The organism is Pyrinomonas methylaliphatogenes (genome assembly GCF_000820845.2).
GTDB classification, from domain to species: domain Bacteria; phylum Acidobacteriota; class Blastocatellia; order Pyrinomonadales; family Pyrinomonadaceae; genus Pyrinomonas; species Pyrinomonas methylaliphatogenes.
The window spans coordinates 122672-238014 of sequence record NZ_CBXV010000008.1; the positions used below are offsets into that span (position 1 = coordinate 122672).

The 115343-nt window shown below is 60.4% G+C and carries 97 protein-coding genes and 3 tRNA genes (2 of these 100 running past the window's edge); 41 read left to right on the forward strand and 59 right to left on the reverse strand.

Going from position 1 to position 115343, the window contains the following annotated elements; translation table 11 throughout:
• Positions 1-1868, reverse strand: partial view of a sigma-54-dependent Fis family transcriptional regulator gene (locus PYK22_RS16815; protein ID WP_162199847.1) — the 5' portion only. 256 nt of this gene lie to the left of the window's left edge; 1868 of the gene's 2124 nt are visible here — the first part of the coding sequence; its start codon is at positions 1866-1868; the stop codon falls past the left edge of the window.
• A 276-nt stretch (positions 1869-2144) separates the two neighbouring features.
• Between PYK22_RS16815 and PYK22_RS11730 the strand changes: the two genes are divergently transcribed.
• Positions 2145-2411, forward strand: coding sequence for an FmdB family zinc ribbon protein (locus tag PYK22_RS11730; protein ID WP_041978817.1), 267 nt, complete (start codon positions 2145-2147; stop codon positions 2409-2411).
• A 32-nt stretch (positions 2412-2443) separates the two neighbouring features.
• On the forward strand, positions 2444-3343 hold the full coding sequence (locus PYK22_RS11735; RefSeq protein WP_041977533.1) for a VWA domain-containing protein: 900 nt from the start codon (positions 2444-2446) through the stop codon (positions 3341-3343).
• A 165-nt stretch (positions 3344-3508) separates the two neighbouring features.
• Here the strand turns inward: PYK22_RS11735 and PYK22_RS11740 are convergent.
• Both PYK22_RS11740 and PYK22_RS11745 read right to left on the reverse strand, forming a co-directional pair.
• Positions 3509-3584 (reverse strand) — tRNA-Phe (locus tag PYK22_RS11740).
• Between the two features lie 301 nt (positions 3585-3885).
• A complete protein-coding gene (locus PYK22_RS11745; RefSeq protein WP_041977535.1) occupies positions 3886-4329 on the reverse strand; it encodes an acyl-CoA thioesterase in 444 nt (147 codons plus the stop codon).
• A gap of 168 nt (positions 4330-4497) precedes the next feature.
• On the opposite strand from PYK22_RS11745, the gene PYK22_RS11750 reads away from it, so the two are divergent.
• Positions 4498-6618, forward strand: coding sequence for a M1 family aminopeptidase (locus PYK22_RS11750; RefSeq protein WP_041977538.1), 2121 nt, complete (start codon positions 4498-4500; stop codon positions 6616-6618).
• Between the two features lie 10 nt (positions 6619-6628).
• Here the strand turns inward: PYK22_RS11750 and PYK22_RS11755 are convergent, their stop codons facing one another.
• From PYK22_RS11755 to PYK22_RS11800, 10 genes are all read right to left on the reverse strand, one after another.
• A complete protein-coding gene (locus tag PYK22_RS11755) occupies positions 6629-7435 on the reverse strand; it encodes an LpxI family protein (RefSeq protein ID WP_041977539.1) in 807 nt (268 codons plus the stop codon).
• 55 nt (positions 7436-7490) lie between these two features.
• A complete protein-coding gene (gene lpxA / locus PYK22_RS11760) occupies positions 7491-8318 on the reverse strand; it encodes an acyl-ACP--UDP-N-acetylglucosamine O-acyltransferase (protein ID WP_041977542.1) in 828 nt (275 codons plus the stop codon).
• Positions 8315-8773, reverse strand: a complete 459-nt coding sequence (gene fabZ, locus PYK22_RS11765) for a 3-hydroxyacyl-ACP dehydratase FabZ (RefSeq protein WP_041977544.1) — start codon at positions 8771-8773, stop codon at positions 8315-8317. Before fabZ ends, lpxA begins: the two co-directional genes overlap by 4 nt.
• Before the next feature lie 42 nt (positions 8774-8815).
• Entirely contained in the window at positions 8816-9439 is a 624-nt protein-coding gene (locus PYK22_RS11770; protein WP_041977546.1) for an OmpH family outer membrane protein, read from the reverse strand.
• Positions 9440-9539: 100 nt separating this feature from the next.
• A complete protein-coding gene (gene bamA / locus PYK22_RS11775) occupies positions 9540-12596 on the reverse strand; it encodes an outer membrane protein assembly factor BamA (RefSeq protein WP_041977548.1) in 3057 nt (1018 codons plus the stop codon).
• A gap of 370 nt (positions 12597-12966) precedes the next feature.
• Positions 12967-15318 (reverse strand): ATP-dependent Clp protease ATP-binding subunit, encoded by a 2352-nt coding sequence (locus PYK22_RS11780; protein ID WP_041977550.1) that lies wholly within the window; start codon positions 15316-15318, stop codon positions 12967-12969.
• Between the two features lie 157 nt (positions 15319-15475).
• Positions 15476-16135: an ABC transporter ATP-binding protein gene (locus PYK22_RS11785; protein ID WP_060635777.1), complete on the reverse strand. Its 660-nt coding sequence runs from the start codon at positions 16133-16135 to the stop codon at positions 15476-15478.
• A gap of 1 nt (position 16136) precedes the next feature.
• On the reverse strand, positions 16137-17354 hold the full coding sequence (locus PYK22_RS11790; RefSeq protein ID WP_041977555.1) for an ABC transporter permease: 1218 nt from the start codon (positions 17352-17354) through the stop codon (positions 16137-16139).
• Between the two features lie 138 nt (positions 17355-17492).
• Positions 17493-19073, reverse strand: coding sequence for a glycosyltransferase family 39 protein (locus PYK22_RS11795; protein ID WP_157770845.1), 1581 nt, complete (start codon positions 19071-19073; stop codon positions 17493-17495).
• The gene (locus PYK22_RS11800; RefSeq protein ID WP_041977561.1) at positions 19057-19899 is read right to left on the reverse strand and encodes an ATP-binding response regulator; all 843 of its coding nucleotides are present in this window, start codon (positions 19897-19899) and stop codon (positions 19057-19059) included. Before PYK22_RS11800 ends, PYK22_RS11795 begins: the two co-directional genes overlap by 17 nt.
• A 201-nt stretch (positions 19900-20100) precedes the next feature.
• Between PYK22_RS11800 and PYK22_RS11805 the strand changes: the two genes are divergently transcribed.
• From PYK22_RS11805 to PYK22_RS11845, 8 genes are all read left to right on the forward strand, one after another.
• Positions 20101-20850, forward strand: a complete 750-nt coding sequence (locus PYK22_RS11805) for a lysophospholipid acyltransferase family protein (RefSeq protein WP_060635611.1) — start codon at positions 20101-20103, stop codon at positions 20848-20850.
• A complete protein-coding gene (locus tag PYK22_RS11810) occupies positions 20847-21995 on the forward strand; it encodes a M20/M25/M40 family metallo-hydrolase (RefSeq protein WP_041977563.1) in 1149 nt (382 codons plus the stop codon). Before PYK22_RS11805 ends, PYK22_RS11810 begins: the two co-directional genes overlap by 4 nt.
• A 199-nt stretch (positions 21996-22194) precedes the next feature.
• Positions 22195-22932: an SDR family NAD(P)-dependent oxidoreductase gene (locus tag PYK22_RS11815; protein ID WP_041977565.1), complete on the forward strand. Its 738-nt coding sequence runs from the start codon at positions 22195-22197 to the stop codon at positions 22930-22932.
• A 436-nt stretch (positions 22933-23368) separates the two neighbouring features.
• Positions 23369-24376 carry a GTPase Era gene (gene era, locus PYK22_RS11825; RefSeq protein ID WP_083437819.1) on the forward strand — a complete coding sequence of 336 codons (1008 nt, stop codon included), beginning with the start codon at positions 23369-23371 and terminating at the stop codon, positions 24374-24376.
• Positions 24377-24406: 30 nt separating this feature from the next.
• On the forward strand, positions 24407-25270 hold the full coding sequence (locus tag PYK22_RS11830; protein WP_060635612.1) for a 50S ribosomal protein L11 methyltransferase: 864 nt from the start codon (positions 24407-24409) through the stop codon (positions 25268-25270).
• A gap of 53 nt (positions 25271-25323) precedes the next feature.
• Positions 25324-26103, forward strand: coding sequence for a 16S rRNA (uracil(1498)-N(3))-methyltransferase (locus PYK22_RS11835; protein ID WP_041977569.1), 780 nt, complete (start codon positions 25324-25326; stop codon positions 26101-26103).
• A gap of 97 nt (positions 26104-26200) precedes the next feature.
• Positions 26201-26476 (forward strand): hypothetical protein, encoded by a 276-nt coding sequence (locus PYK22_RS11840; RefSeq protein WP_041977572.1) that lies wholly within the window; start codon positions 26201-26203, stop codon positions 26474-26476.
• An 18-nt stretch (positions 26477-26494) separates the two neighbouring features.
• Positions 26495-27904 (forward strand): S8 family peptidase, encoded by a 1410-nt coding sequence (locus PYK22_RS11845; RefSeq protein WP_041978826.1) that lies wholly within the window; start codon positions 26495-26497, stop codon positions 27902-27904.
• Between the two features lie 46 nt (positions 27905-27950).
• Here PYK22_RS11845 and mreB read toward each other — a convergent pair whose 3' ends face one another.
• From mreB to rfaE2, 5 genes are all read right to left on the reverse strand, one after another.
• Complete coding sequence (gene mreB, locus PYK22_RS11850; RefSeq protein ID WP_041978828.1) at positions 27951-29024, reverse strand: rod shape-determining protein; 1074 nt, start codon at positions 29022-29024, stop codon at positions 27951-27953.
• 271 nt (positions 29025-29295) lie between these two features.
• A complete protein-coding gene (locus PYK22_RS11855) occupies positions 29296-29610 on the reverse strand; it encodes a S4 domain-containing protein (RefSeq protein ID WP_060635614.1) in 315 nt (104 codons plus the stop codon).
• A 42-nt stretch (positions 29611-29652) separates the two neighbouring features.
• On the reverse strand, positions 29653-30732 hold the full coding sequence (locus PYK22_RS11860) for a peptidylprolyl isomerase (RefSeq protein WP_041977574.1): 1080 nt from the start codon (positions 30730-30732) through the stop codon (positions 29653-29655).
• Positions 30733-30801: 69 nt separating this feature from the next.
• Positions 30802-34458 (reverse strand): transcription-repair coupling factor, encoded by a 3657-nt coding sequence (gene mfd / locus PYK22_RS11865; RefSeq protein ID WP_060635615.1) that lies wholly within the window; start codon positions 34456-34458, stop codon positions 30802-30804.
• Between the two features lie 104 nt (positions 34459-34562).
• Positions 34563-35063 (reverse strand): D-glycero-beta-D-manno-heptose 1-phosphate adenylyltransferase, encoded by a 501-nt coding sequence (gene rfaE2, locus PYK22_RS11870; protein WP_211197691.1) that lies wholly within the window; start codon positions 35061-35063, stop codon positions 34563-34565.
• A gap of 121 nt (positions 35064-35184) precedes the next feature.
• Here rfaE2 and PYK22_RS11875 point away from each other — a divergent pair, with 121 nt between their 5' ends.
• The gene (locus PYK22_RS11875) at positions 35185-36948 is read left to right on the forward strand and encodes a lysine--tRNA ligase (RefSeq protein WP_041978834.1); all 1764 of its coding nucleotides are present in this window, start codon (positions 35185-35187) and stop codon (positions 36946-36948) included.
• A gap of 24 nt (positions 36949-36972) precedes the next feature.
• Complete coding sequence (locus PYK22_RS11880) at positions 36973-37974, forward strand: NAD(P)H-quinone oxidoreductase (RefSeq protein ID WP_211197692.1); 1002 nt, start codon at positions 36973-36975, stop codon at positions 37972-37974.
• A 24-nt stretch (positions 37975-37998) separates the two neighbouring features.
• Here the strand turns inward: PYK22_RS11880 and PYK22_RS11885 are convergent, their stop codons facing one another.
• From PYK22_RS11885 to PYK22_RS11900, 4 genes are all read right to left on the reverse strand, one after another.
• Complete coding sequence (locus PYK22_RS11885) at positions 37999-38544, reverse strand: hypothetical protein (protein WP_041977581.1); 546 nt, start codon at positions 38542-38544, stop codon at positions 37999-38001.
• An 80-nt stretch (positions 38545-38624) separates the two neighbouring features.
• A complete protein-coding gene (locus PYK22_RS16820; RefSeq protein WP_060635616.1) occupies positions 38625-39212 on the reverse strand; it encodes a hypothetical protein in 588 nt (195 codons plus the stop codon).
• Positions 39213-39307: 95 nt separating this feature from the next.
• Positions 39308-40513 (reverse strand): DNA double-strand break repair nuclease NurA, encoded by a 1206-nt coding sequence (locus PYK22_RS11895; protein ID WP_041977583.1) that lies wholly within the window; start codon positions 40511-40513, stop codon positions 39308-39310.
• An 81-nt stretch (positions 40514-40594) separates the two neighbouring features.
• Positions 40595-41092: a hypothetical protein gene (locus PYK22_RS11900; RefSeq protein WP_157770846.1), complete on the reverse strand. Its 498-nt coding sequence runs from the start codon at positions 41090-41092 to the stop codon at positions 40595-40597.
• A gap of 442 nt (positions 41093-41534) precedes the next feature.
• On the opposite strand from PYK22_RS11900, the gene PYK22_RS11905 reads away from it, so the two are divergent.
• Positions 41535-44624: an Ig-like domain-containing protein gene (locus PYK22_RS11905; protein ID WP_060635617.1), complete on the forward strand. Its 3090-nt coding sequence runs from the start codon at positions 41535-41537 to the stop codon at positions 44622-44624.
• Between the two features lie 17 nt (positions 44625-44641).
• The gene (locus tag PYK22_RS11910) at positions 44642-45304 is read left to right on the forward strand and encodes an NF038129 family PEP-CTERM protein (protein ID WP_041977587.1); all 663 of its coding nucleotides are present in this window, start codon (positions 44642-44644) and stop codon (positions 45302-45304) included.
• Between the two features lie 326 nt (positions 45305-45630).
• On the opposite strand, the gene PYK22_RS11915 is transcribed toward PYK22_RS11910, so the two are convergent.
• Both PYK22_RS11915 and PYK22_RS11920 read right to left on the reverse strand, forming a co-directional pair.
• Positions 45631-45707 (reverse strand) — tRNA-Arg (locus tag PYK22_RS11915).
• Positions 45708-45867: 160 nt separating this feature from the next.
• The gene (locus PYK22_RS11920) at positions 45868-47187 is read right to left on the reverse strand and encodes a hypothetical protein (RefSeq protein WP_041977589.1); all 1320 of its coding nucleotides are present in this window, start codon (positions 47185-47187) and stop codon (positions 45868-45870) included.
• A gap of 353 nt (positions 47188-47540) precedes the next feature.
• Between PYK22_RS11920 and PYK22_RS11925 the strand changes: the two genes are divergently transcribed.
• Positions 47541-47867, forward strand: coding sequence for a DMT family protein (locus PYK22_RS11925; RefSeq protein WP_041977591.1), 327 nt, complete (start codon positions 47541-47543; stop codon positions 47865-47867).
• Between the two features lie 105 nt (positions 47868-47972).
• On the opposite strand, the gene PYK22_RS11930 is transcribed toward PYK22_RS11925, so the two are convergent.
• The 5 genes from PYK22_RS11930 to PYK22_RS11950 all read right to left on the reverse strand — a co-directional run bounded on the left by PYK22_RS11930 (position 47973) and on the right by PYK22_RS11950 (position 53888).
• Entirely contained in the window at positions 47973-48845 is an 873-nt protein-coding gene (locus PYK22_RS11930; RefSeq protein ID WP_060635619.1) for a YihY/virulence factor BrkB family protein, read from the reverse strand.
• 19 nt (positions 48846-48864) lie between these two features.
• A complete protein-coding gene (gene lepB, locus PYK22_RS11935; protein WP_060635620.1) occupies positions 48865-49734 on the reverse strand; it encodes a signal peptidase I in 870 nt (289 codons plus the stop codon).
• A 252-nt stretch (positions 49735-49986) separates the two neighbouring features.
• The gene (gene rnc / locus PYK22_RS11940; protein WP_157770847.1) at positions 49987-50730 is read right to left on the reverse strand and encodes a ribonuclease III; all 744 of its coding nucleotides are present in this window, start codon (positions 50728-50730) and stop codon (positions 49987-49989) included.
• A gap of 60 nt (positions 50731-50790) precedes the next feature.
• The gene (locus PYK22_RS11945; protein ID WP_041977597.1) at positions 50791-51966 is read right to left on the reverse strand and encodes a tetratricopeptide repeat protein; all 1176 of its coding nucleotides are present in this window, start codon (positions 51964-51966) and stop codon (positions 50791-50793) included.
• A gap of 302 nt (positions 51967-52268) precedes the next feature.
• The gene (locus PYK22_RS11950) at positions 52269-53888 is read right to left on the reverse strand and encodes a penicillin-binding transpeptidase domain-containing protein (protein ID WP_083437823.1); all 1620 of its coding nucleotides are present in this window, start codon (positions 53886-53888) and stop codon (positions 52269-52271) included.
• A gap of 326 nt (positions 53889-54214) precedes the next feature.
• Between PYK22_RS11950 and PYK22_RS16830 the strand changes: the two genes are divergently transcribed.
• From PYK22_RS16830 to PYK22_RS16835, 3 genes are read left to right on the forward strand one after another with little or no spacing between them, the layout of a single operon-like run.
• The gene (locus PYK22_RS16830) at positions 54215-55798 is read left to right on the forward strand and encodes a sensor histidine kinase (RefSeq protein WP_060635623.1); all 1584 of its coding nucleotides are present in this window, start codon (positions 54215-54217) and stop codon (positions 55796-55798) included.
• 38 nt (positions 55799-55836) lie between these two features.
• Complete coding sequence (locus PYK22_RS11965; RefSeq protein ID WP_041977599.1) at positions 55837-57186, forward strand: sigma-54-dependent transcriptional regulator; 1350 nt, start codon at positions 55837-55839, stop codon at positions 57184-57186.
• 11 nt (positions 57187-57197) lie between these two features.
• A complete protein-coding gene (locus tag PYK22_RS16835) occupies positions 57198-57746 on the forward strand; it encodes a protein-disulfide reductase DsbD domain-containing protein (RefSeq protein ID WP_060635624.1) in 549 nt (182 codons plus the stop codon).
• A 44-nt stretch (positions 57747-57790) separates the two neighbouring features.
• Here PYK22_RS16835 and PYK22_RS11975 read toward each other — a convergent pair whose 3' ends face one another.
• Positions 57791-58516 carry a hemerythrin domain-containing protein gene (locus tag PYK22_RS11975; RefSeq protein ID WP_060635625.1) on the reverse strand — a complete coding sequence of 242 codons (726 nt, stop codon included), beginning with the start codon at positions 58514-58516 and terminating at the stop codon, positions 57791-57793.
• 47 nt (positions 58517-58563) lie between these two features.
• Positions 58564-59250, reverse strand: coding sequence for a carboxypeptidase-like regulatory domain-containing protein (locus PYK22_RS11980; RefSeq protein WP_157770849.1), 687 nt, complete (start codon positions 59248-59250; stop codon positions 58564-58566).
• Between the two features lie 135 nt (positions 59251-59385).
• Here PYK22_RS11980 and PYK22_RS11985 point away from each other — a divergent pair, with 135 nt between their 5' ends.
• Positions 59386-60471 (forward strand): VWA domain-containing protein, encoded by a 1086-nt coding sequence (locus PYK22_RS11985; RefSeq protein ID WP_041977604.1) that lies wholly within the window; start codon positions 59386-59388, stop codon positions 60469-60471.
• A gap of 144 nt (positions 60472-60615) precedes the next feature.
• Here PYK22_RS11985 and PYK22_RS11990 read toward each other — a convergent pair whose 3' ends face one another.
• The 7 genes from PYK22_RS11990 to PYK22_RS12020 all read right to left on the reverse strand — a co-directional run bounded on the left by PYK22_RS11990 (position 60616) and on the right by PYK22_RS12020 (position 64948).
• Complete coding sequence (locus PYK22_RS11990; protein ID WP_157770850.1) at positions 60616-60816, reverse strand: hypothetical protein; 201 nt, start codon at positions 60814-60816, stop codon at positions 60616-60618.
• Between the two features lie 201 nt (positions 60817-61017).
• Complete coding sequence (locus tag PYK22_RS11995) at positions 61018-61737, reverse strand: SH3 domain-containing protein (protein WP_041977608.1); 720 nt, start codon at positions 61735-61737, stop codon at positions 61018-61020.
• 111 nt (positions 61738-61848) lie between these two features.
• Positions 61849-62355, reverse strand: coding sequence for a crossover junction endodeoxyribonuclease RuvC (gene ruvC / locus PYK22_RS12000; protein ID WP_041978855.1), 507 nt, complete (start codon positions 62353-62355; stop codon positions 61849-61851).
• 5 nt (positions 62356-62360) lie between these two features.
• A complete protein-coding gene (locus tag PYK22_RS12005) occupies positions 62361-63104 on the reverse strand; it encodes a YebC/PmpR family DNA-binding transcriptional regulator (RefSeq protein WP_041977610.1) in 744 nt (247 codons plus the stop codon).
• Positions 63105-63210: 106 nt separating this feature from the next.
• A complete protein-coding gene (locus PYK22_RS12010; protein WP_041977613.1) occupies positions 63211-63513 on the reverse strand; it encodes a DUF167 domain-containing protein in 303 nt (100 codons plus the stop codon).
• A gap of 47 nt (positions 63514-63560) precedes the next feature.
• Positions 63561-64172 carry a YggT family protein gene (locus PYK22_RS12015; protein ID WP_041977615.1) on the reverse strand — a complete coding sequence of 204 codons (612 nt, stop codon included), beginning with the start codon at positions 64170-64172 and terminating at the stop codon, positions 63561-63563.
• Positions 64173-64219: 47 nt separating this feature from the next.
• On the reverse strand, positions 64220-64948 hold the full coding sequence (locus PYK22_RS12020) for a YggS family pyridoxal phosphate-dependent enzyme (RefSeq protein ID WP_041977617.1): 729 nt from the start codon (positions 64946-64948) through the stop codon (positions 64220-64222).
• Positions 64949-65210: 262 nt separating this feature from the next.
• Between PYK22_RS12020 and PYK22_RS12025 the strand changes: the two genes are divergently transcribed.
• Positions 65211-65723, forward strand: coding sequence for a hypothetical protein (locus PYK22_RS12025; RefSeq protein WP_041977619.1), 513 nt, complete (start codon positions 65211-65213; stop codon positions 65721-65723).
• Positions 65724-65783: 60 nt separating this feature from the next.
• Positions 65784-65870: transfer RNA gene (locus PYK22_RS12030), tRNA-Leu, on the forward strand.
• A gap of 126 nt (positions 65871-65996) precedes the next feature.
• On the opposite strand, the gene PYK22_RS12035 is transcribed toward PYK22_RS12030, so the two are convergent.
• The 6 genes from PYK22_RS12035 to PYK22_RS12065 form a co-directional block, all read right to left on the reverse strand.
• Positions 65997-66428, reverse strand: a complete 432-nt coding sequence (locus tag PYK22_RS12035) for a DUF6941 family protein (protein WP_157770851.1) — start codon at positions 66426-66428, stop codon at positions 65997-65999.
• Between the two features lie 201 nt (positions 66429-66629).
• Positions 66630-68663 (reverse strand): NAD-dependent DNA ligase LigA, encoded by a 2034-nt coding sequence (gene ligA, locus PYK22_RS12040; protein ID WP_041977624.1) that lies wholly within the window; start codon positions 68661-68663, stop codon positions 66630-66632.
• Between the two features lie 112 nt (positions 68664-68775).
• A complete protein-coding gene (locus PYK22_RS12045) occupies positions 68776-69279 on the reverse strand; it encodes a DinB family protein (RefSeq protein WP_041977626.1) in 504 nt (167 codons plus the stop codon).
• The gene (locus PYK22_RS12050) at positions 69266-70720 is read right to left on the reverse strand and encodes a M20/M25/M40 family metallo-hydrolase (protein WP_060635626.1); all 1455 of its coding nucleotides are present in this window, start codon (positions 70718-70720) and stop codon (positions 69266-69268) included. The genes PYK22_RS12045 and PYK22_RS12050 overlap by 14 nt, the downstream gene beginning before the upstream one ends.
• A gap of 61 nt (positions 70721-70781) precedes the next feature.
• On the reverse strand, positions 70782-71540 hold the full coding sequence (locus PYK22_RS12055) for a GNAT family N-acetyltransferase (RefSeq protein ID WP_041977629.1): 759 nt from the start codon (positions 71538-71540) through the stop codon (positions 70782-70784).
• A gap of 272 nt (positions 71541-71812) precedes the next feature.
• Positions 71813-74896: an ABC transporter substrate-binding protein gene (locus PYK22_RS12065; protein WP_041977635.1), complete on the reverse strand. Its 3084-nt coding sequence runs from the start codon at positions 74894-74896 to the stop codon at positions 71813-71815.
• A 261-nt stretch (positions 74897-75157) separates the two neighbouring features.
• Here PYK22_RS12065 and PYK22_RS12070 point away from each other — a divergent pair, with 261 nt between their 5' ends.
• Genes PYK22_RS12070 through PYK22_RS12080 form a run of 3 tightly spaced genes read left to right on the forward strand, consistent with a single transcriptional unit; the run spans position 75158 to position 78161 of the window.
• Positions 75158-76570, forward strand: a complete 1413-nt coding sequence (locus tag PYK22_RS12070; protein WP_041977638.1) for a DUF4388 domain-containing protein — start codon at positions 75158-75160, stop codon at positions 76568-76570.
• Positions 76571-76627: 57 nt separating this feature from the next.
• Positions 76628-77224: an HD-GYP domain-containing protein gene (locus tag PYK22_RS12075; protein ID WP_157770852.1), complete on the forward strand. Its 597-nt coding sequence runs from the start codon at positions 76628-76630 to the stop codon at positions 77222-77224.
• 19 nt (positions 77225-77243) lie between these two features.
• Positions 77244-78161: a hypothetical protein gene (locus PYK22_RS12080; RefSeq protein ID WP_041977640.1), complete on the forward strand. Its 918-nt coding sequence runs from the start codon at positions 77244-77246 to the stop codon at positions 78159-78161.
• Between the two features lie 37 nt (positions 78162-78198).
• Here PYK22_RS12080 and PYK22_RS12085 read toward each other — a convergent pair whose 3' ends face one another.
• The 3 genes from PYK22_RS12085 to PYK22_RS12095 form a co-directional block, all read right to left on the reverse strand.
• A complete protein-coding gene (locus PYK22_RS12085; RefSeq protein ID WP_041977642.1) occupies positions 78199-79188 on the reverse strand; it encodes a histone deacetylase family protein in 990 nt (329 codons plus the stop codon).
• Positions 79189-79336: 148 nt separating this feature from the next.
• Entirely contained in the window at positions 79337-79552 is a 216-nt protein-coding gene (locus PYK22_RS12090) for a hypothetical protein (protein WP_041977645.1), read from the reverse strand.
• Between the two features lie 259 nt (positions 79553-79811).
• On the reverse strand, positions 79812-83351 hold the full coding sequence (locus PYK22_RS12095; RefSeq protein WP_041977648.1) for an intein-containing adenosylcobalamin-dependent ribonucleoside-diphosphate reductase: 3540 nt from the start codon (positions 83349-83351) through the stop codon (positions 79812-79814).
• 563 nt (positions 83352-83914) lie between these two features.
• Between PYK22_RS12095 and hslO the strand changes: the two genes are divergently transcribed.
• A complete protein-coding gene (gene hslO, locus PYK22_RS12100; protein WP_408003172.1) occupies positions 83915-84847 on the forward strand; it encodes an Hsp33 family molecular chaperone HslO in 933 nt (310 codons plus the stop codon).
• Between the two features lie 102 nt (positions 84848-84949).
• Here the strand turns inward: hslO and PYK22_RS12105 are convergent, their stop codons facing one another.
• Positions 84950-85786 (reverse strand): hypothetical protein, encoded by an 837-nt coding sequence (locus PYK22_RS12105; RefSeq protein WP_157770853.1) that lies wholly within the window; start codon positions 85784-85786, stop codon positions 84950-84952.
• A 14-nt stretch (positions 85787-85800) separates the two neighbouring features.
• Positions 85801-86556: a PspA/IM30 family protein gene (locus PYK22_RS12110; protein WP_060635628.1), complete on the reverse strand. Its 756-nt coding sequence runs from the start codon at positions 86554-86556 to the stop codon at positions 85801-85803.
• 129 nt (positions 86557-86685) lie between these two features.
• Here PYK22_RS12110 and PYK22_RS17775 point away from each other — a divergent pair, with 129 nt between their 5' ends.
• Positions 86686-86931 carry a hypothetical protein gene (locus PYK22_RS17775; RefSeq protein ID WP_041977653.1) on the forward strand — a complete coding sequence of 82 codons (246 nt, stop codon included), beginning with the start codon at positions 86686-86688 and terminating at the stop codon, positions 86929-86931.
• Positions 86932-86943: 12 nt separating this feature from the next.
• Here PYK22_RS17775 and purD read toward each other — a convergent pair whose 3' ends face one another.
• From purD to clpB, 8 genes are all read right to left on the reverse strand, one after another.
• Positions 86944-88218 carry a phosphoribosylamine--glycine ligase gene (gene purD / locus PYK22_RS12120; protein ID WP_041977654.1) on the reverse strand — a complete coding sequence of 425 codons (1275 nt, stop codon included), beginning with the start codon at positions 88216-88218 and terminating at the stop codon, positions 86944-86946.
• Positions 88219-88458: 240 nt separating this feature from the next.
• On the reverse strand, positions 88459-89103 hold the full coding sequence (locus PYK22_RS12125; RefSeq protein ID WP_060635629.1) for a DNA integrity scanning protein DisA nucleotide-binding domain protein: 645 nt from the start codon (positions 89101-89103) through the stop codon (positions 88459-88461).
• Positions 89104-89109: 6 nt separating this feature from the next.
• A complete protein-coding gene (locus tag PYK22_RS12130) occupies positions 89110-90333 on the reverse strand; it encodes a DHH family phosphoesterase (RefSeq protein WP_083437829.1) in 1224 nt (407 codons plus the stop codon).
• A gap of 82 nt (positions 90334-90415) precedes the next feature.
• The gene (locus PYK22_RS12135) at positions 90416-91891 is read right to left on the reverse strand and encodes a DegQ family serine endoprotease (RefSeq protein ID WP_060635630.1); all 1476 of its coding nucleotides are present in this window, start codon (positions 91889-91891) and stop codon (positions 90416-90418) included.
• A 217-nt stretch (positions 91892-92108) separates the two neighbouring features.
• Positions 92109-92666, reverse strand: coding sequence for an HdeD family acid-resistance protein (locus PYK22_RS12140; RefSeq protein ID WP_041977655.1), 558 nt, complete (start codon positions 92664-92666; stop codon positions 92109-92111).
• 153 nt (positions 92667-92819) lie between these two features.
• Complete coding sequence (locus PYK22_RS12145) at positions 92820-93428, reverse strand: Hsp20/alpha crystallin family protein (protein WP_060635631.1); 609 nt, start codon at positions 93426-93428, stop codon at positions 92820-92822.
• Between the two features lie 56 nt (positions 93429-93484).
• On the reverse strand, positions 93485-94090 hold the full coding sequence (locus PYK22_RS12150; RefSeq protein WP_060635632.1) for a BON domain-containing protein: 606 nt from the start codon (positions 94088-94090) through the stop codon (positions 93485-93487).
• Positions 94091-94172: 82 nt separating this feature from the next.
• Positions 94173-96812 carry an ATP-dependent chaperone ClpB gene (gene clpB / locus PYK22_RS12155; protein ID WP_041977657.1) on the reverse strand — a complete coding sequence of 880 codons (2640 nt, stop codon included), beginning with the start codon at positions 96810-96812 and terminating at the stop codon, positions 94173-94175.
• A 265-nt stretch (positions 96813-97077) separates the two neighbouring features.
• Here clpB and ftsH point away from each other — a divergent pair, with 265 nt between their 5' ends.
• From ftsH to PYK22_RS12215, 12 genes are all read left to right on the forward strand, one after another.
• Positions 97078-98955, forward strand: a complete 1878-nt coding sequence (gene ftsH, locus PYK22_RS12160; protein ID WP_060635633.1) for an ATP-dependent zinc metalloprotease FtsH — start codon at positions 97078-97080, stop codon at positions 98953-98955.
• 18 nt (positions 98956-98973) lie between these two features.
• Complete coding sequence (locus PYK22_RS12165; protein WP_041977659.1) at positions 98974-99357, forward strand: hypothetical protein; 384 nt, start codon at positions 98974-98976, stop codon at positions 99355-99357.
• 60 nt (positions 99358-99417) lie between these two features.
• Positions 99418-101310 carry a molecular chaperone DnaK gene (gene dnaK, locus PYK22_RS12170; RefSeq protein ID WP_041977660.1) on the forward strand — a complete coding sequence of 631 codons (1893 nt, stop codon included), beginning with the start codon at positions 99418-99420 and terminating at the stop codon, positions 101308-101310.
• A gap of 52 nt (positions 101311-101362) precedes the next feature.
• A complete protein-coding gene (locus PYK22_RS12175; protein ID WP_041977662.1) occupies positions 101363-102361 on the forward strand; it encodes a DnaJ C-terminal domain-containing protein in 999 nt (332 codons plus the stop codon).
• Positions 102362-102376: 15 nt separating this feature from the next.
• Positions 102377-102691, forward strand: coding sequence for a chaperone modulator CbpM (locus PYK22_RS12180; protein WP_060635634.1), 315 nt, complete (start codon positions 102377-102379; stop codon positions 102689-102691).
• A gap of 68 nt (positions 102692-102759) precedes the next feature.
• A complete protein-coding gene (gene groES / locus PYK22_RS12185) occupies positions 102760-103083 on the forward strand; it encodes a co-chaperone GroES (protein ID WP_041977664.1) in 324 nt (107 codons plus the stop codon).
• A gap of 82 nt (positions 103084-103165) precedes the next feature.
• Positions 103166-104794: a chaperonin GroEL gene (gene groL, locus PYK22_RS12190; protein ID WP_041977667.1), complete on the forward strand. Its 1629-nt coding sequence runs from the start codon at positions 103166-103168 to the stop codon at positions 104792-104794.
• Between the two features lie 242 nt (positions 104795-105036).
• Positions 105037-106266: a DUF1015 domain-containing protein gene (locus PYK22_RS12195; RefSeq protein ID WP_041977669.1), complete on the forward strand. Its 1230-nt coding sequence runs from the start codon at positions 105037-105039 to the stop codon at positions 106264-106266.
• Positions 106267-106285: 19 nt separating this feature from the next.
• On the forward strand, positions 106286-107494 hold the full coding sequence (locus PYK22_RS12200; RefSeq protein ID WP_041977671.1) for a 3-phosphoglycerate dehydrogenase family protein: 1209 nt from the start codon (positions 106286-106288) through the stop codon (positions 107492-107494).
• A gap of 16 nt (positions 107495-107510) precedes the next feature.
• On the forward strand, positions 107511-108329 hold the full coding sequence (locus tag PYK22_RS12205) for an SDR family NAD(P)-dependent oxidoreductase (RefSeq protein WP_041977673.1): 819 nt from the start codon (positions 107511-107513) through the stop codon (positions 108327-108329).
• 90 nt (positions 108330-108419) lie between these two features.
• On the forward strand, positions 108420-109514 hold the full coding sequence (gene serC / locus PYK22_RS12210; protein ID WP_041978881.1) for a 3-phosphoserine/phosphohydroxythreonine transaminase: 1095 nt from the start codon (positions 108420-108422) through the stop codon (positions 109512-109514).
• Entirely contained in the window at positions 109511-110599 is a 1089-nt protein-coding gene (locus tag PYK22_RS12215; protein ID WP_211197694.1) for a TolB family protein, read from the forward strand. Before serC ends, PYK22_RS12215 begins: the two co-directional genes overlap by 4 nt.
• A gap of 37 nt (positions 110600-110636) precedes the next feature.
• Here the strand turns inward: PYK22_RS12215 and PYK22_RS12220 are convergent, their stop codons facing one another.
• On the reverse strand, positions 110637-111881 hold the full coding sequence (locus PYK22_RS12220) for an MFS transporter (protein ID WP_041977676.1): 1245 nt from the start codon (positions 111879-111881) through the stop codon (positions 110637-110639).
• A gap of 188 nt (positions 111882-112069) precedes the next feature.
• The gene (locus PYK22_RS12225) at positions 112070-112516 is read right to left on the reverse strand and encodes a DoxX family protein (RefSeq protein ID WP_041977678.1); all 447 of its coding nucleotides are present in this window, start codon (positions 112514-112516) and stop codon (positions 112070-112072) included.
• A 275-nt stretch (positions 112517-112791) separates the two neighbouring features.
• On the opposite strand from PYK22_RS12225, the gene PYK22_RS12230 reads away from it, so the two are divergent.
• Together PYK22_RS12230 and PYK22_RS12235 are read left to right on the forward strand one after the other, a co-directional pair.
• Complete coding sequence (locus tag PYK22_RS12230) at positions 112792-115203, forward strand: 3-hydroxyacyl-CoA dehydrogenase/enoyl-CoA hydratase family protein (protein WP_041977680.1); 2412 nt, start codon at positions 112792-112794, stop codon at positions 115201-115203.
• A gap of 135 nt (positions 115204-115338) precedes the next feature.
• On the forward strand, positions 115339-115343 hold the 5' end (the start) of the coding sequence (locus tag PYK22_RS12235) for a thiolase family protein (RefSeq protein ID WP_041977683.1). Its footprint extends 1177 nt past the window's final position; only the first 5 of its 1182 coding nucleotides appear in the window; its start codon is at positions 115339-115341; its stop codon lies off the right edge, out of view.

The following is a 115343-nucleotide window of genomic DNA, read 5'->3' on the forward strand; positions in this document are numbered from 1 at the left end:
GCTTCGGGAAGGTCCTCGAGTTCGATCTGCCGTCCAGCGGCGATGATGACCGCGCGCTCGATGGCGTTCTCCAGTTCGCGCACGTTGCCGGGCCAATCGTAATTGATCAAAGCTTGCAACGCTTCGCGCGAGATCCCGGAGATGAAGCGGCCCGTCTTCTGCTTGTAATGTTCGATGAAATGGATGACGAGCGGATGAATATCCCCCGCCCGTTCGCGCAGCGGCGGCAAGTAGATCGGGAAGACCGACAAGCGATAGTAGAGATCGCGGCGGAATCGCCCTTCCTCGACGGCGCGCGCCAGATCGACGTTCGAGGCGGCGATGACGCGAACGTCCGTCTTCAACACTTGATTGCCGCCGACGCGCGTGAACTCCCCATCCTGGAGGACGCGAAGCAGACGCACCTGCGCCGAGAGACTCATCTCGCCGATCTCGTCGAGAAAGAGCGTGCCGCCATCGGCCTCTTCGAAACGTCCGCGCCGACGCGCGCGCGCATCGGTAAAGGCGCCTTTCTCGTGGCCGAAGAGTTCCGATTCGAGCAACGTTTCCGGGATCGCCCCGCAGTTCAGTTTGATGTAAGGTTTGTCTTTGCGCTGCGAGCTGTAGTGAATCAGATCGGCCAACAGCTCCTTGCCCGTGCCCGACTCGCCCTGGATGAGCACGGAGGTCTGCGTATCGGCGACGTTCAAAGCGAGTTCGATGGCCCGGCGGATGGCCGGCGCTTGCCCGATGATGCGGCTTTCAGCCCGCCGCTCGTGGATCACGCTGCGCAACCGCATCACTTCGGCGGAAAGCTGATCGCGTTCGAGCGCCGTGCCGATCTGATCGGCGATCCCTTCGACGAGCGTGACCTCATGTTCGGCGAAGCCATCGCGCGCCTCGCTCCACACGAGGCCGAGCAATCCGAAGACCTGTTCCTTGATGCGCACCGGGGCGACGAGCGCAGCGCGTCCATGAAGTTGGGCGTTGAAGACTAGACGTATCGGAAGCGGCAGATCCTTGTCGAGCAGCTTGAGCGTTCGCCCTTCCGCTAAAAGCTCCATGAGCGCAGGGAATTCGGCGAGATCGATCGAACGCCCGTGCGTCGCGATCAACTCCTCGACGCCTCTAACCGTAGCGTGAGGCGCGGCATGGAAAGCGGCCAGGCTGATCGAACGATTGGAATGATCGACGACGCCGAGCGCGCCGTAATCAGCACTAACCAGCGCGATCGCGCGCTCGATGACGAGCGACGTCACCTCGCTGAAATCCGAGCGCGCGTTCAAAGCGTTGGCGATCTCCAAAAGCGCGCGCGTGCGGTCGGCTTCGCGTTGTTTGTCCGTATAGAGTCGCGCGTACTGATAACCGACCGCGATCTGCCGCGCGATCGACTGCAAGAAAGCGACCTCTTCATCGAGCCAGATGCGCGGCGCGCGCGTCGTGTGTAACCCGACGAAGCCGAGCACCTGCCCGCCGAGCACGACGGGCACGATCAGCAGTGAGCGCGTGCCGAGGCTGGCGGCGAGTTCGCGCGCTCGCGGATCAAGTTCAGGCGAGGATGCGTCGTCGAGGCGGATCGGTTGCGTCAGATCCAACCTCTTCGATAGCTGCTCGATGTCAACCGGGATCGTGATCCCCAAACTCGAGGGGATATCGTCCGACACACGCCACTCGTGACTGATGCGCCACTGGCCCGTCGGCACCCGGTGGATCACATCGCACCGATCGACATCCATCATCCGCCCGAGCTCGCAAACGATAGCGTGAAGGAATTTGTCGAGATCTATCTCGGAATGCAGATCCGGCGCGAGACGTTCGATGATCGCCTCGCGCGCTTCGTGCATCCTGATTTTCCGTTCAAGCGAGAGCGTGTGTACGGTGCTGGACATAGTGATCACGACTCGTCGTCTTGCGCCATGCGCCGGAGATGTCGGGCCTCTCTCGCAACGCCATGGCCGTCGCTGGCGAGGGCAAATCATAACTAACGCGCCAGCAGTTGCCAAGCGCGTTTTATCCCCACCCCGAAGCCTTAAATCGAACCTGTTATGATAAACGCCTCGTTGCGCGCCTTCAACCCGCTTCGTATAATTTCTTTCGGATCTTTCCGCACTTGGGCCAGCAGCCCGGCGGAACCGATAATCATAATCGAGGGAGGCACTGATCCGATGCCGATTTACGAATATCTTTGCAAAGCCTGTGACACGCGGCTCGAAGTCCTACAGAAGATCAACGACGATCCGCTGACCACCTGCCCCGAATGCGGCGGGAACTTGGAAAAACAATGGTCGCTCTCCGGCTTCCAGTTCAAAGGGTCCGGATGGTACGTGACCGATTACGCGCGCAAAGGCAGCGCCGAGAGCGGCAAAAAAGAGGGATCGAGCGGCGAGAAGGCGCAGAGCGCGGCAACCGCCGCCTCCGCCAACGCCGATTGAAGACGAGCGCTCCCACACACGGGAGCTTTCCCATGAACAGAGCGCGGGCGCAAAAAGCGGTTCTCATCGCCCTCCTACTCTTCGCCGCCCCTTGCGGTGAAGCGTTGACGCAAGCGGGAAGACGAACTTCCGCATCTTCAAACGAACGGACCATCGCGCTCAATGTGACGGCCACGCGCACGGATGCTTCATCGGCGCCGATCTCCGCTGACGAAATTTCGCTCTTCGATGACGGCATAGAACAGACGATCAAGAGCTTCTCGCCCGATCCGACTCCGGCCCGCATTGTCCTGCTGCTGGATAATTCGGCGACGCTGCGCACGGATATCGAAAAGCTGGGCCAAGCCGTGCGCGAATTCATCTATGAGATCTACGAAGGCGATCAGATAATGGTCGTCGGTTATGATGAGCGTCCCGAGATCCTCGCCGACTGGACAGATGCGCCAGCGAAGATCGAAGAAGGGATCAAGCTCCTGCGCAAACGCGGCGAACCGCATCTTTTCGACGCCATCGCCGCCGTCGTCGATCAAGCGCTGCTTCCGCTTACTGGCATACGCAAACGCGCCATAGTCCTCATCAGCGACGGACTCGATCGCGGGAGCAAAAGTCGCTTCAACCAAATACTCGCCGAGCTACAGAGGGAAGACATAACGGTCTATGCTCTGCAGCTTCCGGATCGCACGGGCGGCGCTTACCGCCGCGACCAGCCTAAACCCGCCGAAGCGATCCGGCTCCTTACCGAAGGGACGGGCGGACGCGCCTTCCCCTTTGGCGAATTCAAAGAGACGGCCGCGACAATCTGCGATGAACTGCGCCGCAATCGCTACGTTTTGGCCTATTCGCCAACGGGGGTCTCTTACAACAGCACGCGCCGCCTTCTGCTCGTCGCCCACGAAGGCATAAACGTGCGCGCTAAAACGATGCAGCCGTGATCTCCAACGGGTTTAAGGGGAAAACCTCCGCGCATTTCCCTATTTAAACCGCTTTCCGCACCATCGCCTCGTAACCTGAAGCGGATGCCTCAAACTCTACCTCTAAAGTCGAAAATCCTCTCCACAGCTTCTGTGGAGAGGATTTAGCGAGTGGGATTGAAATCTTGGTGGCTAGGGACGGAATCGAACCGCCGACACGCGGATTTTCAGTCCGCTGCTCTACCAACTGAGCTACCTAGCCAAACGGATCTTTGAGTATAAAAATCGCGTGCCGCTCTGTCAAATCCCACCGATCGCAGCTTACCACCGAGCTCCGAGAACACGGCCCGCCCCTCCCTCACAGGAGATAGCCCACTGGCTTTTCACTCGACCGCTTTCTTCGGGCGCAGCGACCAGCCCCGTTCAGCAGAGCGACGATTAGCGACGCGACCGCCGTCTATAGAACTTGCCGCCCAACGGGAGAACGCCCGTGCGCTGGTGCCAGCATAGATTTTCCAGTCCCGTGAATTTGCCGCCCAACGGGAGAACGCCCGTGCCCTCAGTTAAACCTCGGAGACGTTTCTCTCCGGCGCGCTTGTGTGATCGGCGCTCTCGACGCGCGCCTTCTCGTCCGGCAGTTTGATCGGGGTTTTGCGCCCTTTTTCATCGACAGCGACATAGACCACTTCAGCTTCTGTTACGCGCACGCGCTCGCCGATCTTCGTCAAACGTTCGGCTTCGACGGTGACGCGCACGGTGATCGAGGTCGTGCCGATGCGCACCGTCTCCGTATAGAAGCTGACCAGATCGCCGACGAAGACCGGGTGATGGAAGATCACTTCGCGCATGGCGACGGTAACGAACCTTTCCATGCGCGTGCGGCGATGCGCTTCGATCGCCCCAGCGATGTCGATGTAGCTTAATATGACTCCACCGAAAATCGTCCCCTGCGAATTTGTATCGCGCGGCAACAGCGTGATTCGAATGACCGGTTCAGAACTGTTCATCTCTTCGACCCGAAAAACGAGTGATTCGTCGATGCTCTATCCTCAATGCCGAAGCGGTTTAAAATATCCTCTTGCAGCTTGGCGGTACAGGCTTTTCATGTCAAGCTAAAAAGGCGCAGCCAACTGCGCCGTGCGATACTTCATCACAGTGACGGCATCAAGCTACCGATGAACAGCATAGCGTTCCGTCGAATCGCCGCCATCTCGCTCCTTAGTCTGGCCCTGAGCCTTACATTCGAGGCGCAACAGCAGTCCGCCCCGCGCTTTGATGTGACCAATTATCGGATCGAAGCCGATCTCGATCCCGCCAACCACTATCTTCGCGCGCGCGCTGAGGTGACCTTCATCCCGCAGGATGCGATGCGGATCGTGACGTTCGAACTGAACGGGTCGCTCAAGGTCGAGCGCGTCGAACTGGTCACACAGACCGCCGCCGTTTCTTCTCAGGCCCAACCGCCAGAGCGCCGCGCGGCGAGAGCGCGCCCGAGCCCGCAACCCGAAGCGACTCCCTCTGCGCAAACGCTCAACTTCGTACAGGATCCGATCGGCGGCGAAGCGATTGGGCCGAACGTCCGAGTCGATCTCGGAACGGTTGTCCCGGCGGGGCAACCCGTAACCCTTCGTTTCGTATGGGGCGGCGCGCTCATCACTCCCGAAGGTGGACCGATACCGACGAAGCGGTTGGCTTACGTCGGCCCCGAAGTGTCGTATCTGATGTACGCCGCGCGGTGGTTTCCATTCCACGATTACGCCGCCGACCGCGCGACCGCCGACATCACCATCAACGTTCCTGCGGGGCTCGAAGTCACCGGATCGAGCGACGAGATGCCAACGCGCCAAACCGTCGGCAATACTCTCCGCTATCACTTCGTCCATCGACAACCCGCGCTCATCGGCAACATCGCCGCTGGACCATATCTGACGCGCGATCTCCGTTTCGGGAATTACGAATTGCAGTTCTACGTTCAACCGCAGAGCGAATCGCAGATCGCGCCTTTCGCCGAGGAGATCGGGCGAGCCTTGCAATTCTACACGCAACAATATGGAGCGCCGGCTTTCGGCACGCGCTACGTGATCGCGCAGACCGACGATGAGACGCTCGAGGCCTATAGCGGGCCCGGCATCCTCTTTCTCTCCTCCAAGATCTTCAATTCGCCGCGCCAAGTGGCCATCGAACGTTTGCAACGCGAAGTTGCCTATCAGTGGTGGGGCCACACGGTCGGACTGAGATCCTTCGATGATGCGTGGATCTCGCAAGGATTGGCCGAATGGAGCGCCTTCGCTCTGCGCGAAGCGACGCTGACCGGAGCGGCGCTCGAAGCGGCGCAACGGGACCTCTTGGAGCGAGCGCTCTTATTCGAACAATCGGCCTCGATCCTTCGCGCGCCCTCAACCCTCGATGACCAATCGGCGGCCTATCAATCGATCATGTTCTACAAAGGGGCGATGGTCTTCCGCATGTTGCGCGAGACCCTCGGCAAAGAACGTTTCGACCGACTTCTTCGCACCTTCCTCGAACGCTACCGCGGGCGTAACGCGGGGATAGATGATTTCGAGAAGTTGACCGATGAGATCGCCGGAACCGATATGCGCTACTTCTTCGCCCGTTGGGTCGAGAGCACCGGTGTGCCCGAATTCTCCGCCGACTACCAGATCATTCGCACGCGCGCGGGTAAATTCCGCACGCGCGGGACGGTGCGCGAGAATATCGATCAAATACGATTGCCGGTCGACGTGATGCTGCGCTACGAAGGCGGCACCGAGACGAAAACGCTCTTCATCGAAGATAAGAGCGAAGACTTCGACTTCGAGACGAGCGGCCAGCCGATCGAAGTCATCATCGATCCGAACAACAAGATCCTCCGCATGTCGGATGAGCTGCGCGTCGCGGTGGCCGCCCGCCGTGGCATCGAACTCTATCGTGAAGGGCAGTATGCCGAAGCGCAGAACCAACTCGAAGAAGCGCTCAAACTGGACCGGTCAAATTCATGGATCTACTATCACCTGGGTTTGATCTTCCTCGAGCAACGCAATTATGATCGCGCGATCGAGAACTTCCGCGCGGCCCTCGATGGCAATTTGAAACCATCGTGGATCGCCGTCTGGGCGCACATCAAACTCGGCAACGCTTATGATGCCAAAGGCGATCGCGACCGCGCCGTGAACGAGTACAATAGGGCTATTCAAACCGGAGACAATTACGACAACGCGCAGGCGGTGGCCCGGCAGTATCTAGCCACGCCCTACGATCCGCGTACCGCTCAACCGCAGCAAGGGCCGCACGGCTGAGCCATGCGCTTTAAGTTGGCTGCACGCCGATGATCGAGATGCGATGCTCATCGGCGCGCGAGATCATCTCTTCGCGATCGAACATGAGGGTTTTTCCCGCCGTCAAGCAGAGGCATGTCGCGCCCGCTTCGACCATCGCCTCGATCGTGCGAGCGCCGACGACGGGGACGTCGAAGCGCATGTCTTGATTCGGCTTGGCGATCTTGACGACCGTCAAGCGCCCGCGCGCCAGCTTCCCGGCCCGACGGATCGTCTCATCGGTCCCTTCCATCGCTTCGATCGCCACGCAGGCGCGTGCGCGCACGACGATCGTTTGCCCCAAATCGAGGCGTGCGATCTCGCGCGCGACCTCTAATCCATATTCGATGTCGCCGCGCTCCCGTTCGTCCGGCGCGCGCTTTGTCATCACGCCATCCGCCGCGAGTTGATCGCGAATGAAGTAGGTCGAATCTATTAGCTCGATGCCTTCGCGCGCCAACTCTTCGGCGACGGCGCCGATCAAAGCATCGGTATTGCGCCGCGGCAAGCGAAGGATGAGTTTGAGCATGCGCAGATCCGGGACCGCATCGCTGAAGATCTGCACGTGTTTGACTTGACCGGCCATGATCGCGCGCGCGACGCCTTCCGCTTTGAAGAAGCGGATCAGCTTGCCGAGCTGTCCGACTCCGACCCAGATCAAGCGGTCCGCCACGCGCTCGATCATCGGGTCAGTCTCCTCGCGTATGGCGGCGACGGCCAACTCCACTCCGGCGCGACGCGCGCCTTCGATGACGAGGAAAGGGAATTGACCGTTCCCGGCAATCAATCCGTAGCGCATCTTGAGTGCAAGCGTGAAAGCGCCCTTTTAAATTCCATCAGATGAGGCGGAACTTTCACTTTGTAATTCCCCGTTCGGATGTTTCGATGAAACGGATCAACTCGTGAACCTCGGCGCATGAACCGGCGTCGCGACGCATCGCCTCGAGCGCCTGCGTGGTGTTCAATCGCGCCGAGAGCAGAAGGTGGAAGGCGTGTCCGAGCGCGCGAATCGTCTCTGCCGGATAACCGCGCCGTTTCATCCCCGTCAAATTCAACCCATAACAACGCGCGCGGTTGCCGACGGTCAACGCGAAGGGCAACGCATCTTTGACGACGACCGAATAGCCGCCGATGTAAGCCTCGCGCCCGACGCGACAGAACTGATGGACGCCCGAATAGGCGCCGATGTTCGCCCCATCCTCCACCGTCACATGCCCGGCGAGCGTCGCTCCGTTGGCCATGATGACGCCGCGCCCCAAACGACAATCATGCGCCACATGAGCCTGGGCCATGAGCAAGCAATCATCGCCGACCTCGGTCACCATCCCGCCGCCCTCCGTCCCACGATGGATGGTGACGAATTCGCGGATGCGCACGCGCCGTCCGATGCGCGTCTCCGATGGTTCGCCGCGATACTTCAGATCTTGCGATGCGAGGCCGATCGAAGCGAAGGGATAGATGTGCGTCTCATCGCCGATCGTCGTCCGCCCGTCGATGACGACATGCGATTCGATGCGCACGCCGTCGCCCAGCTTGACCTCATCGCCGATGATGACATACGGCCCGATGAAACAGTTGCGGCCTATTTCGGCGCGCGAACTGACGACTGCCGTCGGATGGATGAGCGAAGAGGCGCGCGCGCGACGCGAACGACCTTGCGAGTGGTGGGGAGGGATGCTCATGCGCTCAGAGCCGATTCGCGATCGGCGATGACGCTCATGATCTCCGCTTCGGCGACCAAACGCCCGTTCACCTTCGCCTCGCCGCGCATGCGTTGAATGCGCGAGCCGACTCGCAGCGCCGTGACCTCCAAGATGAGCGTATCGCCCGGGAAGACGGGATGACGGAAACGCGCGCTGTCGATGCCGCTGAAGAGCACGAGCTTACGCTCGCGATCCTCTATCTCGCGCAGCGCGAGGATCGCGCCGACCTGCGCTAGCGCTTCGATGACGAGCACGCCGGGCATCACGGGCGCGCCCGGAAAGTGGCCCTGAAAGAAAGGCTCTCCGATCGTCACCTGCTTGATGCCGACGATGCGCTCGCGCGGCACGAGCTCGATGATGCGATCGACCAAGAGAAACGGATAGCGGTGCGGCAACAGTTCCTGTATGGCGCGCGCGTCAAGGATCGTATCCATGCTTGAATCAAAGAAGCGGGGAGATCTTCTCCCCGCTCGACCTCAACGTGATGGTGTGGTCGCGGAAGCCGTCGCCGGATTGCGCCGGTTGTATTCGGCGATGAAATCGCTCGTGATATCCATCGCGTTATTCGTGACGAAGATGACGCCCGGCACTTTGCTCGCGTCGATGATCATCGCGATGCCGCGCTGTTTGGCGTAAGCTTCGAGGAATTTCGCGATGTCATCGTAGATCGGCGCGACGACCTCTTGCAAACGCTTGTTGTAAGCGATCTGCGCATCTTCGCGCTTGCGCTCGAGCTCGCGCTGAAGCTGCTCAGCCTGCTCACGCTTCTGCTGCTGGGCACGTGGATCTTGAACAGCCGCCGTTTTGTTGAGCTCATCGACCAACTGCTGGTAACGCTGCTGCAGCGACTGCAACTCCGCGCGCCGCGGCTCGAATTCACGATCCACGCCTTTGACGGCGTTGACCAGCCGCGCGATGCCCTGTTTCTCATCATCGAACACGTCCGTGTAGATGATCACGATGCGCCCTTCGTTTCCGCCGGCAACGGTGGTCGTTGGCGCGGCCTGACGACTCGCCGGTTGTTGCTGTTGCGCTTTGACTGCACCGCTGGTTACCGCCACGACGATGGCGACAACTGGGATCAAACGTAGTGCCTTCATGTTTCTCCTCGTAACTGATCTCTATCTGAACTCTCCAACAAAATTTAAGGGCGACGGATGATCCGCCGTCCGGTCGAATTCATGCCGAAAGGGTCGAACTTCAGAACGTCCGCCCGATGCTGAAGCGAAAAGCTCGTTTCGGATAAGGCAAAGGCACGCCGTTCAATTCGCGCTGCGCGTTTGGATTGAACGCATAGATCAGGCGGAACGGGACGTTGATCACGGGAACCTGCACGCGCAACTCGAGCCCGATGCTGGACCGAAAGTCTCCGAACTTGGAGAAGGCGCTCTGCGACATCCGCACGATCGTGTTGGTCTGCGCTTCGCCGCGGAAGAAGACCGCGCGCAACCCGACGGGCAATCCGGTCGTTTGGTCTATCTGCCCGGCGTTGACGGCATCTTGATACTCCTGCTTGGTGAGCAAATGCGTGCCATCCGAAACCAAAGCGAACGATCCGTCTGAAGTCGTGAAGGTCGCTAGATCGGGGTTACGCGCCGCGACGAGCGACGTCAAGGAGATGCCGAGCGAGCCGGGCAAGAAAGGCGTATCGGCCAAGAAATTGCTCGTGATGAATTGATCTCCCCCTTTGCGCAGGTTGAAAGCCGACCCGATATCGGCAAACGCCGCCAAACTCAGAGGGCCGAAGAGCGGGATGCGATATTCGAAATTGCCCAGAACCTGCGTATCGGCTCCGATATACTGATACGTGCGCGCGACCAGTGGCGAGTTGCTGTTCGGACCGGTGAAAGTGCCCAGATTCGCAAACTGTTGAAGCTCTGGGATCGGCTGCGGATCGCCCGTCGCATTGGCCGCGACGACGACGTTGCGCGTCGTCACGTAGGTGTCGAGCGGCGCGAGCGGGCTGATCGAGCGCACGTCGTAGCCGCGGATCGTAAACTCGTCTCCGAGGAAGAAGCGATCATAAATCGGCACGCCGTTGACGAAGGCGAGCGAATTGGCGTTGCGCACCGTCGGCGTTACTGAAAAGCTTCCGACGTGCCCGGCCAGAAGGCGGAAAGCGAAGACCTCGGGCTTTTGCCCACGCCCTTTCCGACGCACGGGGATGAACTGGGAATAGGAGATGATCGGCTGATAGGTGCGCACATCGCCGCCGAATCCGGCTACAGCGAACGAGAAGGAGATCTGCTTGCCTCGCGTCGGATCGATCCCGTTGCTGTTCGAGAAATCGCGCGTGTCATAGACGAAAGTCGGCGTCAAGCGGCTCGTGATGATATCCGGTTGCGAATAGAGCACGGGGATCGCGCGCCGCGGGTCCTGCTGATTGATCGGCGGCTCCTTGATGCTCGTTCGCGAGATCGAATACGACAACCCGATCCGCGAGAAGGTCGTAAACCGCCGCTTGCGGTAGAACTCCGATAGCGGCGCGCTGACGAAGAGGCTTCCGCCGGTCGTATCCTGCGTGAAGAGATTTTCCTCGCCGACGTTAACCAGCTGCCCGAAAGCGGTTCCTAATAAACCGCCGATCGCCTCGGGATTCTGCGAGAAGATCGTCCCCTCGCCGAAGAATTTGAGCGACTGGGTGTACAAGGAGAAGCCGGCTGTGATCGGACGGTTGCGCACATAAGGTTCGGTGAAAGAGAAGAGGAAAGACCGCTGACGATCGCCGGCAGCGAGCTGAAATGAGAGCGATTCGCCGCGCCCGAAAAGGTTGTTGGTCGAATATTCCAAGCCGAAGAAGGAGCCGCCAATGCCCGACACTCCGCCGTTGAAGGAGATCTGCTGGCGCCCGCGTTCGGTCACCTTGACGTTGACGTCAACGTAGCCTTCCTCATCGTTGGTCCGAAAATCGGCGTCCTTGTCCTTATCGATCGGGTCGAAGAACCCGAGCTGATTGAGGCGCACGATCGAATATTCGAAGAGCGATTGGTTGTAAACGTCCCCTTCATTCAACAAGAACTCGCGTCGCAAGACGTAATCGCGCGTGAAGGTGTTCCCCAGAAACTCCAACCGGCGCAACGTGAATTGCCGGCCTTCGGTGATCTTGATCGTGAAATCGGCGATCCCTTCGTTCGGATTCTGCGGGTTATCGCGGAAGGAAGGCTCAAGCTCAGCCTCGTACTGCAGGAACCCTTGCGTGCCATAGACGCGCTTGAGATCCTCGAAGATCGCTTTCCCGATGCGCTCGCCGTTGGCGATATCCCCCTTCTTCAAACCGATGACGTTCTGGATGTACTGCTCGGAGAGGATCGAGTTACCCTCGACCTTGATATCGCCTATCCGATAGAGCTTCCCTTCAACTACCGGGATCGTCACGCGCAAGGCATCGTCAGTCGATGAAAGCAACGGCAACGGGATGAAGAAGCCAGTCGTCCGGCGCCCGATGCCCTCGACGCGCGGCTCACCAGTGCGCGCCTGCAGATAACCTTTCGAGCGCATGTAAAGCTCGATCCGCCGCCGATCCTCATCCAACTTGCGCGTGTCGAGCACGTCTTGCCCGCGGAAACGGGAGATCAAACCGGCTTCCTTGACATACTTCATCTGCGAGCGCAGTTCGCCGTCCTTGAAGACATGGTTGCCGACGAAATCTATCTCGACGACACGCACGCGCTCACCTTGATTGACGACGAAGGTGACGGCGACCGATGTCGCGGAGACCTCCTCGGTGCGCACGTCTACGGTCGCGTTCGGATAGCCGCGCGAGGCCAACAACTCTTTGATGATGCGCGTCGCGTTACGCACTTTGACCGGATCGAAGATGGACTCTTTCGAAACCCCGACGCGCGATTCGCGAAACGCTTTAAGGATATCGGACTCGGCGACCGCTTTGAGTCCCTCGAACTGCAGATCGCGGATGATCGGCAGCTCCTTGACCTCGAAGATGACCTCGACCCCTCCGCGCGGCCCATCTTGGATGAGGACGCGCGATTTGGTCTTGTCGAACCAGCCGAGCGCCATGATGGCTTGAAAATCGCGCTGCACCTGTTGCTCGTTATAAGGATCGCCCGGACGAGTCTGCACATAATAAAGGATGGAGTCCTCGCTGATGCGGCGATTGCCTTGGATATCGACGGCCTCGACCAGACGTTGCTGAGTCGATTGCGCGCCCTGACTGGCCCATGCGGTCGCCCAGAACAATCCGCCGAAGATCGTCACCAAAGCGAAACGGATGAAGAGTGGCTCGCGCAAAGTTCGCATAGATGATTCTTCCCTCAAACCGTGCGTCCCTTCGGGGAGAGCGGAAGCTTTCGATCGCTGCTCGCAAAGCGCCCGGCGTCGGGGTCATCCGCAACCGGTCGCGCCGCTGATCCCTATCGATCCGCTTGAAAGTCCGCTATTTGATTCGCGCCACCGGTTGCGCCGTTGCCAGATCTTCCGGCAAAGCGGCGCATTATACTAGCAACCGCGCCGTGAAGGCAAAAAGCTACGCTATCGCGAAAAGGTTCCGTCCGAGCCTTCGGAGCGGGCAGATCTGCCGGACGATGAACGACAGTTAAATCAGGACGCGGGGGGAGTCGGGCTTAAGCTCCCGCGAGCGAAAGATCGAGCATGATCGCATCAAAAGCCTTCAATGGATCAACAGCGCGTCTCCCGGCTCTTCCACCGTCGCCGGACGATAGCTCAACCCATCGCCCGCGACGAACACTTCGACGACGCTTGCACCGTTCAAAGATCCCTGGATGATAGCTTCGCTGAGCGGATCTTCGACGTACTTCTGCAACGCGCGGCGCAGCGGCCTAGCGCCATAAGAACGATCCGTACAGGTCTTATTGACGATCCAGCGCTTGGCCTCATCGGTCAACCGGACCTCAAGCCCGCGCCGTCGCAAAGTCCGGTTCAACTGCTCAACCTGTAATCCGACGATCTCAAACAGCTCCTCATCGTGCAGCGGGTCGAAGATGATGATCTCGTCCAGGCGGTTGATGAATTCCGGATTGAAGGTCTGCCTGACCGCCGACATCACCATCTCCTCTATCTTCTCGCGCGTCGCCTCAGCCGAGGCTTGGAAACCGAGCGCGCCCCGCTTCTGGATGAAGCGCGCGCCGATGTTCGACGTCATGATGATGATCGTATTCTTGAAATCGACCGTGTTGCCGAGCGAATCGGTCAAGATGCCATCCTCGAAGACCTGAAGCAGGATGTTGAAGATGTCCGGGTGGGCCTTCTCGATCTCGTCGAAAAGCACAACCGCATAGGGCGATCTTCTGATCCGCTCGGTCAACTGACCGCCCTCTTCATGGCCGACATATCCGGGCGGGCTGCCGATCAGTTTCGAGACGGCATGTTTCTCCATGAACTCCGACATATCGAAACGGATCATGGCCCGCTCGGAACCGAAGAGAAATTCGGCGAGCGAACGCGCGACCTCGGTCTTCCCGACGCCCGTCGGTCCTAGGAAGAGGAACGAGCCGACCGGTCGGTTCGGGTTCTTCAATCCGGCGCGCGAACGACGGATGGCGCGCGCCAACGCCGAAATGGCCGAACGCTGCGCGACGACGCGACGATGCAACTCCTCTTCGATGCGCAGTAGCTTCTGCGACTCCTCTTCCTTCAGCGACGTGATCGGGATGCCGGTCCAGCGGGCGATCACCTCTTCGACATCGTCTTTCGTCACCTCGACCGAAAGCAACATCTCATCTTCCTCGGCAAACGGGACGCCGAGATCGGCGAGGAAGATCGGTCCATCGTATGACAGGCGCTCGGCGCGTTCGCGACGCGCACGTAGCTTGACGCGCGCTCCGGCCTCATCGATCACATCGATCGCCTTGTCGGGCAGGAATCTATCCGGAATATAACGGTTCGACTGATAAACGGCAGCTTCGAGCGCTTCGCGCGTGTACCGTACTTGATGGAAGGATTCGTATCGTTCGCGCAACCCTTCGAGTATCCGGATGGCCTCTTCTTCCGTCGGCGGCGGGACTTTGACGGCTTGGAAACGGCGCTCTAGCGAGCGATCGCGCTCGATCGACTTGCGAAATTCGGCTGGGGTCGTCGCGCCGATGCATTGGATTTCGCCGCGCGATAGCGCTGGTTTCAAGATGTTGGCAGCGTCGAGCGAGCCTTCGGCGCTGCCCGCGCCGACCAGCGTATGGAGCTCGTCGATGAAGACGATGTACTGCGGGTTTTCGATCAGCTCTCGCATGATCTGCTTGAGCCGTTCTTCGAACTGGCCGCGATACTTCGTCCCGGCGACGATCAAGGAGAGATCGAGCGATAGGATGCGTTTGTTTTCGAGAAACGGCGGGACTTCGCCGCGCACGATCCGCTGCGCTAGCCCCTCGACGATCGCCGTCTTCCCAACGCCCGGTTCACCGATCAGGACCGGGTTGTTCTTCGTTCGGCGGCAAAGGATCTGGATGACGCGCTCGATTTCGGCTTCGCGCCCGACGAGCGGATCAAGCCGATCGTTCATCGCGTCTTCGGTCAGGTCGCGCGAAAACTCCGCTAGATGCGGTGTGTCCTTCTTCTGCGAAGTGCGCGGATCGACGCCGAGCGATCTGGCGATCTCCTCGCGCACGGCGCTGACGCGCAATCCGCGCTCGTGCAAGATCTCCGCCGCGAGCGAACGCTCTTCGCGCAACAATCCAAGCAACAGATGCTCCGTCCCGATGTGTTTGTGACCGAGCCTTTCCGACTCCTCGTGCGCGTAGACGAGCACCCGTTTGGTGTCGGGCGCCAGCGGCAGTTCGACGCTGGTGGAGATCTTCTCGCGTATCGTCGTCCGCGCTTCGATGTCGCGGCGGATCGCCTCAACCGACATCTGTGAGCGAGCGAGGAAACGCGATGTCAAGCTTTTGTCTTCGCGCAACAAACCCAAGAGCAGGTGTTCCGGTTCGATTGCGGGCGCACCGAACTGTGCGGCTTCGTAACGTGCAAAGAAGATGACCCGTCGCGCTTTTTCCGTGTAGCGTTCAAACATGAAACCTTACCGCCCAGATAAAGACACTCATCTCTTTCCGAGTGAAGGCGCGTCGCCTGTCGCGCTTTTGCCTGAAGATTATAACCTAACAACGCATCTGCCGAAAGAGGGAGGCGCAACCCGCGGGCGAAAGGCCATGGCGTCCGGCGCGAGCAAGTCAAAGCGGATCGCGCGCGCTCAACCGACCATCCTTCAACAAGAGCGCGCGATCGCATAACCGCGCCAAACTTTCGTTGTGCGTCGCGATGACGGCTGAGGTCCCATCCCGCCGACACAACTCGATGAGCAATTGCGCCACCTTTGAGGCCGTCTGCTCGTCAAGATTTCCCGTCGGCTCGTCTGCGAGCACAAGGCGCGGCCCGGTCACAAGCGCGCGCGCGATGGCGACGCGCTGCTGCTCGCCCCCGGAGAGATGGCCGATCGGATGCTCAGCGCGCGCATCCAAACCGATCTGCGCCAAAACTGCGCGCGCGCGCGCGAAGGCTTCGCGCTTCCGGCAACGGGCCACCAGAAGCGGCAGCGCGACGTTTTCAATGGCCGTCAGATCGAGCAACAGCCGATGCGATTGGAAGACAAAGGCGACGCGGGCGCGCGCCTGCTGATCGCCCAGTTCGATCGTCCCGGCGTCCGCTCTTTCGATCCCGCCGATCAGGTGAAGCAAGGTCGTCTTCCCGGCCCCTGAGGCGCCCATGATGGCGATCGTCTCGCCGACACCGACCGAAAAGGAGACGCCGCGCAAGACTTCGATCCTCTCGCCCGAAGCGTTATGGAACACCTTCCACACGTCGCGCGCGCTGAGCGCGATCTTTCGCGTCATCTCATTCATTGCGCAACACGGTCGCCGGAAGCACCGAAGCCGCCGCTCGCGCCGGCCCGATCGCCGCGCCAAGGCTGACGAGCAACGCGATGCACGCCGTCAAGATCAGGTCTCGCGGGTGCGGATCGAAGGGAACGAAACTGAGCGAATAGACCTCTGCAGGCAAACGAACCAGCCTGAAGCGATTGCCCAACGAGCACGCGATCAATCCAGCCACGATCCCAATGGCGGTGCCGAGCGCGCCGATGAGCCCGCCCTGGATGAGAAAGATCGAAACGATCTCGCCCGTGCGCGCTCCCATCGTTCGCAACACAGCGATATCGCCGCGCCGCTCGACCACCGTGAGCGAGAGCGCCGCAAAGACGTTGAGCGCCGCAACGCCGACGAGCAGGGCGATGAGCGCCGTCACGAGGCGTTTTTCGAGCGCCAACGCGGTAAAGAAAGGGCGATTCGCCTCCTGCCAATCGGTCAGCGAGAAACCCGGTCCGAGCGCCCGTTCGAGTCGCGTTTTGACGCGCGCGACGGCGAACGGATCTTCGACTTCAACGCTGATGATCGAGGGCGGTGTGGGCCACACGCTCGGATCTTCAAGCGCCGCGTAGCTCCAGATCGAATCGTACTCGAAAAGCCCCGAACGGAAGACGCCGACGATCCGCGCTTCGATCACCTGCGGTTCGACCTCTGATGCCCCTCCGCGCGCGACGATGAGCGAGACCTCATCGCCGACGCGCGCGCCGATCCGCTCGGCCACGCCGGCACCGATGACGATCGGGACGCGATGACCGCCGCCGTTTTCGACCAAAGGTTGAAGCGATCCTTCGCCGATCGATGGTTTGAGCTCTGCGATCGCGCGCTCGGATTCGATGTCGAGCGCCCGCAAGATGGTGTACGAAGTCGCCGCTGGACCATCGATCAAAGCTCCAACGTAAGCCGTCGCATATGCACCTTTGACGCCCGCCATCCGTTCAAGTCGCGCGACGATCGCGCGCCAATCGGCCAAAGGCCGCCCGTCGATTCGCGTGAGCGTGATGTGCGCCGTGCCTTGCAAGATCTTCGCCTGAACCTCATCGCGAAAGCCGTTGGCCAACGCGAGCGCGATCGTCAACGCGCACACGCCCAGAGCGATCCCGCCCGCCGCGACGCGCCCCAATAAACGCGCCGTGCGCCGCCCGTATGGCGCGCGCAGGTAGCGCAAAGCGAGGAAGACCTCATACGGCATCACAGCGACTCCCACTCCCCGCCACAAACTGCGGCTCGATGCTGCGAAGTTTAATTGAACTTGGATGCGACGTTCGCCCTCGACACAGCCGCCAAACCACGGCTCGACGCCTCGGAGCTTAATCCCTGAAGCTGCGCATCAGCGAACTCCGCCCTCGCGTTCCGGCAGAAGGCGCCAAAGCTGCGGATCATCCTGCGCCGCCAGATCATCGCGCGGGCGGATCTCGTAGATCGTCGCCGTCACGCGCCGAAAGCGAAATCGATCCTGTAAGGCGACAAGAGCGCGCGTCTCCTCTTCTTGCCAACCGTAGCCTTTCCACAAGCGCGGATCCGTATCGACGAAAACGCGCTTGCCTGCGCGCAAGTATGAGTCGATCACCTCAGGAAGGTTCGGGCCCGGCCATCCGCTACCGGTACCGATCACCTCCCACCTTCCCAATCCCACGCCACGCCAGAAGGTGACGCTGACGGTCTGCCCGCCAGCCATCACCACCGCATCCGGCGGCAAAAGCTCGAGACGCGCGCGATACTCGCGCGGAAGCGCGTGCGCCGCCAAAGCCGGTTTCGCTTGAATGTAGACGATCGAGCCGACGAGCGCAGTCGGGGCGGCGGCGATCGCCGCCGCCCGCCAGAACGCGCGCCATTCATCGCCCGAACGCCCCCTCATCTTCCGCCAAAGATAGTCGCCCGTTATCGGCACCAGCGCAGGCAACCCCGTCAACAGGTAACGACCATTGAGCACTACGCTATAGTGAAGGATCAAGATGAGATTGGCCCACAGACCGACGCATGCCGCGATCAACAGCGGAGACCAACCTCGCCTTCGCCACTCATCCTTGAAAGTCCACGGGATGAGCGAAAGGACGACCGGCGCGGCGATGAAGAAATAGAAGAGGAGTTGACGCATGTTCGATAACGAGATCGGATGGCGCGCCGATTCGGCGCGCGCCGTCTCCCACCAACCGAACCACCAAGCGCGATAGTCGCCGATGTTCAACCCGAACCACAGGGCGAAGGGGCCGAAGGCAAAGAGGACGAAGAGCAGACAAGCGAGCGCCGTCACCCCAAGGTCCTTCATCCGCCACCTCCAACCGAAGGCGCATGGCATGAACACCAACCATGGGGCGTAGACGAGCGCCGCTTCGCGGACGTTCGCGCCGAGCCCGAGGAGCGCGGCGCCGATTAGGATCGAACTGGTGCGCGCGCGCTCCAATCCGCGCAGATGTATCGTCAAAGCGATGGCCAGAAGAAGGATCGCCGGGATCTCGGTCATCGCCTGCCCGCTGTAGATGATGTAGAACGGCGAAAGGGCGAGAAGGAGCGCGGCGAGCGTGGCCGCTTGAACCGATCGCGTCAACTCTCGCGCCAGCGCCCAACTCGCGATGATGGCCAACGGACTTTGCGCGACGACTGCGTATTTGAAGAGCAGATAGGCCCTCTCCGGAGGCAGATCGAAGAGACCGTGCGCGATGCGCCAGAGCCCGTGATTGAAGAAGACGAAGAGCATCCGCCCGAGGAGCATCGACGAAGGCCGCCCTTCGAGCGCGAAGACGGTGTAATCGAGCGCATCCCAATCGCCCGCGAACGGATCGACGAAGATCAGAGCCAAGAGCAGAGATAACGCCGCAACGGGCATCCACCAGGCAAGCCCGGTTAGACGACGGCGCGTCGAATCGCTCTTCTCACCTGTGGCGCGCTCGCGCCTACTTTCGTTCGTCATCTCGTGCGAGCGTGCGAACATCCTCCGCGCGTTTGACCATCGTCAAACGATTGCCGCGCTCATTGTATTCGACTTCATCCATGATGTTGGAGATCAGCAATACGCCGCGCCCGCTAGGTTTGAAAAGGTTGGCCGGATCGCGCGGATCTGGGATCTGTTGCCGATCGAAACCTTCGCCTTCGTCCTCGATCGTAAAACGCGCTTCGCGCGGCGTCAGTTCAGCGATGATGTGGACCATCTTTTGCGGATCGCTCTTATTGCCGTGAATGATCGCATTGGCGATCGCTTCGTCCAAAGCGACGAAGAGGTTCGAACGCTCTGGGCGGATGATCCCAAGCTTGACGGCGCGTTCCAGCAAATATTGAAGGACGCCGCCCATCAAACTCAGATCGCTCGGAAGTTCGAACTCGATCCGCTCGCGCACGTAAGGCGTGACTTTGCGATCCTCGAGGAAGCGGAGCTTGTAGGCGAGCGTCTTTTCGACTATCTGACGCAACTCCTCGCGATCATAAGGGCGGCGCAGGTAGTTGGTCGCCCCCAGTCTGAAGGCTTCGATGATGCTCGGCGGTTGCCCCTCTGAGGCGGAGACGACGACCGGCACGGGCAGGCCCTTCCGCTCCAACTCGCTGAGGATCTGCGCGCCGGCTTCCGCATCCTCAGTCAGATCGCTGATGATCAGGTCGAAATCTTCCAGATCATCACGCGCGAGCGCTTCCCGGCGATTTGACGTCGCGACGACATCATGCCCCAAATCTTCAAGCGCCCGTTCTAACGATTGACGGAGTTTGCCATCGCTTTCGACGATGAGAATACGCCTTCTTCCCATCAAACGCGTATGCCTCGAAGTTAAAGTTTCCGATCGGAGAGGGGGCGTCGCCTTTACGCTATACGCGCAAGGGGGCTTTTCGGTTCGCATCATAACATCTAAAGCTCGCAAAAAGCCAACCTCAGCTCTCGCGTTGGAGGCGGTACCGCTTCCCTCTTTCTCCTCGACCGTCTATTTCTGCTAGACTGCCGATGTCTTCCGATGTCTACGGTGACCGAAAGGGAAGTGTCGGAACGCACCTTGCGCGTTTACCGATTCGCCGATCTGCGACGGTATTCGCGCGGCGAAAGGTTGTTGATCTACGCCGCCGATCTGTTCTTCTACTGGCTGATCCGCGCCATCGGCGCGACCGTGCGCTATCGGGTCGAAGGGTGGGAGAATTGGGAGGCGGCTTCGCGCGACGGCGGCGCGCCGATCTACGCCTTCTGGCACAATCGGATCTTTCTGGCAACCCACTTCTGGCAACAGCGCGGCATCGTCGTCATGACATCGCAGAGCCGCGACGGCGAATACATCGCCCGTTTCATTCAGCGCTTCGGTTACGGCGCCGCCCGCGGGTCGAGCACGCGCGGCGGAGTCGGCGCGCTCGTCGAGATGGTTCGGCTTACGCGCCAAGGTATCCCGACGGCCTTCACCATCGACGGCCCGCGCGGGCCGCGCTATGTGGCCAAGATGGGCGCCGTCATGCTGGCCAAGAAGACCGGCCAACCGATCCTGCCTTTTACCATCGAGGCCGCGCATCACATCGAACTTTCGAGTTGGGATCGGTTTCAGATCCCATTGCCATGGACGCGCGCGACGGTGCGGATCGCGCCGCCCATTTACGTCCCCGCTGATGCAGATGATGCGCTGCTTGAGGCTAAACGAGCCGAATTACAACGCGCGCTCGACCGTCTTACGCGCGACAACGCGAGATCGTTGAAATGCGAACCGAAGGGAGGAGGAAGATGATCAATCTCGAGCGGATGAGACAGACTTTCCTCGATCTGGTCCAGATCGACAGCCATTCGCGCCATGAACGGCGCGTCGCCGAATATCTCAAACGGCGCTGCGAAGCGCTGGGCGCGGAAGTCGAGATAGACGATGCGGGCGAGAAGGTCGGCGGCGACACGGGCAATCTGATCGCGCGCTTTCGCGGCACAGTCCCCGATGCGCCGCCGTTCCTCTTCAGCTCGCACATGGACACGGTCACCCCCGGCGAGGGCATCCGTCCCATCGTCGAAGGCGACATCATTCGCTCAGACGGGCGCACCATCCTCGGCAGCGATGACAAATCGGGCATCGCCATCATCCTCGAAACGATCCAAACGCTGCGCGAACGAGCGATCCCGCACCCGGACCTCGAAGTTGTCTTCTCTATCTGCGAAGAGATCGGGCTACTCGGAGCCAAACATCTCGACGAAAAGAGGCTCCGCGCGCGCCTCGGCATCGTCTTCGACGCCGAAGACCCGAACGAGATCTTCACGCGCGGTCCATCGGGCAACCACATAGAGTTCCGCATCCACGGTCTCGAGGCCCATGCCGGGATCGCGCCCGAACAGGGCATCTCGGCCATCAAAATCGCCGCCGAAGCGATCGCCGCCATGCGTCTCGGCAGGATCGATGAAGAGACGACCGCCAACATCGGCCAGATCGAAGGCGGACGCGCGACCAATATCATCCCGAATCTCGTCACGCTCAAGGGCGAGGCGCGCTCGCTCGACGAACGAAAGCTTGATGAGCAAACGCGCCACATGGTCGAATGCGTGCATCGCGCGGCAGAGCGTTACGAAGTCACGCTCGATGGTAAGACGATCCGCGCGCGCGTCGAAGAAACGATCGAGAGGAATTATCCGGCGCTTAACGTTCCGGATGACGCACGACTGGTCCAGTTGATCAAACGCGCGGCGGAACGGCTCGGGCGCCAAGTCAAAACGGTCGCTTCGGGCGGCGGCTCGGACGCCAATTTCCTTAACGGCAAAGGCATCGAGTGCGTCGTCGTCGGAACGGGGATGCGCGCCATTCACACCGTCAACGAGTGGATCGACCTCAAAGATATGCGCGCGGCGGCTGAACTCGCCATCGAGGTCATCCGCTTGCACGTCGAGCGCAGTTGATGAGCCTCGATCCTTTCCGGATCCGCGATGACTAGAAGCCATCTCAACAATGGCAGAAGCTGAGGAGAACTGGGTCGGAAAAGGTTTTTATGAGATGTCTTCTAATCTCCGCTTCGCCGGCGCCATCTCAGCGAAAGATGAGCGGAAGCGGGGCTCTGGACCAGCAAAAGCGAGAAGCCTTTAGCGAAAGGCAAGCGAGATGAAGCTCGAAGGTAAAACGGCCATCGTCACCGGCGGCGCCATTCGCGTCGGGCGCGCTATCAGTCTAGCGCTCGTCGGCGGCGGCGCACAGGTCGCCATCGCTTATCATAGATCGGAAGCTGCCGCTCAGACGCTCATGGCAAAGATCGAACGCGAGTTCGACGGTCGCGCCCGCGCCATTCGCTGCGATGTCTCTAAAGCGGACGAAGTGCGCGCGCTCTTCGATGAAGCCGAACGGTCGCTTGGCCCAATCGACATTCTCATCAACAACGCCGCGATCATCGAACGCCGTCCCGTCGAAGATCTGACCGAAGATGACCTTCTGCGCGCTTTCGATGTCAACTTGAAAGGCTCCTACCTTTGTGCGCTCGAAGCCGGGCGCAGGCTGAGGGCGCGCGGCGCCGCGGGCAAGATCATCCAGATCGCCGATGTCGCCGCGCTCGTCGCGTGGCCAGCCTACACGCCCTATTGCATCTCGAAAGCCGGCACGCTCATGCTCGTTAAATGCTTAGCCAAGGCCTTCGCGCCCGATATACAAGTCAACGCCATCGCGCCGGGGATCGTCCTTCCCGAAGAGGGCGCGACAAACGAGACGATGCAGACCGCTTTAGCGCGCAACCTCATCAAACGCCCCGGTTCACCCGAAGATGTCGCGCGCGCCGTCCTCTTTCTGATCGAATCCGATTACATCACCGGTACGACGATCATCGTCGACGGCGGCAGACATCTCGCCTGAAGGGTTGAAAACTTGCGTTGACGCCGATCGGAACCGGTCACCAAATTTTCGCTACGTTAAACTCGCGGCCTCGCAGGCGAGCGCAGTTAAGATCGCGCCCCGCACAAAGAGTGCGGCTACGGCGCAGCTTCGATCACAGGCCCGAAAGAACCTTTGATCTTTTCAGACTCAGCGGTCCGCAAGCCGTTCTCGCTTGCGGACCCTTTTCTTTTCCAGATAAACTCACGGGTTGTTCGGTTGACTCGCGGCGCCGAAAGTCCGAAAGAGAGTTCGACCGAAATCGGGCTCCGAGCTCGCACAAGAACTTCAAAACGTGAATCGCGATCGCGGCGAAACGGGAAAGCGCCTGTCGCTCCTTCAAGCATAGCGGCATAGACGACAACATCGAAGGAGATATCGGGAACGGTTCGAGGCTGATCGTCAGCTTATTCAAACGATGAGCGATACGGACGATAACACCGAGAAGGTTTCAAGCGGCGCAAGCGAAGCAGCGTTCGGCGACTCTGCCGAAGAAGGACGCAACGCTAACGAAGGATCTTCGGGCGAGCCGTACCGCAGCGGCTTCGTCGCGCTCATCGGGCGGCCCAATGCCGGGAAGTCCACGCTCTTAAACTACCTGGTCGGCGAAAAGATCGCCGCCGTCTCCGACAAGCCGCAAACGACGCGCTATCAGATCCGCGGCATCATCACGCGCCCCGAAGGACAGATCGTGCTCGTCGATACGCCGGGCATTCATCGTCCAGGCTATCTTCTCAACCGCCGCATGATGGCCGCCGTGATGGATGCGCTCGAAGGCGTCGATTTGGTGTTGCTGATTCGCGACGCGGCGACGGCGACAGGCAACGGCGACCGCTTCGCCCTTCAACTCGTCAAGGACGCAGGCAAACCGGCCATCCTGCTGCTCAACAAGATCGACAAGCTCAAAAACAAATCGCAACTTCTGCCGCTCATCGAGTGGTACAATAACCAACTGTCATGGCGCGCCATCGTGCCCATTTCAGCCCTGACCGGCGAGATGGTCGATGTGCTCATCGCTGAGATCATCAGGAACCTGCCGGAAGGGCCGCCCATCTTCGACGCCGATGAATTGACCGATCAACCGCTGCGCATGATCGTCGCCGAGATGGTGCGCGAAAAGATACTTGAATTGACTGGCGAAGAGCTGCCGTATGTGACTGCCGTCGTCACCGAAAAGTTCGAAGAGGGCGACCGCCTCGCGCGAATTCACTGCGCGATCTTCGTCGAACGGCCATCGCAGAAGGCGATCATCATCGGCAAAGGCGGCAGGCGCTTGAAAGAGATCGGCACGCGCGCGCGCCTCGATATCGAAAGATTGCTCGGCAAAAAGGTCTATCTCGAACTCTTCGTCAAAGTCGAGGAGGATTGGCGCGATAAGGAACACTTGCTCGATGAATTGGGCGTGCGCGAGCGCTTCTCGCCTTGAGCGAAAATGAGCATGGGAGATTGACGATCCATGAGACCGGAAGAGGAAACGCGCACGTGGCATGCCGTCACGATCACTTGCGATCAAACGGCGACCGAAGCCGTCGAATACGGCCTCTGCGAAGCGGGCGCACTCGGCACGGAGACGAGGAATCGATCCGATGGACTGGCGCGCACGATCGGTTACTTCGCCGCCCCGCCGGCGCTCGACGCGCTGCGAATCATCCTGCATGACGCTCTGCGCATCTACGGCCTCGATCCTTCGCATATCGATCAAGTGGGGACTGAAGAGATCGGCGCGCGCGATTGGATCGCCGAATGGAAGCGCCATTGGCAACCGGTCCACGTTGGACGGTTCCTGATCGCGCCGCCATGGTACGAAATCAACGCAGCGCCGGATCAGATCGTCATTCGCATCGAACCGGGCATGGCCTTCGGCACGGGCACGCATGAGACGACGCGCCTTTGTCTGCACGCGATCGAACGCCACTTCCGCGGCGGAGACTTCCTCGACGTCGGCACGGGCACCGGAATACTGGCCATCGCCGCAGCCAAGCTGCACCCAGAATCGCGCATCATGGCCTGCGATATAGATCCGCAGGCGATCGAGATCGCGCGCGAAAACGCGCAGCGTAACGGAGTCGCCGAGAGGATAGATTTCTACGTCGGGACGCCCGACGAGCAGACGCCATCGGTCGCCTGTCTTGTCGCCAATCTCACGGCAGATATCATCGAACCGATGCTGCCCAAACTGCTCGACATCGCGTGCGAACATCTGATCCTTTCAGGCATCCTCGTCGCCCAAGCAGATCAACTCCTCGCCCGTTTGATCGAACTCGGCGCAACGCAACGCGAGGTCGCGATTGAAGGGGAATGGGTTGCCATCATCGTCTGAATGCGCTCGGTCCCCACGATGGTGGGGACCGTCCGACTTAACGATCTATGCCGATGCATCGCTTCTACGCTCGCCCGGAAAACTTCTCCGCCGATGAGAGGCTCATCACGCTGGCCCACGAAGAAGCGCACCATTTGTGCGCCGTCCTGCGACTCAGAGAGGGAGCTGAAGTTTTCGTCTTCGACGGCTGCGGGCGCGAGTTTCGCTGCATCGTCTCTGCGATCGAGAAACGGAGCGGCATCGCGCTCCTCAAAATCGAAGAAGAGGTTCTCCCGACCCGTCCCGAATCGCCGCTGCGGCTCGCGCTCGCGCTCGCGCTTCTCAAGGGCGAAAAGTTCGATCTGGTGGTCCAGAAAGCGACTGAACTCGGAGTGACGCGCATCACGCCGCTGCTCACCAGATTCTCTGATATCAAGATGGCCGATCCGCGCGACGCGGCGCGGCGTGTGGCCCGGTGGCGGAGATTGGCGATCGAAGCGGCCAAACAGTCTGGGCGGGCGCGCGTGCCGGAAGTCGCCGATCCGACCGGTTTCGCGGAATTCATCGAAAACGAGCGGCGAGCCGCCGACGAAGGAGAGCTCGCGAGGCGGCTGCCGATCATCTTCGCGGAAAGGGCAGGACGCGATCTGCGCGAGATCCGATCGCGCCACGATCCGAAGCCTCAAATCATCACCGCCGTCGTCGGGCCGGAAGGCGGCTGGTCCGAGGAAGAGATCAGACAGGCTTCGCAAAAAGGTTGGGAGATCGTCACGCTTGGCGGAAGGACGCTGCGCGCGGAGACGGCGGCCATCGTCGCCGTCGCGCTCCTTCAACATCTTTACGGCGATCTGTGACCGCCGAACGATGCCTCTAGAGCTTTGACTTGTGCTCAGACGAAAGCGCACAATACGAAGCGACGCCCGGGAACGGGCGATAGAGGGAGCGGTTAAAATGGCTTTGACGAAAGAGGAAGCGATCAAGCGGGCACGCGCAGATTTGGCGAAGCGTCTCGGCATCAACGAAAGCGAGATCACGGAGAGCAGAGTCGAGCAGACCGAGTTTCCCGATCTGGCGCTCGGCGCGCCGGAAGAGGATGAACTGAGCGGCCAGATGATCACCACCGGTTGGCGCATCGAGCTTTCGGCTCACGGCCATAAGTATGAATACCGCGCCGATCGAAACCAACTGAGGCTCTACAACTTCAAAGGCGCGAACTACCGGATCTGAAAGCGGAGGTAAGAGGCGATGAACCGCAAAACGTTCCCGATCCATCTATCGCTGGCCATCGCGCTCGTGTTGCTAGCGGCGATCGCCGGACAATTGCGGCGCGAGTGGCACAAGGCCGCCGACGCCACCGTGCGCGTCAGCGAGTTGAGATCGCCGCGCAGACCGGCTGAGGTGCTGGTCCGCTTCCGTCCCAACGTCGCGCCGCAGGAGATCGAAAACATCGCGCGCGCGCTTCATGACCAGATCGAAGATCGCATCGAAGCGGTGCCGGGGTTGACCGTCATCGCCGATGAAGATGGACTGGACGTTGATCAGGTCGTCAACCAGTATCGCGCGCGCGCCGAGGTCGAATATGCCGAGCCCAACTATGTGATCAGCCTCGATCCGGAGTTTGACCAACCGCGCCCTTCAAATCCCGATTACGCGCTCCCCAACAGCGACGATCCGGATGAACCGGACGATCCGATGTTCGGCGAGCAATGGGCGCTGCGCAATAGCGGCCAGCGCGACGGAAAGGTCGGAGCCGATATCGCCGCCATGCGCGCGTGGACCAAGACGATCGGCAGTCATGAGGTGGTCGTCGCCGTCCTCGATAGCGGCGTCGATTATCTACATCCCGATCTGATCAATAACATCTGGACGCGCCCGGAATCGATCGCCGCTTATCACGATCCGGAACTCGGCGTGATCGACGATCGGCACGGTTACAATGCCGTTGATAACAATGGCGACCCGATGGATGAGAACGGACACGGCACTCACGTCGCAGGCATAATCGGCGCCGAGGGAGATAACGGGATAGGGATCGCCGGCATCAACTGGAATGTGCGCATCATGCCGCTAAAGTTCATGTCAGCGGGCGGATTCGGCACGACCAAAGCGGCTATCGAATGCATCAACTATGTCATCGATCGCAAACGCGCCGGTGTCCCCGTCCGCATCATCAACGCCAGTTGGGGTTCGACGCGCCGCTCGCGCGCGCTCGAAGACGCGATCCGTCGCGCAAACGATGAAGGCATTCTCTTCGTCGCGGCGAGCGGCAACGCCGGAAGCAACACAGATCTATCGCCCCACTATCCGGCAAGCTACCAACTGCCCAACGTGATCAGCGTCGCCGCCCTCAACCGCCACGATCAACTGGCCTCCTTCTCGAACTACGGGCCACGAAGCGTTCACATCGCGGCTCCCGGAGCCGAGATCCTGAGCACATGGTTGAATGGTTCTTACGAAGAGCACTCGGGGACTTCGATGGCAGCACCTGTCATCTCAGGCGTCGCCGCTTTAGTCCTTTCGTTGGAACCGGATCTTTCGGTGAGGGATCTGCGCGCGCGCTTGCTCGCCTCCGTCGATCAGCTCGAGTCGCTCAAAGGCAAGATCGTCACCGGCGGAAGGATCAACGCCGCGCGCGCGGTTGGAGCGTCTGATTGAGTCAGCTCGCGCCGCTAGGCAAGCCGCAGTCGAGTAACTGATTCAGCTACCAATTGACCACGAGCTCTTCCGAGGATTGCCAAACCGGGACATCCTCGCGAATGGCGACCCGTCGCAGATGCTGCGGATTGGTGAGCAGTCGGCCAGCCCCCAAAGCGACCGCGGCCAACGGATCATCCGGCACGGCGACGTGCAGCTTCAATTCGCTTTGCAAACGCTCGGCTAAACCGTCAAGCAACGCCCCTCCGCCCGTCAAGATTATCCCGGAATGGTAGATGTCAGCCGTCGTATCGGGCTGCGCTTCCTCGATCGCCCTTCTTACTCCGGCGATGATCTCAGCGAGCACGGGCTCGATCGCCTCGCGCACCTCATCGGAACTGAGGCGGATGACGCGCGCTAATCCATCAGTTATCCGCTTGCCGACGACCTCCATGCAATTGGCGCCGCTTTGACAACTCCCCCGCTTCAATGCCCCGAGCTCTCTTTTGACGTGCTCCGCCGTGCGCTCCCCGATCAGAACCTCATACTTGCTGCGCACGTAATCGCGTATCGCTTCGTCCATGGCATTGCCGGCGACCGGCAAACTGCTCGATGTGACGACCGCGCCAGAAGCGATGATGGCGACGTTGGTCGTGCCACCGCCGATGTCGACGACAAGATGCGCGCGCTCATCATCGAACGAAAGGCCCGCCCCGAGAGCTGCGGCCAATCCCTCATCAACCAAATCGACGCTTACAGCCTTGGCATCGCGCGCCGCGCCACGGACCGAACGCCTTTCGAGCGGCGTGCTCGATCCGGGCACGCCGATGACCATGTGACTTCGCTTGTGCGTGCCATCCAAAGCGCGACGGATGAAAGCGGTGAGCATCTTCTCGGCTGCATCGAAGTTGCTGATCGTCCCGCTGCGCATCGGGCGATGAACCTCCGCATCGTGCGGCTCGCGCCCCAGCATCTTGAAAGCCTCCGCGCCGACGGCGAGCGTCTCTCCGGTGTATTTGTCGATCGCGATCGCCGAAGGCTCATTCAACACGATGCCGCGCCCGGGCGCATAGATGAGCGTGTTGACGGTCCCAAGATCGATCGCCAACTTGCTGTTGAAAAGCTTGGTGATAAACCTCATAAGAGCCCCTCTCAACCCCAAACGAGTCCCTGTCACGAAAAGTTCCAAGCAATCTTCGTGCCATGAACTCCGAAAACCGCGCCGCCTCATCCGCGGCGCGCCCATAAGGTGGCGAGGCCCATCGATTTACGCAAACGATCGCCGAGCTCGAGCGGGGCGCTCGTCCCCTTTCGAATGCTCAAAAGGCGGACAGAGTCTCCCGTCTCGCCGTTCACAATCGTCTCACCGAAACCCGAAAACGTTTCCTTTTGACAACAGCGAGAGAGGCGGATTACAGAGAAAGGTCCGCAGGGAGATCTCGCTCCTCGAGCACCTCGTAAAGCGCAGAGGCCTCATGTCGCGAGACCTGTTTGGTGCGGGGCAAGGCTACCACCCGAACGATCAGCAAGCGACCTGCGCGCGGCAATTCGATCCGATCTCCGATGCGCACTTGGCGTGCGGCGCGTGCTGGCAGGCCGTTGACCATTACCGCACCGCGACCGCATAGTTCTTGCGCGACGGTGCGCCGCGGGATCAAACGGCTTGCGCGCAAAAAGTGGTCGAGCCTGATGGTCCAGTCAGCCTCTTCTCTGAACGACCGGCGCATATGAAGAGATGCTTCTCTCCGCCGCCTCGAGGATGAGCCGCGCTACTTAGCAGCCTTCGCGCCTTTCTGGGCCGTTTTATCATCGAGTTTAAGCAGCGGCAGAACCGCCTCACGGTACTCATCGGCGATGGCGATGTAGGCCTCCTTTCGCAGCGAACTCAGGTAATCTTCGCGCTCTTTCGCCGCCCGCTCCATCGTCATCGCCTCGCGCACCTTATCTTCATCGAAAGTCGCTTCTCCGGGCGGCGTGCGCTCATCGACGCGCAAGATCAAGAATCCATCTTCGGTCTTTATCGGATCGGTCACTCCACCGGCCTTCAGATTTTTGATCGCCTGGGCGACTTCGGGGCGGGTGATATCCGAAGCGATGAAGGTTCCGAGTTTACCTTTCTTTTCGCGCGAAGAGAGCCTCTCGGAATAGGTCTGCGCCAACTGCCCGAAATCGGCTCCGGCGCGCGCTTTTTGCACTATCTCCTTGGCTTTAGCAAGGACTTCCTGCTCGGATTTACCGGCGGTGCTGAGGAAGATCTCCGAGAGCGTGATGGTTTCCGGTTTGCGGAACTTATCACGGTGCGTGTCGAAATACTTCTTCACCTCATCGTCGCTCAAACTGAAGTAGATGCGCGCGTCCACTTCGCGATTCAAAACGGCGCTCTTCATGATCTCCTTGCGCAACGTGCGACGGACTTCGGCGGGATCTTGTCCGTTTGCGCGCAAAGCCTCATCGAGCTGCTCGATCGTTTTGATGCCGTTTTCGCGCGCCACCTCGAGCATCCGCCGATTGACTTCAGCTTCGACCTGCTCTTCGAGCTGTGGGATCTCTTTACCCTTTTGCAGCAAGAGTTGCTCGTTGATCAGACTCGCGATCAGCTCCGGTTGTCGTTTCCGCACCTCTTCGGTCGCCTGCTGTTCGGTCATGCCGCGCTGCTGTTTGAGCGCCTCTACGGCCTCGCGCATCTCGCGCTTTAGCATCGAGAGCGTGATGATGTCGTTGTTGACTTGAGCGACGACTTGATCGACGACGATCGGTTCACCTTCCTCTTGCGCTTGCGCCGTCGCAATGTTCAAAGAGATGAACGCTAGGATGATCGCTCCCGAGAACCAGAACTTGAGCTTCAGCATATCCCCACCTTCCCTGTGACGATTTCGTTCGAAATATTTTGGCGCGCCGCGCAAACGGCGCGCAAGCCGTTACTGCTGAGCGCGAATCTCGGCGAGAAGCCGCTGCGCCGTTCGGATGATCTGTTCCGCTTCGCCTTCATCCAAGTTGATGCGCAGAACGCCGCTCGGCGAGAAGCTCGCGCCCGGCCTTTCGCGCACCAACGCGATCAACCTCTCCGGCGCGACGCGCGCCCGTTCGCTCAGCTTGATCGCCAACCCATCAATCGTGCGATCGATCGAGAGCACACCCATCTCTTCGGCCATGCGGCGCAATCGCGCATAGGCGAAGAGGTTCTCGACCTGTTCGGGCAAACGTCCGTAGCGATCCTCCATCTCGGCATGTATGCGCGCTAACTGCTCATCATCGCGCGCCGATGCGATCCGTTTATAAGCGCGCAAACGCTGGCCCATATCGCCGATGTAGTCTTCGGGGATCGACAGATCGATCCCAAGATTGAGCGCGACGCTCGCCTCGTCCTCGATCGCCTCGCCGCGCAGCTCAGCCACCGTGCGTTCGAGCATCTGCATGTAGAGATCGAATCCGAGCGCGTCCATGTGGCCCGATTGTTCGGCGCCGAGCAGATTACCCGCGCCGCGAAGTTCGAGATCGAGCGCGGCGATGCGGAAGCCCGCCCCGAGATCCGAAAACTCCTTGATCGCCGCCAGCCGACGCCGCGCGACGGGCGTCAACTCCGCTTCGGACGGGATCAGCAGATAGGCGTAAGCGCGCCGGTTCGACCGTCCAACGCGCCCGCGCAATTGATAAAGCTGCGCCAGCCCGTATTGATCGGCGCGATTGATGATGATCGTATTGGCGCGCGGGATGTCTATGCCGTTTTCGATGATCGTCGTCGCCACCAGGACATCGTACTTATAGGCGACGAAATCGAGCATCACGCGCTCCATCTGCTGTTCGTTCATCTGCCCATGGGCGATGGCGATGCGCGCCTGCGGCACGAGCCTTTGAACGAGCGCGGCGATCGCGTCGATGGTTTCGACGCGATTGTGGATGAAGAAGACCTGACCGCTGCGTTGCAGCTCGAGTTCGATGGCCGATTTGATGACCGATTCGGAAAACTGTACGACCTGCGTTTGAATCGCCAGTCGGTCGCGCGGCGGCGTCTCGATGATCGACATGTCGCGCAAACCGACGAGCGACATATTGAGCGTGCGCGGGATCGGCGTCGCCGTCAACGTCAACACATCGACGCGCTTCCTCAGTTGCTTCAAACGCTCCTTGTGCGCGACGCCGAAACGCTGCTCCTCATCGATGACGACCAATCCCAGATCGCGGAATTTCACGTCTTTGGAAAGGATCCGGTGTGTGCCGATGAGGATATCGATCTCACCCGCTTCGACCCTTTTGATCACCTCTCGCTGCTCTTTGGGCGAACGCAAGCGCGAGAGCAATTCGATCTTGACCGGGAACGGGGCGAAGCGCGCGCGGAAGGTCTCGAAATGTTGATAGGCGAGCACGGTCGTCGGGGCCAACACGGCGACCTGCTTCCCATCCATCACGGCTTTGAAGGCGGCGCGCATGGCGACTTCGGTCTTGCCGTAACCGACATCGCCGCATAACAACCGGTCCATCGGGACGGGCTGCTCCATATCGCGCTTGACTTCGACGATGGCCGCCTCTTGATCGGGCGTCAATTCGTACTCGAATCCTTCTTCGAATTCGCGTTGCCAAGGCGTATCCGAAGAGAAAGCATGGCCGCGCACAAGTCTGCGCTCAGCATACAAGCGCAACAGTTGATCGGCCATGTCACGGATGGCACGGCGCGCACGAGCTTTGGTCTTCTGCCAACCGAGGCTGCCGAGCCGGTCCAGTTGCGGCTCGCGCCCCTCAGCGCTCGCATAACGCTGGACCAGATCGAGTCGCTCGACCGGAACATAGAGCTTAGCGTCGTCGGCATAGATGAGCAGCATGAACTCGCTCCGGCGGCCCTGGATCTCGAGCGTCTGCAATCCGCCGAAACGGGCGATGCCGTGATCTATGTGGACGACGTAATCGCCGACCTTCAGATCTCTGAAGTCCGAGATGAAGGCCGCGGCCTTCGCTTTCGTCTTGGAGCGCGTCGCCTGGCGTTCGAGCGCGCCGTCGCCCGCTTCGTCGAAGAGATCGCGCTCGACGTGCACGACGAGATCGCTCGCTGGGAGCTCAAAACCGGATGAAAGTTTGCCCGTCGTGACGCTGGCCGCTTCGTCGGCGGTCAAAAGCCCTTCGGGCTGAACCATGCGCACGCCGATGCCATATTCGGCCAACATCTTGGCGACGCGCTCGGCGACGCCACGGCTCGGCATGACGAACCACGTTCGTCCCGGTGCGCGTTTCAGATCATCGGCGAGCATCTGGATGCGCCCGTGGTATGCTTTCGCGGCGCGCGCGGGCCACTCGATCTCGACGGCGCGTGCCGCTGCCGGAAACAGGAAGAGCGGCACTCGTTCGCTTTTGGCCGCCTCGCTCGCTGGCCCAGTCGCATGTTGCCCTTCCATCGCCGCACCGATGAATCTCTCATCGACTTGCGCGGCGGCGCGTCCCAACGCGCGGAATTCCACGCGCGGCAGCGCATCGACGCGCGCGCGCAACTCCTCAGCGGTCAGATAAAGCTCTTCCGGCGACAGCCCCAACTCATCCGCCTGATCCGTCTCAGCGTAGCGCGCGTGTAGCGTCGCGCTTAAATCCGTAAGGTGTCGCTCGATCGCCGCTGGTTCATCGACGACCAGGACGTGATCCTTGAGGTAGTCGAAGATCGTCGCGTCGGTCCTCTTGACGAGCGGCATCAACCATTCCCAACCGGGAAAACTTTCGCCCTCTTCGGCGAAGACCGTTCGGTCGCGCAGCGCGCGCGCGAACCGCGCTTCATGCCAACGCTCTTTCGCCGCTTCAGCCCACAGGCGAAAGTCATCCGCCGTGACGGCACACTCGCGCATCGGCGCGAGCGAGACATGCGACAGATGCCGGGTCGAAAGCTGCGTTTCAGGATCAAACTGGCGGATCGAATCTATCGCGTCGCCGAAGAATTCGATCCGCACAGGCGCATCGCTTCCCGGCGGCCAGACATCCAAGATCCCACCGCGAACGGAGAATTCGCCGACGGCGCCGACCGGGTCCTCGCGCACGTAACCGGCGGCGACGAGTCGCTGGACCAGAAGCTCAAGCGCGTGCTCCTCGGCGACGCGCAAACTGGCTCCCGAGGTGATGATCTCTGCAGGCGCGATCGTGCGGCGCGCCAGCGCACGCGCAGTCAGCAGAACGATCTGCGCCTCATCGCGCGCAAGACTCCACAGGGCCAGCGCTCGCTGCTCGAGCGTCTCGACGTGCGGCGAAGCGCCAGCGTAAGGGTCCCCCTCCGAAGCCGGTAAGGTTACGACCGGCGAACGACTTCCCCTCTCGGCTTCGGGCTGAGCCCCCATGCCCCGTAAGACTTCGGACCAGAAATGAAGATCGCGTTCCCAAGGTTCAAGATCTCGGTTCGCCTCGACCACTACGGCGAGCCTTCTTCCCGTAACATGCCCGAGCGCGGCGACGACCAGCGCGCGCGCCGGGGGCGCGATCAGGCCGCCGATTGAGACGATCCGCTCGCCATCTTCGATCGCCGCGATCAACCGTTTCAACTCAGGCGAACGCAATGCGCCCTCTATCTGAGCCCGCGAGATCAACTCGACATGCGTCGCTTCACCCATGACCTTCAGCTAAAGTATTTTGATGCGCGACGAGTCCGCGCGCGGTGCACGAGGCGGTAGACTGCGTCGAACTTCGGTTTCGCCCCCTCTTTTGAAGCGAGCGTTCATCCCGGAAGCCTCCGTATCCGCTCGATGAGCGCGGTCGTCGAATACCCTTCGACGAACGGGAGCGCGAGAACGCGCCCGCCCGCAGCCTCTACTTCTTCGCGCCCGTGAATCTCATCGAGCGCGTAATCGCCTCCCTTGACCAGCACGTCGGGCAGCAGTTCGGCGATCAACGCGCGCGGACTCAGATCATCGAAGATGGTGACGTAATCGACCGCGCTCAGCGCGGCGAGCATCTCGGCGCGCTCGCGCTCGTTCATCAACGGACGATGCGGCCCCTTGAGCGCGCGCACGGCGCGATCGCTGTTGATCGCCACAAGCAGCGCATCGCCGAGCGCGCGCGCCTGTTGCAGATAACGCACGTGCCCGAGATGCAGAAGGTCGAAGCAACCGTTCGTAAAGACTAGACGCTTCCCTTCGGCGCGCAACTGCTCGCGCAATCGCCGCGCCTCTTCGAGCGGTATGATCTTGCCATCCATCGCGCCCAAAGAATCTATCATGCTCCGCTCCCGCACGGCTAATCCGCACGACCTCTTTGCGCTTCTCGCGTCGGCCTCCTATAATCTTTGCGATTAGAGAGGGCGCGCTTTGAGATTCGGAAAGATCTTTGATTCCGTGAACATGCCTTTCATCGAAGAGAACGATCAGACGCGCGCGCGGCGCGAACATTTAGAACGGATCGCCGCGCTCATCGGCAACCCCTATCCGAACAAGTTCGAACGGAGCCGCGTCGTCCGTCCAGACGAAGAGGACTCGATCTCCGCGATCGTCGAACGTTTCGCTCCGCTCGTCCCGCGCGCGCCGGGCGGAGCGCGACCCGCGCCCGAAGAGATAGAGCGGGCCAATGCGGAACTGAACCGTTACGAAGTGCGCGTCGCCGGGCGCATCGCCACTCCGCCGCGCGTGATGGGCAAGGCGGCGTTCGTCCACCTTTCGGACGGCGTCGCGCGCTTGCAGATCTACGTGCGCAAAGGCGAGACCAAAGCGATCACGAGCGACGGACGCGAGATAGATGGGTGGGAACTTTTCGAACTGCTCGACCACGGCGACTTCATCGGCGTCGCCGGCTTCCTCTTCGTCACGAAGACGGGCGAACTTTCGATTCACGTCAAGCAACTTTACTTCCTCGCCAAAGCCCTGTTGCCGATGCCCGATAAGATGCACGGCATCGCCGATCCGGAGGTGCGGCAGCGCCAACGTTACCTCGATCTGATCGCGAGCAGCTTGAAGATCGAGCGCGATGCGGAACTATCTACGCGCGAAGTCTTCGAGCGGCGCGCGCAGATCATCCGCGAGATCCGTCGCTTCCTCGACGAGCGCGGCTTCATCGAAGTCGAAACGCCGATGCTCTCGCCGCTGGCGACCGGAGCGGCGGCGCGCCCCTTCAAAACATGGCACAACGCCTTAGGCATTCCGCTCTACGCGCGTATCGCGCCGGAGCTTTACTTGAAGCGACTCATCGTCGGCGGCTTTGAGCGCGTCTACGAACTGAATCGCAATTTCCGCAATGAAGGGCTATCGGTACGCCATAATCCCGAATTCACGATGCTCGAGTTCTACTGCGCCTACTGGGACGCGCGACAGATGATGGATTTCTGCGAAGAACTGCTGCGCGCGGTAGTCGGGCGCGTTTGCGGGAGCATGCGCGTGCGTTATGGGACACATGAGATAGATTTCGCCCCGAAATTCCCGCATCTTTCCATGAAAGAGGCGATCGTCCGCTACTGGACCACCGAGATGAACGATCCGGTCGGCGAACCCTTTTCCGCGTCGTGGCTCGAGGATGATGAGAAGCTCAGCCTGCTCGTCCGCTTCTGCCGCGCGCTCGAACGGTTGAAGGCGGAGACCGATCAAGGTCGCGCTGAAACGATCGCCGCAGCATGGCGCGAAGCGAAGCGCGAAACGCTCCCGCTCGAAGATGAGACGGCCCGCGCGCACGCGCTCGAAGAGGTCTTCGCCACCGTAGCCGAAGAGAGACTGATTCAGCCGACGTTCATCACCGATTTTCCCAAGGCGATCTCGCCGCTCGCCAAGCGCTCTATCGCCGATCCGACGGTCGCCGAACGCTTCGAGCTGTTCATCGCCGGAATGGAAGTGGCCAACGGATTCTCCGAGTTGAACGATCCGATGGAGCAATATGAGCGCTTCTTGGAACAAGCGGCGGCCCGCGAACGCGGCGATGAAGAGGCGATGGTGATGGATGAAGACTTCCTGCGCGCGCTCTCATACGGGATGCCGCCGACGGCTGGCATCGGCATCGGCATCGATCGGCTGACGATGCTCCTGACGGATCGCCACTCGATCCGCGATGTGATCCTGTTCCCGCATCTGCGCCCCAAGAAGAAGCCGGGCGAAGAGAGGACGGATGAGGCGAACGGCACATGAAGGATAACGCACGGGGAGGGCGAAATGGCCTCAAAGATGCTCGCCATCACGATCGCGCAGCACGGCGACGTTGACGCGCTCGAACTGCGCGAAGTCGAACGGCCCGAAGCGTGCGCCGATTGGGTGCGCGTGCGCGTGCGCGCCGCAGCTTTGAACCGCGCCGATCTGCTGCAACGTCGCGGCCTCTATCCAGCCCCGCCGGGCGCGCCGAACGACATTCCGGGGCTCGAATTCGCCGGCGAGGTGGACCAGATCGGCGGCGCCGTTCAACGCTGGCGTGTGGGTCAGCGCGTCTTCGGCATCGCGGGCGGCGGCGCGCAGGCCGAATATCTCGTCGTGCCCGAAAGCCATCTGGCCGAAATCCCGCCGAATTTGGATTGGATCGAAGCCGCTGCCGTTCCCGAAGTCTTCATCACGGCGCATGACGCGCTCTTCGCTCAAGCCGATCTCAGATCGGGCGAAAGCGTTCTCATCCACGCCGTAGGATCGGGCGTTGGCACGGCAGCCATCCAGCTTGTGCGCGCTGCCGGCGGGATCGCTTACGGGACGGCGCGCACAGCAGAGAAACTCGACAGAGCGCGCTCTTTAGGTCTCGAGCGCGGCTGTGTGGTCGCGGATGATCCGCGCGTTTTCGTCGAAGCGATTCGCGACTGGACCGGCGGCGCAGGTATCGATCTGATCCTCGATCTGGTCGGAGCCGCCTATCTATCCGCCAACTTAGAGGCGCTCGCGCCTCTCGGGCGCATCATCTTCGTCGGGACGCTCGGCGGAACCAAAGCCTCCTTCGATATCGGACAGGTGATGCGCAAACGCCTACGCTTGATGGGAACCGTGCTGCGCTCACGCTCGATGGAAGAGAAAGCCTCGGCCATGGCGCGCTTCAGTCGCTACGTCGTTCCGCTGCTCGCCCGGGGCGCGGTTCGCCCAGTAATCGACAGCGTCTATCAGGCCAAAGATGTGCGCGAGGCCCACCGTCGGATGGAGTCGAACGCGAACTTCGGCAAGATAGTTCTCACTTTCGACTGAGCGAATCGCTTCCGATCGACGCGCTCATCCCTCCCTCTTGCGCACGAACGCTTCGCCGCGCGGCTCCAATCCGGCTTTCTTCGCGAGCGTGGCGAGGACCGAAGCGAGCAACTGCTTGTCGTCTATCTTGAAGCTCGTCACGCCCGAGACGTTCGTATCCGGGTCGCTGTATTGAAGCGTTAGATAGCGATACTTCTTCCGGATGAACCAAGCTGGGACGTTTGCCCCATATGGCGCAGGGATGCTGCCGATGACGGTCGCCGCCGTCGGACGACGCGAACGATTATCAGCAAAGGCCGCCGTGATCGCTCGATAGGGGATGCTGAACACCTCCTTATCTCGCTTATCGCGAAAGACCAGACGATTGTTCGCATCGTCGAACTGGAGCGTCCCATCCATCTTGCGGTTGTAGCCGAGAACGCCGCCCTCGTATTTGGCTTTGAACGTCTGCGGCGCAGGCGGCAACTCGTTCGGCGCAGATTTATCTTCAGCCACACGCGGGCGCACCTGCGCTTGGACGGCGCCGCACAGGAGCAACGCGAAGAAGATCGTTGCGATCGGTCTCCTCATTTTCGGACGCCCCTCCGATCAAGCGAGTCGAGGCCATTTTATGCCCACCGTTTCCTCTCTGACAACGGGGCTTTGTCGGCTCAGAACCGCGCGTTTTGGAAGACCCGCTGCCAAGCGAGCGTCTTCTTGAGCACGCACAGCCGCCGCGCCTCCTCTCCCGAAGAGAAGGATTCGAGCTGTTCGATGATGGCGCTGATCAACGGGATGGCCATCTCGCGCGCATGCGTCATGATCTGCGCGAAGTAGTGGAGCCGCAGACGGCCATCTCGCCCGAGATGAAAGCGCCGAACCTCATCCGCAGTCATCCGATAGACTTCCGCCGCCACAGGGATGACCCGCTGCGGGATCGCCTGATGCGCTTCACTGCCGGCCCACCATCCGAGAACTAAGATTCCGATCAGCACGCCCAACTCGTCCAGATAATCCGGGCTCAGGATCTCAAGCTCGGCCCGCGGAGAAAGACGCGGCCCATAATCGCCATATCTCGGATTGATGAGCAGCGAATCGTAGACCACCCCGACGATCTCTGAATCGTCCGTCGGAATTCGAACGAATTGAGCGAACCCGTAATCGGACGGCGCCGGCGGATCGGCCACTTCCAAGCGATCAAGGATGCGCCCGACGTAATCGACATGCGAATTCGATCTCACGATGCGCGCGATCTTCATCTCAACCGGTCTCCCCCAAGATCACAAGTCAAAACGCCGCCGAATCTGAGGATCGGCCCCTCAGCGAATCTGTTCGGCGGTCCGCCCTCCAGAGCTCAATGGCGGCGAATTTTGCTCGCCGCCTTGCGCGAGAACGAAAGCTGTAATCCGGCGCGCGAGGCGAATTCCTGGACCAGACGCCAAGCTTGCTCAAGATCGCGCCCGGTAATCACCGCCGCCGCATCAGCCGTCTCGATCGCATACGGATAACCGTTTCCCACGACGCATTCGGCGCGCACGACATCGACGACCTCCTCGAGCAGGCCTTCACGATAGACCCACGACGGGATATCCAGCCTCGCCGGCGGCGCATCCCTGGTCGTCTGCAGATAGACGAATCCGATGCGCGGATCGCCGCTTTCGTCGAGGAAAGCATCTCGCGAATCCTCTATGCCTTCGCGCATGCAATAAAAGAAGATCGTCCGATCCCCCCAACGCGAAAGGGCCGCGGAGCCGTCTTGAGCGCGCAACAGCTGACCGTCGAAGAGCGTCGACTGTCGATTATCTTCAGCCAAGAAGTCGAGCAGCTTGACCAGATCGCGCGCTTGACTCTGATCGATATAACCGACGATCGGAACCCGCGCTTCGTCCGACTTCCGCACCAGATGTAAGACCTTTTCGATATACTGATCCTGTCGGCGCGTGCGGGGCTGCGCGTAAGAGATGAACAACGATCCATCGAAGAAGGCTACGGGGGCGCGCTCGCCGCGCGTTTGCCATCCCCTCTTGTCCTCGATGAACTTTTCGATCATCTCGATCTCGCCGGAAAAACGGCGGAAGTTGACGATCGCTTCCGGCGTCTCGGCCTCGTTCTCGCAAAAAGCCGTCGGCGTGATGAGCTCGAGCTTAACCTCTTTGCGATAATCCTCCTCCGCGCAGTGCGGATTCTCGAAAGAAGCGATCTGAACGACGGCGACCGGCGGGATCAACTCGCGCAATAGCGCTTGCCCGCCATCGGCGGCGTATGTCGTTCGACCGCTCAAGACATCAGCCGCCCAACGGCGCGCCCCTTCATGCGACCGCCACAGCCGCTGATCCTGAGAGAATCTGCAGGCCAAAGAGCGCGATCTATCGAGTTCGTCCGAAGGGAACGCGCCGCGAAACTCAGCGCACCGCATCCGCACCTGTTGCGCGCTCATTCCCGCGAGCTCGTTAAGCAGTCCGACGCCGCGGTCCATCTCTTTTTGCCAGGCGTCATTCAATCGCTTGAAATCTTCGATACACTTGTCGAGCGCTGAAACGAAATGCTTCAAATGCAACATCAGCGATCCACCTCAGACGAAAAAGCGATTCCCCTCCTTTGAAGGGCATAGCGCGATCTATCGCCTTTTGCCTCTCCACGCTCACCTTTTCTGCGCGCGACTCAACTGCTCGGCGGAAGGGCTATAGTAAGCCCGGCGCAAACGCCCGTTCATGAAGCTATAGACGATGCCATCCTTCTGATTGCGATAGATCGCGACCGGCCCGCGCTCTTCGCGCGCGAAATTCGGATCAGCCTCCACGCCGAGCGATTGCGGCGTATCGGGCGCATTGTCGTATTCGACGACTACTTGCAATACCGTCCCTTCCAGATTCGGATCGAGATGTTTGGTTTCGGCGAACTTCGGCGTGACGAAGGTCACCGTCACTCTGCCACCGACGATCTTGAACCGCAACTCGTTCGTCGCTTCGCCCGGCCCCGGAAGCGGTTTGCCGAGGATCCGCTCCACATCATCACGCCGCGATTTCAACGGCTCGATCCCCTGCCACGGCGCAGAGATGGCAAACGGCGCGGCGAACATGATGACTAAAGCGAGGCGCGCAAGTTCGACTTTCAGCATGAGCTTACGATGTGACCCCATGATTGTTGCACCTGTGCGATCGCTTTTCATGCGCGTCATGGCGCTAATGCTACCCCGTGCGCGCGCAGGATTCAAGAGGGATCGGTTCAATCCCGCCGCTTCATCACGCAGCTTGCTGCAAATTCTTGACTGTTGAAGGCGTCCGATGCGCGCAATCCTCGCCCTTTGAGGCAGATCGCATCACCGCCGCAAATTTTTTATAGAGCCGAAAAAGCCCGCGCAACGCCCGCCCTCAAATCTCGCCTTCGCGATCCCGATTTTATCGAGATTTAACTCACACACAACCGAAGGTTAACAAATCAAGCTCTATCCTCTTCACCTCCGAAGATGAGCGCTCTACGCGCGGGCTTGACGCGCTCATGCTAATGCGTGTAGAAAAGGCAACGCTCTTTTCACCCGTTTTATCAAGACGTCCTCTTCGGAGAGAAAGGTTTCTTCTCGCGTGTTGACTCAACCGAAGCGCGGCATTGTCCGCACGTCTCTTTTCATCGCCCTCGTCATATTCATCTTCCTGATCTACCAAGCGGCGCGCTTCGCCCGGCAAGCGAACGCGCAGACTTCCGCCCCGCAAATAGTCATCAGCCAAATCTACGGCGGCGGTGGCAACAGCGGCGCCGCTTACAAGAACGATTTCATCGAGCTCTTCAACCGCGGGTCGTCGCCCGTAAGTTTGAACGGCTGGTCCGTGCAATACGCTTCGAGCGCGGGATCAAGTTGGCAGGTGACGACGCTCTCGGGGACGATTCAACCGGGCCAGTATTACCTAATCAAAGAGGCCGCCGGTTCTGGCGGCACGACGGATCTGCCGTCGCCCGATGCGACGGGCAACATCGCCATGAGCGCGACCGCCGGCAAAGTCGCGCTCGTCAGCAGCGCGACGGCGTTGAGCGGTTCGTGCCCCACAGCGAATGTCGTCGATTTTGTCGGCTACGGGAATACGACGAACTGTTTCGAGGGGACTGGACCAGCGCCGACATTGAGCAACACGACGGCGGCGTTGCGCGCCGGCAATGGTTGCACTGACACGAACTCAAACAGCGCGGACTTTTCCGCCGGCGCCCCCAATCCGCGAAATTCGAGTTCGCCGCTTGCTCCTTGCGGAGGCGAGCCAATGCCTTCGCCGACCCCATCGCCGTCCCCCACGCCGCCGCCGGCCATCACGCCGATTCACATGATTCAGGGCAGCGGCACAACTTCACCGCTCGTTGGACAGAACGTGACGACGAGCGGCATCGTTACGGGACTTCGCTCGAACGGCTTCTTCATTCAAACGCCCGATGCGGAAGCCGACAACGATCCGAACACTTCCGAAGGCCTCTTCATCTTCACGTCTGGCGCGCCGCCCGCCGCAGCGGCCATCGGCAATCGCGTCAACGTGACGGGCACGGTGGTCGAGTTCCGCCCGCCCTCGGATCCGAACAGTCCGCCGCTGACTGAACTCTCCGGCTCCGTGACGGTGGCTTTGGTCTCGACGAACAATCCGTTGCCGACGCCAGTAACGCTCACGCCGAGCGATACGTCGCCCATCGGCCCAGTTGAACAGCTCGAGAGATACGAAGGCATGCGCGTGCACGTCGATACTTTGATCGTCGTCGGTCCAACGGGCGGCTCAATCAACGAATCGACGGCGACTTCCGCGTCAAACGGCATCTTTTACGGCGTGATCGCTGGCGTCGCTCGCCCGTTCCGCGAACCAGGCATCTCGGTGTTAGATCAATTGCCTTCCGGTGCGCCGTGTTGCGTGCCCCGTTTTGACACCAATCCGGAGAAGTTGCGCATCGACAGCGACGCGCAACCGGGCGCGACGCCTCTTGAGGTGACCGCCGGAAGCATCGTCTCGAACATCACCGGTCCACTCGATTTTGGCGCGCGCACCTATACGATCCTGCCCGATGCGGCAACGCCGCCTGTAGTCTCAAATATCGGCAGCGCCGTTTCGGTGCCCGACCCGACCGCGGACGAGTTCACCATCGCATCTTTTAACATGGAGCGCTTCTTCGACGCGACGGACGATCCGGCGATCAGCGAACCCGTCTTGACGACCGCCGCTTTCGATAACCGATTGCGCAAGGCGTCGCTGGCGATCCGCCAAGTGATGAAATCACCTGACATCATCGGCGTCGAGGAAGTGGAGAATCTTGCCACTTTGCAAGCCGTAGCCAACCAATTGAACGGCGACGAGGTCGCCGCCGGACGCTCGAATCCGAACTATCAGGCCTACTTGATCGAAGGGAACGACCAAGGCGGAATAGACGTCGGATTTTTGGTTAAGACGAGTCGCGTCGAAGTCATCGAAGTGCGACAGGAAGGGAAGAATGCGACCTACGTAAATCCGCTCACGAACCAGCCGGAGTTGCTGAACGACCGTCCGCCGCTCGTCCTGCGCGCCCGCGCCCATAGAGAGAGTGATAGCGCGGGACGCACCGTGACGGTCGTCGTCAATCATCTACGCTCGCTCTTGAGCATAGATGATCCAGCGGAAGGGGCGCGCGTGCGCGCTAAAAGGCGCGCTCAGGCGGAATTTCTCGCGAGCCTCTTGCAATCGCTGCAAACGTCGTCGCCGACTGAACCGGTCATCTCGGTTGGCGATTACAACGCCTTCCAGTTCAACGATGGCTATGTTGACGTGATCGGAACCGTGCGCGGGCAACCGACGCCACCCGAGCAAGTTGTGCTCGCCTCAAGCGATCTGGTCAATCCCGACCTCACCGATCTGGTGGACCAGTTGCCGGCGCAAGAGCGTTACTCGTATGTCAACAACGGCGACGCACAGGTGCTCGATCACATCATCGTCAATCAAGCGGCGATGGCGATCTTTAACCGCTTCGCCTACGCGCGCAACGATGCCGATTTTCCCGAAAGCTTTCGCAACGATGCGACGCGACCGGAGCGCATCTCGGATCATGACATGCCCGTCGCATACTTCGCCCTGCCGCCCATCAACCGAGCGCCAATCGCCAACGATCAAGCCGTGACGGTCACCTATGCAACGCCCCTCACGTTCGCGCTCGACGCGAGCGACCCGGATGGCGATGCGCTCGCGCTCACGCTCGTTTCGGCTCCGAATAAAGGCGCGATCGCTTTCAACGACGCGAACCGGACGGCGACCTACACGCCGAACCCTAAAGCTTCGGGGATGGATGCCTTCATCTACGCGATAACAGATGCGGGCGGGTTGAGAGCGCAAGCGACCGTGTCGATCAGCATCACGCCAGAGGACGTCTCCGCGCTGGTCCGCGCGACGAGCTCCGGGTTGATCTACAGCCGCGCGACGCGCACTTATAACGGCACCATCACCATAACGAACGCGAGCGCGCGCACCATCGCCGGTCCGCTGCAGATCGTGTTGAGCGCTCTGACATCCGGCGTCACGCTCGTCAACGCAAGCGGCACATACAACGGAGATCCCTACATCACAGCCAACGCCGTTTCGCTGGCGCCGAACGAATCGGTGACGATCAGCGTGCGGTTCGACAATCCATCGAACGCCCGCATCAGTTACGCGGCGCGAACGTATGCAGGCATCTTCTAGCAAGGAGAGGAAATTGAATGAAGGTTCAAGCGACAGTTGTTCATCGAATCGGCCTTTTATCATTCTTTCTGCTCGCATTGATGGCGCACGCTGAAGCGACTCCGGTTTCCTATGACGTTTCGGTCAACACCAACGCCATCAGCGGGAGCAGCGGATATCTCTCGTTTCAATTCAATCCTGGCGGCGCGGATGCGCCAAGCGCCACGGCAACGATCAGCAATTTTGCTTCCATCGGTGGCACGCTCTCTGTGACGTCGAATAACAGCGGCGGCGCAAGTGGCACATTACCTTTGACGGTGACGATCAACAACAGCGATCAGCTAAACGAACTCTTTCAAGGTTTCACCTTCGGTTCGAGCTTTTCGTTTCAACTCACCTTCGCTGGTCCAGCCATCGAATCTTCAAGTGGAGCATCCTCGGGCAGCGCCTTTGCGCTCTCGCTTTACGCTTCCGACGAACAAACGCCATTGCTAACTATCGATCCGAATGGAACGGTACTGACCATCTTGATTGCCCCGAACGGCGACCGGACCGTTCAAACTTTCCCAGCAGATGATCGAGGCAGCCCGCCGACGGTGACGATCGCGGAGCGAATAGCAGCAGTGCCTGAACCGGCGACTTTGTGGCTGTTCGCGATGGGCGCGTTCGGGCTCGGCCTCGCTAAAAGGCGCATTCCCTAGCAAATCCGAGAGCAATTCGTTTTCTTGTCATCGATTCAGTCAACAGAGGCAACACGGGGCGGTTCGTCTGGTAAGAGTGCCGCGCGAAGGATTTTTTGTTTGCGCCCGCTTTATTGGATGCGGTTCATCTGGCGAGAGCCGAGGAAGCAATCGAGGCATTGGATGTGGCTCATCTGGTGAGAGCCAAGGAAGCAATTGAGACACGGCGAGCCGTCTCGAGGAAGCGCCGAAAGGCTATTGCTCGAAGCAGAGTTTCGCGCGAAGCGCCAGGGGAATACTTCGTGCGGGAAAAGGGGCTTTTTCCGCCGAATTTCGCTGCATAAGGATGGTGCACCCGGGAGGACTCGAACCTCCGGCCTTCTGATTCGTAGTCAGACGCTCTATCCACCTGAGCTACGGGTGCACTTAAAATATCTGAGCGCGATGCCTTAAGGTTTCCCCTTGTTCAGGACTCAGGGCGCGGCTTTTATCTTCTCAAGAGAGTTCTCTTGGAGTTCTCCCGGAAGAAATATCACATAAACATCGTTATTTTGTCAAAGAACTAGCGACGTTCTCTCCCACAGCTATAGAAGATCCCGCATCAGATCCTCGACCTCTGCAGCATTGCCTCTAGCTATGCTCACTTCATCGCCCTCAAGCTTCACCCAGGTCAAGCGCCCGGCGATGCGCCATATAAAACTTCGATTTGAAGGGTCGTGCCTTTCCGCCATCAACTCACCTTTGCGTCGGCAAAGCTCATTGTAGGCGCGATAGAACTCTTCGGCGTCGCGTCGTGAATCCCAAACGGTCTTCCAGAAGAAGAGTTCAGCGCCATCTTCACGGGCAAAAAGATATGCGCAATCTCCACCCCAACCAGCGGCGGCTTGGATCGCTTCCGGTCGCGCGAGCGCCGAAAGCAGTAGACCGCGAATGCCTATTTCGCCAAGCGGCGTTGCCGTCACGAGTCGCCAACCGCCGTTCGTCAGAGTTCCGGTATCCAACTCGATCGCTCGCGGTTCCTCGCGCGCCAGATATTTTTCCGGGTGAAGGATCTGTTCGCTCGAGGTCGGTGGATGACGGAACAGTTCGTCGATAACGGATTGCCCTTTCTTTCTTCTAAGCTCCTCGACGAATCGCGCCCCATCGCGATAACGGAAGATGAAGGTTTCCGTCAAGAGCGGCGGGAATAGGTCGCCGATCTCCGCGCGATAGCTCCTTAATCTCTCATCCTCCTGGCGCGTTATCTCGGCGAGCGAGCGGCGCATGAAAGCCTCTCCTTCCTCTAAACGCCTTTGCACGTTGAGCGCATCGCCCTCGATCACCGCGAAGATGGCTTCGCTTCGATCGAAATTGTAGGGGCGTGCGGTGAGCAAGCGCAGAAGATCGAAGTGTTGATCTTGCAGCGCGTGCACATATTCGTGCGCGAGAAGTGAAAGGCCATGTGGTTGATTGGCCAACAAGAGGACACGTTTGTCGAGCGGTGAGTAGTTAGCGCCTGCGGATATGGCCGCAAAGCTCGCGGCCAAAGTGGCGAGATCCGTCCCTTCGGGCAGCATGCCTCCCGCAGAGGCAAGTCGGCTCAGGGCGCGTAGATCGTCGCCCCCCAAATAATTTGCCATCTCGCTGTTACGTGGCCCATACTCCCAAGCGTAGAGCTCAGTTAAAGGCACGTCCGCGTACCACGCGAGCCCGCGCAACTCTGCGACACGTCGCATCGCCTCCTTGCGCTCCGCCTCCAATTCAGGCGGTAAGGGGCGATCGGGCAACGGCGGCAGCGCTGGCCTAGATGGACGCGCCGTCACTACATAGGAGCTTCTGCGCGACGGCTGCTCCCGATGACAACTAGCTGCGCTCAATATCGCGATGAGCGCGAGACTCGAAGCGACGCCAGCTTTGCCACGCATAGCAGTCTTTAGACGCATAGGATCAGTCTTGGGCTGCCATCATAGTTGGAGGTCGGACTCCATTGAGATTCAGATCGCATCTCTTCGCTGCACATCTGATCTCTTTGATGATCTTCTTCCCATCTTCGAACATCTGCCAAGGCGCGCCTGTCGCTGATCCCCGCTCAATCTCCTTTAAGATAACACAAACCAAACGTCGTTATATGTTAAGATTTGACTATTAAATCGATTACTAGTAACACTAAAGAAGCACATCGGGCATAACTAAAGTCTCCGAGGGCGAATAAGCGGCTTGGCTTTAGGGTCCGATCGTTTTCGCGCCGGAGGCTTTGGTATCCAGGAGGGTTTCGCCATTGAGAACGGTTATCTTGCTGACCATCTCCAACGTCTTCATGACTCTTGCGTGGTATGGCCATCTTAAATTCAAAAATAAACCCTTAGCGATCGCGATCCTTGCCAGTTGGGGGCTAGCTCTTTTCGAATACATCTTCCAGGTGCCAGCCAATCGTTTCGGCGCCCAGCGCTTCACCGTCACTCAACTGAAGATCTTGCAGGAATGCATTACGCTCAGCGTCTTTACGGTGATCGCCTACTTGCTCTTCGGCGAGCAACTTCGCTGGAACACGTTCATAGCTTATGCGCTGATCATCGCGGCAGTTTACTTCGCGTTCCGCTTCTGACGGACTCCAGGTGAGAGCATCAAACCGCCTGCGCGGCTTTACTCCGTGGCTGTCTCACGCGACATAGTAATACTGAATACTGATCGCCTTCCAACATGCGCGGCCTCACTCCGTGGCTATTTCATCCATCATCCTCTCCGCCTCGGAGTTTATCTCGCCGCCGATCAAGATCGCCGCGCCCGTTAGGTAGAACCAAAGCATGAGGATGATGACGGCTCCGAGCGCGCCGTAGGTCCTATTGTATGAATTGAAATACTGTAGGTAAGCGCGCAGACCGAACGAAACGATCAACCAAAGAGCGACGCCGACGGCTGATCCCGGCGTAATCCACCGCCACTTGGGCTTTTCAAGATTCGGCGCGAAGCGATAGATCAGGGCGAACGCGAAGAGCAGAAAGAAGAGGATCAACGGGATCTGCGCTATCCGCCAGGCGATGGTGAAGAGAGCGCCAAGCCCGAGTTTGCTGGCGATGAAACGCCCGATCCCTCCACCGTAGAAGATGATAGCTAGCGTCGAGATGATGAAAACGGCCAACCCTATGGTCAAAAGCACCGCCGTCAACCGCGCCTTCCACCAAGGCCGCGTCTCCTTGACGCCGTAGGCGACGTTGAGCGTATTGCTGATCGCGCTCATCCCGCTCGAAGCCGCCCAGAGCGTGGCGAGGATGCCGAACGAGAGCTTTCCGCTCCCGGCCCCTCGATTTATCTCATCGACCGTTCGATGAATGAGGTCATAAGCGGAGATAGGCAATACCTTCGCCAGATAAGTGAAGAGCGCGTTACGCAGCTTCGACCCGGCCTCGGCGAAATAGCCGAGCAGCGTCGTCAGAAAGAGCAGCAATGGGAAGAGCGAGAGCAGGAAGTAGTATGAAAGTTGGGCCGCGCGTCCGAAGATATCATCCTTCCAGATGCGGCACCATGTGCGCGCGATGACCCTCCTCCAATCGATCAGCGCGATCTCTCGAAATTCGCGCAGCATGCGCCGCCTCTCGGTTGAGCTATTTGACCAACGTCCCCGTCCGACTCCAACGCGTGTTGCGGAGAAAGTCGATCACCGGATTTCCGCTGGAAGGAGCGCTCTCATCATACGACCAGTAGACGAACATCGCGCGCCCGATGATTAGATCGCGTGGGACGAATCCCCAAACACGACTGTCAGAACTATCATCGCGATTATCTCCCATGACGAAGTAGTGGTTAGGCGGGACGATGACCGAATGCCCATTCACGCCGTAAAAGAAATCGTCATAGGGGACCGGAGTGGGACTGTAGTAGACCTTGTATAGTTCATCGCCGCGACGCGGCTCCTCTTCGATCACCTCGAGCGGCGCATCTTTCCGCCTCTCGACGGCGATGACGCGCTGTTCGGGCAGCGGTTGGCCGTTAACGTAAACGCGATCGTCGCGGATCTCGATCCGATCTCCCGGCAAGCCGACGACCCGCTTAACGAAGTTTGTCTTAAAAGGCGTGCTTGTCGGATCGGTCAGATCGCGCACCGGATTACGCTTATTGCCGGGATATTTGAAGACGATGATGTCACCGCGACGGATGTCCCGCTGCGGCAAGAACCAAACGTGCGGGCCGGGCGCGAAGATGAATTTGTTAACCAGAAGATGATCGCCGATCAAGATCGTATTCTGCATCGAGCCGGTCGGGACCTTTACCGCCTGAACGACGAACGTGATGCCGAAAAGGGCCATGATGATGGTCACGACCGCCGACTCGAAATACTCGCGCACGACGCTACGCGGCGGGCCGACCTCCTCTTTGGCCTCAACCCGCTCCTTCTTCGGAGGGGAGATGGTCGCTGGATCGACCGAGGCAGACTGAGCCTGCGACCCGAACGCGCCCGATTGCTCTTTGCTCATAGCAGGCATCCTAAAAAAGTTACGCATCTATGGTCAAGCGCTTCTCCCGCGCGGAGCGTCTTGTAACGAACCATCATAATCGCAAAGACCGTGAAGCGATTTGCCATCCCGATCGCCGCCCTCAGCACGTTCGAGATCCTCAAACGACGCGCCATCCGAACCGTTTGAAACGGAGAGGTTCAAAAGCGCGCCTCAAGGAGCCCCGGCCTCGGCTCGGCGGGTGAGCGATCGTTTGCGCGCCGATCCGCCTCATCACTTCAACTGTTCGAGCGCACGCCGCGCCGCTTCCATCTCCGCCGCCTTAATCGAACGCCCTTCACCTTGGGCGCACCCGCCGTCCCATCGCACCTCGACGCGGAAACATCGCCGATGCGGCGGGCCGGAGACCTCGACGACGCTGTATTGCGGCGTTGGCTGCTGTTTAGCCTGTAACAGCTCCTGCAGCATCGTCTTGTAATCAGCCGCCGCTGCCGTTTCGGGGCTCACCCGGGCCAGTTCGGGCTCAAGCGCGCGCAGAACGAATTTCGAGGCGGCGCTCAGTCCGCCATCTATGTAGATGGCTCCGAGCACGGCCTCGAAGGCGTCAGCCAAAAGCGCGTGTTTGCGCCGCCCACCCGTCTTCTCTTCGCCGCGACCGAAACGGAGAAACTCGCCCAAACGCAACCGCTCGGCAGCGCGCGCCAGCGTCGTCGCGCTGACGAGCCGATGCTTCATACGCGACAGTTCCCCTTCGGTCAAATCCGGGTAGGAACGAAAAAGATGTTCGGCGATGATAAGGCCGAGCACTGAATCGCCGACGAACTCTAGCGCCTCGTTGTGCAACGCACGAGCTTTCTCCGCTTCGCCGGGACGGACATGTTCGTGCGCCCATGAACGGTGGGTGACCGCCCGCTCCAAAATGGAGCGATCGTTGAAACGGTAAGCGATGTGATCTTCCAGCTCCCTCAGTTCTCCCGCGCCGTTTCGCTCCCCCATATCGCTGATCGATTCTAACACAAGTGCCGACTGCACACTTTGCGCAGCCGGCACCTCAGCGAGAACCAACGCTGTCCGTTTCTACGAGCGATTGCTGGCCATCTTGCGCATCATCGGCTGTTTGATGGGCGACGATTGCGGTTTGGGGCTTGCGCTGGCGGGAACGCTCTGCTGCGCTGCGGGATTGGCTGCGGCGGGCGAAGCGCCTGTAGTCCCCCCCGATGGCTGCGATGTCGGCGTTGGCGTCGGGGCTGGCGTTGGGATCGTCGGCGACGGCAACGGTTTAGTGGTCACGCTGGCGATCAACTGGTCCAGCCCGGTCGTCGAATCGTTGTTGCGAAACTTGTAGAAAGCCGTCAATTGATTCGTCCACTCGACCTTACGCTGCTGGTAGCGCGCCTCACCGCTGGCATTGGCGTAAGCGATGGCGCGAGCGTAAGCATCGATGATCCGATCGATCACCTGATTGAGCTGCGCAAGCGCCGCCTGTTGCTCAGGCGATTCCGGCTGGCCTTGATACTTATCGCGATACTCCTTAGCCATCGGCTCATAATAGGCCTGCTGATAAGCGAGGGCCAGAAGCGCATATGTTTGCGGATCCTTCTTCGCGAAGCCCTCGTACTGGGCCGCCTTGTACAGATAGTTGAGCGCTTCGCGCGGATTGTTCTGCTTGACGGCGTAGATCCCCAGCGCGTAGTTCAACCAACCGAGCGTCTCATCTTTATTGAAATTGGTCGCCCCCTGGGGCGCTTTACCGGCTTCGATCTCTTGCAGAGTCTTCCGCGCGATTGCCGCAGCATCTGGGATGATCGCATCCTGTCCGGCGGTGACGGCCCCCAGCCCGGACCAAGCGGTGGCGATCATCACCGATAGATTATCGGGCTCTTCCGCCAAGATCTGCTTGCCGAGAGGGAAAGCTTCCGCGTACTTCTGCTGTTGGTAAAGCTGCTGGAAGCGCGAGCGCAATTCAGCTTTCTGTGTCGCCTGCTCGTAAGCGGTGACGAACCTGCGTATGTAGTTAACATATTGATCGTTCTCATTGCCGAAGCAGCTCAAATACTCTTTGCCCGCTTCATAAGCGACTTGTTGATTCGTCTTGAGGTTGCTGGTGAAGCGATTATAAGTCTGCTGCTTGAACTCTTCTGTGCACTTGCCGGATGGCGCTTGCTGCGAACCTGAACTTTCCTGTGCGGGCGTCGATAAGGCTAAGACAGCCAACAGCACAGCGAGCGCGAACGTTTTGATCGAATTTTTCATTTGTGGCAGGTCCTCCAAGAACGTTTTTCCATCTCACTCCTTCAAACGCGATCCGCTCATGCTTGTAAAGCGCGCGTCATTCATTCCGATGCTAGCCTTGGGAGAGTCGGTTGTCCTCACAACTCATCGCATCGTCGCTTTAGACCAGATGGAGAGAGACTTCGCGATGCGCAGTGATACTGCAACAAACTGGAGAATCCTGTCAAGTGAATCACAAAGCCACACGGAAAAATAAAAAAACGCCCCAATTGTTGCAAATCTGCTGGCGGGGCTTTGCAACTCGAAGACAATTTCCGAAGGCCTTACGGCTTGAGAACGCGGCGCGGGCGCGAGATGCTGGATGGATCCTTCCTCGCGGAGGGCGAATCAGGCTCTTTCTGCGCAGGCGACGACGCAGAAGGGTCGCCCTCTTTCTGCGTAGGTGTCGGCGTCTGCGGCGCTGGGCGTGCCACCGGTTTGATGACCGTCCGCATCTTCGATCCGCTCTGTCCATTCGGGCCGTTCATCTCGCCAGATTCGGTGTCATCCGCCTCTTTCTCCTCATCGCTGATCGCGGCGGCGTCGACCGGATTCACTTTCGGATGCGGCACAAGATCAGGCGCTGTGGCGAAGGCTGGCGGATTGGGCGTCCCGAAGCGATGGGCGAGCGCGCGATAGATTTGCCCGGCGATCGCGGCGGCGGTCCGGCCTCGCTCATGTGAACCGCGCGTGACGACGACGATGGCGAGTTTCGGATCATGCACCGGCGCATAGGAAGCGAACAGCCCTAACCATGAGCCTTGGCCGATGCAGGTGCCCGTTTTACCGGCGATCGTCTGCGTCGGATCGTATGCTAAGCGCGCCGTGCCGTAATTGACCGCGCCGATCATTCCGGGGATCAAACGCCGCAGGTAATCTTGCGGGATGTTCAATTGGCGACGGACCTCCGTCTTGAAATTGATCGTCTCTTCAGGCGTGCGCGGCAGATGCGGGACCAGAAGTTTCCCGCCATTGGCGATGGCCGACACGAGCGTCGCCAGTTGAATCGGCGTCACCTCGAAATCGTCGCCGTGCGAAGACATGTGATTGACCGCGTAGCCATACTTGTAGACCGGGACGCGCCCCGGATACTCGTTCGGATGATTGATCCCGGTCCGCTCGCCCAAGCCCAGTTCATGCGCGTATTTGATCATCTTCTCGAAACCGACGTTCCCGCCGACGCGCTGGAAGAAGCCGTTGTTGGAGAAAGCGAGCGCATCCGTCAAGTCGAGCGAGTAGCTCCCGCCGATATTGACTAACTGCACCGGATCGATGACGTTCTCGCACAGCCCGGCCAAGCCCGTCACCAGCTTGATCGTCGAGCATGGTTTGAAACCGCGCCTTATGGCCCACTCTTGATTGACGATCGTGTAGACGCGGCCCGTCTTCGGATCCATGACGACGACCGTTCCAGCATGATCGCCGAGCGCGGCGATCGCCGCGCGGCGCACCTCGAGATCTTCACCCGTCGTCTCATCGCGGGCGATGTTCGCCATCGCCTCGTTGCGCAACGCTTGATCCAGCGCGCGCTGACGGGCGATCGCGGCAAGGCGCGCAGCTTCTTCTCGCCGACGCCGTTCCGCCTCACGACGCGCGGCGAGCAACCGCTCGCGCCGCGACAAACGCTTTCCCTTCGCCGTCAATCGCTCCGCACCGCCTTTTTTCCGAGCGGTCTTCGCGCTTCGCTCTTTTCGACTCGAACTCTTCCGCGCCGAAGAGGCGGAGCTACTGCGCGTGCGCCGACCGCTCGCCTGACGCGCCTCGCTGCGCGCCGCCGCAGCCTTTTTCACCGTCTGTTTGGTCCGCTTCTGCGCGCGGGCGGCGAACGATATGCCGCCACTGAACGCGAGAGTGAAAAGAAGGACTAGAGAGATGATAACCGGGGAACGTTTCGTCAAAGTCATCCTTGGGTCAACCTCGGTCGCTGGATTTCGGCACTTAACTTGATGATCGGCGAAGCGAAAACGTTGGCGCTTCGCCTCCCAAGCCTCGTTTCAAAAAGCCCTCCCACGCTCCACAATGCGATCGCTCCGTTGAAAAACCGTCCGCTTTTCGTCGTGCGATGATTCGGTCCGAGTCAAACGACTCGAACGTTATGAGGAGAGGGAAGAGCAAAAGAACTTCAGCGCCGTCTCCGAAAGAGGGATTGCGCCGGAGACGTCTTCACTATAACATTTCTTCTGAGCGCGCAGCAATCGATTTTTCATTCGGTCTGAAGATCGCGGCCCCGATGAAAGGGATGGGACAGTCGAAACTGATCTATAGTTTCCGCGCGCGGCTGTTGCTGATCTTCGCCTTGCTGCTCGTGACCACGCTCGGCGTTCAATATCAACTGAATGAGTGGGAACGCCAGCGCGTCGCGCGCATCATCGAAGAACAGGAGCAGGCCTTAGCGGCTGGCTTCTCGCTCGCCATCGAGAGCCTCTCCTCGCCGGAACGGCTCGCCGATCTGAGCAAGAAGAAGCGCGCGACCTTCCTCGAGCGCGAGGCCGATCGCTTGATTAACATTCTCATCGTCGATGACGTCGGCGCGATCCCCGACCGCCTCGATCCAGAGGACCGCGTGACCGATAGTCTCGACCCGAAATATAATCCACAACAACAACCCGACGGCTCCTTTCACTACTTCAAGCTCGGTGAAGTTCCGCTCCCGCCGATCATCGAGGCAGAACAAAACCCGACTGGCGCGGGAAACGGCGCGACCGATCTCCTCAGCGCTTACGTGAGGCCAACTGAAGCGGGCAAACCGCGCGCGTTCCCCTTTCCCGTCCTAACCGATCAGGGCCGCAGCTACATCATCATCATCCTCGGTTCGGCGAGCGCCAGCTACGCGCCCTCGCCCTGGCGCGTCATTCGCCCGCTGTTGCCGACCTTGGCGATACTTCTTCTGGCGACGCTCGTCGCGGCGCTTCTCGTCTGGCGCTTTACGCGCCCGATCCGGGAGCTTTCGCAAGCGGCCAAGCGAATCGCCGCCGGAGACTTCGACTTCCAAGTCCCCGCCGCGAACAGGCGCGATGAGATGGGCGAGCTCGCCGCCGTCTTCAATGAGATGATCGCCGGGCTGCGACGCATGCGCCAGCTCGAAGTCGAGCTTCATCAAGCGGAACGCTCCGCCGTCATCGGCAGACTGGCTTCGGCCATCGCTCACGAAATACGCAATCCGCTCAACTACATCAACCTCACGCTGGACCACCTGCGCACGCAGTTCAACCCAACCGAACCGGAGAAGCGCGCCGTTTTCGAAAGATTGACCAAACAGGTCAAAGATGAGGTGGCGCGTGCCAACGCGCGCATCACGGAGCTTTTGAGCTACTCGCGCCCATCGAGATTGAAGCTTCGCCCGCTCGCGCTGCGCCCGATCATCGAAGACGTGCTGCGCACGGTCGAGGTGCAAGCTGCGGAGAACGGCATCGCGATCCATCTCGAAGAACAGACTGCTTCACCGCAAGTGCTGGGCGACGCGGAATCTTTACGCTCACTCTTCTCCAACCTCATCATCAACGGCCTGCAAGCGATGGATGGGCATGGCGGCGAGCTGACGATCGCGATCGCGCCCGCCGAAGACGGTCGCGTGCGCGTGCTCGTCAAAGACACAGGCCAGGGCATCCCGCCTGAAGACCTGCCTCACCTTTTCGAACCCTATTTCTCGACCAAGGAGACGGGAACCGGACTGGGACTGGCGATCGTCAAAAAGGCCGTCGAAGATCACGGCGGGACGATTCAGGTGGAGAGCAGAGTCGGTCAAGGGACGACCTTTACGGTGACGTTACCTGCAGCCAGCGATGCGGCCCACAGGCGAGACGCGGAACCGTAGGGAGATCTGCTATCATAAAGGATGGGGACTGAGAAACGATGTCACGCAAAAGCATTCTGGTCGTCGATGATGAGCGCGCGCAACGCGAAATCCTCGAAATGATCCTTTCGAGCGAAGGCTACGATGTGACCACAGCGTCGTCGGGCGAAGCGGCCCTGAAATTGGCAAAGGAGAAACGGTTCGATCTCGTCCTGACCGACCTGAAGATGTCCGGCATGGACGGCATCGAACTTCTACAAAGGCTGCTCACCTTCGATTCATCGATCATCGTCATCCTGCTTACCGCGCACGGCTCGATCGAATCGGCCAAAGAGGCTCTTCGCCGCGGAGCCTACGACTATCTGGAGAAACCATACGATCGCGATCAACTTCTCGAAGTCATCCGCCGCGCGCTCAGCCGCCTCGACGCGCTCGATACCGAAATCGTCTCGGCCTCGCCCGCGATGGAGACGGTCAAAAAGATGATCCTCAAGGTCGCCGGATCGAACTCGACCGTATTGATCCGCGGCGAATCTGGAACGGGCAAGGAGCTGATCGCGCGCGCCATTCACAATTTGAGTCCGCGCGCCAACCAACCGTTCGTCTCCGTCAACTGCGCCGCCATCAACGAAAACCTTCTCGAATCGGAACTCTTCGGCCACGAGAAGGGCGCGTTCACGGGCGCGCACGCGGAGAAGAAAGGATTGTTCGAAGTTGCCAATCACGGTACGCTTTTCCTCGATGAGATCGGCGAGTTGGACATCGGCTTACAAGCGAAATTGCTGCGCGCCTTGCAGGAGCGCGAGATCCGCCGCGTCGGCGGCACACATCCGATCAAGGTCGATGTGCGCGTCGTCGCAGCGACCAATCGCGATCTGCGCGCGATGGTTCAAGACGGCCGTTTCCGTGACGACCTCTACTATCGCATCAATGTGCTCTCGATCGATGTTCCGCCGCTGCGCGAGCGGCGCGAAGACATCCCCGTCTTGATCGACTATTTCTTGCGCAAACATACGCGCAACACCTCGCGCCTGATCCGCGGACTGACGCCCGAAGCGCGCCGTCTGATGCTCGACTACTCATGGCCCGGCAACGTCCGGCAACTCGAATCAGCCATCGAACGCGCGATCCTTTTGAGCGAGGGAGATCAAATCACGGTGGAGGATCTCCCGCTCGAAGTTCGCCAAGAAGCGCAGCCATCGAGCGAGAGCGTCTTCAAATTGCCGCCCGAAGGCATCTCGTTCGAAGAGGTCGAACGCGATCTCATCCTTCAGGCGATGGAACGCACCGACTACAACATCACCAAAGCCGCCAAACTTCTGGGGCTGACTTTCCGCACGCTCCAATATCGACTGGAGAAGTTCGGCATCAAACGTCCCGATCGGCGCGAACGCGGCGCTGGCAACTGAATTGAAGCGAGATGAAAGACGGACCGAAGATCGCCCGCTCCCCTGATAAACATCCGAGGCGTGCCCCTTACGCCATCATCTACTTCGCCCTTGGTCTCTTCGCGCTCCTTCAGCCGAGCTGCACGAGGAAGATGGAAAGCCCCACGCCCAAGCGCGCTTCCGACATCGTGCGCGTCGAAGTCACTCCGATCGAAATGAGGGCCGGAGATCGGGCCGAAGCGAAGATCAGAGTGATCGTCGCCCATGGCTACCACATCAACGCTAACCCGCCAACCTACGACTACCTCAAGGCGACGGAACTTCAGGTTTCATCGACCGATAGCATCGCCGCGGGCCCGCCCGTCTATCCGCCAGCGATCAAGCGCAAGTTCAGTTTCGCCCCGGACCCGTTGGCCGTTTACGAAGGAGCCGACACGGTGATCAAACTCCCATTGCGTGCGGCGCAAACGGCTCGCGGAAAGGTCGAACTCGAAGCCAGATTGCGCGCTCAAGCCTGTGATGATCAGACCTGCTATCCGCCGCGTGAAATAAGGTTCGCCATCCCAATAACGGTGAGATGATGCGCGAACGGGCGTGAACGTCGAAGATAGACGCGATCGCCCTTTCATTTGACGCTTGGCGGCGATGGCGGCGTAAATTGCGCGAGATCGCTCAAACCCAACGCAGCTTCGATCTCGCTCACTTGTTTCACCGCATCGTCGAAACCATCCGAGCCGAACCGTTGATGCTCTATCTCCTCGAACTTTTCGGCGAGCTCTTCGAGTTGTCCTTCGGGCAGAAGGGCTTTCCAGGCGGGGAACACGACCGTATCCTCTCTTGCGGAGTGATGCTCATACATCTTCACGAAACCTTCGAGCACCCCGGCGAGCGTTTCCGCTTGTGCCGTTCCAAGCTTTATCCCGCGCGTTACGGAGATGATGTAATCCGTGATCTCCCGCCCGCGATTGTGCTGGACGATGAGTATGTCCGGATAACTCGCCGCGGGGCCGTTCCTTCCTTTGATCATAGGGAAGACGTACTGCTCTTCGAGCGCTTTCTCATGATAGTCCTCGCCGAAAGATCTGAACAGTTGGGCCGCTTTCTGCAACGCATCCGGCGGCACCGACGACGGGTCACGACGTAACCTCGGCACAGCTTCGGCATAGATGAGCAGGATTCGCCGCAAGACGCCATGTTCGCGCATGAGATCTTCGTTGGCCGTCACCTCTTCGGCCCTCTCGCGCTCAGCTGCCCCCTCACGTCTCCCACACGAGCTTAGGACCAATCCGGCCCCTACGGCGGCGGACGTTTTTATCAGGAATTCACGCCGTGTGCCCTCCCTTTCGCTCATCCGTCATCCTCCTTCCCGGCTATCTTTAGCAGCGAGGCGCGATGCGTTCACTGCTTCCTCCTCAACTGCAAAGCTAATCGATAAACGGCGGCGCCATCGACCTCGATATCTTTGCTTGCCGTTTCCATCCCATCGGCTTTGGCCGTGATGCGGTAACGCGCCGGATCCGGCGGCAAGCGGAAACCGAACGAGCCCGTTTCGTTCGTGATACGCCCATCGAGCTTGCGCAAAGAGCCGTCCGGTTCGATGCGCGCAAGTTCGACGCGCACGCCCGGAAAACTTCGCCCTTCCGCGGTGAAGACGCTGCCGCGGATGAGCGCCAGCGAGCCTTCGTCTACCGTCATGATGAGGCGATCGCCGAGCTGGCGGATCTTCCCGGCCCTCACTTCAACGTCATCTATGCGGCCTACGCTCAACCCGGGCTTGCGGAACGAAAGCGAATAACGACCGGGCTGAAGCCCTGTGATGACAAACTCGCCTTTATCGTTCGTCTTCGCACGCGCCACTTCGCGCTCGCCTTGATAGGCGGTGATCACCACGCCGCTCGGCGAGCCGACTTCGACGCGCACCTTCCCCTTGATCCCGCCCGTGCCCTGCGCGAGGGCCGTGATTGACAAAAGGATAGTCGCCAGAAGCCCCCTGGTGATCGTTGAACGCCCATATCGCGATGGCCTTCGCGGTCGCCGCGCTGACAGCGCCAGAAGCTCCTCGGTGATCTTTGAACGCCCTCTCATGACTTCGCCTCCCTTGGTTGAGGATTCTATCACGCCAATGGCCAAGAGGATCAGCGCTGACTGACGGCCCGCGTGCCGATGGCTTATAATCTTTTACGGGCGGCTCTGAAGTTCGAAACGGCGAGGACGTTCCCTATGCTCCCGATCGCACGGTCAAAGCCTCAGCGTTCGTTCGCCATTCACATCGCCCTTCTGGGCGCGATCTTCTTAAGCTCCGCGTTGCAGATCGCTCATGCGCAGGAAGAGTCGCGCGATCCGCGCGCCATCGTGCGGCCTCGGCGCGTCTTCCCTCCGGTCGAAATCACCGGTCCTGACGAGGTCATTCGCATAGATACCGATCTAGTGCTCGTCGATGTCACTGTCACCGATCAGAGCGGGCTTCCGGTCCGTGGGCTGCGCGCCACCGATTTCAAGATCTATGACGATGGGGAAGAACGCCCCATCGCCTTCTTCAACGTCGAACGCCGCGAGGGTGGGATGCGCCCTGTCGCCGTCGTCTTCGCGCTCGACGTCTCCGGCAGCATGCGCGTCGATGAGATGGCCCGGCTCCAACGCGCGTTGGAACTCTTCTCGCGTTGCATGGCCGGGCGCCCCTTCACTTACGCCGTGATCAGTTTCGGGATGAAGGTCAAACTGCTTCAGAACTTCACAAACGACGTGCAAAAGCTCGATCGCGTCTTCGCGATGTTGACCCGTGACGTGAATGGCCTTTCAACGCACGCTTACGATGCGGTCGATGATGCGATCCGCCTGCTCGTGCGCCATGCGCCGCGCACACAGCGGGGCATCCCCGTCAAGCGCGCCGTCGTGCTCGTGACGGATGGATTTCCGGTCGGCGATACGGTCTCACCGCAAACCGTGATCGAGCGGGCCAATGCTGCCGAGGTGAGCGTTTATACCGTGACCCTTCCCTCCTACTCGCGCTTCCTCTCAGCCGCGGCGATGCAGGCGCCGTTGCCCACTCCGCTCGACGTGAGCGGTTTGGCCGAAATGACCGGCGGGAGCAATTTCTACGCGACGGAGAACGATTTCGAACCGCTCTTCCGCGCCCTAGCCGAAGACGTCACATCCTCCTACGTGCTGGCTTTCTACCCTCCTGAAGAGAGGCGGCGCGATGGCCGCTTCCACCCCATTCGCATCGAAGGGCCGAGCGGCCTTCACCTACGCCAGAGCCGCGCGGGTTACAAGTTCGATCCCGCAAGCAAGCGTTTGGTGCAGTGAGGCCACTTGACCCTTCGCGCACCGGCTTAATTGAGAGCCCCGTTCTGCTCAGCAGATCCCCTCGATCGAGGCGGCCAACCGCCACCCGATCACAAGATAGGCGGCACAAGCCGCCAATCACAGCGCTGGTCGCTATGGCGAGCCTCAGTAATCGTAATCCTCCTCCTCATCATCGTCGTAATCGTAATCCTCATCCTCCTCCTCAACGAGGTCGAGTTCAACTGGATCTAATCCAACGATCTCCAACTCGGCCCCGCACTCCTCGCACGAGATGATGTCGCCTTTGTCCATGTCGACATCGACGTGCACTTCAGCTTCGCATTCAGGGCAAATTCCTGTCGGCACTGTCCTTTCACCTCCGGTTGAGTCGCTTAATGTGATGATGTCAAGAGGCGTCCCGCAACGCAGGAAGCCTCCATCATGAAAACCTTCCATGCAACGAAGACACTCTACCTAGCTGCCGATGATTTTGCAACCACTTTCCATCCCGATCCAATGCGCCTAGCACAGGCCGGGAAGCCACGTCTCACTTCGCGTAGGTGATCATCAGCGCTCAAGCGACGAAAGCTTTTGCCGCGCCCTTTCCGCCTCTTCGCTATGCGGATAACGGCGCACGATCTCGCGCCAGCACGCGCCATCGTAAACGTACCTGCTTCGCGCTCGATCCCAAACGAAGCGCACGCCCTGGCGATTGTAGCGATCCAGCCCGACGTAGTTCATAAAGTAGCTATGAGCGGGAACGCCCGTTGCGGCTATCTCCCCGTCGGGCAAACGGCGCATGGCCTCGCGCGTCAAAACGTCGGCTGCTTGCTCCGCCGCCTCGCCGAGCATCCAAAGGACAGCGGGACGATACGGTGAGCGTGGGAAAAGATCGAGAAATAGCTTGGCGCGCGCGATGCGAACGAAACCGTCGGAAGCGCGGATCAAACGCCATAAACGCTCATCGTCGCCGATCGCCAACGGCGAGGCGAGCGCATCCCTTTGCACCCATCCGCGCGTGCGTCTGGTTACGGCGACGCGCTCGAAGATGACTCCATCGCTCGCCTTTCGCCTGCCCAGCAACGTAACCTCTCTCCCTCGGCTCAAACGGCGCACGAGCGTCGCCGACAGCGTCGGCTCGCTCCTCAAGGCAGCCAACCTTTCATCGACGACTATCGCGCGCCCTCTTAAAGCGGCGGCCCGTTTCTGCGCTGAAGAGGTGGCGGGGTAAAGAAGCAGACCGAAGATGAGGCAAGCGAAGATCCGCCTTCGGCATAGGATGAACATCTCTTCTCTCTCCTGCGATCAGTGAGGTTAAAGATATCAAGCCGATAGCATGATGAAGAAGATCTATCCTCGATCTGCGCCGACGATTGCGACCGCTGTTCCAGCTCTCCGCTACAGATGGCGCAGAACCTCGCGTTGAGAGGCGGCAAAACGCAGATGATGGAGATGGCAGATGGCGACGGCCAAAGCGTCAGCGGCGTCGTTCGGTTGCGGCGCTTGCTCGAGCTTGAGAAGGACGCGCACCATCTCCTGCACCTGATGCTTCTCCGCCGCGCCATAACCGACGATCGTCTGTTTGATGAGTCGCGGCGCATACTCTTTTATCTCCAATCCGGCGCGCGCCGCCGCCAAGATGGCTACGCCGCGAACTTGCCCGAGTTTGAGCGCGGTTTTGACGTTGGCGGCGAAGAACGCCTCTTCAACAGCACACACGTTCGGATGTAAGCGAGCGATGACGTTTTCCAATCCTTCGCTGATGCGAAGCAACCGCAGAGCGAAAGCGCTGTGAGGTGAGGTGCGTATGGCTCCGTAATCGACCAACTGGTAACACCGCGCGTCGCCTTCGACGACGCCCCAGCCGGTGATTTCGCTGCCCGGATCGATGCCCAAGACGCGCATGCTCTTCAAGCGGCTAACATCTCCTGCTCGCTGATATCGAAATTGGCGTAGACCTTCTGCACGTCGTCATGATCCTCGAGCGCTTCCATCAGTTTGACCATCTGACGCGCATCCTGCCCCTCGAGCTTCACATAGCTTTGCGGGACCATCGAGATCTCAGCGACCTGCGGCTCGATCCCGGCCTTTTTGATCGCCGCGAGCACCGCTTCGAAACTCTCCGGATCAGTGATTATCTCGAAACTGTCTTCGTCATCGCGCAGATCTTCGGCTCCAGCTTCGATGGCCAACTCGAACAGCTTCTCTTCGGGCATCGCCGTTTTATCGACGACGATGTACCCTTTGCGCTCGAACATCCATGCGACCGAACCCGCCTCGCTCAAGTTCCCGCCGTTTTTGGAGAAGAGATGGCGCAGTTCCGCCACCGTGCGATTGCGATTGTCGGTCATCGCGTGGATCAGCACGGCGACGCCGCCCGGCCCATAACCTTCGTAGGTCACCTCCTCGTAACTTGCGCCCTCGATCTCGCCCGTGCCGCGTTTGATCGCGCGCTCGATCGTATCGTTGGGCATGTTGGCCGCTTTCGCATCGGCGATGGCTTTGCGCAAGCGCGGATTAGCTTCGGGGTCGCCACCGCCGAGCCGCGCGGCGACCGTAATCTCCTTGATCAACTTGGTGAAGAGTTTGCCGCGCCGCGCGTCGAGCAAACTCTTCTTATGTTTGATCGTATGCCATTTGGAGTGTCCAGACATAGTTCCCCTTCCTCGACGATCGGCCTTATTGGACTGATGGAACAAAGGGCGAATATATCACGCTGATTTTCGCCCCCGCAAATCGCAATCCGACAGCGTCAAGAGTTCAGCGGCGCGCGTTCGACGCCGCTAATCGCTGTAACTTCTCGCCACCATCAAATCCGCGAACGCGAATCTGTTTCACGCGGCTCTTTTCGCCGCGGACTATTTCGATGGCGCTCGGGCTGACACCCAAAGCCTCCGCCAAAACCCGCACTAATTCTTCGTTCGCGGCGCCATCGACGGGTGGCGCGGCGAGTTGAACGCGCAACGCGCCAGCCTGCTCCCCGACGATGCGACTGCGCGCCGCACGCGGCACGACCCGCACTTCAAAGAGCAGATCCCCGGCTCTCTCCGTAAACCTGATCATCCCAGCTGATTGAAACTGACGCTGCCCGCCTCACGCTGCCAGAAGATTCAACCTATGAATCGCAGCGGCCAACCGCGCAACAGCGTCCCGGCGACCGCCGCTTGGAACAACCATAAGATGAAGAAGGCGATGAGCGGAGAGATATCGAACATGCCGAGCGGCGGGACGACGCGCCGCAAAGGGAGCAGAAGCGGCTCCGTGATGTTGACGAGGAATCTCATCAGCGGATTCGAATAACTCACCATGCCCCACGAAAAGATGATGCGAATGAAGAGCAGGATCGTATAGAGCGCGAGAAGGCCGTAGATCACATAGCCAATCAAAGCGATCGGCGCCCCCCGATCTAGGCTGAAGATGACTCCGGCGAATGTATTCAATACCGCCTCCGCGAGCTGCAACGCGAACCAACCGGCTAGAATGGCGATCAGAATCGTGACGAGCGGCGCGATATTCGGGCCCATGCCGAAAGCGATGAGCGCACGCCGCACGGGCGCGACGATCGGTTCAGTAATGTTGCGCAGCCACATCACGATACGATTGAACGGGTTGACATCGGCATAGTTGAGCGCGAGGCGAACGAGCATCAACCCGATGATGACGATGATCGCCGCTGTGATCGCATAGCTGATCAGAACGAAGAGCGCTTCGATGACGAACATAACACCTCTCCAACCGAACATCCGTTCTCGATTTTAGCAGATGCGAACTACTCGACCGGCTCATTCGATGTCTGGCGCGCGCCGAAGATCGCCGTTCCGAGACGCACCATCGTCGCCCCTTCCTCGATGGCGACTTCAAAGTCGTGGCTCATGCCCATCGAAAGCTCGCCGCGCCCGTGACCGAAAGCTCCTTCAGCTAACAATCTATCGCGCAACTCGCGCAACCGCCGAAAGTATGGGCGAGCCCGTTCAGCTGCGGCGAAAAACGGCGGCAGCGTCATCAAACCGATCAATCGCAGGCGCTCGCACCGTGACAGAGCCTGCACGATCGCCGGCAATTCGGCTTCGCTCGCCCCGGATTTGGTCTCCTCACCGGCCAAATTCAACTGGACCAACACGGGCAACTCGGCGCGCCCCTCCTCGACACAGATTCTCTCGAGTCGCTTCGCCAATTCGATCGAATCTAACGAATGGATTAGGTCGAAGAGCCGCACTGCGCGCCGCGCTTTGTTCGCTTGCAGATGACCGATCAGATGCCAGCGCACGTCCCCATGGCCGATCTCCCTGATCTTCGCTTCCGCTTCCTGCACGCGATTCTCGCCAAGATCGCGCACCCCGGCCCTCACCGCTTGGCGCAGAACCTCGATCGGGAAAGTCTTGCTCACGGCGATCAGAGTTATTTCGGCTGGATCGCGGCCGACGCGCTTCGCGCAAGCGACGATCCGTTCCTTCACCCTCTCCAGGCGCGCGCCGATCTCATCCAATCGCGTTTCCATATCGCCCCCTACACCGCTTCACGGCGACTATATCAATTCGCACAAAACGGCTGCAACCGACAGATTAACCATCCGTCAGAAACGAACGTGTATCCCAAATCGTTCGCAGGAAGCGCCCTTTTCGTGCACCAGAATCGATCGCCACCGCCGAAGAACCGGGAAACGATGGGCCTTTAGTCAGTCCATGCGCTTGGCATACGGTTTGTTAGCTCGTCTCAGCGAGCCTTCGGGCAGAAGAACTCGACCTTATCGGGAGGGAGTCATGATCGATCGCCAGAAGTTTCCGCTCTTCGCGATCTCGCTGTTATTCGCCGCTCTTTTCGCCGCCCCCGCACCCTCAGCGGCCCAAGCCGGCCCACCGCCGTGGATACGCGAGAAGAAATCCGAAAAGTTCATCAACGGTCACGACGCGCGCGATGGGCGCTGGGATGGGCGCGGCCCTCAAAGGGGCTATTGGCGAGACGATGATCGTTGGGATCGAAGGGGATGGGATCGCGACCGCGATCGGGTGAGGGACAAACGCGAGATCCGCAACTACGCTCAATCGATCGGTTATCGCGAAGGTTATCGCCTCGGACGCGAAGATCGTTTCCGCGGGCGCAAGTTCAACTATCGCGACAATAACATCTATCGCGACGCGCTGCTCGGCTACCGTGACAGCTTCGACGACCGCGACCTATACCGCCGCAGTTTCCGCGAAGGGTTCAAACGAGGTTACGAAGATGGATACCGAGACGCGCGCCGCGGCCCCTTCGGCGGCATCTTCGGCCACTGAGGAACCGCTTTTAAGGCGCTTGACACCTCTCCGCCACATTCCTAAAATTTTCAGTGCAGTGCGGATGTGGCGGAACTGGTAGACGCGCTGGCCTCAGGAGCCAGTGATGGCAACATCGTGGAGGTTCAAATCCTCTCATCCGCACCAAAGTTTCAAAGGCGAGGCCGGTCGCCTCGCCTTATCCTTTCTGCAGCGCCCCAAGATATCATCTTGAAGCCATCTCAGCGTCGTCCGATGCCGATCGACAAGGCCCACTCATTCGCGAGCTTGCCCTCAATTGACGGATTCCGTTGCGCCATCCAACATCTGAGCGCGCGCATCCATAACGACTAAAGGCTGCTCATCGAAGAGCGATGAATCGACCAGCGTCTGCACCCAGTAACGTCCGGCCACCGGGAAGGTCACGTTGACGAAGAAGCTGATGTTGTCAGCGAAACCGCCGGGCGCGACCTCAAAGCGCGTCGGCTGCGAGACGACGATCGGATACTGTCGATCGGGCGAAAGGATGCGCACTTCGGAAAGATACGCGCCTTCACCGCGCCAGTGATTGACGACGGCGAACTTGATGAGCGAAACGGGAAGCTGTTGCACCATGATGTTCTGAAAGATGCCCATCAAGGAGAGCTTGTTCCCCACCTCCAGACGCACGTCGTCGCAAAATATCGTGTAGACGAGCTCCAATTTTCCGCTTTTGCTCTGCTTCACGCCCTTCTCCACCGAAAGATCTTCTGGCGCCGCCGAATCCCCGCCTCCGTCAGATAAGAGGCTAGACTCGAAACTCCCGGTTGCACGGTGAACCCTCATCTTCCGCAGGTTATTCCATACTAACACCGAAACTTCTGGACGGGTATCGCGATTCACAGGTTCCATGCAAGCGGGCCGGAAAGCGGCGCGCAAGTTCTCGCGCTATGGAGTAGCCGACTCCAACATCTTTTTGAACTCCTCTTCGCCGATGATGGGCACGCCGAGCGCGCGGGCGCGTTCCAACTTTGAACCTGCATCTTCGCCGACGATGACGAAATCGGTCCGGCGGCTGACGGAAGAGGCGACGCGACCGCCGCGTGCCTCGATCAACGCGCGCGCCTCGTCGCGCGTCATGCTCGCCAACTTCCCCGTCAAGACGAACTGCTTTCCGCTGAAACGTTCATCGCGCGTCGCTTCGCTGGGCTTTGCAGCGATTTCCGTCCGCACTCCGGCGGCGCGCAACCGCGCGCAGAGCGCGCGATTTCCCTCATCATCGAACCAATCGCGCACGCTCTGCGCGACCGCCAATCCGACATCGGGCAGCGCGTCGAGCTCTTCGACGGTGGCGCGACTCAACCGCTCGAGCGAGCCGAAATGGCGCGCGAGATCGTTCGCCGTGCGTTCGCCGACGTGACGTATGCCGAGCGCATAGATTAGACACGCGAGATCGCGCTCCTTGCTCGCCTCAATCTGTGCGAGCAGATTGGCCGCCGATTTTTCGCCCATGCGGTCGAGCGCCGCCAACTCTTCCCGTTTCAAACCGTAGAGATCGGCGACATCGCGCACCATGCCGCGCTGGACCAGTTGTTCGGCCAACGCTTCGCCCAGACCTTCGATGCGCATGGCGCGACGCGAGGCAAAATGCAACAGCCGCGCTTTGAGCTGCGCCGGGCAATCCGCCGCGACGCAGCGCGCCACCGCTTCGCCTTCGGGGCGTGAGACGTGACCGCCACATACGGGACACGCCGTCGGCATGACAAACGGGCGTTCGACGCCCACGCGGCGGGACTCTATGACTTTGACGACTTTCGGGATGATCTCACCGCTCTTTTCGATGAGCACCCAATCGCCGATCCTCACGTCGAGGCGACGTATTTCGTCCTCGTTGTGCAAGGTCGCACGCGAAACGGTCGTGCCCGCAAGCTGCACAGGGCGCAAAATGGCCACCGGCGTGAGCGCACCAGTGCGTCCGACCTGCACGATGATCTGCTCGATCTGCGTCGTCGCCTGTCGCGCCGGGAACTTGTACGCGACGGCCCAGCGCGGCGCTTTCGCCGTCGCGCCAAGCTCTTCCTGCAAAGCTGTGGAGTTTATTTTGACGACGACGCCATCGATCTCGTAAGGCAGCGCGTCGCGCCGCGCCTCCATCGCGCTGCAGAACGCGATGACTTCATCTATTGACGAACAGAGGGCATGTTCGGTCACGCGGAAGCCGGCGCTCTCCAACCACCGAAGCGTCTCCCAGTGCGCATCGAACGGCTTCCGCCCATCGACCAGCAGGTCGTAGGCGAAGAACTCCAGACGACGCGCCGCGACGATGCGTGGATCGAGCTGCCGGATGGTTCCGGCAGCCGCGTTTCGCGGGTTGGCGAAGCGCGGTTGCCCCGCCGCATCGCGTTCAACGTTGAGCCGCTCGAAAGCGCGGCGCGGCAGGTAAGCCTCGCCGCGCACTTCGATCTCCTCGCCCAGATCACTCCACGCCCCGTTCAATCGCAGCGGGATGGAGCGTATCGTGCGCACGTTTGGCGTGACGTCCTCGCCGCGTGTGCCGTCGCCGCGCGTCGCGCCGCAGACGAGAAGCCCATCCCTATAACGCAACGCGAGCGATAATCCATCTATCTTCAACTCGGCGACGTATGCAATCGCGACCGGTCCGGCTAGTCGCTGGCAGCGTTCATCGAACGCGCGCAGATCTTCGATGTCATAGCTATTGTCGAGCGACAGCATCGGACGGCGATGGATGACTTCAGGGAAGGATTCTACCGGTTTCCCCCCGACACGCTGCGTCGGGCTATCTGGCATGGCCAACTCCGGGTGCGCGCTTTCAAGCTCCAACAGGCGCTGGACCAGCGCATCGTATTCGGCATCGGAGATCTCTGGATCATCATGCACGTAATATAGCTCATCGTGCCGACGGATCTCTTCGCGCAGACGCGCGATCTCCTCTTCGATCTCGAACAACGATCTTTGCCTCATAACCGACTCAGAGATGGGAGCGAGGCGCTAGTCGCACGACTCCGAAAGCCGCGCTCGTTTTCCCTCATCGCCCGCAGAAGCAGCGAAGCCAAGTAAAGCGCCGGCCCGCTTTTCAAGCCTCATCCGCCGATGGCCCATAGACCGAAGGCACTGGGATGCCGTTCAGACGTAGGTAGACGCCGAGCTGCGCGCGATGGTGGATCAGGTGATTGAAGACCATGCGGCGCAGCACGGCAAAGCGCGGCGCGGTGAAGAGCGTCTGCTCTCCAGCGCGCAGCGCCCACGCCTTCGCCAGCTCTTCATCGCTTGCCGCCGCGATCGCCCGGCGCGCCGCTTCGACGTTCTGTTCGAACAGTTTCAAAAGCTCCTCGCGCGAAGCGACCTCGGGCGCGCGCACTGTTTTCCCGTCGGGACCGATCACGTCGAACGCATCCGTTTCGATGACCACTCGGGCCCAACTCGGGATATTGGCGACGTGCGTCGCTAGCGCGCCCATGGTCATGGACTTTTCGTGCGGTCTCCAATCGAACCGGTCGTCGGGCACGCGCTCCAAAGTGCGGCGCGTGCTCGCCACTTCTTGCTCGAATTCCGGCAGAAAAAGTTCACTGATCGTCATCTCTCGCTCCTTTCGCGGCGATGGCTTGCCCGCGCGGTAGATTCAAGGCGTTTTTGCTCTCGCCCTGAAAGTTCGCCTCTTCGGCCAAGCGTCCGAGTTGATGAATGACGCGACCGAAATATTTGATGCCTTGGATGAAATCTTCCAACCGTATGTTCTCATCCGGTCCGTGCGGATTCGATCCCTCGTAACCGATGCCGAACGAAACGACCGGCGTCGGCGGTTCGACGGCTCCGCATAACGCGCCTACAGGGCCGCTCGCCGGATCGAGCGGATAGATGATCGGCTCCGTGCCGTAAACTTCGTTCGCCGATGCGACGGCAGCGCGCGCGACCAGAGAGCGCGCCGACGATTTCGCCACCGGCGCGCGCGCCAGCACCGAGATCTCGATGTCGTCGAACCCGCGCCGGTCCAGATGTTCGCGCAACAGCCTGAGGACGAGTTCGGGCGTAAGATTCGGCACGAGCCGAAAATCGACGCGCGCCGCCGCCGTCCCCGGCAAAGCCGTCCGCGGCCCGGTCTCCGTATGCCCCGTCTGGATGGCGCAGATCGTGCAGGTTGGTCCAAAGACCAGCTCGCGCACAAGTTCCGAACCGGAAAGACCGCGCGCCCAACTTTCGATGCGGAACTCGCGCTTGAGCCCCTCCTCATCCAGCTCGACCGAAGCGAGCAGGCGCAAATCCTCTTCGTCGAGCGGAGCGACATGTCGCATGTAATCGTCCACCGTGATCTTGCCGTCGGGAGAAAGAAGGGTCGCCAGCGCGTGGACCAGCCGCCACGCCGGATTGGGCACGATCCCGCCCCACTTCGAGTGTATGTCGGTGCGCGCGCCATGCGCTCTGAGCTCGACGAACGCGATGCCTTTAAACCCCAAACTGATCACCAAACGACCGCGTTCGTCTATGTAGCCATCATCCCAGATCGCGCCATGAGCGCGCAGCAAATCTGCATGCTCGGTCGCAAACTGGTAGAGGCTCGGGCTGCCCAACGCATCCTCGCCTTCGACAATGTAGCGAAGGCAGAACGGGAGTTTGCCGAAGCTCTTCTGGTAGGCTTCGATGGCAGCTAGGCGCGCGACCAGATCGCCTTTGCTGTTGGCCGCGCCGCGCGCGTAGAGCTTGTTGCCGATGACCTGCGCGGCGAATGGTCCAGAGGTCCACTCGGTGAGCGATCCGACCGGTTGCACGTCGTAATGGCCGTAGATGAGAAAGCAATGCGAACCGGCGCCGAACTCGGCATAGATGATCGGATAACCGCTCCCCAGACGGAAAAGGCGCGTGCCGCCGCCGGCGCGCTGCATCATCTGCTCGACCGTTTCGGCGACGGCGCGCATCCCCGTGCCGCGCGCGGCGACCGACGGCATGCGACACAGCGCTTGCAGCCGCTCGATGAAGCTCTGCGCGTTGCGTTCAACGTAACGGTCGAATCGCGTAAAACTCATCCTTCGGTTCGCCCTTCCCCGCGTGAAGGTTCAAAGCCCCAAAACTCGATGTCGTTCATCCTCAAGAGAGATCTTTCGCGCAATAGAGCAGATACCGCGGGCGCTCCGCGTCGCGCAAGAATCCGGCGCAGACGAGGCCGGCGGCGAAGGCTTCGGCAAATTCCGCGCGCACGCGCCGTTGCTCGCGGCGGGCCGCGTCGGCATCTCGGCGCACGAGCGCGCTCCAATCGGGCGGGATAACGATCTCGGCAGCTGGCTGCGCTCGCGGCGTTGGATCTTCGCCGCGCTGCGCGCGCTCGACTCGCGCCGAATCCAGCTCCCATTCGGCAAAGAGCCGATCGCTATCGATGCCGCCACGCTCGGGCATATTGTAATCCGTTCCGTAAAAATTGACGGCATAGGTGCGCACGATCGCGCCGAGACGATTGAGGTTGAAGTGGGCGTTGCGCGCCTGCATCGGATCCCACGTCCATTTGATGAAGCGCACGCCTTCGCTGAGCGCCCGCTCGCGTTGCGCCCATTTGAGCTGCGCGCCGATGCCGCGATTCTGATAGTCGCGATGCACGGCCATCATGTGAGAATAGCCGATGATCTCCGCGCCGCGCCGCGCCACCAGATGGTGAACGAATCCCACTAAAAGATCGCCAGCAAACGCGCCGAGCGTCCAACCGCCAGCGTATCTGGAGACGATCAGGTGTCTGCGCGGCGAGACTTCAAGATCGGGCAAGCCGAAAACCTCGCGTTGCAATTCGATGCAACGATCGAACTCCTCGATCGTCGCGCATTCGCGGATGACGATCTCCGTCTGCGCTCGATTCATCCCTACCATTTCCCCAAAACGATGTGCCACCGCATAAGCTAGCCGATCCTTACGCCTTCGCGCAACAAGCGCCATCGATCGACCGAGGGCGCCCCGATCGCGATTCGACCTTACAGAGTGGATCTTTCTCCGGGCGCGAGGAGCGATCTTATGCAAGGCTGGTCCAGATCATTATTGTTAACGACCTTTACCCCAAGCGCGAGGAGCGATCGTTCCACGTGAACGATTCGGTCGCCGATGTCTCCTAAGCGCGAGGAGCGGCCGCAGGAAGCTTATGCTGGACCTGACGACTTCCTCGCCAACCAAATCTTTTGCGGCCTGATCGCCGGCGCGACCAAATGCAATTCCAACCCTTCGACGTAAGGCTGCTGCACGACCGCCATATGTCGGTGCGCGAGGAATACGGCCAGCGCCTCTTCGGCAATCAAGCGCTGTAAGCGCGCATAGATCTGCGCGCGTTCGGCGTAGCTGATCGTACACCGCGCCCTTTCCGATAGTTCATCCACCTCCGGCACGCGCGCCATCCGCCCAACGCTCGAGTGGCGATTGGCAGAGTGAAATAGAAGGTAGGTGAAATTATCTGGATCCGCGTAATCAGCGTACCAACTGACCTCGATGAACTGCGCGCGCCCTTCCAAAGCCGCGTTTATGATCTCGGCGATCTCGGCGACGCGCACCCTAGCTTCAATCCCTATGGCCGCCAAAGATTCGCAGATGAACTGGCCCGCCCTCTCGCAAATCGATTGCTCGGCGACGGAGCGCCACAACTCGACCTTCAAGCCGGAGCGATATCCGGCCTCTGCGAGCAGCTTGCGCGCAAGTTTCGGATCGTAAGGGATGCCGGACCACCCGGCGTCATGTCCGATCAGGCCGGGCGGGATCGGTCCGACGGCTGGCACGGCCATCTCGCCGTAAGATTCGCGGACGAAACGCTCGCGATCGATCGCATGCGCGATGGCGCGACGAACGCGCACGTCATTGAACGGCGGCTGTTCGGCATCGAAGGCGAGAAATTGCGTGTGCAGTTGAGCGCCGACGGAGATGCCTGAACGCCACTGTGCATCTTCGGCCAGACGCGCCAGCCTTTGGGCCGAACTCTCGCGCACGAAATCGAGTTCGCCACGTTTGAGGCGTTCGATTAAGGTCTCGCCGCTTTCGTTGTACTGCACAGTCACGCGATCGACGTATGGCTCGGTCTCGCGCCAGTAAAGATCGAATCTCTCCAGTTCGACGCGCCCCGTCTCCGCATCATAGGAGAGCAAGCGAAATGGTCCAGTGCCGATCGGATGGCGTGCGAACCGCGCCCCGCCGTCCTCTTCGATCTCTTCGCGTGGGACGATCGCGGCGAAACGCCGGCAGAGCGTCTGCAAGAAGAAAGCCAGCGGTTCCGTCAACTCGAGTTCGACGGTCCAGTCATCGAGCGCGCGCGCGCCGATCAACTCGTCCGTTTCGCCGCGGGCGTATTCCGGCGCGCCGACTAGGTTCATAAAGATCAACGAGCCCACGCGCGAGTGGCGAAGCGTCCGCTGAATCGAATAGACCACATCATGAGCCGTCATTACGCGACCGTTGTGAAAACGCACGCCGCGCCGCAGATTGAAGACGTAAACTCTGCCGTTGGCCGCGATCCGCCAACTTTCGGCGAGAACGGGCTTGACTTCTGCGTTCTTCCCCGTTTCGACCAAGCACTCCAGCATCAGACTCAGAAGATCAGCGCGCGCGAGCGTCGTCGCCTCGAGCACATCGAGCGAAGGGATGAGCGTCTGCAGACCGTAGCGCAAGTGTCCGCCGCGCCGCGGCGTCGGCACGCGGAATTGCTTGACCGCGGCGCGCAGCGAGTTCGCTTCATAACCAAGAAGGCTCGATGTGTAATTGATCTGAACGATCGAAGCTTGATTGTTGCGCACCGATTCGTGGATGACCTCCATCGCGCGCAGAATATCTTCCGTCCCACGATGCTGCTCATCGGCAGCGTAGCCGATCTGATCGATCAGCTCGGTCAAACGCTCCATCGCCTGCGCGACCTGTTTGGAACTATCCGCCTGCTCTTGCATCGCCCGCTGGACCTGTCCGGTGAGCAGGGCCATCTGCGTGGCGCGCTGTCCGATCTGCTGGGCCGTCGCCGCCTGTTCCGAGGTGGCGCGTTCGATCTCCTGCGCGCGCCGACGGACCTTGGCGACCAGTTCCGTCACCTGACGCGATTCGACAGCCTGCGTGCCAGCAGCCTCAGCGATCTGGCGGATCGCTCTGGCCGATTCCGCCGTCAAGCGGCTGATCTCGTTGAGCGAACGCGCAGCGCGCTCGGCCAAACGCAAACCCTGATCGGCCAACTGGCGATTGGCATCCGCCTGGGCCATCGCGACGGCGACCGATTCGCGCACGCCCTTGATCAATTGATTGATCTCCTCGGTCGAGCGCGCCGTCCGTTCCGAAAGCTCCTTGATCTCTTCAGCGACGACGGCGAAGCCGCGACCTTGCGGACCAGCTTGGGCGGCGAGGATGCGCGCGTTCAACGCCAGCAAGTTCGTGCGATCGGCGATCTCGTCGATCACGCGCGTGATCGCGCCGATGCGCTCCGAAGCTGCCCCCAACGCCGCGATCGTCTCAGCCGTCTCCTCGACGCTGCGGCGCGTCGTGCGCATCGACTCCGCCGTTTCGATGACGACCGCCGATCCCTGCTCAGCCGAACGCTGCACCTCTTCGGCCAGCGCCGCCGCTTCGCCGGCAGCTTGATCGACGCGCTGCGTCGAATCGTCGATGGCGCGCATCGAACGCTCGGCCTCATCGGTCGCCTGCGCGAGCGACTCGGTCGCCGTGGCGACGTTGCGGACCGAAGCGGCCATCTCCTCGATCGATGAGGCCGTCTCTTCGACGAAAGAGGCGAGCGCATCAGAGTTGGCCGACGCCTCATCGATCGAAGCGGCCATCTCCAAAATGGAGGTCGAAGTCGTCTGGGCCAAGTGCGATAGCGCGTTTACCGCCTCGGCGATCGACGCCGCCGAAGCGCTGATCTGCGTGATCGCGCTGACGGTCGAATCGACCGATGCCGCCTCATCGCTTACAGCCGCAGCCAGTTGGCGTCCGCCTTCGAGCACGCGCGTCGCCACATCCTCGATGGATTCGGCGGCTTGTTGCAAGCTGTTAACCATGCGGCGGATGCGGCGCGCGAGCGCGATCAACTCCATCAACGCCAACCTCTCTCCGGCGCGAAGCCGCGCGCTTTCAAGATCTAAAGCGATATCGGCGGTTAGATCGCCCGCAGCCAAGGCCATCGCCACGCGGCCCAACAGGCTCATCTCATCCCTGGTCCTTTTGGCGCCCTTCGTGCGCTCTATCTCTCTTTCTTCGACGCCCATCTTTCTCCCACGTCACGTTTCATGATCAGGCTCTCCTCACAAACCACACGGCGGCTTTTGACGCTGAGTGTAGACAAAGCTCAAAAAGGAGCGAATTCCGCCACCGCTAGGTTTGCCGCGTGCATCATAACACAGCCCTTCGCCACCTGTGCGACCCAATTTTCACCACAGATGATGCTGGCAGAAGCGTCTCTGCGATTCCTCAATCAGCCTCGATTGCGCTATGATTGAGCGCGGGCCGCGGACGGGAGCCCGTTTCACATGAACGGTCAGCTTGGCGAATACCCGCTCGCCGAACTCATTCGCGAAATCTCAGACGAAAGTTTGTCGGGCGCCTTGCGTTTGCGGCGCGCGCGCGCGCGCGCGGCCCTTTACTTCGATCACGGCGATCTGGTCCATGTGGCGACGAATCTGCGCCCGTTACGCCTAATTGAATGCCTTCGCCGGTGGCGCGCAATCTCCGCAGAGACGCTCGCGCGTTTCGCCGCACTTCCCGACCTCGAACTGGGAGCTGCGCTCCTATCGCATGGCGTGATCGGAGCCGAAGAACTGAAGTCGTTGCGCGCCCGTCAAATGCTGGAATCGCTGCCTCCGCTGCTCCTTTGGACCGATGGCGAATGGGAATTCGACCCGCGCGTGCGCGTGGCCGAAGAACTGCGCTCGGCAACGGATATTAGATCACTGCTCGTCGAAAGCGCGCGGCGCCTTCCTGCCGCCTTCATCGCCTCGCGACTCATTGACGATGAACTCCTCGCGCCAACGGGCTCGCCACTCATCCTCGATCTAAAGCCGACCGAAGCCTTCATCCTGTCGCGCCTTGACGCCCCGCTGAAACTGGGCGAACTGCTTTCGATCAGCGGCCTTCCCGAAGACGAAGCGCGCCGAGCCGTCTACGCATTGATGTTGGCGGGTCTCATTCGACGCGCCGCAGACAAACGCGCGCTCGCGCCGCAAGGGCCGCCGACGCAAAGAAGAGAGGCGGCGCCCACGCAAGATCAGGAGCGCGACGAACGGGCGGAGATCGCCGAGCTTCTTGCGCGCGCCGAGGCGGCGGACTTTTACCAGACGCTCGGCGTCAGTCGACAAGCGACGCCGCAGCAGATCAAAACCGCTTACTACGCGCTCGCCAAACGCTTTCATCCCGACCGTTTCTCGCGCGCGTTGGATGCAGAAACCCGTTCGCGCATCGAATCAGCTTTCGCCCGAATCACCCAGGCTTACGAGACGTTGAACGATAGCGCGGCGCGTGCCGCCTACGACCTCAAGCTCGCATCGCCAACTTCTGCGCCGACTGGACCGCACCAACCGGACGCGGAAGAGTTTTACGAACGCGGCCTCGCCGCGCTACGGGCAGGCGAGATAGAGAGGGCCGCGGCGGAGTTTTCCGAGGCGGTGAAGCTCTCGCCGCATGAAGCCCGCTATCGGGCCGCGCTCGGACGCGCCCTGATGGGCGAACGCAGCAGACGCCGCCAAGCCGAGGCCGAATTGCAGATGGCCATCAAGCTCGACGGGAGCAATGTTGATTACCGCGTCTGGCTCGCCGAGCTTTACCGTTCGGTTGGGCTTTATCGTCGCGCCTTGCAAGAGTTGGAACATGCGTTATCGTTCGATGCGCGGCACGCGGAAGCCCAACGTCTGTTTCGCGAAATAAGCGGCGCGGTGAAATCGTCATGAGTGGGCCAGCGCGGCATCGATTCGTTCTGCCGATTTATCAAAGTTAAGATCGGAGTCATGAGTAAGGGACACAAACAGGATGTGCGTCACGAGGCGGCGCTTCATGAAGAGTGGGCCAGAATCGCGGCAGAGACGGACCGCTTCGAGGCCTACGAACGGGCACACGCGACACGCATCGCCAAATTGGTTGACGAACTCGCCAAGCTCTTCCACCTGCCGTTTCTCGATCGCGCCTCCTTACGGATCGCGGCTCTACTCCATGACGTAGGCGAGGCGGCGATGAACCGCTCCTACATCCGCCGAGCTGGACCGCTCACCGAAGATGAGCGGCTCGATCTAGCGCGCCATCCTGTGATAGGTGAACAAGAAGCGGCGCGGCTCGAAGTGGATGTGGGCGCACAATTGATCATCCGCTGGCATCATGAATGGTGGAACGGGATGGGTTACCCAGATGGCCTTTGCCGTAGCGAGATCCCGCTTCCCGCGCGCATCCTGCGCGTCGCCGATGCCTACGCGGCGCTCACCGAAACACGCCCTTACCGCTCCGCGCTGAGCGCGGATGAAGCGCGCCGCCATCTGGCGAAGATGAGCGGCGTAGAGTTCGATCCCGAAGTCGTCACGGCTTTTCTTGGACTCGAGATCTCGCTCGACTAGATCGAGCGTTGCAGACAAGATGAACTTGAACCATTGCTCCACGCCCAACCGCTGGCTCGCCTTCGAGCTGAGCGTCCTGCGTCGCCTTAAGTTCGCCTCCGCCATCGATCCCTTCGCCGGAGACGCTCGTCTCGGCGCGCGTCTGAAACGTTGGGGCGTGCGCGTGATCGTCAACGATATCGCTCAGTGGGCTTGGACCTGCGGCCTCGCGCGTGTACAGAATGACGCGAGGCGATTGACCGAAGAAGATCTCGCGCTCGCGCTTGAAGACGCTTACGTGCCGCGTCAACGCCTACAGAACGAAGCCCTCCGTCGCTGGTTCAAAGAGACCGACGCCATCTGGCTCGACAACGTGCGCGCCAACGTCGAGAGGATACCCGATCCGATGAGCCGCGCCGCCGCGATGACCCTGGCGTTGATGGTCGGCGATTACGCCCTGTCCTTCGACGAAAGGACGGAAGCGCTTCGTCAACCGCTCTCTCAGGTCTTTCGTCAACTGTGGATGACCTTCCCTTCTCCCATCGACAACCAGCAACAGAATCTCGCCTTCAACGATGAGGCGCGCGAGTTCATCCTTCGGCAGAAGGCCGATCTGATCTTCATACGCCTGCCGCGCCCGCGCCCGGCGCGGCGCTGGGCTTGGCGCGAGACATGGGTACGAGGGCACGAAGCTTGGATGGAGGAACTCGAGCTAAAGCTGGTGGACCGCTTGGGGACGCGCGTCGCGAGCAAACGTCAATACCTGCGCCTGGCCGAAGAGACGTTCGAAGCCGCTTCGCATATCCCTCTGTGGGTCATCGAATGGACGGAGGACGGTTTCATCTCCGCCGAGGAGATCGCCACGGCGGTCAACCAAGTGCGCAAAGTGGAGACCATCTATGCGAAGGATTTCTCCGAACTGACGAACGGGCGGGCAGCGATCATCACCGCCACCTGAAACCAGATGAGATCTCGACAGATCGCCTCAGATCGATTCACCGAACTTCGTCGGCCATCCCAGAACTCCGCCCTTCAGCGCCCGCCTTCCCGCTTAAAGCCCGCAGATGCGCCCGCACCGCTCCGCCTAAATTTCGCAGATTGTAGCCCCCCTCCAAACATGAGATGAGGCGTCCGGCACAAGCCTCCTCGGCCCAAGCCATGACGAGCCGCGTAAGATGAGTGAAATCGTCATCTTCGAGCAATAGCTGGCCCAGCGGATCATCTTTACGCGAATCGAAGCCAGCCGAGATGATGATGAGATCAGGGACGAACCGCGCGCGTATGTCGGCGAGCGCGGCCTCGAACATGCGCCGATATTCGACGGCGGGCGTGAAAGCGCGCACCGGCACGTTTAAAGTGTAGCCCGCTCCGCGCCCCGTCCCCGTTTCGCCGCGCGCTCCCGTCCCCGGATACCACGGATATTGATGGATGGAGAAGAAGAAGACGGTCGGATCGTCATAGAAAATCCCTTGTGTTCCATTGCCGTGATGCACATCCCAGTCGACGACGGCCACGCGCTCAATCTCCTTGTAACGATTCTGCGCATAACGCGCGGCGATCGCGACGTTATTGAAGAGACAGAACCCCATCGCTCTATCCCGCGTTGCATGATGGCCGGGCGGGCGTGCGGGCACAAAAGCGTTCTTCGCCTGCCCGGCCATCACCAAATCGATGGCGCGGCATGCCGCTCCGGCAGCGCGCAAAGCCGCATCGAATGAACGCGGCGAGACGACCGTATCTGGATCAAGGTACCCCCATCCTTCGCGCACCGCCTCTTCGACGCGACGGTAATGCTGTGGCGAATGGCACGCCTGAATATCACCACGCGCTGCTGCCGGAGCTTCGATCTCGATCAGCTCCGCCCACAGCTCCGCATCAGCGCGCAGCGCGTCAATGATGGTCGTGTAACGCTCTGGACGCTCAGGGTGCTCCCCGCCCGTGTAATGCTCACGGTAGATCGGATGATGAACGAGAGCCGTCGCCATTGGTTCCCCAAAGGGCCTTGACTCGATGCGACTGTTCCGGAAGCGCCTTTAGACTTCGAAATAAGGAGGATCTATTGACCGGCGCTCCAGAAGCTCGCCAAGCGCCGGCCAAAGCATTCCCCTCAAGATCACGGACGGTCGCGCAGGATTACTTGGCGCCCCCCTTGGCCACCTTTTTTGCCGCACCGTGCGTGCGTCGCAAACTGACGACTACCCGACCAGTCTCATCGGCGCGAAAGACCAAGTAATCGCCAGCACGGCCGCCCAGATAACTGACAAGCGGCGCAGGGATTTTGCCGCGCACTATGCCGCCATCGTTCGTCAACTTAGCTTTGAATTCCACAGGCTCTTTCTTCGCTGCCATTTTTCCGACCTCCCTTGAATCGAAGCTTGTCGAATGGTGTGGCTCAACCCTCCGAATGTTAGATGCAACCGATCCCCGTCTCTGACCGGTACAAGCTGTTAGAACTTAGGATACGCGCTTACTGGTCCACTAGGCAAGTAAGCAGCCGGAGGTTCAGGAACGCTCTCATGAGACCGTCGGGGAAGCTGGCTTGATGAGGCCGGATGGCCCGGAGGCTCGCCTTCGATTCAGCGAGCCTCCGGTATAAAGGGGGTTAAGATCACTTGCATTTCGAGTAACCGCAATCTCTGCAGGTGTCGCAATTCGAGGCGTGCTCCAACTGCCCGCCGCATTCCGGGCAGACGCCCGTCTGGGCGCGCTTGACGTCGTCCGCTTTGGCGATCTGGCGCGCCGCATCGGGCAACCCCGCAAGCCTTCGCGCCGTGATCAGGATGCACTCGGCGACGGCCTGTTCGGGGCTCGTCAGCAACCGCTGATTGAACCAGACCGCATGAGTTCCCGTCACTTTGTTGAGCGAGCGGGCGACCTCTTCGGCCTCGAAGCCGCCGCGCAACATTTTACTGGCGAGAAGGCCGACTCCGCCTGAGATGGGGCCGGTGGCAAAGACTTCGAGGATTTGGCGTCCGTCGTGATTGACGGTGACGTAGAGGTTCTGTCCATCGAAGGGGATGCGCCACGTCCAGCCTTGAAGTTCGCGCGGGCGCTCCAGGCGAGTCGCGCTCTTCGCTTCCAGATTTGGCGACTCATGCGAGGCGGTTCCGGTCGCCTGTTGTGGGGCCGTGGAGACCGTGACGGTGTTCAGGACTTGGGAGTCGCGGCTGCCGTCGCGATAGTAACTGACGGCCTTGCATCCGAGTTGGCGCGCCAGTCTGTAAAGGCGATCGACGGATTCGACCGTATCATTGGCCGCCCCGTTGACCGTCTTCGACACGCCGTTATCGACGTGGCGTTGCGCTGCGGCCAAAACTTTCACGTGCTGTTCGGCGGTGATCTTCATGGCGGAGATGAAATGCTCCGGCAACTTCTCCTCGTGCTCGACGACATACTGAGCAGCCCGATCGATCGACGCCTGATCCGTCTGATCGACTTCTAGCCCGAGAGCTTCTGCGGCCAGCGTGTGCACATAAGTGCGCGTCCCCAAGGTATCGCGCCGGACGTAAGCCCAACTGAAATTAGGTTCGACGCCCGAACTGGTTTCGGCGACGAGCGAGATGGTTCCCGTCGGGGCGATCGTCGTCACCTCGTAGTTGCGCGGCGTCAAGGGGAGGTCGCGCGGAATGCCGACTTCGCCGTAGAGAAAATCGGCGTAAGCGTCGCGATTGGGTTCGAGTTCCGGGAACGTCCCCTTTTCGCGCCCCAGAGCGAGCGAGGCGAGCCACGCTTCCTTGCGAATGAAGCCCATCACTTCATCCATCACGGCGATCGACTCATCGGACCCGTAGGTGATGCCGAGTTTAAGCAATAGATCGGCGTAGCCCATAATGCCGAGGCCGACCGGACGTGTCCGCTTCACCACGTCATCTATTTCTGGGAGCGGCCAACCGCACACGTCGATGACGTTATCGAGGAAGCGAACGGACCAGCGGACCGTATCAGCGAGCGCTTCCCAGTCGACTCTCCGTTCCGGGTCGTAGAACTTCGCCAGATCGATCGAGCCCAAGTTGCACGAATTATTGAAATGAAGCGCTTGTTCGGCGCAGTTGTGGACCACGATGCCGTTGGCGATGAACGAATGTGTGGCTGGCTCGGTCAGATCGAAGACATCCTCCACGCCGTCGAAAGTGACGCGCGCGACTCTTGCCGTAAAGGTTTCTTTGGGTTCGCGCGTGCGCCTTTCGACGATCATTTCAAGTTTCTGTTGCTTAGCGCTCTGGAGAAAACCTATCTCACGGGCGAATGTTCTCAGGTTTTCACGCGAGATCACAAGTTCGTGGATGGGCTGGCAAGCATAAAGCCCTTCGCCCCCGCGCCCGTTCGGCAAGATCTGCTTCCTTGCTTCCCTTCGATGCTGATAAATCCGACTGGCGATGCCGAAATTGAGAAGCAGACACTGCACGTCTCGCAACAATTCCAGCGAAATGGAGCAGAGACGCACCGAAGCGCCTTTCTCCAAATTACTGAGCACCGTACCATTGGCCGAGAAGAGACCTTGCAGGAAGCCGCGCTGCATCTGTTCCGACCCGCGAAAGACGCGCTCCGAAACGCGCAACTTCTCGCGCACCAACCAACGATCTTCGATCAACAGATCACGCAAGCGCGTGGATGTGATTCGCGCTTCGTTGCGCTCCACTATTCGGGCGACGCCTACCACATAATCTTTGCGCGCGCCGCGTCCCATTGGGACGAGTTCGTTGACGTAAGACGCAAAAGTCGGCGCGAGCGCGCGATCTTCGCCCCAAAAACTGAGCACGGCTTTGCTCGACGTAAGGTGTCCATCGCCGACCATCCACCCCGTCACGCGCCCCAATTCGAGCGATCCTTCCGTGCCGAATGCGCCCTTGCGGTTGAGGATGTGGATTTCGTCTCCCGGCTGTAGTTTGCCGAGTTCGACCCAACCGCGCTTGGTCATGATGCGGTGATCAGCGGTGGCGCGCAGGACGTACCCTTCGATGGTTTCGAGCCGGAAGACCGGACGGCGTCCGGTGCGGAAGACCGCCGAAGCTTGCGCGACCGCAGGCTCATGCCCGAACCTTCCATCGACGACGACGCTGACCTTTTGACCTTGCCGGAACAGTTCGCCAGCGCGCACCAACCCCTGATCCGTGTAGATGAGCGCGTCGGCCGTCACGCAGGGATTTGTCGCGTAGATCGGCCCCATCGAGGCCATCATGTGATTGTGCCGGTTGACCTCGTCGATGAAGATGACGCCCGGTTCGGCGTAACGATGAGCCGAGGCGACGATGCGATTCCACACATCCGGCGCATAGACCATCCCGGGGCGGGGCGGATCCTCGCGGCGCAAGGTTGAAAAATCGGTGCGCAGGAAATCCTTTCGATCGGCGAAGGTGACGGTCGAACCGTCCTCGCGCCGCCACACGCAGTAATCCCCCTCTTGGACCGGATCGTAGATGGGTCGCTCCCACGGGCGGCCATCGAACTCGAGTTGGAACCACTCGCCGCGATCGACGGCCTCCATGAAGCGGTCGGTGACGGTCACCGAGATATTGAAGTTGGTTAAACTGGTCTGATCGTTCTTGGCGTGGATGAAGCGCAGGATGTCCGGGTGGGTGACGCGCAAAATGCCCATGTTGGCTCCTCTTCGGACGCCGCCCTGCTTGACCGTCTCGGTGACGGTGTTGACGATCTGCATGAAGGAGACCGGTCCCGAAGCCTGTCCGTGCGAGGAGCGCACTAAACTTCCGGCCGGGCGGATGAACTCATAGGTCATCCCCGTTCCACCCCCGCTTTTGTGAATGAGAGCGCAGCGTTTGGCGTGCTCCATGATGCCTTCGATGGAGTCCGGCACCTCCAGCACGAAGCAGGCAGCCAGTTGGCCGCGCGGCTTTCCGGCGTTGACCAGACACGGCGTGTTGGGGATGAAGTAGCGCCCCAACATGATCTCGCTCATCGCCTCGTAGAAGGCGCGGCGGGCGGCCTCGTTGGTCTCAGCTTGCGCGATCGCGCCGACAACCCGACGCACGATGTCGGGCCACTCTTCGAGCGGCCTTCCTTCCGCATCCTTCAGGCTGTAACGCTTGGCGATGACGCGCCGCGCGTTCAGTCCGAGCGCTTCGGCGTTTGATCCCTTGAGAGCTGATCGGTAGATCCTATCTTTTCGCTTTTCGATCACGGTGCTCATCGTTCTTCCGCCTTTCTTTCGACGCGAAAAGGCGCACGCTCCCGCGCGCCGCCTTCGAAGTGGGTAGAGCCTCAGGATTTCAAAGCTTTTTCCTTGCGAAGAATAGAGCGCCCCGCCGCTGACACCTCGTGCCAGCCCCCAGCGTCGCTCCTTTTTGAACCTTGAAGACGCGGCGCAGTATACACGCTAGCCCGCCCGCTGTCAATATTCATCTCCCCAATATGTTGTGGCACCCTTTTCGAAAGCTCCAACAGAGCGTGCCTATTAAGAGTTTACCTCAACTTTCCTGAAGTGGCGACTCGGCAAGAGGCTAACCCGGCTAATGGCGAGGAGGACGGAATCTGCGAGCCGCTGCTGCTCCTCTGTTCCTACGCCCGTTGCCGGGCGCATGGCGTGTGATGGGCGGGACAGGATCTCGCAGCATAAGAAGCCCCGCCTGCATCTAAATTCGCGCGTCCTTGCGCGAGGCGATCGCTCCCGGCAGAATGGATGCGCTGTCCGATCGCTGCGGACGGCAAGATGAATTACTAAGGAGCAAAGGTTTTTCAAGAGTCGTGGCATTGATTCAACCCAAGGATGGACCTTTTCGGGATAGCTTAGCACACGCCATCGCTGCCGATGGGAATGTCAGATGCATGGCCGCCGTGACGACCAATCTGGTGGCAGAGGCGGCGGCGCGTCATAAGACCACGCACACAGTGACGGCAGCTCTCGGGCGAACATTGACCGGCACGCTGTTGTTGGCTGCGGGCGTAAAAGAGCTGGACCGCCTGACGGTGCAGATCGACTGCAATGGCCCCATCGGAGGCATCACGGCGGAAGCCAACGGGCGCGGCCAAGTGCGCGGTTACGTGCGCAATCCGCGCGCCGACGCCCCGCTCAACGCGCAGGGCAAGTTCGATGTGCGCGCCATCGTCGGCGAAGGCACTCTGTATGTGACCTACGAATCTGGATTCGAGATCGGCCTTTACCGCGAGCCCTATCGCGGCTCAGTTCCGCTCATCTCGGGCGAGATCGCGGAAGATTTCGCTTATTACCTGTCCAAATCGGAACAGATCCCCTCGGCGGTCATGCTCGGCGTGCTCGTGCGCGCGCGGGCCAACGGCGATCACTTCATCGAAGCCGCAGGCGGCATCATGATCCAGATCATGCCCGGCGCGGATGAGCAGACGGTGCGCGCGCTCGAAGAATCCGTCAAACGGACGCCGCAAACGACGACGCTCATACGCAGAGGGGCGCGGCCTGCCGATCTACTGCAGGCGGCGCTGGGCGATTTACGGTTCGAGTTGCTCGAAGAGCGAGAGGTCGAGTTCGCTTGTACGTGCTCGCACGAGCGCGCGCTCGCGCTGATCTCAGCGATGTCGCTCGCCGAGATCCGCTCGATGCTCGAGGAAGATCGCGGAGCCGTGATGACCTGCCATTTTTGCAACACCACCTATCGCGTGCAGGAGAGAGAGCTTGCCGAGATCTTGCAGCGGGCTGAAAAGGAAGGATGAGCGGGCGAGCGCTCGAAAGTTGCGCTCGCTCTCTTTCCATCATCGGCGAAGACGGGCGCGCGATCCTGAACGCGGATCGAAGCTGCGCTCGCTCTCTTCCCATCATCTCGATGATGTTCCGGGGGTGAGAAGATCGTAGTTGCCGAGCGCGCGGTTCTGCGCGTCGAGCGCGCCGATCGCCTCTGACGTCTCCTCGAGCATCTGTTTAGTCATCGCGATTGAATCGCTCAACTGCTCGAAGTCTATCATCGAGACGCGCTCCGGCGTCGGCAATGCGACGACCTGATCCTTGACCAGACCGAAGAAGTTTTCGATCGACTGCAGTTGGCCTTCGACCAATTTCACAGAACGTTCAAGCTCATCGAAAGCGGCCAAGCGACGCCTCAGTATGGCGACGTTGGCCTGTTGAATACGCCGCTCGCGTTCGTCCGCGGCCTCTTCGACGGCGCGTTCAGCCTGCTTCAATTGGTTCTGGATCACTTGCCGATTGATCGAACGCAGATGCTTTTTCCGCCGCCGGTAGACATCAAGCAGATCGACGAAATCCTCCCAGCGCTGATCGAGGCTCTTGAGATTCGAAGGGATCTCGCGCGCCCCGGTCAACCGCTTGTAGTCCTTGTAGATCTGCTCTTTGACGTAGTTGAGGTAGTTGACCGCTTCGCGCTCACGCGGGTCGAAGCTTTCGATCAATCTTTGCCGCTGTCTTCGCCGCTCCTCGAGGGCTTCGCGCCGCCGCCGTCGATCCACCAACCGACGATAGACGGAGCTGGTCGGAACGGTCGAAAGGTAGAGCAGCTCACTGATCAACGCGGCGATGAGCGGGATGAGCGATTGCGTATAGGCAGCGGCGATGGCGAAACCGGCTAGCCCCCAGAAGTTCGCCGGTTCACGCAGCGCCTCTTTCAGATATTCCAAGTTGTTCTTCGTCCTCTCCATCATCTTGAACCGCTCGATCAGCGCTTGGCGATCTGCGTATCCTCGTTCGTGCCCTCAGCGTCGGCGGCAGGAAGCGCCCCCTTCTCAGCCGTCTGCGCGCCGGGCAGCATCCCCATTTGTCGTTTATATTCGAGCAGGCGCTCCTGTAGCTGCATATCCATGGCCTCGCGCTCGATCTCGTGCATCTGCGCTTCGACCGAAGAGGCCCCTAACTGCATTTTGGCTTCAGCCGCGGCGACGCGGCGATCGATCTTCTCGCGCATCTCGTTGAAGGTTGATGCGTCATCGCCGAGCTGGAAGGCTTCCATCGTCTGCGCCAGTTGCTCTTGCAACTTAGCCTGTTTCGATTGGTTGATAAGCTGCATCGCCTCCGCGGTGCGCCGCTGCATCTGCAAGATGTAGTTGTCGCGCGCGCGGATCGCTTGCTGAGATGCTTGTCGTGCGTGCTCTAGTTGCTGTGTGGTCCGCTGCAGATCGAGTTGCGCTTGCTGCAATTGACCGATGTAAGCGGTGGCGATATCGTCGCGCCCCATTTTGATCGCCGCTTTGATTTTGGCATCGAGATCGGTGATCTGTTCTTCAAGCCGTTGCTTGGAACGCTCAAGCAGCTTTTCGGTCGCGATCACCTGTGCCACGGAGCTGTTCAATTCCGGCACGCGGTCGCGCATGTCGCGAATCGTCTGCTGCAAGATCAACTCCGGGTCCTCGACCTTCTCGACCAATCCGCCGAACAACGCCCGGATGGATCGCTTCAATCTCTTCCAGACTCCCATGATTTCCGCCTCCAGCTCGCAAGCGACCGATCAGAAAACTAGTACGACGCGGATCGTGGCACGGTTTCATGCGCGCCGACGCCACCTCGATTCGAGTATATCAGGAAGGGAGCGTAAACGGCTAGATCGATGGGGACGAGGTTTCGCGAGCGAGGCGAACCGGCACGGACGAGCGCGTTCTCCTCTTCGGGTTTGACGAAAGGGAGCCCGAGGCTGTCGCGTGCCGAGATCGCCTTTTCGGTCACGCTCCCGAATCAGAGAGGATTGAACCGAGCGAACGCGGATTGCAAGGTCGGCAAACCCGAGTCAGTTCGCGGCCCGAATCAGAAGGGATTGAACCGAGCCAACGCCTATTGCGTCGAAGGACTCGAGTGAAAAAGCGGATCATCAGCGTCCGATGTCGCGACGATAGTGCATGCCGTCCCAGTCGATCAGTTCGATCGCTTTGTAACAGCGAGCGAGCGCTTGTTCGAGCGTCGCAGATGCTGCGGTGACGCCAAGCACACGCCCTCCAGCGGTGAGCCACTCGCCTTTGCGCCCCTTCTCCGTTCCCGCATGGAAGATTTCGACTTCCGCGGCGCGCGTCGCTTCCTCTAGACCGCGGATCACGGCTCCGGTTTCGGGCTTTTCGGGATATCCGCGCGCGGCGAGCACGACGCACGCGGAAGCGCCATCGGCCCAGGAGACCTTCACCTCGCTCAATCGCCCGCGCGCGACCGCATCGCAGATCTGGACCAGATCGCTCCGCAAACGCACGAGGATCGCCTGCGCTTCCGGATCACCTAACCGCACGTTGTACTCGAGAACGCACGGCCCTTCAGCCGTCAGCATCAGACCGAGGTAGATGACGCCGCGGAATTCGATCCCTTCGACCCGCAACCCTTCGAGCGTCGGTTCGATGATCTCGCGCACGGCGCGCTCGAAAGCCGTTCGATCGATCACCTCATCCGAGGTGATCGCGCCCATGCCGCCCGTGTTCGGGCCGGTATCGCCTTCGCCCACACGTTTGTGATCGCGCGCCGGCGGGAGCAAACGATAGTCGCGCCCATCGGTCCAGAACATCAGCGAGGCTTCGCGCCCTGTAAGCGCCTCTTCGATCACGACGCGGTTGGCCGCTTCGCCGAGCTTGCGCTGGACCATCATCTCCGCGATGGCTCGCTCGGCTTCTCGATGATCGCGCGCGACGACGACGCCTTTGCCTGCCGCTAAACCGTCGGCTTTGATGACCACCGGCGCATCTTCGCCGAACTCTCCGCTGCGCACGATCCGTACCGCTTCGTCGGCCGATTCCGCGACCCTAAACCGCGCCGTTGGGATTTTGTGTCGCGCCATGAACTCTTTGGCGAAGACCTTGCTTGATTCCAAGCGAGCCGCAGCGGCGACTGGACCGACGATGGTCAGACCTCGCCGTCGAAATTCATCGACGATGCCGCGCGCAAGCGGAGCTTCGCTGCCGACGATCGTCAGATCGACGCGCTCATCCGCAGCGAATCGAGCCAGCGCCGAAACGTCTGTGGCCCCGATCGGCACGCAGCGCGCGATCTGCCCGATCCCGGCGTTTCCCGGAGCGCAAAGCAGTTCCACCTGATCCTCCGCCGTCCGACGCAAAGCCCACGCGAGGGCGTGTTCGCGCCCACCTGAGCCGATGACGAGAACCTTCATCCTCTTCCCATCCTCTGGCGATTGAACCGAAGCGGCCTATTCTATGAGGTCGGAAGCGAAAGTTAAAGTCGGGCGTCGCCCTCAAACGACCGAGCGTGCGCTTTGACAAGCGCAAAGCTCGGTCGCGCCTCAAATGGGCCTTTAGCGCTTGATCTGAAGCGATGCTCGGATCTTTTGAGCTTACGGCGATGGGGGATCTCGCCGCCCTCCGACTCGCTTTCGGCTGCTGGACCAGCGCGTTCACGGCTCCTTGACGAGGACGGCCAGATCGCTCACGTGCTCTTCGGTGAACGGCGCGCGTAGCTGTATGTTGTAGCGACTCAGCAACCACAGCTCGGGTATGATCTCGGCGATCAGCGAACCGCAATCGAAGACGCGCACCATCGCGCTTTCGGAGACGACGATGGCGATCGCCTGCGTCACCTTCGAGATCGAAGCGGCGGCGAAGTGGCGGCTCCCTAAACCGAGCGGGATATCGACATCCGAAGCCTTGGCGTCAAGATAACGGCAGGCCGAAACGACGACGCCAGCATCGGAGATGACGAACGCGCCATCGAGCTGCGCAAGCTCCTTGACCGTGCCGCGCAAATCCGGGTCGGTTATGTGTTTGACCTCATCCGGATGCCCGGCGAGCGGATCGAGTATGAGCGGGCGCGAATGGGCCAGCACGTTATCGGCGTCGCCGACCGTAAAGAGCGTGCCGATGCGCCGCCCCTCGCGCCCTTCGCGCGCGATCTCGACGGCGAGCTCTATCGTCGGATGCAGAACCTCCTTGCTGCACCAATGCGCGCGATCGCAGATACGATCGAACAACATCCCTCCCTTCTCTCCCTCAATCGCTAAACCGTCGCGCCGAAAAGCTCTCCTCTCCAACCGATCGCTCATCACTCCTCATTCGGGTTTAGTCGGCGATGAATCGGGATTTCGCCCGCGAAGCTGGCTTTCGATCTCCTGCTCGCGTTTCTGCTCGATGGCTTCGAGGACGCCGAGCTTGGTCCAGAACTTGCGCTTGATCTGCCGATCGTAGAGATACCACTTCCAGCGCATGAACTCCTCTTCATAGGTTCCGGCCAAGAACCCGACCGGAATCTCGAAACCGCCCGCCTCGCGCCGCCCGCCGCCGTAGTAACGCCCCGAATCGCTGCTGCCGAGCGCCTCCTTCAGGAAAGCGTCCGGGTTGAGCGTCGCCTTGCGCGTGCGCAAGCTGCCGATGACCATCTCGCGCTCGCCCGGTTTGATGACGATGCCGTAGACGATCGCCGTGTGGACGTTCTCTTCGGTTAAGAGGAAGTCCGCCGCTTGCGGGATCGCGTCGCGATCCTCGTAGCGCACGTAACCGACGCCAGCGATGCTGTAGTTGTCGCGCACGATGCGCGATTCGAGAGCTATCTTGATGATGTCCATCGCCTTGCGCGAACGCTCGATGGAAAGTATGGCGGCGAGCGTCGTCTGATTGACGAACTCGGCCAGATACGCGGCGGCCATGTAATCTTCGCGCCGCGCGCGGACCATGCCGCCCGTCTCGCTCCTGATGCCGTGCATCAGCGCCGTCGCCAACCGCACGTGGCTTTCGTCGGTGCGATCGAGCGGGAGCAAACCATCCTGTAGATATTCGGTGTAGATGGTCGCCGTCGCGCCCACATGCCGGATATCGACGAATTCGGCCTCGATGACGTTCTGAAACTCATGGTGATCAACGATCGCGAGAACCGGCACGCGCGCTTCGGCGAGTCTTTCCGTCAGCCGCGTCGTCGTCCCTTGCGTATCGACGAAGACGCTCGCATGATACCGCGCGACATCGTCGCGTTCGGTCAAGCGAATGAGCGGGATGTCGAGCAGCTCGACGAGCGCGACGTTCTCATGATGGCTGATGACGCCATCATAAGCGATGTCGCACTCGATCTCGTAGCGCGCCGCGATCATCTGATGGGCGAGCGCCGACGAGATCGCGTCCGGATCGGGGAAACTCTGCAACACGATGATGTGGCGCTCGCCGCGGTGGCGTTCGAGCAGCGCGGCGAGCTCAGCCGCTTTGGAACCTGCAGGCAACGAAGGAGCCGTCTGCTCCTTGGTTTCGGTCGATCCCTCAACCACCTTGTACCTTTCGCGTTCCATAGGCCATCCCTTCTTTCGCTACGCGCACGAAATTTGGCAACGCGCGCCAACTACCAAGCGCGCGTTGCCCCAGCTATGGTCATCACTGCGGTCTGACCGGCAAGAAGAAAGTCTGCGCCTCGCCCGTGTTCGGATTCTGCCGCGCAACGAGCAGCAGCACGGGATGATCGCCAGCCTGTCGAATGATCGATTCAAGCTCGGCTGGCGTGCGCACGGGTTGCCGATTGGCCTCCTGAATCACATCGCCCGGCCTGATGCCGGCTTGCGCCGCTGGTCCATCCGGATCGACATCGGCGACGATGAGCCCTTGCAATTGACCGCGGATACCGTAACGCGCGGCTAGCTCCGGCGTCAACGGCTCGACCACAATGCCGAGCCGTCCGCCCGGTCGGTTCTGATCGCCACCGCCCATCGTCCGGCGGCGCCCCTGATTCGGCAACTGCAGCTCAGCCAGCGTCACTCGCACTTGCTCCTCACGTCCGTTGCGCCAGATCGTGAGCGTCACCTCCGTCCCGGGCAGGAACGAAGCGATGCGATTGCGCAGATCGTTGCTGTCATTGACAGGCGTGCCGTTGACCGCGAGGATCACATCGCCAACGCGGATGCCTGCCCGCTCGGCGGGGCTGCCAGCTTCGACGCTATTGACGATCGCGCCGCGCACCTCGCGCAGCTTCAAACTTTCGGCGATGTCAGCCGTCACAGGCTGAATGCCAACGCCCAATTTGCCGCGCCGCACCGTCCCCGTCTTGATTAGCTGCTCCATGACGTTCTTCGCCATGTTGGACGGAATGGCGAAACCGATGCCGATGTTGCCGCCGGTCGGACTGACGATCTGCGAGTTGATCCCGATCAATTCGCCGTTCGTGTTCACCAGCGCGCCGCCGGAATTGCCGCGATTGATCGGCGCGTCGGTCTGGATGAAATCCTCGAAACTGCCGGAACCGGGACTGCTCGTTGCACGCCCTTTGGCGCTGATGATCCCCATCGTCACCGTCTGCTCCAAGCCGAGCGGATTGCCGATCGCCAACACCACGTCGCCCACTCGCGCTTTGTCCGAATCGCCCAGAGGCAATACCGGGAGATTGTGAGCCTCGATCTTCAGCACGGCCAAATCCGATGGCGGATCGGAACCGACGACCTTCGCCTTGAAGACCCGCTTATCGCTGAGTTCGACCCGTATCTCTTCGGCGCCATCGATCACATGATGGTTCGTCAGAATGTAACCATCCGGCGAGACGATGACCCCTGAACCCAGAGCCTCCTCCGGGATCGTGCGCGGCTCTTGCGGCAAGTTGCGAAAGCCGAAGAACTCGCGGAAGAAAGGATCATCGAAGAACGGGAACTGCTGCGCCACGCGCACGCGCCGCTCCGCCGTGATCGTCACGACGGCGGGCGCAACGCGCGCGACCACATCCGCATAAGAAGTCTGGGCGACGGGTGCGGCCACTGGCGGCGTCGCGACTGCGGTCGCCGCGCGCGAGCTGGCGCCGCGTTCACTACAAGCGACGATCAGTAAAAGGATTGCGAGAAACAGACCAAGCTTCGTTCGAACGAACATGGCTCGTAACCGATCTCCTTCCAAGAACTGGTTTCAAAAGCACTTCTTGCGGCGGACTTCCGGAGTTGAACGTTTGAACCGCGGGCAAACATCCCTCGCTCCTTCCATCCGGCTGAACGCTTCTGTTAGACGCCAAGCTTTAAGCTTGGGGCTGTCCATCGACGCGCTACAAGCCATGCTCCGGCATCTTGAGGGGGCTGCGGTCGTCAAAAGATCTTCAAACCGCGCGCCAGAGCCCCTGCTCCAAACGGCGCAATCGCAAAGCGAGGGCGATGAGCAGAAGACCGAACAAGAATGCGTAAAAAGCAATGATCCAAACGACGCCGATCGCTCCGGCGGATGGCACCAGAACGATCAGGATGCCGAAAAGGAGCGAAAGCGCCCCGCTCAGCGCCAACAACCATTCGCCCGCCACATAGCGGCGCAATCGGATCGCCGCGGCGATCTCGAGCACACCGGTGATGATCGCCCACGCCGCGATCAGGTAGAGCAGCGCGAAGGCCGTAATCCCGGGCCAGAAAAAGGCGATAATGCCGACGAGGACGCCAGCGAGCCCTTCGAAGAAATGCACCCACCAACGCTCGTATCCTTCCGGCGCTCTGAGCGCGGCGAGGATGGCAAATAGACCGTCTACCAGAGCGTAAGCGCCAAAGAGCAGAGCGAGGACGATCAACGTGAGGCCAGGCCACATGACGGCGAGGATGGCGAAGATGATCGCCAAAACGCCGCGTAGCGCGAGCGCCCACCAATTGCGCGCCAGTAGAACGTAAGTCATCGCACCTCCTCCTCAAAAAGAACTCAACAAAGCGAAACAAGATGGATCCGATTATGGAGCGCCGCGATGACGCTCAAGATGATCCAAATAAAGAACTCAACAAAGCGAAACGAAGATGGGGCTGCCTGCTGAGGGCAGCCCCGCTTTACAGAATCACTGAGTGCGGCCAGCGGCTTGGGCCTGTTCCTGCCCGGTCTCAGTGGCCTCCTTGATCTCGATGCGACGGCCACGCGGCTGACGCTCCGGCACCTGCAAGGTGATTTCGAGCACGCCGTTGCGGAAGGTCGCCGTCGCGTTCTCCGCGTTCACGCCCTCGGGCAACGGGATCTCGCGATAGAAGCGCCCGTAGCTGCGCTCCGAGCGATAGAAGCCTTCGCGCCGCTCCTCGTGCTCCTGCTTGCGCTCGCCTTGGATGATGAGCGAGTCGTCAGTGATCTCGACGTGCACATCATCCTTGGTCAAGCCCGGCAGATCAGCACGCACCACGAGTTGATTGTCACGTTCGAAGACCTCGATCTGCGGCGACCACATCCTCTCCCTGAATTCAGAAAGTGAACCGAACTCAGTCCAGCGCGGAATGAGGCTGCCGCCGAAGAAGTCTTCGAAGAGGCGATCCATCTCTTCAGTGAAGCGGCGCATGAAGGCGAACGGGTTTGTGATCGGCGAAGGCATGAACGTCTCACGCCGCGCCAAGCCGCCCTGCCGCGGAGATTCGGTCGTCTGCACGGTCTGTTCCTGACGCTCTTTGTCCTTCCTGGTCATCTCCTCTCACCTCCTTTCGGGAAGATCTTGTGAAGATTTGCGAAGCCGATTTCGAATTACGATCGCTTTTCGGATCCTTCGACGCGCAGTTCATTGGTGACCTCGAAGAGGCCAGGTACGCTGCGCGCCGCAGCATAGGCGAGTTGACTGTCCGCCTCGCTCGCCACCACGCCCTTCAGCGTCGCCCGCCCATTCTTGACGATGATGTGAATTGGCGGGATCGCTTGCACGGCGTAGCGGAAGAGCGGCGAATCCCAATTGTAGATGGCGCGATAGAGCGCAATCCGCAACCGATCGTCCTGCGGTGAAAGAGGTAAAACCTCGATGTTGTTGACGACGCGCGAGACGCCTTCGATCTCTTTGACGCGCGCTTCGGCGTCGGACTTGGTTGTCGGACGCACGACCTGCCCGCTCAAGATGACGGTGCCATCAGGCTGCACCTGGTATTCGAGCCAATCGAAGACGCCATACCAAGGTAGCGTCGCTAACTCGTGTCGCACCTCGCGCTTGATGTATTCGAGGCTGCGCGCGGTGCCAGCTTCGCGCGGCGTCGGCGTTCTGCTGATCGTCGGCTGCTGCCGACGCTGGGCCTGCCGCGCACTTACTCCGACGCTCGTCAGCAAAAGTAACGCGATGAGCGAAGCGAATGTTTTGCGAATCATCTCTCCCCTCCTCCTCAAATCGAACCGCGCGACGCTGACCGTAGATCTTTCGCCCCGAGAGAGGTCACGTTCACCTCGGGCTTCAGCCAGCTACTTGCTGCGCGGCTGGCTCAGTCTCTTTGGCCGTGAACGTAAAGCGGCCATCTTTCCAATCGACCACGACAGTCTGCCCATCGCGCACTTCGCCCTTGATCAGAAGGCGACCGATGGGCGTTTCAAGCTCGCGTTGAATGGCGCGCTTCAACGGACGCGCGCCGTAAACCGGATCGTACCCTTCGCGCGCCAGATGGGTCGCCGCCTCGTCCGTCAATTCGAGCGTGATGTGACGCTCGGCCAAACGCCGACGCAACCGCTCGAGCTGAATCTCGAGGATGCGCTTCAAATCCTCCTCGGTGAGCGAATGGAAGACGACGATCTCATCGACGCGGTTCAGGAACTCGGGCCGGAAGTGACGGCGCAGTTCGGCGAGCACCGCCTCTTTCATCGCTTCGTAGGCAGCCGAATCGGTCCGCCCGCGGAACTCGAGGATCATCTCTGACCCGATGTTCGACGTCATGATGATGATCGTGTTCTTGAAATCGACGACGCGCCCTTGGCTATCGGTCAAGCGCCCGTCGTCGAGGATCTGCAAGAGGACGTTGAAGACGTCGCGGTGAGCCTTTTCGATCTCGTCGAAGAGGATCACCGAATACGGACGCCGCCGGACGGCTTCGGTCAACTGCCCGCCCTCTTCGTAACCGACGTAACCGGGCGGCGCGCCGATCAACCGCGCGACCGCGTGCTTCTCCATGTATTCGCTCATGTCGATGCGAATGAGCGCCTGTTCATCGTCGAAGAGGAATTCGGCCAACGCGCGCGCTAGCTCCGTCTTGCCGACGCCGGTCGGGCCCAGGAAAATGAACGAACCGATGGGCCGGTTCGGATCCTTCAACCCGGAACGCGCGCGGATCACCGCATCGGCGACGGCGCTCACCGCCTCGTCTTGACCGACGACGCGCCGATGTAGGTGCTCTTCGAGATGAAGAAGCTTTTCGACTTCGCCCTCCATCAGTTTCGAGACCGGAATGCCGGTCCAGCGCGAGACCACCTCGGCGATGTCCTCTTCGTCCACCTCCTCCTTGATCAAGCGCGCGCCGCCCTGCTTCTTGGTCAAACTCTCCTCCTCTTCGCGCAGACGGCGTTCGAGCTCCTGAAGCTTGCCGTAACGAAGCTCGGCGGCCCGGTTCAAATCGTACTCGCGTTCGGCCTGTTCGATCTGAATGCGCGTTTGCTCGATCTCCTCGCGCAGCTTGCGTATGCGCTCGATCGCCTCCTTTTCAAGCTGCCACTGCGCGCGCAGTTGGTCGGCCTGCGCTTTCAGTTCGGCGAGCTCCTTTTCGAGCTTCTGAAGGCGCTCCTGCGAGGCGCGGTCCGACTCTTTCTTCAAAGCCTCGCGCTCGATCTCGAGCTGCATGATGCGGCGTTGCACTTCGTCGAGCTCCGCCGGGAGGCTCTCGATCTCGGTGCGCAAACGGGCCGCCGCCTCGTCCACAAGGTCGATCGCCTTGTCCGGCAGGAAACGATCCGAGATGTAGCGGTGCGAGAGGACCGCCGCCGCAACCAGCGCCGAATCCTTGATGCGCACGCCGTGATGGACCTCGTATCGCTCCTTGAGGCCGCGCAAGATGGAGATAGTGTCTTCAACGCTCGGCTCGTCAACCAGCACGGGCTGGAAGCGCCGTTCGAGCGCGGCGTCCTTCTCGATGTACTTGCGATACTCGTCGAGCGTGGTCGCCCCGATGCAACGGAGTTCGCCGCGCGCGAGCATCGGCTTCAAAAGATTGCCCGCATCGACGGCTCCTTCGGCGCGCCCGGCGCCAACCACCGTGTGCAACTCGTCGATGAAGAGGATGATCTGCCCTTCGGCCTCTTGAACTTCGCGGAGCACGGCCTTCAAGCGCTCCTCGAACTCGCCGCGGTATTTCGCGCCGGCGATCAACGCGCCCATGTCGAGCGCGATCACGCGCTTGTTCTTCAGCGAATCGGGCACATCGCCGCGCACGATCCGCTGCGCCAAACCTTCGACGATGGCCGTCTTGCCGACGCCCGGCTCGCCGATCAAGACCGGATTGTTTTTCGTACGCCGTGAAAGGATTTGAATCACACGGCGAATCTCGTCATCGCGCCCGATGACCGGATCAAGCTTGCCTTGCGCGGCGAGCTTCGTCAGATCGCGCCCGTAGCGCTCCAAAGCCTCATAGGTCGCTTCCGGATTGGGCGAGGTGATACGTTGGCTGCCACGCACCTGCCGCAACGCCTGCATCAGACGATCGCGCGTCAGCCCCATCTCGCGCAGGATACGCCCGGCAGCGCCTGCCGGATCATCCACCATGGCGAGCAGCACGTGCTCGATCGAGATGTACTCGTCTTTCAACTGGCGGGCTTCATCTTCAGCCTGCACGAGAAGGCGGTTCAAACGCGCCGTGATGTAGATGTCGCCCGGACCGCCCGCTGGCGAAGAGACTCGCGGCAGACGACTCAACTCTTGATCGAGACGGCGGCGCACCGTCTCCCAATCGACGCCCGCCTTCTCGAGGATCGAGCGGGCAAGTCCGCCTTCTTGTTCGAGCAGGGCGAAGAGCAGGTGTTCGGCGTCGATCTGCTGGTTGCCGCGGCGCGTGGCTTCGGATTGGGCCGCGCGCAGGGCTTCTTGAAGCTTTTCGGTGAAGCGGTTGATGTCCATGGATCAGGCCCCTTTTCAAAGAGTCAGCGATGCGGAACCGAATTTGCCCGAACTCTCGCAGGTCGTTTGGAAACCGATCGGATTCGTCACTCGATTGACCTTCGAGGCACATGACGTGCCATCCGGGTTCGTTCGCATCCATTTTGATGCACCGAGATGATAAAAAGTTGAGTCTTCCATTGTCAAGAGTTTTGATAGAGGACTTGACAAGTCGGGGCGGCCCGTGTATCATTCACCACGAAAGCCCTGAAGGAGAGGCCTTGAAATGAAGAAGCTGTCTCCAGCCCACGTCCTTCATGCCGCGCTCCAGCTACTCCTGCTCGGCGCTGCCATCTATCTCCTCTACTCCTTCTGGGTGGGGACAGCCGCGCGCCAAGTTCCCTACTCGACCTTCATCGAGCAACTCCGACAAGGGAAGATCGTAAGCGTCCAAATTGGTTCGACCGAGATCCGCGGTCTGCTCAAAGCAGAGAATGGGCGTCAAGAGATCGTCGCGGCCATCCGTCCGCCTGAGGTTCAGGATCCGGATCTGCTGCCGCTCCTGCGCGAAAAGAGGGTCGAGGTCGTCGGTCAGCTCGATACCGACGGTTGGTGGCGGGCGCTCTTCGTTTCGGCCTTTCCCATTCTGCTGCTGATCGGCTTCTGGCTATGGACCTTCCGCCGCTTTGCCGGACAGGGGGCTGAAGCGCTTCAGTTTGGGCGCAATCGCGCCAAGATCTACGACCGGAGCGAAGAGCAGAAGGTCACGTTCGCCGATGTGGCGGGCGTGGACGAAGCCGAGGCAGAGCTTGTCGAGATCGTTGATTTTCTGAAGCATCCGCAGAAGTATCAGCGTCTTGGCGGGCGCATTCCGAAGGGCGTGCTGCTGGTCGGCCCGCCGGGCACGGGCAAGACCTTGCTCGCGCGCGCCGTGGCGGGCGAAGCGGGCGTGCCGTTCTTCTCCATCTCCGGATCGGAGTTCGTCGAGCTGTTCGTCGGCGTCGGCGCGGCGCGCGTGCGCGATCTATTCGAGCAGGCAAAGAAACACGCGCCCTGCATCGTCTTTATTGATGAGCTGGATGCCATCGGCAAATCGCGCGCAGGCATCGCGGCGGCTTCGTTCGGCGGCCATGACGAGCGCGAGCAGACTTTGAATCAGCTGCTCGTCGAGATGGACGGGTTCGATTCGTCCAAGGGCGTGATCATCATGGCCGCGACCAACCGGCCCGAGGTTCTAGATCCAGCGCTGCTTCGACCCGGAAGGTTCGATCGGCAGATCGTCGTTGATCGGCCCGACATCAAGGGGCGCGAAGAGATCCTGCGCGTCCATGCGCGGCGCGTCAAACTCGCGCCGGACGTCGATCTTTCGGTCGTCGCGGCGCGCACGCCTGGCATGGTCGGAGCGGATCTGGCGAACATCATTAACGAGGCCGCCCTTCTTGCCGCCCGCCGCGGGGCCGAAGCGGTCGAGATGCGCGATCTCGAAGAGGCGATCGACCGCGTGATGCTTGGGCTCGAAAAGCGCAGCCGCGTGATGAGCGCTGAGGAGAAAGAGCGCGTCGCCTATCACGAAGTGGGCCATGCGCTCACGGCCCTGTCGGTCGAACATGCCGATCCGGTCCATCGGATCACGATCATCCCGCGTTCGATCGGCGCACTGGGCGCGACGCTTCAGCTTCCGACGACCGAGAGGTATCTTCTGACCAAACCCGAGCTGCTGGACCGGCTGGCCGTCATGCTCGGCGGGCGCGCAGCGGAAGAGATCGTCTATGATGGCGTGATCTCGACGGGCGCACACAACGATTTAGAGCGCGCGACGGAACTGGCTCGGCAGATGGTCATGCGCTACGGGATGAGCGAGCGGCTGGGCCACATGACCTTCGGCAAGCCGCTCACGGGCCGCTTTCTGGATTCGACGCTTTCGTTCGGCGAGGAGCGCAACTTCAGCGAGCGTACCGCCGAACTCATTGACGATGAGGTGAAGCAATTGATCGACGCGACCTACGAGCGCGTGAAAGAGATTTTGCGGCGGCGACGCGCAGCGCTCGATCTGGTCGCGCGCGAACTGCAGAAGCGCGAGACCATCGGACGCGAAGAACTCGAACGATTGGTCCACGAAGCCGAAGCGGGCAAACCCGCTGAAGCCGCCGCGACCGTTCACTGAAGGATGGGATGGGGGCGTATGCACAGGTTCTACGTCATGCGCGGACCACAAGGTCAGATCGAGACGGTGAAGGTCGGGGGGCAGGCTTTCGTCGCCGTCTGGCCCGATATGATCTCGGCCTTGCGGTATAAAGCGCGCCATCCCGAATTGATGAGCTTCTGGACGGTGCCGCTCGACCGGCGCCTTTACGAGGAGAAGTTTTTGGACGCCAGCGGCGGGCGGGCGCGCTTCTTCCTGATGTCGGGCGCCAATCCGGGGCAGGAGATCGAGCGCGGGCGCGCGCTTGATGTGAGCGAGATCGAAGCGGAGCTCTATCCCGAGCTAAGCCGCCACGCGCTGCAAAAGTGGCGTCATGCGGCGCGCTCCGCATCGGGTCTGCGTGCCAACGAGGCGCGAGTTTGATCGAAAGTTCGAATCGAAAAGCGATATTGAGTCATACAGCAGCGAGGAGGTGCAGCACTAATGGCTAAAGCGGTTGGCATAGATTTGGGAACGACCAACTCGGTCGTCGCCGTTATGGAAGGCGATAAACCGACCGTCATCATCAACAGCGAAGGTGGGCGCGTGACGCCTTCGGTCGTCGCCTTCACCAAGACGGGCGAAAGACTAGTCGGCCAAGTCGCCAAGCGGCAAGCGGTCTTGAACCCGGAGCGCACGATCTACTCGATCAAGCGTTTCATGGGCCGGCGTTATTCCGAAGTCACGCAAGAGATCAAACAGGTTCCTTACAAAGTCGTCCCCGGTCCGAACGACGCCGTGCGCGTCGAGATCGACGGCAAGCTCTATTCGCCCGAAGAGATCTCGGCGATGATCCTGCGCAAGCTGGTCGATGAAGCGTCACGCTACTTGGGCGAGCGGGTCACCGAGGCCGTCATCACCGTCCCCGCCTACTTCAACGACGCGCAACGGCAGGCGACCAAAGACGCCGGGACCATTGCCGGATTGAACGTCCTGCGCATCATCAACGAGCCGACCGCCGCCGCGCTCGCTTACGGTCTCGACAAGAAGAAGAACGAGACGATTCTGGTCTTCGACCTTGGCGGCGGCACGTTCGATGTCTCCATTCTCGAAGTGGGCGACGGCGTCTTCGAGGTCAAAGCCACATCGGGCGACACGCATTTGGGCGGCGACGATTTCGACAAACGCATCGTCGATTGGATGCTCGAGGAGTTCAAGCGCGATCAGGGCATCGACTTGAGCCGCGACCGCCAGGCTCTGCAACGGCTGACCGAAGCCGCCGAGAAGGCCAAGATCGAGCTCTCTTCGACGATGGAGACCGAGATCAATCTGCCCTTCATCACGGCGGACGCTTCGGGACCGAAGCATCTGTTGATGAAACTGACGCGCGCCAAGTTCGAGCAATTGACGCACGATCTGGTCGAGCGCTGCATGGGGCCGGTCCAGCAGGCGCTCGCCGATGCCAAGTTGACGCCTGATAAGATTGACGAAGTGATCCTCGTCGGCGGCGCAACGCGCATCCCGGCGGTCAAAGAGTTGGTCAAGCGCCTGACGGGCGGCAAAGAGCCCAACCAGTCGGTCAATCCCGATGAGGTGGTCGCCGTTGGCGCGGCGATTCAGGCCGCCGTGCTCAAAGGCGAAGTCAAGGACGTCCTCTTGCTCGACGTGACGCCGTTGAGCTTGGGCGTCGAAACGTTGGGCGGCGTGATGACCAAACTGATCCCGCGCAACACGACCATTCCGACGCGCAAGTCGGAGATCTTCTCCACCGCCGAAGACAACCAGACGGCCGTGGACATCCACGTGTTGCAGGGCGAGCGCGAGCTGGCGCGCGACAACCGCACGCTCGGGCGCTTCCGTCTAGAGGGCATCGCGCCCGCACCGCGCGGCGTGCCGCAGATCGAAGTCACTTTCGACATCGACGCCAACGGTATCTTGAACGTCTCGGCCAAGGATCTGGCGACCGGCAAAGAGCAGAAGATCACCATCACGGGTTCGACTTCGCTCGACAAGAGCGAGATCGAGCGCATGATCCGCGACGCCGAGCAGCATGCCGAAGAGGATCGGCGTCGGCGCGAACTGGTCGAAGCGCGCAACAACGCCGACTCGCTCGCTTATCAGGTCGAGCGCTCGCTCCGCGATCTGGGCGATCGGGTGCCCGTCAACGAACGCGCGCGCGCCGAGCAGTTGATAAGCGAGATCCGAAGCGCGATCAAGGATGATTCGGTCGGCATCGATCGCTTGCGCCAGTTGACGAGCGATCTACAGCAAATCTCGCATGCGATCGCGAGCGCCGCTTACCAGCAGACGACCTCGGCGGGCGCTGGCGCGACGAGCGGCACCTCTGGCGGTTCGGGCGACGATGTGATCGATGCCGAGTACACGCCGAAGAACTGATCGCGCGCTGGCCCAATCGAAGAAGGCGCAAGCTTAGGGTTGAGGGCGGAAGATGGCGGCTCAGGTGAAGGATTACTACGAGATACTCGGCGTCAGCCGCACGGCTTCGGAAGACGAGATCAAGGCGGCTTACCGCCGTCTGGCGCGCAAGTACCATCCCGACCTCAACCCGGGCGACAAGGCCGCCGAAGAGAAGTTCAAAGAGTTACAAGAAGCCTACGATGTGCTCTCCGATCCGGAGAAGCGCAAGCAGTACGACCAGTTCGGGCCGAACTGGCGCGCGGCGACGGCGGGTGGTCCACCGCCCGGTTGGGAAGGCTTTCGCACTGGACCAGGCGGTTTCGATTTCAGCGATTTCGAATTCGGTTTCGGGCGGGGCGTCGGCGCCGATATCTTCGAGGAGCTTTTCGGCACGCGCACGCGCCGACGGCGCAGTCGCGGTCAAGACGTCGAAGCCGAGCTGGAGCTTTCGCTCGAAGAGGCGCACCGCGGCGGACGGCGCACGATTCAACTTCAGGTCGCTGATCTCTGTCCGAGTTGCCAGGGCACGGGACTGGTCGGCGGCAATCAGATCTGCGCGACCTGCCGCGGCGCGGGGCAAGTGTCGCGATCTAAATCGATCGAAGTGAACATTCCGCCGGGCGTGCGCGACGGCACGACGCTGCGGCTCGCCGGTCAGGGTGGAGCCGGGGCGAGCGGCGCGCCCGCAGGCGATCTCTACCTGCACATCAAGTTGCGACCGCACCCGCGCTTTACGGTCCACGGCGATGACGTTGAGACCGAACTGCAGATCGCGCCATGGGAAGCGGTCCTCGGCGCGCGCGTCACGGTGCCGACCATCGATGGGCAGGTCGAGATGACCATCCCGCCCGGCGCGCAGACCGGCCAGCGATTGCGTCTGCGCGGGCAGGGATTGAACCGTCGGCGCGGCGGTCGCGGCGACGAGTACGTGCGGTTGAAGATCGTCGTCCCGCGCGCGCCGACGCCGGAGGAGCGTCGTTTATTCGAGGAGCTGCGGCGCATCTCACGTTTCGATCCGCGCGCCGTATGAAGGGAGCTGAAAGCGATGACGACCACGGCCTTCGTCCGCTTGACCGATTTCGATCTGGATGAGCCGTTGGCCATCGAAGAGGTGGCCGAAGCGACGGGCGCGCATGAGCGTTTGCTCCACAGACTGGTCCAGTCAGGTCTGCTCGAAGCCATCTGGAACGAGGCGGGGAAACCGATGCTCACCACACGCACGATGCTCCGCTTCCGCCGGATGCAGAGGTTGCACCGCGATCTCGGGGTTAATTTCGCCGGCGCGGCTGTGATCCTCGATCTGCTGGACCGGATCGAGCAGATGCGCCGCGAGCTAGACAACCTGCATGAAAAGTTCTGACCTGGGCGTGCGGAGATCAGTCTCCGCGCCGAAAATCTCAAAAACTTCATGAGGAGGTGAATGCAAAGATGTCGGTTCCGATTCGTCCGCTTCATGATCGCGTTCTGATCAAGCGTATCGAAGAACCCGAGCAGATCCGTGGCGGTATCGTCATCCCTGACACGGCCAAAGAGAAACCGCAGCAGGGCGAGGTGCTCGCCGTCGGCGAGGGCAAATACGACAAGGACGGCAAGCGCATTCCGCTCGATGTCAAGCCGGGCGATCGCGTCCTCTTCGGCAAGTACAGCGGAACAGAAGTGCGCATCGACGATGAAGAGTATCTCATCATGCGCGAAGATGAGATCCTCGGCGTCTTCACCGCTGCGGCCCAAACTAAGTCGGCGGGACGCTGATCGCCTCCGCGCGACGGGACTTCAACTTTAACTCGACTCTGGTAGATGAAAATTTCAGATAGAGGAGGTAGTGAAGACGACTATGGCTGCGAAAATGGTTGTGCATGGTGAGCAGTCGCGTCATGCTATCTTGAACGGCGTTAACACTCTCGCTGAAGCGGTCAAAGTCACGCTCGGCCCCAAGGGGCGCAACGTCGTCATCGAGAAGAAGTTCGGTTCGCCCGTCATCACCAAGGACGGCGTGACCGTCGCCAAAGAGATCGAGCTCGAAGGCAAGCTCGAGAACATCGGCGCGCAGATGGTGCGCGAAGTCGCGTCGAAGACCTCGGATGTCGCCGGTGATGGCACGACCACTGCGACCGTGCTCGCGCAGGCCATTTTCCGCGAGGGGTTGAAGACGGTCGCCGCTGGCGCCAACCCGATGGCTCTTCAGCGCGGCATCCAGAAAGCGACCGAGCGCGTCGTCGAGGAGATCAAACGGATGTCCAAACCCGTTCAAGGTGACGCCATCGCGCAGGTCGGCACGATTTCTGCTAACGGCGACCGGACCATCGGCGAGTTGATCGCCGAAGCGATGAACAAGGTCGGCAAAGATGGCGTCATCACCGTCGAAGAGTCGAAGACCATGCAGACCGAACTGGAAGTGGTCGAGGGCATGCAGTTCGACCGCGGCTACCTGAGCCCGTACTTCGTGACCAACCCGGATCGCATGGAGTGCGTGCTCGAAGACGCCTATATCCTCATCCACGAGAAGAAGATCAGCTCGATGCGCGACCTTCTCCCGCTGCTTGAGACGGTCGCTCGCGAAGGCAAGCCCTTGCTGATCATCGCCGAGGATGTCGAAGGCGAAGCTTTGGCGACGCTCGTCGTCAACAAGCTCCGCGGCACGCTCCAGGTCTGCGCCGTGAAGGCTCCGGCGTTCGGTGATCGTCGCAAAGCGATGCTCCAAGACATCGCGATCCTCACGGGCGGCAAGGCCATCAGCGAAGACCTCGGCATCAAGCTTGAGAACGTCAAGCTCGAAGACCTTGGCCGCGCGAAGAAGATCGTGGTCGACAAAGATAACACGACGATCATCGAGGGCGCGGGCAAGCAGTCGGAGATCGAAGCGCGGGTGCGTCAGATTCGGACGCAGATCGAGGAGACGACCTCCGACTACGATCGCGAGAAGCTGCAGGAGCGGTTGGCGAAGCTGGTCGGCGGTGTGGCGGTGATCAAGGTGGGAGCGGCGACCGAGACGGAGTTGAAGGAGAAGAAGGCGCGCGTCGAGGATGCGATGCATGCGACGCGGGCGGCGGTCGAAGAGGGCATCGTCCCTGGCGGCGGCGTCGCTTTCTTGCGCGCACAGAAGGTGCTCGATGACCTCAAGCTCGAAGACGAGGACGAGCAGATCGGCGTGACGATCGTGCGGCGAGCGCTCGAAGAGCCGCTCCGCTTGATCGCGCAGAACGCCGGTCACGAAGGCTCGATCGTCGTCGAGAAGGTTCGCGCTGAGCAGAACGAGAACTTTGGCTTCAACGCGGCGACCGAGCAGTATGAAGACCTCGTCAAGGCTGGCGTCATCGATCCGACCAAGGTGACGCGCACGGCGCTGCAGAACGCCGCTTCGATCGCGAGCTTGCTGCTGACGACCGAGGCGGTGGTCGCTGAACTCCCGGAGAAGAAGAAGGAGAAGGCTCCGGGCATGCCCGAGGGCGGCGACTTCGAATAATCCCGAATAAGGGATGCGAGATCTTTCGGGCCCCTAAAGCAAAAGGGGCCCAATTCTTTCATAACCATCGCCCACCATCTTTCTCGCGCCGATTTGGTCTTCAGTTGCGAACCCATTTTTCATAACCATCGCTCACCATTACCTTGATCTTCTCTTTAAACCCATCGGGACTTTGCAAAACGGCGTCCCGATGGATAGTCTTTAAGATCGATCGTCAAGCATCGGGTTCAAGGAGAAGAGTCGTGGTCACAATCTACCCTTTCCGCGCACTTCGCCCGCCAAAGGAGCGCGTCGCGCAAATCGCCGCAGTGCCGTACGATGTCGTCGACACGGAAGAGGCGCGCGCTCTTGCTGCCGATAATCCGTGGAGCTTCCTCCACGTCTCGCGGGCTGAGATAGATCTTCCGCCGAACGTGGACCCATACAGCGATTCCGTTTACGAGAGAGCGAAAGCTAATTTCGAACGCCTGATCGAGACCGGCCCGCTCACGACGGAAGCCGAACCGAGCATCTACGTTTACCGTCTTCGCATGGGATCGCACACGCAAACGGGGATCGCCGCCTGTTTCAGCGTGGACGAGTACGATTCCGACATCATCCGCAAACATGAGAAGACGCGGCGCGACAAGGAAGACGATCGCATGCGCCACATACTCGCGCTGCGCGCGCAGACCGGTCCAGTCTTCCTCACTTATCGTCCACACAAGAGGCTCGATGAGTTGGTAGCGAACGTGACGGCGAGCGAACCGCTCTACGATTTCACCGCCGCCGACGACGTGCGACATACGATCTGGCGCGCGCCGATCGCGGATCCTTTCGTCGAAGCTTTCCGCGAAGTGCCGGCGCTTTACATCGCCGATGGGCATCATCGCGCGGCAAGCGCCAGTCGCGCGCGCGCCGTCTTGCGTCAACAGAATCCGCACCATACGGGCGCGGAAGAGTACAATCGCTTCCTCGCCGTCGCCTTCCCGTCAGATCAGGTTCAAATCCTCGCTTACAATCGCGTCGTGCGCGATCTCAACAATCTGACGCCGGGCGAGTTTCTAAATGAGGTCGAGAAGCGTTTCGAAGTCACGACGAACGCGCCGCCCGCCCCGGCGGCGCGCGGCGAGTGGTCCATGTTTCTGGACGGGCGATGGTATGGCTTGAAGTTAAGGGAGAAGTTCAAGCCGGCGACGGACGATGCCGTCGCCAATCTCGACGTGAGTCTACTGCAGGATAACTTGCTTGAACCGATCCTCGGGATCAAGGACGTGCGAACTGACAAGCGAATAGATTTTGTCGGCGGCGCGCGCGGCACTGCTGAATTGGAGCGTCTGGTCCGCGAAGGTCACGCGGCGGTCGCTTTCTCGCTCTATCCGACGACCGTTGACGATCTTCTGCGCGTCTCGGACGCTGGTGGGATCATGCCGCCGAAATCGACCTGGTTCGAACCGAAGTTGCGTGATGGGCTTTTGATCCATCTCATTTGAAGAAAGGGGCCAACGGAACATGCGGGTGCTCATCGCCGATAAATTCGAACGCTCCGGCTTGGAAGCCTTACAAGCTTTCGGCTGCGAGGTCATCTATCAACCGGATCTCAAGGATGATTCGCTCGTGGCGGAGATCAGAAGAGTGCGCCCAGATGTCTTAGTCGTCCGCTCGACGCGCGTAACCGAGCCTATGTTCGACGCTGGACCGATCAAACTGGTCGTGCGCGCGGGCGCAGGTTACAACACGATCGACGTCGCGGCAGCATCGAAACGCGGCATATATGTATCGAACTGTCCGGGCAAAAATTCGATCGCCGTCGCCGAACTCGCCTTCGGGCTAATCCTCGCGCTCGATCGGCGCATCGCCGATAACGTCATCGAGCTCCGACAAGGTCGCTGGAACAAGAAGGAGTTTTCGAAAGCGCGCGGCCTGTATGGACGAACGCTCGGGCTGATCGGCGTCGGACAGATCGGCCAAGAGATGATCCCCCGCGCGCACGCTTTCGGGATGAAGGTGATCGCTTGGAGTCGGAGTTTGACGCCTGAACGGGCCGCCACGCTGGGCATCGCGCGCAAAGATTCGCCGCTCGATGTCGCGCGCGAGGCGGATGTCATAAGCGTCCATTTGGCGTTGACGCCGGAGACGCGCGGGATGATCGGCGCAGAGTTTTTCGCCGCGATGCGCGAAGGCGCCTATTTCATCAACACCTCGCGCGGCGAGATCGTCGATCAAGCGGCGCTGATCAAAGCGATGCGCGAGCGTGGCATACGCGCCGGACTCGACGTTTACGCCAGCGAGCCGACTGCCGGAACGGACGATTTTAACGACGAGATCGCGCGCGAACCCAATCTTTACGGCACGCACCACATCGGGGCGTCGACCGATCAGGCGCAAGAGGCGATCGCGGCAGAGACCGTCCGCATCATCAAGACCTTCAAAGAAACGGGCAAGGTGCCGAACGTCGTCAATCTGGCCGAACGCACTCCGGCCACACATACGCTCGTCGTGCGCCATCGCGACCGGCCCGGCGTGCTCGCCCACGTGCTCGGCGCGATCCGCGCCGCCGAGATCAACGTCCAGGAGATGGAGAACATCGTCTTCGCTGGCGCGCAAGCCGCCATCGCGCGCATCAATCTGGAATCGGCGCCTTCGCGCGAGATGTTGGACCGTTTGCAGGTCGAGAACCCCGACATCATCGAGCTTGATCTGCTGGAGTTGAAGAGCTAGCTGATCGTTTGCGGCGATGGAAGCGACTCTGATCACGGGCGCATCGAGCGGAATCGGCGAGGCTTTCGCGCGCCGTCTCGCCGAGCGAGGCGATAATCTGGTGCTCGTCGCCCGCACAGAGGCAAAGCTCAAAGCTTTGTGCGAAGAACTCCATCGAACTCACCGCGTCGCCGCGCGATACATCGTCGCCGACCTTACGATTCACGATGCCCCGCTCCGCATCTTCGAAGAGACCGAAGAACGAGCTCTGCGCATCACGACGCTCATCAACAACGCCGGCGTCGGCGCGGTCGGCGATTTCGCGACGCTCGATCTCGACAGGCAACTGCGAATGCTCGACTTGAACGTGCGCGCGCTCGTTGCGCTCACCCATCTCTATTTGAGAGGGATGCGCGAAAGAGGCCACGGGACGATCATCAACGTCGCTTCGACGGCCGCCTTTCAAGCCGTCCCTTACATGGCGACCTACGCGGCGACGAAAGCCTTCGTGCTCTCCTTCAGCGAAGCGCTGGCCGAAGAGAATCGCCCATTCGGCATCCGCGTCATGGCGCTCTGCCCCGGAGCGACCGCTACCAACTTCTTCAAAGTCGCGGGGGCGGAAGAAGCGCTGCCCTTCCGCGCATTGGAGAGGCCCGAACGGGTCGTCGAAGCGGCGCTCCGCGCGCTCAAGCATCACCGCGTCCGGGCAGTTCACGGTCGAGCCAATCGTTTGCTGATCGAACTCGAACGTTTCGTTCCACGCTCATTCGTCACGCGGCTCATCGGGCGCGCCATGCGCCCTCATTACGGAAAGATCGAACGCGACGAAAGCGAGAAGAGCCTCCTCGACGTGTAAATCTCTCCGCGATCCTGTATCATTTTCCGTTCAACCACCGAAGCCGCTGGCTTCCGATGAAAATTTCACTCGATGGATGGAGACGAGATCATGACCGAAAAGACGGAGAGAGTTTACAATTTCAGCGCTGGCCCAGCCGTGTTGCCCGTTCCGGTCCTTGAAGAGGCGCAACGCCATCTGCTCGCGCTGCCCGGAGTCGGCATGTCGGTGCTCGAGATCAGCCACCGATCGAAGACCTTCGAGGAGATCATACGGCGTGCCGAACAAGGCGTGCGCGAACTTCTCGGACTGCCCGACCATTACCATGTGCTCTTTTTGCAAGGCGGCGCGAGCCTTCAATTCTCAATGGTGCCGATGAATCTGTTGCCGAAGGATGGCAGCGCCGATTACATTCTAACGGGCAGTTGGGGCAAGAAGGCGATCAAAGAGGCCAAACGCGAAGGGCGCGTTCAGATCGCCGCGACCACTGAGGATTCGAACTTCGATCGCATCCCCGAACCGCACGAGATCAAACTCGACCCGAACGCCGCCTATGTTCACATCACGACGAACGAAACGATTCAAGGCGTGCAGTGGCCGAAAGAGCCCGATACCGGCGGCATCCCGATCGTCGCCGATGCTTCCTCCGACATCATGTCGCGCCCGATCGATATCGAAAAATACGGCCTAATCTACGCTGGCGCGCAGAAGAACATCGGCCCTGCGGGCGTCACGCTGGTCATCATCCGCGACGATCTCCTCAGCCGCATCCCGGATGGGCTCCACACGATGCTCGATTATCGCACGCACGTCGAAAACCGTTCGCTCTACAACACGCCGAACACGTTCGGCATCTACATCATCTCGCTCGTCTGTCAGTGGTTGAAAGAGAAGGGCGGGCTTGAAGCGATGGCGCGCGAAAATGAGGCTAAAGCGAAGATGATCTATGACGTGATAGATTCGAGCGGTTTTTACCGCGGCCACGCGCAGCCGGGATCGCGTTCGATGATGAACGTCACGTTCCGCCTGCCCACGGAAGAGTTGGAGAAGAGATTCGTCCAAGAGGCGACCGCCCAAGGGCTCGATGGCTTGAAGGGTCATCGGTCGGTCGGCGGCATCCGCGCTTCGATCTACAACGCTTTCCCGCGCGAAGGCGTCGAAGCGCTGGTCCAGTTCATGAGGGAGTTCGAACGAAAGAACGGATGATCGTTTTCCCGATGAAGACCAGTAAATCGCTGCGCCTCCTCTGGCGGCTGCTGAGCTTAGCTTCATTTACGATCATCGCGCTAGCGCAAACGCCTGTCGCGCCGACTTCAAACCATGATCTCGCGCGACTGGAAAGGCATCTACGTAACATCAAACAGTTGACCTTCGGCGGAGAGAATGCGGAAGCTTACTTCTCCGCCGACGGCCAACGCCTGATCTTTCAGTCAAAGCGCGATGGCCGCCGCTGCGATCAGATTTACACTATGCGCATCGATGGGACGGATGTGCGCCTGGTTTCGACCGGTCAAGGGCGGACCACATGCGCCTACTTCTTCCCGGACGGTCAGCGCATCCTCTATTCCTCGACCCATCTGGCGGGGCCGGAATGCCCGCCACCACCGGACTATTCGCGCGGCTACGTCTGGCCCATCTACCCTTCTTACGATATCTTCACGGCGCGCGCCGACGGGTCCGATTTAAAGCGATTGACTGACACTCCCGGCTATGATGCCGAAGCGACCATCTCGCCCGATGGGCGAAGGATCGTCTTCACCTCGATGCGCGATGGCGATCTAGACATCTACGTGATGGATGCCGACGGGAAGAACGTGCGCCGCTTGACGACGGAGCTCGGCTACGACGGCGGAGCCTTCTTCTCGCCGGATGGGAAACAGATCGTCTACCGCGCTTATCATCCGAAGACGCCGGAAGAGATCGCGCGTTACAAACAGCGGCTCGCGGAGAACGTCATCGAACCGAACGTCTTCGAGATCTGGGTGATGAACGCCGATGGTTCGAACAAACGTCAAGTGACCCATCTCAACGCGGCAAGCTTCGCCCCCTTCTTCTTCCCCGACGGCAAACGGATCATCTTCTCGTCGAACGTCCACAACCCCGGCGGACGGGATTTCGATCTCTACATGATCAACATCGACGGGACGGGGCTCGAACGCATCACCTACAACGACACGTTCGATGGCTTTCCGATGTTCTCGCCGGACGGGAAGAAGCTGGTCTTCGCGTCGAATCGTAATGCGCGCGTGCGCGGCGAGACCAATATCTTCATCGCCGATTGGGTGGAATGAAAGCGCCAAGCTTTAGCGCGCCGCCACGCACCAATCCCTAGGCCTGCGTTGAAGCCGTCTTTTGCCGCTCGTAATTCGGCGCGAACGCCTGAATCAAACGCCACGACAGAAGCGCCGCGATGAGGGCCAGCGCCGCTCCGCCCCAGTAAGCCAGCCGTATGGTGTGATCGTTGAACTTCTGCGGCGCCGAAGCATCATAGAGCAGCCACGATCCGAGGATCGGGCCGACGATCCGCGCAAGGCTGGCGACCGATTGCGCGACGCCGAGCACGCTCCCTTGCTCACCAGCGCCTGCGCTTTTCGAAGTCAAACTGTTCAACGTCGGCATCGCGAGCGCATTGCCGATCGCCTGTATGCTGAGAACCAGCAGCAGAGCTTCAAGCCCGCCACGCCGCGGTCCGAGGAATGGGATCAAGAACATCCCCAAACCGAAGAGCGCGTTGCCGAAAAGAGCGAGCGCCGATTCGCTGATGAATCTGACTACCCGACTCAACAATGCGCCCTGAACGATGACGCCGATCAACCCCGTAAAAGCGAACAAGTAACCGTTATGCTGCGCATCGAAGCCGAAACGGTACATCGTGAAAAGGGCGAAGGTCGTCGTCAAAATCGAAAACGATGTGACGAAAAGGAAGTAGATGATGAGCACGAGCGATAAAGGCGGACGCCGCAAGTACGCCACTAGATCACGCCAACCACTGCGCGCCGCCGTCGCGTGGTGGCGCCCCGGAAGCACCGTCTCGGGCAACAGGAGATAAAGGAGAAAGGCGCTGGCAAAAGCGAGCGCTGAAGCGAAAAAGAAAGGGACGCTCTCTCCCCACCGGCTGAGCATTCCGCCGAGCGCCGGGCCGAAGATGAATCCCAAACCGAAAGCCGCTCCGATCACGCCCATCCCTTTAGCGCGCTCTTCCGGCGCGGTTATATCGGCGACATAGGCTTGCGCCGTCGAGATGTTCCCGCCCGTTATGCCATCGAGGATACGCCCGACAAACAGCATCCAAAGCGCCCTTGCGCTCCCCAAAATCCAAAAGGCGACGCCTGTCCCCAGCAAGCTCAAGAAAAGCACGGGCCGCCGCCCGTAACGATCCGACAATCTTCCCAAGATCGGCGAGAAGATCAATTGCATGATCGAGTAGGAGGCGAAAAGGAGTCCGATAGCCACCGGGCTGGCGTCGAATCGAGGGCTGGCTGCGTAGATCGGCAGAACGGGGATGACGATTCCGAAACCGACGAGATTGATGAAGACTGTGATGAAAATGATGAACAACGGAGAACGTCTCATAAAACCATCCCGATGGGCGATCGAGCACAAAGCTCCAGGCTCCGCGCCCGATCGTTCCCTCTTCGGTCGAGAGGATCTTAACGCCGGCGCTATCGTTCGATGGCATGCTTCAGATGGCGCGCGCCGTACCTCTCTCCAGTCGAGAGGATCCTAACGCCGGCGCTAACCGATAAAAGGCCGTCCTTGGATCAACGCCTGCGCCCGCGCCCTCTCATTAAAACGCCATCGAAGGAGATGCGCCCACCGCCCATGATGAGCAACGCAAGCGATGCGCACAGAAGAGCGAACGCATATTCGATCCCCCGGTTCTGCAAAAAGAAGCCTCCGCTCCAGTGCACTCCGAAGACCGCCGTCAGCATAACGATCAAGATCATCGCCGCACCGATCCGCGTAAGCAGTCCGAGAAGGATCAGCGCTCCCCCGATCAATTCGAAAAGAGCCGCCGCTCCCATCCAAAACCAAGCTGGTCGCATGAAGGCGAAAGGCGTAGGGTTAGCCACCCATCTGGCCAGTCCCGGCCCATTCCACACACCGAAGACTTTCTGCGCGCCGTGCGCGATGAAGATGAGACCGAGCGCTAGCCTTAATGGCACCGTAGCCCAAGTCACATGAGTTTCCATCAACCTTTGAAACATCCATCTCTCCTTGAAAAGATGGCCTTCGCGACAGCGGAAACCACACGCCCGCCGGAAGGCGAACGCGCCTCTTTGCCCGAAGGCCCATCGAACAAGACTCGTTTAGTTTTACCACAGCGCCCGGCAAGTTGAGAACGTTGGGCTAAACGATCGTCATGAGGCTTCGTTAGCCTCTCATGTCCGGATGGGCGCGCCGCCGTTGCTGAATGAACATTCATTCAGTATCATAGTGCCATGCTCTCCCAACCCGGATCGATTGACGAGGTCGCCCGAGGATGATTCGCATCGAACGCGCCGCCGTTTTAGGAGCCGGGACGATGGGCGCGCAACTGGCCGCGCATCTGGCGAACGCGCGCATCCCCGTCCTCCTGCTCGATGTTGCGCCACAGGAGCTGACGCCCGAAGAAGAGGCGCGCGGATTGAATTTGCTCTCGCCTGAGGTCCGCAACCGCATCGCACAGCGCGGCCTTGAGAACGCGCTCAAGGCGAAACCGGCGGCCTTCTTCACGCCCGATCTCGCCGCGCTCGTCACCGTCGGCAATTTCGAGGACGATCTTCCGAAGATCAAAGACTGCGACTTGATCATCGAGGCCGTGGTCGAGAACCTCGAGATCAAAAGGGCGCTCTACGAGCGCGTCGAACGTTTCCGTCGCCCCGGATCGGTCGTCGCCACGAACACGAGCGGCATCCCGATTCGCGCGTTGGCCGACGGTTTTTCGGAAGATTTCCGCGCGCACTTTCTCGGCACGCACTTCTTCAATCCGCCGCGCTACCTGCATCTGGTCGAACTCATCCGCACGGAGTGGACCAAACCGGAAGTCTCGTGCGCGATTCATGGATTTTTGGACCAGCGGTTGGGCAAAGGCGTCGTCGTCGCCAAAGACCGCCCGAACTTCATCGCCAATCGCATCGGCACCTACGGCGCGCTCATCACCATCCGGACGATGCTCGAAGACGGCTACTCGATCGAAGAGGTCGATGCGCTCACCGGTCCAGCCGTCGGCAGGCCGAAGACGGGCACTTTTCGCCTCTTCGATCTCGTCGGCATAGATGTCCTCGTCTACGTCGCGGATAACCTCTACCGAGCCGTCCCCGATGATGAAGAGCGCGAGATCTTCCAAGTGCCATCGTTTCTGCGCGAGATGGTGGCGCGCAAGCTTCTCGGCAACAAGACGGGCGCCGGTTTCTATCGCAAACAGAAGGGCGATGGCGAACGGGATGAGATCTGGGCGCTCGATCTCGCCTCGCTCGAATACCGCCCGTCGCAGAAGGCTCACTTCCCGTCGCTTGAGATGGCGAAGAACATCGAGGACGCGCGCGAGCGCATCCGGACGCTCGTGTGGGGCAAAGACCGCGCCGCTCAATTTCTTTGGAAGACTCTCTCGCGCACGTTGCGTTACGCAGCCAATCGCATCCCGGAAATCGCCGACACCGTCGTCGAAGTCGATCGCGCGATGCGCTGGGGCTTCAATTGGGAACTCGGCGTCTTCGAGACGTGGGACGCGATCGGCGTTGAACGTTCGGTCGCGCGCATGCGCGAAGAGGGCTTGAGCACGCCGCCGAACGTCGAACGGATGCTCGAAGCGGGCGCGCGGAGCTTCTACAAGACCGACAAGGGCGAAGACTTCTATTTCGATTTCGCCGCGCTCGACTACAAGCCCGTGCCGAAGCAGCCCGGCGTCATCATCCTAAAGTCGCTCAAGGAGCAGGACAAAGTCATCAAAAAGAACGCCGGCGCCTCGTTGATCGATCTCGGCGACGGCGTCGCCTGCGTCGAGTTCCACTCGAAGATGAACTCGATCGGCAGCGACACGGTTCAAATGATCCGTTATGCGCTCGATGAAGTCGAACGCAATTTCGTCGGGCTCGTCATCGGAAATCAGGGGCAGAACTTCTCGGTCGGCGCTAATTTGATGCTGCTTCTGCTCGAAGCGCAAGAGGGCAACTGGGAAGAGATCGACTTGATGGTGCGCGCTTTTCAGCAGACCAACATGCGGCTGCGTTATTCACCGAAGCCGGTCGTCGTCGCGCCGCATCAGATGACGCTGGGCGGCGGGTGCGAAGTGACGCTCCATGCGGATCGCGTGCGCGCGGCGGCGGAAACTTACATCGGTCTGGTGGAGGTCGGCGTCGGGCTCATTCCGGCGGGCGGTGGGACCAAAGAGATGCTCGTCCGCGCGCTCGACGCGATCCCGAAGGGCATGGAAGATGCCGATCCGTTCCCCTTTGTCAAACGCGCCTTTGAAACCATCGCGCTCGCTAAAGTCTCCACTTCGGCTGAAGAGGCGCGCCAGATGAACTTCCTCAGGCCGTCGGACACGATCTCGATGAATCCCGATAGACTCATCGCCGACGCTAAACGCGAGGTGCTCGCGCTCGCCCAAGCGGGCTACGTGCCGCCGCAACCGCGGGCGGACATCCTCGCGCTGGGCCAGTCGGCGCTGGCGACGCTCAAAGTCGGCATCCACATGATGCGGCGCGGCGGCTACATCTCCGATCACGATGCCGTGATCGCCGAGAAGCTGGCGCGCATCCTGACGGGCGGCGACTTGAACCACGCGACGCGCGTCTCAGAACAATACCTGCTCGATCTCGAGCGCGAAGCGTTCTTGAGCTTGTGCGGCGAGCGCAAGACCTTGGAGCGCATCGCGCACACTTTGAAAACGGGTAAGTCTTTGCGCAATTGAATTCTCGACGGATGCGAAGCGCACGCGGACGCATCCCAGACGCGCAGAAAGCAATTGGAGTTGGATCGGGACGAATTCAAGCGAATTTGAAACCGTGAAGGCACCGAGTTGAAGCCTTAATCTTCGGAGGCGCTCATGAA

Excerpts from the sequence above, each read along its gene's own strand:
- PYK22_RS12140 (WP_041977655.1), bottom strand. The coding sequence starts at position 92,666 with ATGACTTACGTTCTACTGGCGCGCAATTGGTGGGCGCTCGCGCTACGC.
- rfaE2 (WP_211197691.1), bottom strand. The coding sequence starts at position 35,063 with ATGATAGATTCTTTGGGCGCGATGGATGGCAAGATCATACCGCTCGAA.
- PYK22_RS11755 (WP_041977539.1), bottom strand. The coding sequence starts at position 7,435 with ATGCGCTACGGATTGATTGCCGGGAACGGTCAATTCCCTTTCCTCGTC.
- PYK22_RS12105 (WP_157770853.1), bottom strand. The coding sequence starts at position 85,786 with ATGATGGAGAGGACGAAGAACAACTTGGAATATCTGAAAGAGGCGCTG.
- PYK22_RS12085 (WP_041977642.1), bottom strand. The coding sequence starts at position 79,188 with ATGGCGACGGCTCTCGTTCATCATCCGATCTACCGTGAGCATTACACG.
- PYK22_RS11995 (WP_041977608.1), bottom strand. The coding sequence starts at position 61,737 with ATGTTCATCCTATGCCGAAGGCGGATCTTCGCTTGCCTCATCTTCGGT.
- lepB (WP_060635620.1), bottom strand. The coding sequence starts at position 49,734 with ATGAGCAAAGAGCAATCGGGCGCGTTCGGGTCGCAGGCTCAGTCTGCC.
- PYK22_RS12175 (WP_041977662.1), top strand. The coding sequence starts at position 101,363 with ATGGCGGCTCAGGTGAAGGATTACTACGAGATACTCGGCGTCAGCCGC.
- PYK22_RS12045 (WP_041977626.1), bottom strand. The coding sequence starts at position 69,279 with ATGACGATCAGTGAACTTTTTCTGCCGGAATTCGAGCAAGAAGTGGCG.
- ftsH (WP_060635633.1), top strand. The coding sequence starts at position 97,078 with ATGAAGAAGCTGTCTCCAGCCCACGTCCTTCATGCCGCGCTCCAGCTA.
- PYK22_RS11800 (WP_041977561.1), bottom strand. The coding sequence starts at position 19,899 with ATGGGAAGAAGGCGTATTCTCATCGTCGAAAGCGATGGCAAACTCCGT.
- PYK22_RS12220 (WP_041977676.1), bottom strand. The coding sequence starts at position 111,881 with ATGAGACGTTCTCCGTTGTTCATCATTTTCATCACAGTCTTCATCAAT.
- PYK22_RS11945 (WP_041977597.1), bottom strand. The coding sequence starts at position 51,966 with ATGAAAAATTCGATCAAAACGTTCGCGCTCGCTGTGCTGTTGGCTGTC.
- PYK22_RS11790 (WP_041977555.1), bottom strand. The coding sequence starts at position 17,354 with ATGCCGTATGAGGTCTTCCTCGCTTTGCGCTACCTGCGCGCGCCATAC.
- PYK22_RS11980 (WP_157770849.1), bottom strand. The coding sequence starts at position 59,250 with ATGAGAGGGCGTTCAAAGATCACCGAGGAGCTTCTGGCGCTGTCAGCG.
- PYK22_RS11930 (WP_060635619.1), bottom strand. The coding sequence starts at position 48,845 with ATGCTGCGCGAATTTCGAGAGATCGCGCTGATCGATTGGAGGAGGGTC.
- PYK22_RS11880 (WP_211197692.1), top strand. The coding sequence starts at position 36,973 with ATGGCCTCAAAGATGCTCGCCATCACGATCGCGCAGCACGGCGACGTT.
- PYK22_RS12215 (WP_211197694.1), top strand. The coding sequence starts at position 109,511 with ATGATCGTTTTCCCGATGAAGACCAGTAAATCGCTGCGCCTCCTCTGG.
- PYK22_RS12050 (WP_060635626.1), bottom strand. The coding sequence starts at position 70,720 with ATGAGTTTTACGCGATTCGACCGTTACGTTGAACGCAACGCGCAGAGC.
- PYK22_RS11815 (WP_041977565.1), top strand. The coding sequence starts at position 22,195 with ATGAAGCTCGAAGGTAAAACGGCCATCGTCACCGGCGGCGCCATTCGC.
- lpxA (WP_041977542.1), bottom strand. The coding sequence starts at position 8,318 with ATGAGCATCCCTCCCCACCACTCGCAAGGTCGTTCGCGTCGCGCGCGC.
- PYK22_RS11730 (WP_041978817.1), top strand. The coding sequence starts at position 2,145 with ATGCCGATTTACGAATATCTTTGCAAAGCCTGTGACACGCGGCTCGAA.
- PYK22_RS16820 (WP_060635616.1), bottom strand. The coding sequence starts at position 39,212 with ATGAAGATCGCGCGCATCGTGAGATCGAATTCGCATGTCGATTACGTC.
- ligA (WP_041977624.1), bottom strand. The coding sequence starts at position 68,663 with ATGAGGCAAAGATCGTTGTTCGAGATCGAAGAGGAGATCGCGCGTCTG.
- PYK22_RS12125 (WP_060635629.1), bottom strand. The coding sequence starts at position 89,103 with ATGAGCGATCGGTTGGAGAGGAGAGCTTTTCGGCGCGACGGTTTAGCG.
- PYK22_RS11785 (WP_060635777.1), bottom strand. The coding sequence starts at position 16,135 with ATGACGCGAAAGATCGCGCTCAGCGCGCGCGACGTGTGGAAGGTGTTC.
- PYK22_RS11745 (WP_041977535.1), bottom strand. The coding sequence starts at position 4,329 with ATGAACAGTTCTGAACCGGTCATTCGAATCACGCTGTTGCCGCGCGAT.
- PYK22_RS11795 (WP_157770845.1), bottom strand. The coding sequence starts at position 19,073 with ATGACGAACGAAAGTAGGCGCGAGCGCGCCACAGGTGAGAAGAGCGAT.
- PYK22_RS11840 (WP_041977572.1), top strand. The coding sequence starts at position 26,201 with ATGGCTTTGACGAAAGAGGAAGCGATCAAGCGGGCACGCGCAGATTTG.
- PYK22_RS16830 (WP_060635623.1), top strand. The coding sequence starts at position 54,215 with ATGAAAGGGATGGGACAGTCGAAACTGATCTATAGTTTCCGCGCGCGG.
- PYK22_RS12150 (WP_060635632.1), bottom strand. The coding sequence starts at position 94,090 with ATGATTCGCAAAACATTCGCTTCGCTCATCGCGTTACTTTTGCTGACG.
- PYK22_RS12015 (WP_041977615.1), bottom strand. The coding sequence starts at position 64,172 with ATGTTCGTCATCGAAGCGCTCTTCGTTCTGATCAGCTATGCGATCACA.
- ruvC (WP_041978855.1), bottom strand. The coding sequence starts at position 62,355 with ATGCGCGTCTTGGGCATCGATCCGGGCAGCGAAATCACCGGCTGGGGC.
- PYK22_RS11885 (WP_041977581.1), bottom strand. The coding sequence starts at position 38,544 with ATGAGGAGACCGATCGCAACGATCTTCTTCGCGTTGCTCCTGTGCGGC.
- groES (WP_041977664.1), top strand. The coding sequence starts at position 102,760 with ATGTCGGTTCCGATTCGTCCGCTTCATGATCGCGTTCTGATCAAGCGT.
- PYK22_RS11895 (WP_041977583.1), bottom strand. The coding sequence starts at position 40,513 with ATGTTGCATTTGAAGCATTTCGTTTCAGCGCTCGACAAGTGTATCGAA.
- PYK22_RS12110 (WP_060635628.1), bottom strand. The coding sequence starts at position 86,556 with ATGGGAGTCTGGAAGAGATTGAAGCGATCCATCCGGGCGTTGTTCGGC.
- PYK22_RS12070 (WP_041977638.1), top strand. The coding sequence starts at position 75,158 with ATGAACGGTCAGCTTGGCGAATACCCGCTCGCCGAACTCATTCGCGAA.
- serC (WP_041978881.1), top strand. The coding sequence starts at position 108,420 with ATGACCGAAAAGACGGAGAGAGTTTACAATTTCAGCGCTGGCCCAGCC.
- PYK22_RS11975 (WP_060635625.1), bottom strand. The coding sequence starts at position 58,516 with ATGAGCGAAAGGGAGGGCACACGGCGTGAATTCCTGATAAAAACGTCC.
- PYK22_RS17775 (WP_041977653.1), top strand. The coding sequence starts at position 86,686 with ATGGGGACGAGGTTTCGCGAGCGAGGCGAACCGGCACGGACGAGCGCG.
- PYK22_RS11985 (WP_041977604.1), top strand. The coding sequence starts at position 59,386 with ATGCTCCCGATCGCACGGTCAAAGCCTCAGCGTTCGTTCGCCATTCAC.
- purD (WP_041977654.1), bottom strand. The coding sequence starts at position 88,218 with ATGAAGGTTCTCGTCATCGGCTCAGGTGGGCGCGAACACGCCCTCGCG.
- PYK22_RS12135 (WP_060635630.1), bottom strand. The coding sequence starts at position 91,891 with ATGTTCGTTCGAACGAAGCTTGGTCTGTTTCTCGCAATCCTTTTACTG.
- PYK22_RS12095 (WP_041977648.1), bottom strand. The coding sequence starts at position 83,351 with ATGAGCACCGTGATCGAAAAGCGAAAAGATAGGATCTACCGATCAGCT.
- PYK22_RS11780 (WP_041977550.1), bottom strand. The coding sequence starts at position 15,318 with ATGTTTGAACGCTACACGGAAAAAGCGCGACGGGTCATCTTCTTTGCA.
- fabZ (WP_041977544.1), bottom strand. The coding sequence starts at position 8,773 with ATGGATACGATCCTTGACGCGCGCGCCATACAGGAACTGTTGCCGCAC.
- PYK22_RS12010 (WP_041977613.1), bottom strand. The coding sequence starts at position 63,513 with ATGATCAGGTTTACGGAGAGAGCCGGGGATCTGCTCTTTGAAGTGCGG.
- PYK22_RS11910 (WP_041977587.1), top strand. The coding sequence starts at position 44,642 with ATGAAGGTTCAAGCGACAGTTGTTCATCGAATCGGCCTTTTATCATTC.
- PYK22_RS12090 (WP_041977645.1), bottom strand. The coding sequence starts at position 79,552 with ATGGCAGCGAAGAAAGAGCCTGTGGAATTCAAAGCTAAGTTGACGAAC.
- PYK22_RS12020 (WP_041977617.1), bottom strand. The coding sequence starts at position 64,948 with ATGGAAACGCGATTGGATGAGATCGGCGCGCGCCTGGAGAGGGTGAAG.
- groL (WP_041977667.1), top strand. The coding sequence starts at position 103,166 with ATGGCTGCGAAAATGGTTGTGCATGGTGAGCAGTCGCGTCATGCTATC.
- PYK22_RS12005 (WP_041977610.1), bottom strand. The coding sequence starts at position 63,104 with ATGTCTGGACACTCCAAATGGCATACGATCAAACATAAGAAGAGTTTG.
- PYK22_RS12205 (WP_041977673.1), top strand. The coding sequence starts at position 107,511 with ATGGAAGCGACTCTGATCACGGGCGCATCGAGCGGAATCGGCGAGGCT.
- PYK22_RS12200 (WP_041977671.1), top strand. The coding sequence starts at position 106,286 with ATGCGGGTGCTCATCGCCGATAAATTCGAACGCTCCGGCTTGGAAGCC.
- bamA (WP_041977548.1), bottom strand. The coding sequence starts at position 12,596 with ATGCGAACTTTGCGCGAGCCACTCTTCATCCGTTTCGCTTTGGTGACG.
- clpB (WP_041977657.1), bottom strand. The coding sequence starts at position 96,812 with ATGGACATCAACCGCTTCACCGAAAAGCTTCAAGAAGCCCTGCGCGCG.
- PYK22_RS12025 (WP_041977619.1), top strand. The coding sequence starts at position 65,211 with ATGATCGATCGCCAGAAGTTTCCGCTCTTCGCGATCTCGCTGTTATTC.
- PYK22_RS12130 (WP_083437829.1), bottom strand. The coding sequence starts at position 90,333 with ATGGAACGCGAAAGGTACAAGGTGGTTGAGGGATCGACCGAAACCAAG.
- PYK22_RS11810 (WP_041977563.1), top strand. The coding sequence starts at position 20,847 with ATGATCAATCTCGAGCGGATGAGACAGACTTTCCTCGATCTGGTCCAG.
- PYK22_RS11900 (WP_157770846.1), bottom strand. The coding sequence starts at position 41,092 with ATGGGGTCACATCGTAAGCTCATGCTGAAAGTCGAACTTGCGCGCCTC.
- PYK22_RS11855 (WP_060635614.1), bottom strand. The coding sequence starts at position 29,610 with ATGCGCCGGTCGTTCAGAGAAGAGGCTGACTGGACCATCAGGCTCGAC.
- PYK22_RS12180 (WP_060635634.1), top strand. The coding sequence starts at position 102,377 with ATGACGACCACGGCCTTCGTCCGCTTGACCGATTTCGATCTGGATGAG.
- PYK22_RS11735 (WP_041977533.1), top strand. The coding sequence starts at position 2,444 with ATGAACAGAGCGCGGGCGCAAAAAGCGGTTCTCATCGCCCTCCTACTC.
- dnaK (WP_041977660.1), top strand. The coding sequence starts at position 99,418 with ATGGCTAAAGCGGTTGGCATAGATTTGGGAACGACCAACTCGGTCGTC.
- PYK22_RS11845 (WP_041978826.1), top strand. The coding sequence starts at position 26,495 with ATGAACCGCAAAACGTTCCCGATCCATCTATCGCTGGCCATCGCGCTC.
- PYK22_RS12075 (WP_157770852.1), top strand. The coding sequence starts at position 76,628 with ATGAGTAAGGGACACAAACAGGATGTGCGTCACGAGGCGGCGCTTCAT.
- PYK22_RS12080 (WP_041977640.1), top strand. The coding sequence starts at position 77,244 with ATGAACTTGAACCATTGCTCCACGCCCAACCGCTGGCTCGCCTTCGAG.
- PYK22_RS11770 (WP_041977546.1), bottom strand. The coding sequence starts at position 9,439 with ATGAAGGCACTACGTTTGATCCCAGTTGTCGCCATCGTCGTGGCGGTA.
- PYK22_RS12165 (WP_041977659.1), top strand. The coding sequence starts at position 98,974 with ATGCACAGGTTCTACGTCATGCGCGGACCACAAGGTCAGATCGAGACG.
- PYK22_RS11920 (WP_041977589.1), bottom strand. The coding sequence starts at position 47,187 with ATGCGTGGCAAAGCTGGCGTCGCTTCGAGTCTCGCGCTCATCGCGATA.
- PYK22_RS11750 (WP_041977538.1), top strand. The coding sequence starts at position 4,498 with ATGAACAGCATAGCGTTCCGTCGAATCGCCGCCATCTCGCTCCTTAGT.
- PYK22_RS12230 (WP_041977680.1), top strand. The coding sequence starts at position 112,792 with ATGATTCGCATCGAACGCGCCGCCGTTTTAGGAGCCGGGACGATGGGC.
- PYK22_RS11950 (WP_083437823.1), bottom strand. The coding sequence starts at position 53,888 with ATGACTTTGACGAAACGTTCCCCGGTTATCATCTCTCTAGTCCTTCTT.
- mfd (WP_060635615.1), bottom strand. The coding sequence starts at position 34,458 with ATGGGTGAAGCGACGCATGTCGAGTTGATCTCGCGGGCTCAGATAGAG.
- PYK22_RS12225 (WP_041977678.1), bottom strand. The coding sequence starts at position 112,516 with ATGTTTCAAAGGTTGATGGAAACTCATGTGACTTGGGCTACGGTGCCA.
- PYK22_RS11805 (WP_060635611.1), top strand. The coding sequence starts at position 20,101 with ATGTCTACGGTGACCGAAAGGGAAGTGTCGGAACGCACCTTGCGCGTT.
- PYK22_RS16835 (WP_060635624.1), top strand. The coding sequence starts at position 57,198 with ATGAAAGACGGACCGAAGATCGCCCGCTCCCCTGATAAACATCCGAGG.
- PYK22_RS11830 (WP_060635612.1), top strand. The coding sequence starts at position 24,407 with ATGAGACCGGAAGAGGAAACGCGCACGTGGCATGCCGTCACGATCACT.
- mreB (WP_041978828.1), bottom strand. The coding sequence starts at position 29,024 with ATGAGGTTTATCACCAAGCTTTTCAACAGCAAGTTGGCGATCGATCTT.
- PYK22_RS11965 (WP_041977599.1), top strand. The coding sequence starts at position 55,837 with ATGTCACGCAAAAGCATTCTGGTCGTCGATGATGAGCGCGCGCAACGC.
- PYK22_RS11875 (WP_041978834.1), top strand. The coding sequence starts at position 35,185 with ATGCCTTTCATCGAAGAGAACGATCAGACGCGCGCGCGGCGCGAACAT.
- PYK22_RS11860 (WP_041977574.1), bottom strand. The coding sequence starts at position 30,732 with ATGCTGAAGCTCAAGTTCTGGTTCTCGGGAGCGATCATCCTAGCGTTC.
- PYK22_RS11835 (WP_041977569.1), top strand. The coding sequence starts at position 25,324 with ATGCATCGCTTCTACGCTCGCCCGGAAAACTTCTCCGCCGATGAGAGG.
- era (WP_083437819.1), top strand. The coding sequence starts at position 23,369 with ATGAGCGATACGGACGATAACACCGAGAAGGTTTCAAGCGGCGCAAGC.
- PYK22_RS12055 (WP_041977629.1), bottom strand. The coding sequence starts at position 71,540 with ATGAATCGAGCGCAGACGGAGATCGTCATCCGCGAATGCGCGACGATC.
- PYK22_RS12145 (WP_060635631.1), bottom strand. The coding sequence starts at position 93,428 with ATGACCAGGAAGGACAAAGAGCGTCAGGAACAGACCGTGCAGACGACC.
- PYK22_RS12065 (WP_041977635.1), bottom strand. The coding sequence starts at position 74,896 with ATGGGCGTCGAAGAAAGAGAGATAGAGCGCACGAAGGGCGCCAAAAGG.